The organism is Paracnuella aquatica, from assembly GCF_003332885.2.
Classification (GTDB): domain Bacteria; phylum Bacteroidota; class Bacteroidia; order Chitinophagales; family Chitinophagaceae; genus Flavisolibacter; species Flavisolibacter aquaticus.
Genome location: NZ_QOWJ01000005.1, coordinates 1 through 115,343 on the forward strand (window position 1 = coordinate 1; position 115,343 = coordinate 115,343).

Here is a 115,343-nt window from a genome sequence, read left to right on the forward strand (position 1 = left end):
TGTACAAAAAAACTAAACCAATAGCCAACCAAAGAAAGCAAACAGTATAGAAGTAAACCACAACAAAAAGAAAACCACCGCAATAATCAAAAATGCAAGTCTAAAGGACAGATCCTATTTAAGACGATTACTAATACAGTTTGGTGTAAACCAGTATAATATTCTCTGTACTGCTCCCTCACCGTCACATTGCATTTCCCACCTGTTTATGCTAATCATACAAATCCTTCAATAATCCTACAATTCACTGGTTCCGCTGGTTTAGCTTTGCCCTGTATGAACAATAAGCTTTCCGGATGGGATGATACCATTGTAGCCTTGGCAACGCCGCCTGGCGTGGGTGCTATTGGTGTGTTGCGGCTCAGCGGCTCAAAGGCAATTGATGTGGCCAATGCCATTTTCCCATCAAAAAACCTGCACCTGCAACCAAGTCACACCATTCATGTGGGCAGTATCAAATGGGAAGGCGAGGTATTGGATGAAGTAGTGGTTTCCCTGTTTAAAAATCCCCGTTCATATACCGGCGAAGATGTGGTTGAAATTTCCTGTCATGGCTCTCCGTTTGTGCAGCAGCGTGTGCTCGATGCATGCATGGCGGCAGGAGCCCGGCTGGCAAAGCCCGGCGAATTTACCCAACGGGCATTTTTAGCAGGCAAACTCGATCTTACCCAGGCCGAAGCAGTTGCCGACCTGATTGCAGCCCAAACCGGCGCTGCGCAAAAAACAGCATTGCACAATATTCGCGGGGGCTTTTCAACCGTATTGGCCGCGCTTCGCGAACAGCTGATCCGCTTCTCTGCACTGATCGAACTCGAGCTTGATTTTTCGCAGGAAGACGTAGAATTCGCCGACCGCACCGACTTAAAGAACCTGGTGCGCCAAATACTGGATCAAACAAACGAGTTGCTGCAATCGTTCCGGTTGGGCAACGTGATCCGTAACGGCGTAAGCGTAGCCATTATTGGCAAACCAAACGCCGGAAAATCGACCCTGCTCAATGCATTGCTCAATGAGGAGCGGGCCATTGTAAGCGATATACCGGGCACCACCCGCGATACAATTGAAGAAGTACTAAACATCGACGGCATTTTGTTCCGGTTAATCGACACCGCCGGTATCCGCAGCCACAGCGCCGATGCGATTGAAGCGGTGGGCATCAAACGCAGCCTGCAAAAGCGCCGCGAAGCCGACCTCGTACTGTATTTATTCGACGCAACCGATACCACTCCCGACAACTTGCTGGAAGCAACGCATGAATTGGAACGTGAAGGTATCCGCCATCTGTTGGTGGGCAATAAGGTCGACCAGGAAACGGGGGGCAATTTGAAGTTTGGTCAGAACACCTTGATGATCGCCGCCAAAACCGGCATGGGCATCGACACCCTCCGTCAACGCATGGTTGCTGCGGTACTGGAAAATGCTTCCTTGGGTGAAAATGTGGTGGTGACCAATGCACGCCATTTTCATGCGTTGCAACAGGTACAGCAGTCGCTGCAGGATGTACTATCAGGATTGGATGCAAACATTCCTGGCGACCTGCTGGCGCTGGATATTCGCCGCAGCTTACACTACCTGGGCGAGATCACCGGTGAAGTAACGAATGAAGACCAGTTGGACTTTATTTTTAGTAAGTTTTGTATCGGAAAGTAAAATCCAAAACCGCCACAACGCAAATAATTATATCAATCCTCCGACATAAAATTTTAAAAACAAACACGGCATGCAGTCTGCAAAGACCGCATGCCGTGGCGCCAGATTAGTAATGTTCAAAGCCTATCAATCCAAGCCAATCAATTTTACCCTGCTTATTTTTTGATCTTCTTATGCTGGAGCCAGCCGTTCGAACCGTTTGAACGCAAGATGATTTTTTTGGTGTCATCTTCCACGGTAACAAAGTAGCGGATGCTGTATTCGTCCGATGCTTCGATGGCTTCTACTACTTGCTTCGATGCATATTTTTCCTGGATTTTTGCCTGCAATACCAACGGCAGTTCGCTTACCTGGATGCTGCGGGTAATCACTACCAGCTCGCCGCCCTGGCTGAAGAATGCAGTAGCCTGCCGGCCGCTTACTTCAAAGTTTGCCTGGAACAAATCTTCTTTCACCGTCCAGGTAACCTTGCTGGTATTAGCAAAGGTGCGGTTGAACGCTTTGATCACTGCAGGATCAACTTCTGCAGGGGTGTTGGCTGCCTGTGCAAAATAAGATGACACGATGGTTAACAGGATGAAGAGGGGTTTCATGGTTGTTTGTTTTGGTGTTTTTTAATTGTGTTGTTTGCAAGTTGGACGGCACACCAGCACAAATGGTTACAACAAATGCCGGTTGATTGGTAAAGGGAAACATGTGCTGTTGAAAGGAGCTGATGGTGTATGAAAGGTGCGGCGCCGGTATTGATGAAATCCGATCAATTCAATCTTTTGGTTTGACCAATATGCATTGGAACACAGAAGTGATTTTATATTACAACGCCATCCCGTTGTGTAAATGCAAAACATTTACTTAACAAGTAACCAGTAGAAATGTCAGGTGGGTAAATAAGGAACATGCATTCCAATCCTCTTCAATCGCTACCAATTTTTCACATAGTTATTTACATTTGAAAACACATGCCCCTTGCCGCACCAACACATGTGGCACAGTGGAATAAAACAGCACTACTTATGGGAAAACCAGCCGAAATCAAAACCAAGCAGAACGAAGCCAGCGTGTCCGATTTTATCAATGCGCTTACCGATGAACAAAAGCGAAAGGACAGCGAGGCAATCATTAAAATGATGGAAGCTGCCACAGGCGAACAGCCAAAAATGTGGGGCGCTTCAATGATTGGCTTTGGCAATGTGCGCTACAAAAGCCCGGCTACGGGCCGGGAAGTGGATTGGTTTAAAATTGGATTTGCACCACGCAAAGCCAACCTGTCGCTGCACCTGCTGGACCTGCAGCGGCATGCCGATGCGCTGCCCAAACTGGGCAAACATAAAACCGGCGCCGGTTGCCTGTACATTAATAAACTAGATGATGTAAACCTGGAAGTATTGCAACGTATGATAGAGAAAGCAGCGAAGTAATCGCCACTTCCTGTGCAACATTTATTTGCTCAATACTGCCGGAAACTTTGCGATACAAAATGCAATACATCGGGTAGCGCTTCCCGCCAGTAGGTCCAGTTATGTGCACCATCGCGAACGCGAAATTCATGCGGGATCTCTTTTTTCTTCATCGCAATATGCACCAGCGAGTTGCCTTCGTATAAAAAGTCATCGTCGCCGCAATCGATATACCAGCGCACCGATTTTTTTACACTATCCGCCATGTTGTTGATCAGCGCCAATGCACTGTGCTGCTTGTATTAAGTTTCAATGGCAGCATCGGTTGCAGTGGCATTATTTCGCCTGATCGATGTTTTGGCATCTTCTAAGCTAATGGGCCCCGCAGCTGCACTCAATGGGCAGGCAGCAGCAAACAGGTCGGGGCGGTGCAGTGCATACATAAAAGTGCCGCCGCCACCCATCGATAGCCCGCTGATGGCGCGGTAACGTTTTTCCTTTTTGGTGCGGTATGTTTTTTCAATATGCGGCATCAGTTCCTGGAAAAAGAAATCCTCGTAGCGCCAGTCGCCTTTGATGTCGTTGAAGTAGCCCCTTCGGCCGGTGTTGGCATCGGGCATCACAATGATCATGGCCGTGGAGCGGCCTTCCCTGATGGCTTTGTCGGTAATGTTTTGCACTTCGCCAAACTGCACCCAGCCCGTCTGGTCGTCGCCACCACCATGCAGCAGGTACAACACCGGGTAGCTTCTTTGCGATGTTTCGTAATCGGGCGGCAGGTAAATGGCAAACTTCCGTTCTCCGTTCAGGATCTTGCTGTTCAGTGAAAGGGCATCCATTACTTTGCCGGTTTGGGCAAATACAAAAAGTGGCATTAATGCCAGGGCAAGGGCAAGCTGTTTCATGCCTATTAAGTTAACGGAAGTAGTTAAGAAAAAAGGCATCTGTCCAATCAATAAACAACGACATGCAAGCGTAGCGATATTTCTTTTGCAACCCATTCATTGCCGCCGGTTATTTTTACCGCATGAAGCAAGGCGGGCTTATTACATTGTTGCTATTGGTGCAAGGCATGCTGCTGGCGCAGGGCGGCTGGCAAAAACAAGACGAAGAACTGATTTTTACCAAACCACCTTTTACTGCGGCCCATGCGCCAACGATCGTTGAGCTGGCATCGGGCGGCATCATGGTTTCTTTTTTTGCAGGCACCCACGAGGGGCATAAAGACGTTTCTATTTGGCAAACACAAATGGGTGCCGGGCAATGGACCAAACCACAAATTGCAGCCACCGGCGTGGTGCACGATTCGTTACGCTATCCCTGCTGGAACCCGGTGCTGTTCCGCCCTGCAGGCGGGCCGCTGCAACTATTTTATAAAGTGGGCCCCAACCCAAGGGAGTGGTGGGGCATGGTGCAAACATCGGCCGATGATGGCAAAACCTGGAGCACCGCAAGCCGGCTTCCCGACGGTATTTTGGGGCCCATCAAAAACAAGCCGGTGCAGTTGAAAAACGGTACCATATTAAGCCCGTCCAGCACCGAAACCGAACAGGCATGGAAGGCGCACATCGAGCAATCGGCCGATGGCGGCAAAACATGGAAGCGCATTCCAATCGATAGCACCAGTTCATTTAAAGTCATTCAACCCGCCATTTTACAACACCCCAATGGCCGGCTGCAGGTGCTGTGCCGCAGCGACCAGGACCGCATCGTGCAGGCATGGTCGGATGATAGCGGCAATAGCTGGTCGCGTTTTTCAACCATTCATTTACCCAATCCCAATTCGGGCATCGATGCCGTTACCCTGAACGATGGCAGTCAACTGCTGGTATACAATCCAACCATCAGGGGCAAGGAGTGGTTCAACAACCGCGGCAAACTCAATGTAGCCCTTTCCACCAACGGCAAGGATTGGAAAGACATCATGGTTCTGGAAAATGGAACAAGTGAAGAATACAGCTACCCGGCCGTGATACAGGCAAAGGATGGAAAGGTGCACATAGTATATACCTACGACCGCAAGAACATCAAACATGTAGTGCTGGTTAAAAAGCCATAGCGGTGGTTCCATGCAAAGCATCGCCCCAATATTTTGCAGAAATTATCGGACAATTTTTAAAAACGTTTGGTGATGGCTTTGGGAAATTTGGCCAGCTCATTGTTCTGCACTTTTTGTGCAGCGTTGCTTGTTACTGATGCGTAAACCCTAAAACAAATTAGATCACTTGAATTTTTGTTGGTTATACATGCGAACAAAATTTCATGTGGAGGTTGCTGTTTTTTGAAACCCTTTTTTTAATTTTTGGGCCTGTAAATTGTACCCCACAAAAACTATATTTTTTTAAAGGCATCATGGCCATGCGCCCCAATTCCTTTAAACCATTGCTAAACAGGGTGCATGCAAATCATCAACATCGTCAACAAAGAAGTAGCTACCATTCCCAACTGTGCCAGCGAGCCTATTCATACTCCCGGTGCCATCCAGCCATTTGGCGTTCTACTGGCAGTAGATGCAAACGAAGTACTTACTTACTGCAGCAGTAACACCGAACTTTTATTTACACTTCCGCCGGCGCAGGTTTTGGGCAAAAGCCTTCTTGATATCTGGCCCGGTGCAGCCGAACAAATGGCGCTGTTAAAGCTGGCGCAAAATGGCGTGCAACACGCTGTGGTCAAGCCTTCCGGCCAGCAGTGCGATTTGTTTGTATACGAAAGTGGCCCCTACCGCATCCTTGAATTTGAGTTGCAACAGCCGGGTACCGAAACGGACATCGACCTGTTTGAGCAAACCCAGATATTCGTCAACAGCATCGACCGGGCCCGCAGCCTGCGCGACCTGTGCCAGCGCATTGCGGAGCAAACCCGCGCCATTACCGGCTACGACCGCGTGATGATTTACCGGTTCGATAATGAATACAACGGGCAGGTGTATGCCGAAAGCAAACGCAAAGATTTGGAGCCTTACCTCGACCTGCACTACCCCCACACCGATATTCCGCCACAGGCACGGGAGCTGTACCTGCGCAACCTGATGCGGATGATTGCCGATGTAAATTACGAGCCCGTTCCGTTGCTTACAGTGCAGGCTGCCGAAGTGCACCAGCCCGACCTGAGCGATAGCGTGCTGCGCAGCGTGTCGCCCATTCATATCCAGTACCTCAAAAACATGGAGGTGGGCGCCACACTTACTGTTTCGATTGTTTTGGAAGGAAAGCTTTGGGGAATGATTGCCTGCCACCACCAGCAGCCGCTGCACCTGTCGTATGCCCGCCGGAAAGCGGCACTGATGCAGGGGCATTTCTTATCGTCGCAAATAAGGGTGCGCCAACTGGCCGAGGAATATGAAGTAAGTACTGTGGTGGAAGCACACCTGCAACACCTGCTGAACCTGGTGCCACAGGAAGGCGACTTTGCGCTCAAGTTTAAAAACTTTACATCACTGATGCCCGCTGCCAACGCCACCGGTGTGGCGGTGTTGCATAAGGGTAAAATATACGAGCAGGGGCTGGTGCCGCCACACGACCGCCTCATGCAACTGTTTCAATGGCTGGCGGCACACAGTGCGGGCCTGCAGTTCAGTACATCGCACCTAATGGCCCATTATGCCGATGCAGAAAAGATCAGCCGGCAGGCCGCCGGTATTTTGTACAACAAACTGGGCGACCCGCTGCGCGATGCCATCATCTGGTTTCGGGAGGAAGTGGAACAAAGTATCAACTGGGCCGGCGACCCGTTTGATGCCATTCAAAAACATACGGTGCTCAACCAGCTCAACCCACGTTCTTCATTTGCCATTTACCGGCAGCAGGTGCGTTACACCAGCCGCGAGTGGCGGATATCGGAGCTGAATGCAGCGGCACGTTTTGCCGGTGCTTTGCAAAATCATTTTCACCTCGAGTACCTGCGGTTGGAAGAAGCAAGCCAGCGGCTGCTCAACGAACGCCTCCAAAAGGCCAATAAAGAACTGGCCAACATCAACTGGATCACTACGCATGACCTGAAAGAGCCGCTGCGCAAAATTCTCATTTTTGCGTCGCGGGTAATGGACGAAGAAAACCAAACGCTTTCAAAACTGGTGTTGGATTCCATTGAACGCATTCAAACTTCGGCCAAGCGCATGCAAAGCCTGGTGGAAGATATTACGGCGTACAACATTATTGAAGACCGCCAGGCCAACACGGATTATACCGACCTCAATACCATTGTGGCCGATGTGCTGCACGAATATGAAGAAGACCTGCGGCGGTTGCAGGCCACCTGGCAGGTAGATAACCTGCCGCAACTGCAAGTGGTGCCGTACCAGATCAGGCAGCTTTTTGTAAACCTAATTGGTAATGCCATCAAGTTTGCCCACCCCGACCGCCCTTTTAGTCTCAACATCCGTTGTACACGGTTGGCATCGCGTATGGCCAACCAGCCACTGTTGCGCAACGGCATTCCTTATTACCAGATCACCGTGGAGGACAACGGCATTGGCTTTTTGCCGGAGGAAGGCGAAAAGATCTTTGATATTTTTTACCGCTTGCACCACCGCCATACTTATGAAGGCAATGGCATAGGGCTGGCTATTTGCAAAAGAATTGTGGAGCAGCATGGCGGCACCATTATGGCCACCGGGCAGGCTGGGGCCGGTGCGGCTTTCCAAATTTTTTTACCGGCACCGCAATAACGCATGCACTATTTTATAACACAGTGTTGCTGGTTGTAGACAGTGTTTGATTTAAAATAAAAGGGAGTGGCAAATGAGTCATTCCCTTTTTTCATAATGATGTATTCATTTTTACATACATCAATGGTTGTAACAACAATGCGGTGCAAACGCGTTTGAAAGTCTATTATGCTGAAGTATTCAACACTTATGATATGCCCTTCTCATGCTATTGTGTAATTACATTTTTGTAGGCCGTAATGGTTGGCTATATTAGATTTCAAGCTATTTCCACTATGGATGTATTGTCGCAATTACTGCAGCATAAAATCATTGCCATTGTTCGGGGTGTGCACCCCGAGGCAGTACCCCATATTGCACAAGCGCTGTATCGGGGCGGTATCCGCGCCCTTGAAATTACTTTGAATTCCGAAGGCGCATTTGGTGCCATCAAACAGTTGTGCGCCGTTGTGGAAAATGACATGCTGGTAGGAGCCGGTACCGTGCTCGATGCTGCTGCTGCAACAGAGGCTATTCAGTGCGGTGCGCAATTCATTATTTCGCCATCGCTGGAGTTCGATGTAATCAGGCAGACAAAAGCGCTGGGTAGAGTGAGCATTCCCGGTGCATACACCGCCACCGAGGTGGTTGCGGCACACAGGGCGGGCGGCGATTTAATTAAAATTTTCCCGGCATCCAATCCGCAATACATCAAAGACTTGAAAGGCCCGCTGGATCATATTCCGATGATGCCAACCGGCGGCGTAAACCTGGATAATATTGCCCTATTTCAACGGGCCGGTGCTGTAGCATTTGGCATTGGCAGCAGCCTGGTTGATGGCAGGCAGCAAATTACTACCGCATACCTCGAAGCATTGGAACAAAAGGCTGCGCAATTTGTGCAGGCAATAAACAACAACTAAAAGCAACATGCGCATAACCAGTTTTAAATTGTACCAGGTGCCGCCCCGCTGGCTGTTTTTAAAAATTGAAACAGACGAAGGCATCAGTGGTTGGGGTGAGCCGGTGATTGAAGGAAAAGCTGCTACGGTAAAGACCGCGGTGGAAGAACTGATGGAGTACCTGGTGGGCAAAGACCCGCGCAATATTGAAGACCATTGGAACGTAATGTACCGCGGTGGTTTTTATCGCGGCGGCGCTATTTTAATGAGCGCTATGGCCGGCATCGACCAGGCGCTGTGGGATATTAAAGGCAAGTACCACAATGCACCGGTGCACCAGTTGCTGGGCGGCAAAGTGCGGGATAAAATCAAAGTGTACTCGTGGATTGGTGGCGACCGCCCAATGGAAGTGGGCATGGCTGCACGTGCCATGCAAACGCAGGGTTTTACTGCCGTAAAAATGAATGCCACCGAGGAGTTGCAATACGTAGATAATTACGATAAAATTGACCAGGCCGTGGCCCGCATTGCTGCCGTGCGGGAAGCGGTTGGCAGCGGCATGGGCGTGGGTATTGATTTTCATGGAAGGGTACATAAGCCAATGGCCAAAATATTGGCAAAAGAACTGGAGCCCTTTAAGCCGATGTTCATTGAAGAGCCGGTGCTGCCCGAAAACAACGAAGCGCTGCGCGAAATAAGACAACACACGGCCATACCCATTGCCACCGGCGAACGGATGTTTTCGCGGTGGGAATTCAAAAAGCTGCTGATAGATGGAAATGTCGATATCATCCAGCCCGATGTATCGCATGCAGGCGGCATTACAGAGTGTAAAAAAATCATCTCAATGGCCGAAGCATTTGATGTGGCCGCTGCGCCGCATTGCCCGCTGGGGCCTATTGCATTGGCTGCCTGTTTGCAGGTAGATGCAACCTGCCACAACGCATTTATACAGGAGCAAAGCCTCGGCATTCACTACAACCAGGGCAGCGATTTGCTCGATTATATTTTGGAGCGCAATGTATTTAAATACGAAGCGGGCTTTGTGAAAATTCCCGAAGGTCCGGGACTGGGTATTGACATCAACGAAGAACATGTACAAAAGATGGCGGAGGCCGGCCATAACTGGCGCAACCCGCTTTGGCGGCATGAAGATGGGAGTGTGGCGGAGTGGTGAGTGGTATGGGTTGTCGTATTTGTTGTCGATGTCTGTGATCTATTTACAGGGATCGAGTATTGAAATGAACGACTTGCCAAATCGGCCATTCAAATAAAACGCATGACTTTGTTTCTGTCATCCTGACGAAGGAAGGATCTGAACTATGCGTAAGAGAACTCATTGCGACACTCAGATGCTTCGCTGCGCTCAGCATGACAAAACAAAATTCGCTATAAATTGCAAAATACCCTCGCAGCATTGAGGCAATCATTGATACAGTATGCAGATGATTTTAGCAATAGCGCCATTGCTTTTACAAAGCAAATCCGACAACGCCATTCACCCATTTTGCACCCAAATAAAAAAGAACCATGCACCATATTTTCTTAAGCTGCGACTGGGGTACTACTAACTTTCGGCTACGCCTGGTTGATAGGCAAACGTTGGAGGTAAAAGCGGTTATACAATCAGAAGAAGGTGTTGCATCTGTATTTGCGCAGTGGCAACAAACAGCGGGTGCAACCGACCGGGTATTATTTTACCAACAGGTATTGCAACGCCACGTGGCCATGCTGGAGCAGCAAATCGGTAAGTCGTTGACAGGTATACCAATGATTATATCAGGCATGGCTTCGTCCAGCATCGGTATGATAGAACTACCCTACAAGCAACTGCCTTTGTCGATAATGGATATCGACCTGTTGTATAACCAAATTGCCGCAACAACTGCGTTTAGCCATTCCATTGTTTTAGTGTCCGGTGCCCGAACCGAAGGGGATGTAATGCGGGGTGAGGAAACTCAATTGACAGGATGCAATATTGATTCAGCGTTATATTCCCAGGTATTTATTTTTCCAGGCACGCATTCCAAACATGTTGCAGTAGCAAACGGTGTTGCTACCGATTTTGCCACTTATATAACCGGGGAGGTTTTTCAACTGCTGGCAAACAAAAGTATCTTAGCAAATAGTGTGGCTGCCAATGATGCATGGCACGAAACGGGCCACCGCGCAGCGTTTGAGCAGGGTGTGCTGGATGGGCAAGCGCACAATATTTTACACCAGGCATTTATGGTGCGGACCAACAGTTTGTTTGATCGCTTTAGTGCATCCGCAAATTACTGGTACCTCAGCGGGCTGTTAATAGGTCATGAATTGCAATCGCTGCAACAAACACACACGGGCCCCATCACTATTGTAGGCAACGGTGTTGTCGTTGACATATACCAAGCCGCATGTACAGTGCTGGGCCTGCAAAATGTTAAGTCGGAAGATGCAAATATTGCATTGGTCAGGGCACATGCAAAACTGTTCGACAAGCTCTTTGCCAACACCATTAAGTAACCAACCATCACCACCCGGCCATGACGTTTTTTTATCCCGCTTTAGATGAAATGATTCGGCAAAAAGCTGAGGCCCTCAACATGGATCCGCTTTTTTTGGCAGCATTTATACAAGTGTTGGCAGCCGGCCCTGACCTTGCGCCAACCGAGCCCGACCAGGATTTTGTGGAAGAAATTAAGCTGTTGTATTGCCGCTACTTAGTTGCGGCACGAAAAGAAGAATGGGCGCAGTATGATGTGGAACTTTCGGATGAAATGTTTGCATCGCTCAGCAGGGAGGAAGACATGGCCAATGACCTTTCTTTTTTTAGTTGGGATGGACCGGTGAAGATGGTGCACTTTAAAGCTTATATGGAAGGATCACTGTACACCCATCAGATCTATGGCCGCTATCCTGAACGCAGTTTTGTGGCATCGGTGACGGAAGAGGTGGAAACAGAGATTGCGCTGGGCCGCAAGTTTTTAGAAGTGCAAAAAAATGCCTGATGCACTTTATAAATTGGCTCCTTTCCCCTCCCTCACCGCGTCGGTAAGAAAATCAGCCAGGTTGGCCTCTGTAGGGATCTGCAGTTTTTTGCGCAGCCGGTAGCGGCTCACTTCCACACCCCGCACGGTTATGTTCATGAGCTGCGCCATTTCTTTGGTGGACAGGTTCATGCGCAGGTAAGCACACAGCTTTAATTCGCTGGCGGTTAGTTGCGGGTATTTTTCTTTGAGCAACATCAAAAAGTCGCCGTGTACCCGGTCGAAGTGAAAAGCAAAATGTTCCCAGTCCTGCTCAAACTTTTCGTCTTCGGTCATCATCCTGATGATCTTTTTAAAATCGCTGCTGGAGCCATCCTGCCCTATTCCTTTCAGCGACCGCAACAGCTCTTCGCGGATCTTGCCCATCAGCTCGCCTTTCTGCACCAGGTGCATGGTGGCTGCCGCCAGCTCTTTGTTTTTGTGGTTGATCTCCGACTCCAGCTTTTCGTTTTTCAATCGTACAATGGCCTGTTCGTTGCGTTCAATTTCCAACTGGTGCAGGTACTGCAACCGCTTCTGCTCTTCCTCGTATTTTATGCGCTGCCGCGCAAACTTTTGCTTTTGGCGTTTATACAAAAGATAACCGGCACCAATGGCCATAAGTACATATAAAAAATACGCAACCGGGCTGCGGTACCAGGGCGCTAAAATGGTAAAAGTGTATTGCGCCACCGGCGATTCGTTGCCCAGATTATTGCGGGCTTTTACCAAAAACGTGTACGTGCCATGCGGCAGGTTGGTATATTCTTTTTCTGTTTTCTTAGCCCACCCCGACCAAACTTTATCAAACCCTTCAAGGCGATAACTGTACTCAATGTTTGCCTGTTGTCCAAAGAACGGCGAGGAAAACTCAAAGCGCAACGAATTCCATTTATACGCCAGTTCGGGGATGGTGCTTTTGGTGTAGCCCTTTTGCGTACCGGCGCTGTAGTAGCCGCCGAAAATGGAGCTGTCGGCAGCAATGGGTGCCACCGCCCGGATCAGCACCGCCAGCTTATAATTGTTGTTGCGGTATTGCTCGTAATTGATGTTGTAAAATCCCTGCTCGCCGCCCACTAGCACATTGTTGCGGTTGATGGGGTAAATAAAATCAAACCCGCTCACCATTTGCCCGTTCAATTCCGGTATGTAAATGATCTGCGGCTTTGGCCCGCTGAAGTCGAGCACGCCGAGGCTTTTTTCGGAGGTAAACCAAATGTTGCCATCACCGTCTTCCTTCATGTAGTTGACGCGGATATTGCCGAACAGGTTTTGCAACAACACCGAAGGTGCAAACCGGTCGGCGGTGCTGTCGTATTCGTAAAAACCAGCCTCGGTGGGCACCACTATTTTGTGCCGGATTTTATATACATAATAATGGCTGCGCGATGTAATGCCCTTGCCGGCATAGGCGGTGTAGGTGGGCTGGCCACCTTTATATGCCACTTTAAAAATGCCTTTGTATGGATGCGCCACCCAAATATCGCCGTTGTTGATGGCCACTATCCGGGCCGACTCGAAATGTGCACCGGCACCGGCAGGGGTAAGGCGGTTGTTCTGCGCCTGGTAAAAGTTAACGCCGTGGTACGTGCCCGCCAACACCAGCGGCGCATCTTTTTGCGGCAGCGTAAAAAAGTTCCAAAACCCCGACGACTGGTCGAATGGCGTAGCTCCTTGCTCCCCAACGATAAAAGCGCCTTCGTGGTGGCCCATTAGCAGTTGGCCGCCCACTTCCGACAGGTTCCAAACCTGGCCCTGTGTGCCGGCAACCGGCTTTACCGGCCCGTTGAGCAGGCTGAGGTTAGCGGCATTTGCCAGCGGCGCAAAGTACAAGCCGTTGGAAGTGCCCAGGTATAATTTGTTGTTGTAAATGCGGGCCGCATAGCCGCCGCCTTCGTTGTTGCGATCGGTGTAAATATGTTTGATGGCATTATCGTAGGTCAAAAAATCAATGCCGTTATCGAGGCCGAGCCACAGGTTGCGGCTTTTATCCAAAAATGCATAGCGGATATTGTTGTTCTGCAGGCCTTCGGCCAGCGAAAAGCTTTGCACCAGCCCGCCTTTTTTATCAACGATAAAACAGCCGCCGAGGCTGGTGGCCAGCAACACCTGGTCGGCGCTAACAGCAATGGACCGGTAAATATTCTTCGCCGCGATCTGCTGCAGCACGGGCGATTGCATCGGCGTAAGCTTGTTGCCCGAAAGGAGAAAGAGGCCTTGTTTGAACGTGGTAAGCAACAGCGTGTCGCCGCTATGGGGTAAAATGCCGGTCACCAAAAAGTCTTTGTACGGTACTTGTTCCAGCGCGGGTTTCCATCCGTTGCCCCACCATTCCAGCAACTGGTGGCGGTTGTCCTGTGCAAACAGCCGGTTGCCGCCCTTGCCCAAAAACTTCCAGTCGTAGTTGGGAAAACAGGCCACCTGCTGCCCTTTGATGCGGATGATCTTATTGTTGGCCTGGAAAAAAATGGCGCCTTCATGCAGCGCTATATTCCAAACGTCGGAAAAAGCCCGTTCCCTTTCGGGCAGCAGCGGCAGCAACGAAGTGTATTCCAGTGCCCCTTTTTTATTAGGGCTGAAATAGCCGATCTCGTTTTGGGCACCTACATAAATGCGGTTGTCTTCAATTTGAATAGAGCGAACAACGGTTTTGTTGGGGGTTGGGTACAGGCGCCAATACGACCCGTCGAATGAAAGCAGCCCTTCGTTGTTGGCGAAATAAATAATGCCCTGTTCGTCCTGCTCAATGTCCCAGTTTTGGGTGCCGGCCAGGTAATCTTGTTTGCTGAAATTTTTGATCTCGGGCAGGCCCAGCGAGTTTTGGCCTGACAAATTTTCAGTAGCAAGCAGTAGTAATAAAATGATGGCAAAAAGAGGCTTCATACAGCAAGCAAAGTCGGCTGTAAGGTAGGATAATTTGGTTTGTAGTAGTAATGTAGTACCCCTATGATCACAATCAGGCCCATTTTTCCCGTTTGATGTAGTAGTGTTGTAGTTGAAAATAAAGCGGCTCCCGTTTTAAGCCCCAACTTTACTTTTTCTTCCCTTTCCATTAACTCCAGGAAGTCTAACTGTCAAATCTTCATTTTTAAAGTTGCTTGTGTATGATTATCAAAACTACAATCCTATGTATGGTGTTGTTTCTGTTTGCACCCCCAATATTGTGGGCACAGGGAATAGCGGTTACCGGGAAAATTACCACCCAGGCCGGTGAGCCCGCAGCCGGCGCTACAGTTACGGTAAAAGGAACTACTACTGCCACCAGCGCCGACGGCGATGGTGTGTATCGTATCACAGTGCCTTCGGCCAACTCGGTGTTGGTATTTACCCTGGTGGGCATGCAACCGGTAGAGCAGGTGGCCGGCGCATCGGGCACAGTAAACGTGGTGCTGCAGGGCTCCACTGCCGGCACCCTCAACGAAGTGGTGGTGGTAGGTTACGGCACACAAAAAATCACCAAGGTGTCGGGCTCCATTTCCACGGTGCGGTCGGCCGATATTGAGAAAATGGTTCCCGTACGTGCCGAAGAGGCACTACAGGGCCGCGCCGCCGGTGTCAACGTAATCCAAAGCGGTTCGCCGGGCTCCAAGCCCACGGTGCTCATCCGCGGCATTCCATCTTTCTCCGGCACCGACCCGGTGGTGATTGTTGACGGTGTGCCGCAGTCGCTTACCGATTTCAACTCCATCAACCCTTCCGACATTGAATCCATCAACGTGCTGAAGGACGCTGCCACCACCGCTATCTACGGTGTTAAAGGCGGCAACGGTGTTATTGTGGTTACTACAAAAGGTGGCCGCCGCAACCAAAAGACCGACATTTCCATCAACACCAATTTTGGCGTTCAGGAAGTGATCAACCATATTGGTGTGCTCAACGCCACCGAGTATGCCGCCATCATCAACGAAGGCAGCACGCTGGCCGGTGGCAACATTGTGTTTCCCAACCTGAGCGGCATTGGCGTGGGCACCGATTGGCAGAAAGAAGTGTTTAAAAATGCCACGTTCCAGTCGCACAATATTTCTGCGCGGGGCGGCAGCGATAAAGTGGGCTACTTTCTTTCGGCCGGTTACATCAACCAGGGCGGTGTAGTGGGTGGCAACGATAAATCGTTATTCAACCGCGGCAACTTTACCGCCAACATTGATTTTGCCATTGCACCCAAACTCAAATTTATCCTCAACACCACCGGTGTGCTCATCGAGTCGAAAGGTGTGCAGGAAAACTCGTTCAATAGCATCATTGGCAGTGCCCTCAATTTCGATCCAACAGTTGGTATTTATAATACCGATGCAAGCATGGTGGGCAAATACGGGTACAGCAATCTGCTGCTTTCCGAAATTTTTAACCCGCTCACCAAACTTGATAACACCTATAATAAAAACATTGGCAACAAGCTGTATGGCAAATTTGAGTTGCAGTACGATGTGCTCAAAAACCTGAAGCTTACTTCGCGTTTTGGTTACACCAAGTACGATGCTAATTCAAAATCGTTTACGCCGCTGGTGTTTTATGGCCCCAACAACGTAGAGAACACCATGGATGCAGCCGGCAACCAGATCACCGGTAAGTTCAACAGCGTATCGCATGAAAAAAGTAGCAACTTCAATTTTACCTGGGAAACATTTGGCAACTACAATGTAACCATCAACAGCGATCACAACATTGACGCGGTGCTGGGTATGTCGATGGCCAAAACATCGGGCAACGCTGCAGGTGCATCACGCCAGGATGTACCGTTCAACTCTTGGGAGTTTGCCGATTTTACGGCCGCTACCGGCACCAACACATCTACCAACAGCAATGCTCTGGCCGGTTATTATTATCAGTATTTCCGACGCAACCTTTCTTATTTTTCACGGATCAATTACGATTACCGGAACCGTTACCTGGCTTCGTTTACAGCCCGCCGCGACGGCTCGTATGCATTTGGTATTGAAAACAAATTCGCCAACTTCTTTTCCGGTTCATTGGGCTGGGTCATCAGCAGCGAGGAGTTTTTTAATTCCAATTTTATTGACCACTTAAAACTGCGCGGTTCTTACGGCTCTATCGGTAACGAAAATGTAAACCCGCAGTTTGTAGGCATTGAAACCGGCGGCCCCAGCTATGGCCCCACTGCCAACAGCAACGGCTATACATTCGACAATGTATTTTTTCCCGGCTCCACTGTAGGTTCGGCAGCCAACAACGCACTGCGTTGGGAAAAACAAGTGCAATCGAACATCGGTGTGGACCTTACTTTTTATAAAAGAAAATTCTCACTCACTGCCGACTATTTCCAGAAGTCGGTAGATGGTTTGTTGTTCACCCCATCGGCTTCTTTATACCTCGGTACAGTGCCCATTCCTACTGCAAACATTGGTTCCACCAAAAGCAGCGGTGTTGACCTGACATTGGGTTATAATGAAACCCTGGGTAAAGCAGTTAAGCTGAATACCAGCCTCACGTTTACTACTGCAAAAAATAAAGTAACCGCTACCAACAGCGATGGCACTGCCCGTATTTTGGGCGGCAGCTATTTCAACGGCCAATCGCAAACGGTAACTGTGTTTGAGAAAGGTTATGCACCCGGTTATTTTTATGGATACAAAACAGACGGCCTGTTTCAATCAACAGAAGATATTTCCAAAGCCGCAACCCAAACCGGCGCAGTGCCCGGCGACATCCGCTTTGTGGACCTCAATGGCGATGGCGTGATCAATGCGCAGGACCAAACAAATATCGGTAACCCATTTCCTGATTTTACTGCAGGTTGGAACCTGAACCTGTCGTATAAGAACTTTGATTTTACCGCCTTTACTTATGCATCTGTAGGCAATGATATTTACCGTGCTTACGAACGCAATGCCAACTACACCAACAAGCCCCGCACCGTGCTGGGCCGCTGGACCGGAGCAGGCACTACCAACGATGCACGCTTTCCGCGCTACTCGTTTACCGATGCCAACAACAACAGCCGCGTAAGCGACCGCTATGTAGAAGACGGTTCGTTTGTTAAGATCAAGAACCTGCAACTGGGCTACAACGTTCCAAAGTCTGTAACCGGCCGAATATTTAGTGGTGTGCGGGTGTATGTGCAGGTAAAGAATGCATTCACGTTTACCAAGTATACCGGTTACGATCCGGAGATTGCCGGTGGTATTTTGGATACCGGCATCGACCGTGGTGCATACCCACAGGCACGCACATACGCAGCAGGGTTAGATATCAAACTTTAATTTCTCAAAAACATTATAGCAATGAATTACCGAATCATAAAACTGTTTACCCTGCTGTTGGTGGTAACACTGTTTACAGCATGTAAAAAATGGGTGGACTACGATCCGCATGAAGACTTCCGGACCACGGAACTGGACTACCTGAAATCGGAAAGCGATTACCGCACCATGACCATCTCTGCGTACTCGCCGCTGCAGTGGCTGAACCAGGAAGTGCCGGTTGGCGATATTGCATCGGACAACGCCGTAACGGGCGGCGAAAGTGCATCGGATGTATTGTCGCTGCAGCAGATTGATGATTATACGCATACTGCAGTAAACTCAACGCTGACGGAGTTGTGGAAAGCGGCTTACGAAGGCATCAACCGTGCTAACTATTTGCACCAGTACAAAGGTGCAAACTCCGCAGGGCAAACAGTAAATTTTGCCGGGAAAGATGCGCTGTACGGCGAAGTATATTTTCTGCGGGCTTATTATTATTTCCACCTGGTGCGCATGTTTGGCGATGTGCCCCTGTTTACCGACAAGCGTTTAAGCCTGAGCGAATCGAAATCGTTGCAGCGTGCACCTAAAGCGGATGTATATGCGCAAATTGAAGCCGACCTGACTGCAGCCATAGAGGCATTACCGCCCATACAGGTGCAAAAAGGACGTGCTACCAAGTATGCTGCACAGGCCCTGTTGGGAAAAGTGTACCTGTATCAAAGCAAATTTGCACAGGCCGCTGCTATGCTCGAAAATGTGATCAACAGCAATGCATACTCGCTAGTGCAGGACTTTGGTTCTATCTTTTTAGCCAGCGGTGAAAACGGGCCTGAGTCTGTTTTTGAAATCCAATATTCCAATGCATCGCCTTATTACAACTGGGGTGGGTACAACCGTGGCCAGGGCAACTATGCCGTGCAGCAAACAGGCATCCGCGGATTGAATGGATCAGCCGCCATGCCGTATGCACCGGGCTGGAGTACTAATTTACCTACACAAAATTTAGCAGCAGCTTACACTGCCGGCGACCGGCGTAAAGCAGTGACCGTGCTGGATATTGAAGCCTATAAAGCGGCTAACCCTGCGTTCAATGTAACTTACCAGGTGGCACCTTATAAAAACACAGGGCTGTACAACCAAAAGTATATGCCGCGTAAAGGTGAGACTTCAGGACAACTGGAGTTGAACTACCTCAATAATTTCCGCACCATCCGTTTTGCCGACGTGTTGCTGATGGCTGCCGAAGCATACAACCGCTCCGCCACGCCTAATGATGCGAAAGCGCAGTCTTATCTCAACCGCGTAAGGGAACGTGCCTTTGGCGATGCAACGCACAACATTACTGCAACAGGTGCTGCATTGACACAGGCTATTTGGAATGAACGCAGGCTGGAGCTGGCCATGGAAGGCCACCGCTTTTTCGACCTGGTGCGTACCGGCCAGGCAGCCACTGTGCTTCCGGGTTTTGTCACCGGCAAACACGAAGTGTTTCCCATTCCGCAGGATGAAGTAAACGTATCTGGTTTAACACAGAACAACGGCTATTGATCTACACTCAAAATCAATTTATGCGCACAATAAAATATTGGCTCACAACAATCGTTCTTGCCGCATTCTTTGCAGGATGTGAAAAGGAAACGTACGATGATGTGGCTTTTGCACAAGCGGGCAACGGCCCCGAGCAGCTCTCGGCCATGTTCGAGATTACGCAGGACAATACAGGCTTGGTTACCATTACACCCAATGGTGCAGGTGCCATTGCCTATGATGTGTTTTTCGGTGACAATACTACCACGCCAGCCAAAGTAGCTGCTGGTAAAAACACCACGCACAAGTATGCAGAAGGTGTGTACCCTGTAAAGCTGGTGGGTTATGGCGTAAACGGTAAAGCAACCGAAGCAACGCAACAGCTCACCGTTTCGTTTCGTGCACCGGAAGCGCTTGATTTTACCGTAACGGTAGACCCCGCCAACAGCATGAAAGTAAGTGTCACTGCAAAGGCCACTTATGAAACAAACTTCAAAGTATATTTTGGTGATGTTGCCGATGAAATGCCGGTAACTTTTCTGGAAGGCGAAACGGTAACACATACCTATGCTGCCGTTGGCAACTACAATGTAAAAGTGGTGGCGCAAAGCGGCGGCGCAGCCACCACCGAACTGGTGAAAGCGGTGGCAATCGTTAACCCTGTTTTGCTGCCTGTTACGTTTGAGTCGGCCACGGTAAATTATGAGTGGATCAACTTTGACGGGGGGGGTGTTACCATCATCGACAACCCACAAAAAGGCGGCATCAATACCAGCAACAAAGTGGCCCGCATGATCAAATCAGGTGGGCAGCCCTGGGGCGGCAGTGTGCTTACGTTGGGTACTCCAATTGACTTTAGCGCCAACAAGATTTTCCGCATGAAAGTGTTCTCGCCACGGGTGGGTGCCAAGGTTTTATTTAAAGTGGAAAACATTTCTGATGGTGGCATCAACTATGAAAAAGAAGTAGCAACTACCAAGGCAAATGAATGGGAAGATTTGGTGTTTGATTACTCGGGCATCAATGCGGCTAACAGCTATCATAAGATCGTGTTGATCTTCGATAACGGTACCATGGGCAATGGCTCGGCTAATTTTACGTTTTTGTTTGATGATATAAGGTTGACGAATGTATTACCCTCCAGCCTGGTAACATTGCCAATTAGTTTTGAAAATCCCAACGCCAATTATTCCTTCACCGATTTTGGCGGCAACATTACCACCGACGATATTGATCCAACCAACGCATCGAACAAAGTAAAGAAAACAACCAAGCCCAATGGTGCGCAAACATGGGCCGGGGTAACGATGGGACAATTGGCAGCCGCCATTCCGTTTACCGCAACCAATACTAAAATGAGTGTGCGGGTGTACTCGCCAGCGGCTGGTTTGGCAGTATTGCTTAAAGCAGAAGAAAAGGGTAACAGTTCGAAGTCGGTGGAAACACAAACCGTTACAACTGTTGCCAACGGATGGGAAACATTGGAGTTCAATTTTGCTAACAACACATCAGGCACACCGGCACTCAACCTGGCCAATAACTACGACATGTTGTCGATCTTTTTCGACTTTGGCAATGGAGGCTCGGGTAAAGTCTTTTACTGGGATGATGTCAATTTTGTTACAGCTGCACCCGCTACATTAAGCCTGCCTTTAAACTTTGAATCAGCCACACTTGACTATGCATTTACCAACTTTGATGGTGGCAATGTAACAGTGGTGAACAATCCACAACAAGGCGGCATTAACACCAGTAGCAAAGTAGCGAAGATGGTAAAAGGCGCGGGCCAGACATGGGGCGGCAGCTACATTACGCTGGATGCGCCCATCAATTTTGCTACGCAAAAAATAGTGAAGATGAAATTGTACTCGCCGAGAGTGGGTGCTAAAGTGTTGCTGAAAGTAGAGAACCTTACAGATGGCGGTAAGAGCTTTGAAAAAGAAGTGACGACAACGGTAGCCAACGCTTGGGAAGACCTCACATTTGATTTCAGTGCCATCAACACAGCAAATACGTATCAAAAGGTAGTGCTCATTTTCGACAACGGCACTGCAGGTGATGGCACCGCCAACTACACATTCCTGTTCGACGATATCCGGCTTAATTGATTTTTTTAAAACCAGATGACTATGTTCAAAAATATAATTGCTGTATTGCTGATCGCTGCCACATCGGTAGCGGGATTCAGTGGTTGCAAAAAAGAAACCTACCAATTTGGCGAGCTAAAAGCGGCTGCCGACCTGGCTTTAACAACAACAGTAGTAGGCGCTAATACTGCCAACCCCAATGGTGATGGCAGCGGCAGCGTGGTGATTGCGGCCAGTTCGAAAAATGCGCTGGGCTACAGCATCGACTTTGGCGACGGCACCATCAGGATGGTACCCTCGGGCGCCACTACTTATAAGTTTTCATCGCCGGGCACTAAGACGTATACCGTTACGGTAAATGCCATTGGCACCGGCGGTTCTATGTCTACCATCAGCAAGCAAGTAACAGTGTTTGTTGCGTTTGAAATTCCGGCCGATATACTGGCTGCATTTACCGGTGGTTCTTCCAAAACATGGGTGACCGATAGGGAAGCAAATGGCCATTTTGGTGTAGGCCCCGCCGACCAGTTTGCCCCCATTTGGTATGAGGCCGGGCCCAACAGCCGCGAAGCCTGCGCCTACGATGACGAGATCACTTTTACACTGGGTGCCAACAATACCATCACCATGAGTATTGACAACAAAGGCACTTCGTTTTCAACCGGTGCAGCAACAGGTTTTTATGGCTTTAGCGGCGGCGATGGATGCTATGCCATCAGCACCACAGCTACGCAGCCCTTGTCTTTTGCCAACGCCACATCGGGTAGTACAACGGCAGTGTCAACCGGCATCCAGTTCAGTGTTCCCGGAAAAGGCATCATCAACTTTGGCACCGGCGGCACCGTGTACGAGATCATCCGCTACACTGCCAACACCATGTTTCTGCGCAGCATTGGCGCCGATGGGAATGCATGGTATCAAAAGCTGATTGCCAAGTAAGGCATGTATTCAGTACTAACGATAAACAACAGTATGAACACCTCTTTTAAAAACAACAGGATTATGGGGATCGCATTTTTTATAACGCTGTTGTCTTTGGTTGCATGCAACAAAGACAGCGGCTCAGACAACAGTAATGTTGTGCCGGCCAACTTAACGGTAACCGCACAGATCAGCGAAGACAATAGCGGCAATGTGGCCTTTGTGGCAACGGCCACCAATGCTGCTACTTATGAATATGATTTTGGCAACGGCGTGTATCAAACCGTGCCTACCGGCAAGGTTACGTACACCTACCCGGCATCGGGCAATTATACCGTGAACGTTACTGCAAAAAGTGCAACGGGCAGTACTATAAAAAAATCGGTGCCGGTTGCAGTAACGGTGGCACAAACACTGGTGTGGGCCGACGAGTTCAACACTCCCGGCGCACCTGACCCTGCCAAATGGGGATACGATATAGGCAATGGTGATAACGGCTGGGGCAACAACGAACTGCAGTATTATACCAACCGGTTGGAGAACGCACAGGTATCGAACGGTACTTTGAAAATCACTGCGAAGAAAGAGGCTTTCAGTGGCAGGGCCTATACATCGGCTCGGTTGCTGACCAAAGGAAAATTTGCTGCCAAGTATGGCAAAATTGAAGCCCGTGCAAAGTTGCCTGTTGGTGTAGGTACCTGGCCTGCCATCTGGATGCTCGGTGCAAACATCGACCAGGTGGGCTGGCCTGCCTGTGGTGAAATTGACATCATGGAGCACAAAGGCAGCGACCTCAACCGCATTTACGGTACGCTGCATTATCCTGGCCGCTCAGGAGGCAATGCACACGGCAATACAACGGTGATCAGTAATGCTACTACTGAGTTCAATATCTACACCGTAGAGTGGACGCCAACAGTGCTCAAGTTTGCAGTGAATGGAAAGGAATTCCATTCGGTGAATAATTCAAACAACATTCCATTCAACCACGATTTCTTTATCATCCTCAATTGTGCCATGGGCGGCGGTTTTGCCGGTCCTGTTGATCCTGCGTTTACTGCAGCAACAATGGAAGTTGATTATATTCGGGTGTATAAGTAATCGGTAAAAATTTAGGTCTAAAAAAAAGCGCCGGCAAATTATTGCCGGCGCTTTTTTTTATGATTAATGCGAATGTTTGTGAAGTTAATTTTTATATAAGTAAATGTGTTTTTGAAAAAAAAGCGGCCGCAGAATCACAGAATGCAATAAGCTATTATATCCATTCAGTAGATTAATTAAACTGCTTCATTTTGTCACGCTTTTACTCTTTTGTTTCAATCTCAATAATGGTCTTGCCATACTTGCCTAAATACTCCTGCACGAGTGGTTCGTACACTTTATTTCCAGCATCGGAATTGGTGAAAATAACCAGCCCCTGGCCTGTTTGCGGAATAATGAATGCAAGTGTCCGCACACCACGGTCTGCGCCGCCATGCGACAAGGCAAATACGCCATCATCAAAATCATATTTTTCAAAGCCCAGTCCAAAATGTTTGCCCCGGCTTGTGGCTACCTGGTTGGTGGTCATGGCTGCAAATACATCTTTCGATAACCCCCTTCCCTGCATCACTGCAATCAAAAACTTACTGTAATCGGCAATGGTGGTGAGCAGGTCGTCGGCGGCATTGGCAGCTGTGTTTTTGGGCCCCACTTCGTACGCTTTCCCGGTAGTGTCGTAGCCTACTGCAAATCTGTTTTCCGGCATGGTTGCATCCCAGTAAAAACGAGTGTCCTTCATGCCCATTGGTTGCAATATCAGCTCGCTTGCAAGCTTATCCAGCGTGGTGTTGAATTTATGTTCCAGTGCCCGCCGCAGGTATTCAAAGCCCTCGCCTGAGTACCGGTATTTTGTACCAGGTGTAGCTTCAAATGCAAGATTGCCGCCGGGTTGCTGGTACCGCCAGTTGGTAAAGCCGGATTGGTGTGTGAGCACATGCCGCGTGGTGAGTAACTGGTGGCGTGGGTCGGACGCTACGTCGGGGTCCGTCCAGTATTTATGGAGTGGTTCGTCGAGCTGCCATTTACCTGCACTAACCAGTTGCAGGGTTAAATAAGCAACAACAGGTTTGGTGAGTGATGCAACGTTGAAAATAGCATTGTCGGCAAAAGGGCCTTTGCCTGTAGCACTAAAAACCTGGGCGTGCTGCAACTTGCCATTGCTGATCACACCAACGCCCAGCGCAGGAATGTTGTTTTGCGCCAGCCATTGTTCTACCTGTTGTTTGTTGTTGAATATGTCTTTTGGAAAAGGGGCGTTGCTGTTTTGGGCCGGTGCTAAAAAGGGCAGTAACAGCATCAGCATTGCGGTGAATTTTTTCATGGTTGCGTTAGTTGTGAGTTTGATTGCTTGAGTAAAACACGATTGGATATTTAGGACGAGTGCTGCTGGATTGCGGTTACAAAGAGCAGTAAAAAATCTGATAGAAGAGGGTAGGGTAGTTACCTGTTGCATTCATTTCAAGGGCAGTAGCCACGGTTTCTTATTTGATTTTTTTATAAAAGAGAACGCAATAAACAACCAACCCCGTGCATCGCCGATAACATAGCATTGGGTAAAAGGGTTTGATTTAAATTTTCTTTTTTGATAATATACCTGTATTTTCCATAGTACGATGATCAGCTGCAATTCCAAGATCTCGTTTGCCTGCACCCACTGAAAGCGCTTACCCAACAATCTGTTGCTAGGAAAACTTTCGTTTCATCATTTTTTTTAAACAAAAATTTTGGCGCACATGAGAAAACTTGCAATTGCTGCAAGCGCAGCTTCTATTTTCCTGGTCAATTGTACCAAGTCCGATCTGCAAACCCAAACCGGCGTAGAAGAAACGGCCTCCTCAACGGCGGCTTCGGGTAAAATGCTAGCTGCTACAAAAGATTACATCGTCATCACCAAGCAGGCCAGCGTGCCCGATGCGTTGCTGGCAAAGATCGGGGCACACGGCACCGTAAAAAAGGCAATGGGCGAACTGGGCCTGGTGATGGTTTCGTCGTCCGATCTTGATTTTGAAGCAAAAGTGGAAAAGCTACCGGAGGTGCACAACGCCGTTCCGGATATCCGGCTCAACTGGCTCAATTCAACGGTGCAAATGGATAAAGTAATCGAAATGACGGAAGCTGATGCACCAACCGAAGCACTGGAAACCAGTGCCACATTGGGCTTATCGGGAACCAACCCATTTGTGCCCGCACAGTGGAGTTTATTGTCAGTAGATGCAAAAGGGGCATTTCAGGCGGGATACAAAGGTTCCGGTGCAGTGGTGGCCGTTCTTGATGGCGGATTTCACCTGCAGCACCTGGATATTAAAGACAACATTATTGAGGCCGTGTCATTTGTTCCGGGGCAGGCTGCGCAAATGGCAAACCCCAATGCGTTCAGTCATGGCACACACGTGGCCGGCATTATTGCTGCATCCGATAATAATATTGGTACCGTAGGTATTGCACCATCTGCCAAACTGCACCTGGTAAAAGTATTGGGCGACAACGGCAGTGGCGCATGGAGCTGGATCATCAATGGTGTTTATCACGCTGCTAATAAAGGAGTTGATATCATTAACATGAGCCTGGGCGGCGCCGTTCCGCGCAACGGTAAGTTTATCGACGACGGCGGCACTCCCAATGATCCTTCCGACGATGTGGTGATCAATGAAGCGCGGGAAGTTCAGGACCTGATCATTGCCATGAATAGGTCGTTCCAATATGCACGCAAAAAAGGTGCACTTACCATTGTAGCTGCAGGTAATGATGCCATGTACGTAACGGGCCAAGGGCAGGGCACATTTTATCCTGCCAACTGCACCGATGTAGTGACCATTTCATCAAACGCACCACAGGACTGGGTATTGAACCTGAATGCACCATTAACCATTCCATCAAGCTTCACCAACTTTGGCGCCAGCCTGATTGACCTGGCCGGACCTGGTGGTGATTTCGATGGCAGCCTCACGCCGGTTTCCTTTATTGGCACCCGTCCTTCATACGTTTACGACATGGTGCTGAGCCCGGCCGCTGGCACTACGAGCTATAGCTGGGCAGCCGGCACCAGTATGGCTTGCCCTGCAGCTTCGGGTGTGGCGGCACTTATTGTTGGTAAATATGGCGGCAATATTTCGCCGGCCGAGCTGGAAACCAAGTTAAAGAACGCTGCTGCTACTGTGTCGTACCCCAATGCCAATCAGTATTTTGGCCGCGGACATGTAAACGCAGCCAATGCGGTAAAACAATAAAATGTTTTGATCTTCATTTTGCAAAAGCCCTTCCTGCAGGAAGGGCTTTTTTGTTCATTCGCTCCTGATTTTACACTCACTATTTTCCCGCTAACCGCCACTGGCTGGGCTTTTCATTGCCCAAAGGCTAAATTCTTTACATTTTATAAACACCTGATCTCAATAAATAAGGCCAATTTTGCCGCATCCTACCCTTTGCGGAACAACCTCTTCCGGCAATACTCCTGAACTTTTATAAACGTGTTCGCCTTGAAAAACCAAGGTTATTCGGTACGTGTGGAAGCTGAAGTAGTGGAAAGCATAACCAAGGTTGACCACTATAATCCCCTTTGTAACAGAAGGGGATTTTTTGTTGCAAAATGAAATGCAGTTGACCTGCTTCGTTTTTCTTTCATGCCGCGTTAAGGGGAAACATGTAGAAAGTACACTTATCAATCGTAAACTTACTAAGTACTAATACTAAGTTGTTGGTTTTCAGTTTAAATATGCAAAATGCTAATCTATGTTTTCACCCATTTCAACCCCATTAATCCCCTTTTAACCGAAAGCAAAAGGCATAGCATAAAAAGTCGGTCTAAATTTGTGTTAACAAACAAGATAAAAAATCCTGGAAAAACATAAACAATCCAATCCTTTAAAAAACCAATACCAACTGTCCGTATCGTTAAGCCCGTTTTTGTTCGTGTATCCTAATGAAAACTAAAAGACGCCAATATCCTAAAACCAGTCCTAAACCGTCCACGCGTCTTACAAGATTATCCCCTCCAGCCAGAGGGGATTTTATTTGGCTAAATTTTTTCTAATGGATGAGCTTAGTTTGCCATTACTTAAATAATTTGCGAACAGTTTTCATAGGGTACGGATTAAAAACGGCCTAAGGTTTTTACCTGGGCCTCTTTTTTTACCGCTCATATTAAAAAACGGCAGGGCTTGGCCCATATCAAATTATTTACATAATTTACCTCCGGTTTTAAAGTTTTGGGATAGTACACAGGAGCCCGGATAACCCTCCGGCCCCTATCAACCCCCCAAAAGCAGGACGCCCTTAATCACCCATAGCATGCTATCGGTGCCGCACATACGCCACCCTTATTTTTGCGCCTGCTTTTTTGTGTACCGTTCCGGATTGTATCAATTGATTAGCACAAGGAAACTTCAAATAAATGCACACAGGTAAGAAAGTGATCTATTGGGCCGACGACGATTTTGAAGACCTCGACCTTTTCCAGGAAGTGCTGGCTGAGCTGGCTCCCGAACTGGAGTTGCGGCAATTTGCCAACGGCAAGCTGTTGCTCGACCAACTACATACCGAAGGGCCCGGTCACTACCCGGCCCTAATTGTGCTCGACATCAACATGCCAGTACTTGATGGCCGCGAAACGCTGGCGTTGCTGAAAAAAGAAGAGAAATTTGCCACCATTCCCATTGTTGTGTTCACCACATCCAACAGCGAGCTGGACAAACACTTTTTTGAATGGATGCACACCGAAATGCTGACGAAGCCATTTACCTACAATGCGCTAAAAAATACGCTGCAGAAAATATTGGGCTACGTGAAAAATGATTGAGTTCCGGGCTTTTTTTAGCCCAAGCGCAAAAATTTTTCATAGGATAATTTTTTACTATGAAAAACCGCCTATCTTTACCACGGTTTTTCATAGGATATTGGATTTTACACGGGGCGAGATTTCCATCTCTGCCCTTTTTTATTGCCCGTTATGTATGATACATCTGAAAAGTAGCGCCTTGCGTAGTTTTACAAATTTTTGCGGAATTACACGGCCACCAATAATGCGCATTACTGCGGCGCGGTGTGTTGGCCCGGCGGCTTACATTTGTTACAGAAGTTGATTGATCTAAACATCAATCTTTATCCATTATCCGGAAAAACTAATTGCTTATCCTACATATCCTGTTGTACAGGCGTTTTCAAAATCCAATATCAGTCAACTTCTTTCTTTTTCTTTTTATAGGCTTCGTTTTATCATCCAATCCATTGTTCCATTTGCCGGTTGCCGTTGCAACGCACATCCTGCCAAGCCGTTTATTCGCTGGTATTGATTTGCGCTTTTGGGGCAACCGGCACCATGGAAGGCTCGGCCGCCCCGGGAATTAGCCGCTGTGCCGGCGCATAATCAAAATGGCGCTTCAGTTTTAAAAATTTCAATTCAACAAGGTAATAAGAGGCGGTAGCCACCAACAGCAGCAGCACTGTATTTTCGGCAATGCTCAGCAGGCCCAGGTACTGGCCCGTAAGCCAATCGGGCAGCAGGGGATGCAGGTAAGGCTGCACCAGCTGCGGCTGCACTACCTGCGATACCAGCAGGTGGTATAGGTACAGGCCGTAGCTGATTTTGCCCAAATAGATAAGTGTTTTGTTGTTCCAAATAAATGCGGCCCAAACTTTTTCGCGGCGGGTAACAGCGTACGTAATGGGCCACAGCGCCATCAGCGAATGGGCGGTACGCAAGGGCAGCAGCGGCAGGGATAAATACAGGTTGCACAAGGCACCAACAATACCCGCTACGCCTGCCACCACCGTTGCCTTATAAAAAAGCTGCAGGTGTTGTGGCTTGTATTGCACTACCCAGGCCAGTAGTGCGCCCAGCCCAAAAGCATCAAATGCGGTAAAGGGTAAAATGGAATGCAGCGGCACATCCAGCAGCAGGTATTGGGTGCACATTCCAACGGCTATAAATGCAACGATGCAATGGAGCAGCCAGCGCTGCGGCGCCAGCAGCATTACCCAGGGCCACAGCAGGTAAAACTGCTCTTCCACCGCCAGGCTCCACAGGTGCGAAATAGCACCATCCCAGGTGCCCCGGTCGAAAAAATAAAAATTGGAAGTGTAGCTAACCAGGTAGGGAAATGCAGTTTTAAGGTCGCTGTTTACCTGTTGGTGAAAAATAGCAAGTAACAGGAGTGCGCCATAATAAATAGGAAAAATGCGCAGGGCACGGCGCCAGTAAAAGTTTATGGCAATGGTGCCTGTGTGTGCTTTGCTTTTTTGCCGCAACAAAATAGCCGTGATCAAAAAACCGCTCAGCACAAAGAATACATCCACCCCCAATGGCCCGGTGGGATAGATTTGAAACACGCTATCCTTGGGAAACCAATGGTGAATAATGACCAGTAAAACGGCGATGGCGCGGATGGTATCTAATTGCCTGATGTATTGCATGTGCCGGTACGTGGGCTTAAAAATAAGGGAATTGGCGCAGCAAGGATAATGGCTCTGCATTTGCGTTTTGGCGCAGCCCTCCGTGCCACTATTTCTTCATTCCGATCTTTGCTTATTTTGTTGTTCAAAACTGCTTATGAAACAATTCGTATCCCTACTTATTGCGCTTATCTGTTCGCTTACACTACTGGCACAGGATTATGCAAAAGGCGCTAAAGTTGAAATTCTTTGGAGCGGCTCCTGGTACAAAGGCTTTATTAAAGAAGTAAAAGGCGACAGTTACAAAATTTCCTACGATGGCTGGACTTCCAGTTGGGACGAGTGGGTAGGCAAAGACCGCCTGCGTTTCCCGGGAACAGCAGCTGCATCCAAACAGGCAAAACAAGCCGCGGCAGCGGCCATGTCTGTGGTGCAAAAAGAAAGTGTGCCCGGCGTTGCAGGTGCCAACCCTATGGCCGGCCGCTGGGAGGCAACCGTCACCAATGGCTACAAGGGCGATAAACTTTTTTTCACCGTGTCGGCCGATGGTAAACGCGTAACCAACGTGGTGTTTAAAGGCTATTGGAAAGATCCGACTTTAGGGCTGGCGTTGGTGGAACATTTAAATCCACCCAACCCGTTTCCGGTAACCAAAGGTGCATTTGGCGCAGTGCAGCAGGTGGAAACAGCCCGCATGTGGTGGGAGTTTACCGGTGTGTTTACCTCGCCAACTGCTGCCGAAGGATCGTACCGGGCAGCTTATGCAGGCGGCGTAAATGATACGTATAAATTGAAATGGACCGCCAAAAGGTTAGGGAAATAACAGCACTGGGTCCATTCATTTTACTGCAAAAAAATGCTTGTGTAATGGAGCAAAACCGGGTTGTACTAAATGGTGCAGCAAATAAACACGCTATGCCCTTATATTTACTACACAACTTTTTACCATGCGTATAATAGCCTTTGTTGTCCTGGCTTTTTGCCTTATTTCCTGCACTGCATCCAAAGGCCGCGATGGTGGCTGGGTGCGGCTTTTTGATGGCAGTTCGCTGGCCGGTTGGCGGGTCAACGAAAACCCGGCAACATTCAAAGTAGAGAACGGTGCCATAGTAGTGCACGGGCCGCGGGCACACCTGTTTTACGAAGGTGCCGTGATGGACCACAACTTTAAAAACTTTGAATTTAAAGCGCAGGTAATGACCACGCCGGGCTCCAACTCGGGCATCTTTTTTCATACCGCGTTCCAGCCCAGCGGTTGGCCCGACAAAGGCTACGAGGTGCAGGTAAATAATTCGCAGTCGGACTGGCGCCGCACCGGTAGCTTGTATGCCGTGCAAGATGTGCGTGAAGTGTATGTAAAAGACAACGAATGGTACACCGAGTACATTAAAGTGGAAGGCAAAAGAGTGACCATTAAGATCAACGACCGCACCGTGGTAGATTACACCGAGCCGGACGGCATTGAAAAAGAAGAGGGCAGGGCCCAAAAGCGCCTCAGCTCCGGCACTTTTGCGCTGCAGGGCCACGATCCGGATAGCAAAGTTTATTTTAAAGACATCATGGTGCGGCCGCTGCCTTAATGTTTGTTTGCATTGCTTGTTTCATTGCAAATTGATGGTAATGGACAAACGTAAATGGATGTTTTACTGCAATGATTTTTTCAATAGACTTTCATTCAATTTGTCAATAAATTTTTACAGCGCACCTCAATAAAAAAGCCGGGAAGCACATTGCTTACCGGCTTTTTTTATTGCTATTATTCGAGATGATTTAAGCTGGTTGTTGTCCAAACTTTTTCATCAGTGCCACATGCGATTTTACAGCCTGCGCTACCGATGGAAATGAATGATAAGGCAAGCCAAATTTTTGGCAATGCTCCTGCACAATAGCGCTCAACGCAGGGTAGTGGATGTGTGCAATGCGTGGAAAAAGATGGTGCTCGATCTGGTAATTGAGCCCGCCCACAAACCAGGAAAGTATCTTGTTGCGCGGCGAAAAATTAGCGGTGGTTTTGATCTGGTGCACCGCCCATTCCGTTTCAATTACTTTGTCTTCAACACCTACGGCTTCAAACTCCGGGCCTTCCACTGCATGTGCCAGTTGAAATACATACGACAGCATGATACCTGCAGTGAGGTACGCAATGGTAATGCCGAGCAGCCATGGCAGAAAGCCTACCATGTAAATAGGCAGCGCCACGTAAAACAAAACGTATAACAGTTTGCTGCCCCAAAAAATAAGGTGTTCGCGGCCGTTCATGGGCTGCAGCAGCGTGTTGTGTATGCGCCGGGTAAAATACTTTTTAAAATCGCGGAACCAAACCCACATAAACAGTGTAAGCGAATAAGCCGCAGTGAGGTAAATATGCTGGTAGCGATGAATGGGCATCCAGTCTTGCGTGGGGCTTTGGCGCAGCAGTTTGCTTTGTGCAATATCATCATCGGCACCTGCTATGTTAGTATAGGTGTGGTGCAGGATGTTGTGTTTTTGTTTCCAAAAAAATGCGGTGCCGCCCAATGCATTTAAGGTTAAGCCCAGTGTTTCGTTTACCCATTTTTTACTGGAAAAACTTCCGTGGCAGGCATCGTGCATTACGTTGAAACCAATGCTGGAAATGATCAAACCAAGCAACACACACAGCACAATGCTAACAGCTGCCGGCAGCAGGCCACTCAATAGCAGCACATAGATGGCCAGCGCTGCGGGGATCAGTACAATGGTTTTTAGATACAACCGGAAATTGCCTGTTTTGCGCAACCCTTGCGTTTTAAAATAATCATCAACCGCTTTCTTAAGCGATTGGAAAAACAGGTTGTTCGAATTGTTGAATTTTACTTTAGCCACGAAAAAATAGTTTGCAGTCCGGATACGGACGATTTAATCAAAGATACCCGTTATGTACCGGGCAGTGCTGTTAAAGTGTATGGCAGCAATGCATAAGCGCACTGTTGCATGGTGCTAATTTAATGATTCATTTATTGCCACGAGCTGCGTCCGGGTAGATAAGGAAGGCTGGCCACGCTGATGATTTTGCCGCTGAATAGGGAGCCATGCAGGCCTTCAATGGCTTTGAGTGCTTCTTTCTCGATGGGCATATCAATAACGGCCCGGCCCTTGGTGCGGTTGGTAAATTTGTCCCGCTCCATGGTGATGGTTTCTATTTCGCCAAAGGGCGTAAACAGCCGTTGCAGGTCAGCCTCAATCAGGTTGAGGTTCAGGTTGGAAATTTGAATATGCATAAAAGCGATTAAGAATTGTTACGGCAAAAGCATAGCGGGAATGTGTTGCAAGGTGGTGCCGCACCGTTCTGAAGTATGCTGTGAAATAGCACATTAAAGGTAGGCCTAATTAATCCAAACGGGTTTAAAACTTACCCCGCGGCCTATTTTAACCATTGTGCAGCTATAATTGCCGTACCTTCGCCCTTTATTTGAGTTCGCCGCATCCGAGTTGGAACGCTCTTCCCACCTTGTTTTCCTGTTCACTTGCACTCCCTCAAATCACCGGCCGTATAATTACACTATTATGAATATACATGTTTCAAACTTTGGTACGCAGCTTCAGGACGAGGATCTGAAAAACCTGTTTACGCCTTTTGGTGAAGTAACTTCTGCACAGGTGGCCATTGATGGTTTTACCGATCAATCGAGAGGCTTTGGTTATGTGGAAATGCCCGACGATGAGCAGGCACGTGCAGCCATTGCAGCACTGAATCAAACACAGGTTAATGGCGCTACCATTGCCCTGCGCGAAGTGGCCCCACGTGAAGTGCACAAGGGTTCTTACAAAGTAGGCACCGGCCCCGTAAATCCATTTATTTACCGCAAGCGGTAATTGGTGGTTTGATGGTTTGTTGATGCATTAATACACTGCATGGAACACGGAATGGTATATTTTCATGATCGGGCCAGGCAGGTATTTTTTGCCCTGTTTGAGCAGTATCAACATGCTGTTGCCAGCATTGACCGGCAGGGCGATGAAAATGTTTACCAGCAGGTGCTGGCCATGTATCTTGCACAGTTGCAACAAAACCTGCAGGGAGTGGCGCAGGAAATGATCAGCCAGTCAGGCAATAAAATGACGGGCACATCTGCAACCGAATTTCATCATGCTCTAGGCAATGCCATACGGGAATATGTAAACGAATTTGTGCAGAAGGCAAATGCCCGCTAACATAGCTAAAATAAAATAACGGAGTGGGATACAGCATCAACATTAATTGAACGTGCTGCATCTTGCTCCGTTATGTATTGCCCATGGGGCAAATAGGCTGCTAAGGCGCTTATGCGTTGGGTGGTGTGTCGCTGAGGTTGCCGTTCTCGTCCACATAAGCTAGCATTTCGGTCAGGGGCTTGCCCTTCTCTGCGTTTGCTTTACGCTGCTCCATTTTTTCACGCTTGTCTTCGCGCTGCTTTTGCCGTTTTTTTTCTTTTGCTCTTTTTTCGAATGTTTCTTTTGATTTTGCCATACTTATACTATTTGGTAAAAAATAAAAGTGCCCTGGAATACTGGTCCCAAAACACTTTTGCTTATTTGAACTGCCGCAGGCAGTTGTAAAAAATAATGGGACTACACGGTGCAGTTAGCCAGTTGCATTACCATTTGCTTTTGCTATATCCGCCGCCAAATACACCGTTGCCGGGTGCAGGTCTTTCTTCGCGGCGCCTGGCTTCCATCAACTTGATCGAGCGGCCATCAACCATTGAATTATCCAGTGCGGCAATTGCTTTTTTTGCCGCTTCATCTTCCATTTCAACAAAGCCAAATCCCCTCGATTTACCGGTAAATTTATCGCTAATTACCGTTGCAGCTGTAACTACGCCATAGGGTGCAAAAATACCCTTTAGATCCGCTGCCTGAACATTATAGCTCAGATTCGACACGTAAATGTTCATGTTGAATGGTTAGAGGTAAATAATTTGAGAAGGCAGTGCGTAAAGGACTAACTATTGTGCGTTGTCTGCAGGATAATTAACGGTTACCAGTGCAAGGCTCAAGATGACGGCGTAAAGGTATGCCTTATTTAAGGCATTATTGTAAACTTAATCTTAAAGGGCGCAATCGGTGGTGCGGCACCTATTGTAGGCTGTTGTGCCAGCTGCCGCTCCTCACATGCGCTGCTGGTGCATAGCAATAAAATGTTATTTTGTAAAAAGCTGCGGCTGATGCCCGCAAATGCTTACTGCTTATGTGTTCTACCCGAACGTTCCCGAAGATTGCTGCCTTTTTGATTGTGTTTGTGTTCTGTTTGCTGCAAGTTGTTCGGGCACAAACCGGCAACTGCCAGGCCACCATCAATATTGCGGTGCAACCGCAAACCCTATGCAGCCCCAATACGCCCACTATTGTTGCCACGGTTGCCAATGCCGGACGCAACCCCACTTACCGCTGGAGAAAGAACGGAACCCCAGTAGGTAATAGCAGTGCGACATTTACTGGTGCACTGGCCATCGGCGATGCCGTTGTTTGTGAGCTATTTCCCGATGGATGTTCTATAAATACGGTTGTGGTCAGCAATACGTTTCGCCTGGAGGCGGTCAACCTCATTGAACCCGAAGTAACCATTGAAGCCAACGCTACCAATATTTGTGCAGGCCAACGGGTAACGTTTACGGCCACCAACCGCAGTGGCAATACCAACGTGGTGTATTTGTGGATGCTCAATGGCAATCCCGTACCGGGCAGCAATGCACCTGAATTCAGCACCGATCCAGCTACCGAATCGTTTGAAGTGCAATGCCTGATGACGGTGCCGCAATGTACTTCGCCCAGCGGAGGCAGCACCAAAGATCTTTCCAATACCATTAGCATCAACGTGGGGCGGGTGCAGCAGCCAACGCTGACCATTACTACCAACGCGCAGCAAGTGTGCAAAGGCGCTGCCGTCGCATTTACCGCTAAGGCTACTGGTGCCGGCGCCGATCCTAAATACCTGTGGCAGGTAAACGGCGTGATCATGCAAACCGGCGGAGCCAGTTTTACCACCACCGCACTCAACGATGGCGATAAAGTACAATGCCAGTTGGAGGCTGGTGTACCGGGCAGTTGCGGGCAGGCTACGCCTGTTGTTTCCAACGAGTTGGCGATGCAGGTAACGGTTGCACAAACGCCAACTATTGCAATCACTGCCAGCCAAACAGACATTTGTTTTGGCACTGCTGTGCAAATGAATGCCATTACCACAAACGCCGGTAGCAACCCGCAATATCAATGGCTGGTAAATGGACAGCCCATAGCCGCCAGCGGGCCTCAGGTAAACACCACTGCTTTTAACGATGGCGATGTAGTGCAATGCATGCTTACTGCTGCAAACGGCTGCAGCAATACACCCGTTGCATCCAATTCGGTTGCCATGCAGGTGCGGTACCCGCCCACCATTACCGTACCGGACGATACCATCGTCATCAAAGCAGGTGAGCAGGCGCAACTAAAAGCGGCTATTACCGGTGTGCCGCATGTGTACCAATGGTCGCCACAAGCCAGTCTTATTTTCGATCAAACGCTGGAACCGCTTACACAACCGCTGGAAACTTCAGTTGCTTTTACGTTGCAGGCAACTGGCACCAACGGTTGTATAGCCAGCAGTAAAATATGGGTGTTGGTGCGGAGCAAACTCCTATTGCCCAATGCATTTACGCCCAACGGCGATGGCATCAACGATGTATTTCGCATTCCTTTAGGCGTGGAGTTGGACCTGGAAAGTTTGTCGGTTTTTGACCGGTGGGGCAATGCTGTTTTTTTTACAAAAAATGCAACTGAAGGCTGGGATGGCACTTTCCACAACAAAACGGTACCAACGGGCATGTATGTGTACTTGCTGCAGGGAAAAACTGAAGGAGCGCCGGTGCAGCTGAAAGGCACAGTGATGCTTACCCGGTGATTGCGCTTTTTTTTACGTTATGCCTGTTCACCGCTTTTGGGCCACTGAAAATACAGGTCGTAATGTTTGCTGCAACCGGGATTAAAAGGCGCTGCGCAATGAGGACAAGTATGGTTGCTGTGCATGTATTGGTTGATGGTTAGCTCGGTGCCGCACATGCCGCACAATATTGCTTTGGTGTCCCACTCTGGTTGCGGCCACACTTGTGCTTTGTGGTCCGCAGCCGCTTGGTGGCAGGAGTAACAGGGATAATAAGTGCCGCAGCATTTGAATTTAATGGCAATTATATCCAGCGCCGAGTGGTAATGCACACAACGGGTATGCGCATCCACTACTTCGCCCTTTACCTCGATCACTTCTTTTTGCTGCTGCATGACCCAAACATTTTGCACCTGCAAATAGCATAAATGTTTTTACAAAACCACTATTAACCGGTGATAAGTGCAACAAAAATCCGGAGCCATTATTGCAGGAACATAAATCAGGACAAATAAAAAACGTTATGAATCAGGAGCAACAAACAACAGGCGCCAACGGTAAAATACAGCCCGCCGAAACCGGCAATGCCAGCAATCCGTCGCCGCAGCACAATGAGCTGGAACCCGCCAACAACAACCAGTTGCTGGATGAGCGTGCCGAAAAATACCTGCGCGAAGTGGCCAGCCCCGAAGATTACCCCGATGCCGAAGACCAGCAGGAGGCAGATAAAATCATTGAAGAAAACAAACCGGGCGACAGCGGCAAGCCGCTTGATCAATAATTTGTTTTGCAGTTTGGTAAATGAGCAATGCAATTGAACAGCGGCTCTTTTTTTACAAGCATAAAAAATGCCCCGGATGTATCAGTGTCCGGGGCATTTTATTAAATCTTTCCGGGGCATTTTATTAAATCTTATTGAGCGATGCGGAGTTGATGCAGAAGCGTAATCCCGTGGGTGCCGGCCCGTCGGGGAACACGTGACCCAAATGTGCTTCGCAAACATTACAGAGCACCTCCACGCGGCGCATGCCATAGCTTGTATCCATTTTATAGCGGATCACGTCATCAGCCACCGGCTCGGTAAACGAAGGCCAGCCCGTGCCGGAATCAAACTTCAGCGAGGAGTCGAACAGCTCGGTGCCGCAGCACACACAGGCATAACGGCCAGGTGTATGCGCTTCGCAATATTCGCCGCTAAATGGCGCTTCTGTGCCGTGCTGGCGGGTAACGCGGTATTGCTCCGGCGTTAGCTGGGCCTTCCATTCCGCATCGGTTTTATGCACCTGTTTGCCGGGTGCTTTATTGCTTTTGGTATAGTCTAAAACGTCGTTCCAATTCATACACTAATTTTTAAAAAAAAATTTGTCAGGCAAATGGCAAAACACAAGGTGCAAAAATAGCAAAGCGTTGCGCTGCACATCCTGTTGGGCGCTTGTTAAAATATCCTGACCAGCAGCGAATACATGCCCCAGATAATAAGGCCGATAATGACGAACAGCAGGATGAGCACCGGCACGATCACTTTCCATGCACCGCCGCGGTGGCGGCCCTGCGCATAATATTGCTCCATCAGGCGCATGTTGCGCAAATTGGCTTTGAACACAAAATCAAACAGGTCGCCGATCAGCGGGATGGCTCCAATGAGGGCATCGACCAGCACGTTCAGCACCATCCGCGACAGCACATAGCCGCTGGCGCCGTTGTTGGCCATAATCCAGATCATATACCCCGACACGGCAAAAGTGGAGAGGTCGCCGGCGCCGGGTATCAATCCCAAAATGCCATCCAGCCCAAACCGGAAATTGGTTCCCGGAATCCTGAACTGTGCATCCATCAACTTGGCCAGCCGCTGCACATGTTGCAGCCCTTTGTTTTGGGGTAATGCAGGTGTCATGCCCATGTGTTTGCAAACATCGTGCAACGGGCGGAGACAGAGACAATAGACAATAGACATCAGACATCAGACTTCAGACATCGGCCATCAAACATCATTCTTCGGTCTTCCGTCATCCGACTTCCGACTTTCCTCCACCGGTAGTGTAACCGTAAACGTGGCGCCTTCGCCGGCCTTGCCGGCTGCGCGGATGCTGCCGCCGTGGCGTGCGGCAATTTTGCGGCAAAGCGCCAGGCCCAGGCCCGTGCCTTCAAACTTTTCGCGGGCATTGAGGCGGGTAAATGTTTTAAAGATTTTCTCGGCGTGCTCCTGGTTAAAACCAATACCGTTATCCGAAACCGAAATGGCCGCCATGCCTGCACCGGCATCTGAAGCATGAACGCGGATTTGCGGCTTTTGGCCTGGTTGTGCAAACTTCAGCGAGTTGTTGAGCAGGTTGTAAAAAAGCTGGTACAGCAAACTGGGCTGCCCTTTGATCACCGGCATCGGCTCCACATGTATCTGTGCTTCTTTTTCCTGGATGGTGAGTTCAAGATCGGCAATGATCTGGTCCAGCACCTGGGCTAGGGGCACCGGCGTGGGTTTTAGCTCGGCAGCGTCCAGTTGCGAGTATTCCAGCACGCCATCGATCATGCTGTAAATACGTTCGGTGGCTTCGTCTATTTTGGTTAAAAAATGCTGCGCCCTTGGCGGCATGTCTGTGCCCAGTTCATCCTGCAGGCGGCTGGCAAATGTCTTTATTTTCCGCACGGGTTCTTTTAAGTCGTGGCTGGCCACATGCGCAAACTGCTGCAGGTCTTCGTTGGATCGCTGCAGTTCGGAGGCTTGTTGCTGCAGCGTTTTGTTTACCCGGCGTAGCTCCTGTGTGCGGGCAGCTACCTGCTCTTCCAAGAGTGCCGAAACGTCTTTAAAATGCTGGATTTCGTTGGCAGCGCCAATCCATGAAATCACTTCGCCCTCCTGGTTCAGCAGCGGCTGCGTTTTGGAACCAAACCAGCGGTAGCTGCCATCGCTGGCCCGCAGGCGGTATTCAATTTCCAGCGGTTCTTTGTTGGCCTTGGATACGGCCCATTTATCCATCATCTCCTGCCGGTCGTCGGGGTGCACACAATGGATATATCCCTCGCGGGCATCTTCCTTTTGCTGCCCGGTATATTGGGTCCACTGGTCACTGATGTAATCGATCAGGCCATCGTTTCTTGATATCCAGGTAATCTGCGGAATGGTGTTGGTCAGAAGCCTGAACCGTTCTTCGCTCAGTTGCAGCCCCAGCGCCACTTTCTTTTCTTCGGTAATATCCCGCACCTCGATTACCGTGCCCATGGGCTTGCCGCCAACAATGATGGGGCTGGCTGTAAAAGCAACCGGGTAAAAATGCCCTGCCCTATGGCGGAACATTTCTTCGCCCCTGGTGCGGCGACCCTGCACTAAGGCCTGGTCTATCGGGCTTTCTTCAATGGGATAGGGGCGGCCATCGGCGTAGGTGGGGTTTACAACATTGTGCAGCGACCGGCCCTGCAGATCTTCCAGCCGGTAGCCCGTCATTTTTTCGGCCTGCTCGTTTATGTAAATACACTGGTGTTGTTCGTTCATCAGAAACAGGGCAAATGACGTGTTGCCGGTAACGGTTTCCAATAGCTGCTTTTGATACAACAGCGCCTGCTGGTTTTCCTTGAACGTGGTAATATCTTTTATGGTGCCGATGATGCGGGTAGGCCTGCCCGATCCGTTGTGTACTGCTTTGCCGGCCATGCGCACCCAGCGCAGCTGCCCCGATTTGACGCGGCGGTGCCTTGCCTCGTAAGTAAACGTGTCTTTTTGGCCTTCCAGCACCGGCCGCACCTGCGCCAGTGCCTGCTCCACATCGTCTTCGTGGGTGAGGCCCCGGGTTTTTTCAAAAAACCAGGGTTCATCCGGGTCCAGTTCCAGCAGGGCTCGGGTGCTGGCCGAAAGTTCCACCTCGTTGGTCAGTGTGTTCCACTCCCAGGTGCCCATATTGTTGGCTTCAATGGCAATACGCCAGCGCAATTCGGCTTCAGCCACCTGTTGCTGGTGGCTGCGTTGGCTGGTCACATCTACACTGATGCCAAAGATGGTTTCGGGGTTTCCGGCTGCATCACGGTAGCCCCTGATTTTTGAAAAGATCCACCTTATTTTACCAGACGGTTGCACGATGCGGTATTCCAACTCTACGTCATCGATCGATTGAAACAAGGGTGCCGCCTGTTCCGCCACAAATTCCCGGTCATCGGGATGTACCATAGCAGTCCACTCAGGAGTGGTGCCGCCAAAACTGCCTTCGGCAAGCCCGTGCATGGCTTCCAGTTCTTTCGACCAAACCAGTTGCCCTGTTTTTGCATTGCCCTGCCAGGTGCCAATTTGAGCGGCACTGAGGGCCATGCCCAGTTGCGTTTGCGACATCAACAACTGCAGGTCGCGTTCCCTGATTTCTTCAGCAGCTTTTTTCTGGTCGTCAATATCGGTAAGGGTGCCAAACCATTTCAACACGCGGCCATCAGCGCCGCGGTAGGGGAAAGCCCGGTTGAGGTGCCACCGGTATTGGCCGTCATTTTTTCGTGCCCGGTGCTCCGACTGAAACGCGTTGCCGTTGGCCATTGCTTCGGTCCATGCCTGCAGGGTGGCGGGCAGGTCTTCGGGGTGCACCATATTTACCCAAACCCAACTGCCATCGGCTTGTTGCTCCACGCCCATGTACTCGTCGATGCGGCGGTTAAAAAACACCACCGTTCCATCGGCTTCTGCCATCCAAACCAGTTGGGGCATGGCGTCGGTCATTTGCTCCATCTGGTGCGATTTTGCTTCGCAGCGTTGCTGCAGTTGCACCAGCCGGGTTACTTCGTGGGCAAAAATCACCAACCCCGGCAAGGGCGGCGAGGCTTCCTGCAAGAGGGAAATGGTCAGGTCAAAAAAACGTTCGGGTGTATCGGCCGTGCCCGGCATTGGCAGCGGTGTGGATTGATAGGAGAGTGGTGCGCCAGTTTGCTGTACCTGCTGAAAAGCATTGGGCAGCAGCGTATGCCGCCAATTGGGAAACAGCTCAAAAAGCGGCTGATCTTTTATTTCAACCCAATTTTTACCCAACAGGTTACTGCCTGCGCTGTTGATAAAATCGATGCGGTAATGAGCATCCCGCACCACCACAATGGCATACGGAAGTAACCCAAAGTAGGGGTACAGTAGTTGTTGCTCCGTGGATGCGTTACCGTTGTTTTCTGTTCCTGGATCTGTGTAGCTAGGCTCGTCCGGAAACTGCATAAAGATGGGTGACCAAGCAATTGCTTTGCCTTTTAAATGTAATCATTTACCGGGCAATTGCATAGCCCGGACGGCAGCTATATTGGTTTAATTTTCCGGTGTAGTGACGGAGGCAATTCATTTATTTATTCCCTTTCGGCGGCACTTGCACCGGGGGCTTTAATTTTACTGCATGAAGTATTTTGAAGAACAGTTGCGGCACCTGGTGGCGGCTGCGTTGCAGGAAGATGTGGGCAGCGGCGACCACTCGACGTTGTGCTGCATTCCGGCCGATAAAATGGGCAGGGCTGTATTGAAAATAAAACAAGATGGCGTGCTGGCAGGCATGGCTGTAGCGGAACAGATTTTCCGTTGGCAAACGCCTAAACTGCAGTTTACAGCGCACAAAGCGGATGGCGATGACATGCAGGCCGGCGAAACCGCTTTTGAACTGGAAGCGCCTATTCATACCATTCTGCAATGCGAACGGCTGGTGCTCAACATCATGCAGCGCATGAGCGGCATTGCAACCCTTACCCGCACTTATACCGACCGGCTGAAAGCGTACAAGACCGGGCTGTTGGATACCCGCAAAACAACTCCCAATTTCCGGCTGCTGGAAAAAGAAGCAGTGCGTATTGGCGGCGGCATCAACCACCGGTTTGGCCTGTACGATATGATCATGCTGAAGGACAACCATATTGATTATGCAGGCGGGCTGGAAGAGGCCATTGGCAGGGCATACGATTACGTGGTGCGGTATCATCCGCACCTAAAAATTGAAGTGGAAACCCGCTCGCTGCAGGATGTGCAAAAAGTACTGGAAATTGGCCAGGGCAAAGTGTTCCGGCTGATGCTGGACAACTTTGAACCGGCCCAGGTAGCCGAAGCGGTGCGCCTGATTGGCGATGCATTTGAAACCGAAGCCAGCGGCGGCATCAACCTCGATAACATTGAAGCATATGCGCAAACGGGTGTTACTTATGTATCGGTAGGCGGGTTGATTCACCAGGCCAAAAGCCTGGACCTGAGTTTGAAAGCAGTGATTGTGTAAAAGGATTGACGATTTTGGATTGACGATGTACGATTGAGGAAATGCCTTCGTATTTAAACATGCCCTTTGTGCATCAAATCGTCAATCCAAAATCGTCAATCGTAAATTAAAAAGGGTGAGTAAAAAAAACAAAAGCGATAAACACGGGTTTGTGTACAGCACCGATCCCAATTTTAAGTTTGAAGCGGAAGACAGCGGCGCACCGGCCCAAACAGCAGCACCGGCACAGCAAAAGCTGCGGGTGTGGCTCGAAACCAAACAGCGCGGCGGCAAGCCCGCCACAGTGATCACCGGTTTTTCGGGGCTTGATGAGGACCTGGAGGAGCTGGGTAAAAAACTAAAAACGCATTGCGGCACCGGCGGCTCGGTGAAAGATGGTGAGGTTATCATCCAGGGCGACCAGCGTGATAAAGTATTGGCCTGGCTGCTGAAGCAAGGTTATACCGGCACTAAAAAAGCAGGCGGATGATGCCGGTGCTGGTTGGCGCCGCAGCTACCTGCGGCCTGGTGGGCATTGTAAGCTATGCGCTTTTTGCACGTGCCCACACCAAGCACGATGAAGCGGCTGAAGCCTTTTACCTGCGGGTGCATTACATCTCGCTTTTTTTGCTGTTTGCTATTGGTGTGATCATTATGTTTTATCTGGGGGAGTATTCGGATTAGGAATATTGCATTGGTGTAAAATCTTCTGTCATCGACAGCAATTACAACCAGTATGGATAATCGCTTTTTTCTAAAAAACCACCAATGGAAAATTCCGAGCAAATGGCCAATCGTTTCAGGGAAGTGATCCTGAATGGAACATGGATTGCCAATACAAATTACAGGCAAGAATTAACTGGTTTGAATTGGGAAATTGCAACAAAGCCTGTTAGCTCTTTAAATACAATAGCTGTATTGGCACAGCATATACACTACTACATCAAAGGTGTACTACAAGTGCTTAAAGGCGGAAGCCTGGACATAAGGGATCAATTTAGTTTTGATTTTCCGCCCTTTCAATCGCAGCAGGATTGGGATAATTTCCTAACCACATTCTGGAACGACGCTGATGAATTTGCTGCGCTGGTTGAACAAATGCCGGATGAAAAATTAGCGCAGGTTTTTGCGGCTGAACGATACGGTACATATCGACGCAACATCGAAGCAATGATTGAACACAGCTATTATCATCTAGGTCAGATTGTGTTGATCAAAAAGCTTTTGCTCGCCAGCAAATAATTGCGGCCGCAATTGATTAATAAAGTAAAGAATAAAGACACTATCGATCATAACTAAATGCCTGCACAGCAGTGCTATGTAATAGCCGTGTAAGACCCAATAATTCTTTATAAAGATCTTACAGCCACTTAAAGAACTTTCCCACCAAACCGCTATCTAGGTAGTGCCCTTTCAAGCGGCGTATGTCATGCCGAACTTGTTTTGGCATCCCCTTTATATTATAAAAGCTCCCAAGGTTGCAGGAGATGCCGAAACAAGTTCGGCATGACAACCCTAAGGTTTGGAAACACATCTTGATGGCTCATTGCTACCATCTTCTACAAATAACAAAGGGAATGCACCACTGCATTCCCTTTGCCTATCATGATCAGTTGTTGACTCTGCTAACTACTAACTGTCAACTACCAACTATCAACTGTCATCTGTTATTGTCCCTGCGCCAAGCTATAAGCCCGCTTATCGCCCCACATGTTCAGCAGCTCCAGCGAGCATACTTTAAATTGTTCGGCCAGGCGGCGGTATAGTTCAATGATGTCGGTTTGCGAAACGGCAATATCACCGGTCGATTCAAAGCGGCAGTTAAACTGGTTCACCAGGTTGGTGTAAATAGAGCCCTTAGGCCACACCTGCGTGCCCCTGTTTGAAATGGTAACCAGCTTAAACAGGTCGCCGGTAACGGCAAGCGCTTTTTCCGCCACTTTATTGGGCTGTTCGGTGCTTTCAATAAAAAAGTCAACACCCACAATCTTTTCATCTTCGGCTTCTTTCGACACCAGCATCGGGTTTTTATCGAGGTGGCAAACGGCAGCCGTGGTAGGCGTGTTGTCGATGATGGGTTTGGCACCCACTTCCGGTGTTTTGCCAAAATTGCCAATGATGGCATCGGCAAATTCGGTGGTATTGAGGGCCGGTTTGGAGCGATCGCCAAAGTCGCCGGTGCGGATGCCCTGCTCCAAAGTATAGAGCAATGCGTTTTCGATGGTTGCAGCATTATGGGTAAAACCCAAGTGCCGCAGCATGGCCAGGCCACTGAGCAGCAGAGCCGTGGGGTTGGCGATGTTTTTACCCGCAATGTCCGGCGCTGTCCCGTGCACTGCTTCGAAAATGGAAATGTGGTCGCCAATATTTGCCGAAGGCGCAAAACCCAACCCGCCGACAAGGCCGGCGCAGAGGTCGGAAATAATATCGCCCTGCAGGTTGGTCATTACCACCACGTCAAACTGGTCGGGGCGGATAACCAGCTGCATGGCCAGGTCATCCACAATTTTATCGTCCGATTTCAGATCGGGGTATTCTTTGGCTATTTCGTAAAAAACTTCCAGGAATAGGCCGTCGGTCTGCTTCATGATGTTGGCCTTGTGGCCGCAGGTAATGCGGCGGGCGCCTTTTTGCCGGGCCATTTCAAAAGCATAGCGAATTACCTGCGCCGAACCGGGGCGGGTAATAAAGCGGCGGCTGAGGGCCACGTCGTGGGTAAGCATGTGCTCAATTCCGCCATAGGTATCCTCAATGTTTTCCCGTACAATAGTGAGGTCAATGTTAATTCCGCCCCGGCTGAAGACTGTTTCCACGCCGTGCAGGGTTTGAAACACCCGCTTGTTGGCGTAAGTGTTCCAGGTCTTGCGGGCCGTCACGTTTACGCTTTTCACGCCTTTGCCCTTGGGTGTTTCCATCGGGCCTTTAAACAAAATGCCTGTTTCCTCAATGGTGCGTTGTGCATCGGGTGTCATCCCGTTGGAGTATCCTTTATCGAAGACCCATTTCCCCATTTCTACAAACTGATACTGCAGACCTACCTCATTGGCATCGAAGATACGGAGCACAGCATCCATGATTTCCGGCCCTATTCCATCGCCTTTCGCTACGGCTATTTTCATAATTGGTATAGTTTTTTGCTTAACAAAAATAGGTTGGATGTGGATGTGACCATAAAATGAAAACCCTTTTCTACAAACAACCCCATTAATTTTACCCAAAAGCGTGTGCTATGATATCCAAGATTTCGGAAGGCGTTGAGGTAAGCGTGGAGACTTTTTACCAGCAGGATTATTCCAACCCGCTACTGTCGGAGTATATGTTTGCGTACCGCATCACCATTGAAAACCACAACCGTTTTCCGGTGAAGCTGCACAGCCGCCGCTGGCATATTTTCGACTCCAACGGCGAGTACCGCGAAGTGGAAGGCGAAGGCGTAGTAGGCGTGCAGCCCACCATCAGCAGCAACGAGCATTACCAGTATGTGAGCGGCTGCAACCTGAAATCGGAAATGGGCCGTATGCATGGCAGCTACGTAATGGAAAACCTGGAAACCAAAGAGGTGTTTGAAGTAAAGATTCCGCCTTTTGAAATGGTAACGCCGTTCAAGTATAACTAAAGTTCTGACCCTAAAGGGCTACTGTAGCCTGAATGGGGTTTGATTTATATAACGCTTTTCTGTGCTTTGGGCCACAAGGACCTGACGGTCTTTGTGGCTTTTTTGTGCTTTGCACTTTAGCAGCGTTTTCGATTTGTCATGCTGAGCACAGCGAAGCATCTGAGCATTAGAGCTTAAAGTATTGTTATAGAAAAGGTAGCCTCTTGTTAGTTCTATGGTCATACTGGTGCGGGCTCAGATCAACGCGCTGCGCTCAGGATGACAAGCAAAAAGCGTGATTGGTGGGCAAAGAGCGTTGCAAACAAAGAGTATAATTTCAAGTTTGGTGTAGGCCATTTATTAAAGTCAGGGTTTGTCATGCCGAACTCGTTTCGGCATCTCCTTTTATTAGTAGGGTCTCCTAAAGCTCAAGGAGATGCCGAAACGAGTTCGGCATGACAGCTAATAAGCTTAAACGACTTATTAAAGGTACATCGGTAAATGCCAATTAGTGATACAGAACGTACAAGTGTGCGACGCAACAGCAGCTCGATAGTATTACCGAAGCCGGCTACAAAAAAAGATTCCATCTCTTCAAGAGATGGAATCTTTAAATTATATACTGCGTTTTGCTTATTTCGGTTTGTACTTGGCGCCTTCAAAAATGGTCCTGGGTGCGGTTTCCAGCACTTGCTGCAGGGTAAGTTCGCTGTTTTTTTGTGCAAAAGCTTGCACAATCTGCCACCCAAACCATTGCCCGATATTGCCCGGCGAAACTTCGGGCATGCCGCGGGTGAAAGGCGATTCGCCAATATAGGCCTGCACTACCGGCGGTTCAATGGAATACAGGTTTTCATTTTTAACAATATAACCCCAGGCATTGCCTTCGTTTTGCTCCAGCCAATCCAGCTGTTTTTTGGTGTAACCGGTTTTGAGGGTGTCGTGGGTATCGGGTAAAAAATGATCGAGCAGGTACCACTGTTTTCCTTTTTCAATCATCTGCTCCACCAAGGGTTTGCCGGTGCTCTGATCGGGGTAGACATCATCAACCACGGCTTTCAGCGCATTGACCGGAATATACTCTTTATCGAAGCGGCGCGAAATATAAGTGGGGTACATCTGCTGCACTTCGGGGAGCTGGTAGCCGCCAAAGTTTTTACCGGCAAATTGCTGCAGGCCTACGGCCAGGTACTCGTTGGTAAGCACCATGCCCGGTGCATCCAGCGTGCCCACAAATGTGAGCAGTTTGGGCACCCGGTATTGCGGGTAATAATATTTTACAAAACGCATCCCGTCGGCAATGTCATCCCTGATGTTGTCGAAGTTTTTGTAGGTAGGCGCCAGCGAATCGGCCAGGCTGCTGTAGCTGCCCACAATTTGTTTGATGATGCCAACAGATGCAGGGTCCATGGGGTTGAGCTGTAAAATATCCTGCATGAACGTGGGGAAAAAATGCGGGTACGCATTGCGCAGGTGGGCCAGGCTGCCGGCCACATCGTTGGTGTCAATTTTAAAAAAATCCTGTTCAAACCGCTCCACGGGCATATTTACTTCGATGTTGGATACATCGGGCTTGTTGCTGCCGCCGGAACAGGCATATAAAAAAAGGAGCAAAAAGGGAATCAGATATTTCATGGTATTGCGCAAAACGAATGGGTGTGGTTTTTATTACGGAAATTAGCGGGGCAAACCTACGAAGTTTAACAAGTTGAAGGTTTAAAGTTTATGGTTGTAGATATGGGCACTATTGCTGCAACCTTGTTCAAAGCACTGTTTGACCAAACCTTCAACCTAAGACTTTAAACCTTAAACCTTATCGGAACAAATGAAGATCTTCATTGCGCAGCAGAACTACCACATTGGCAATTTTGAATACAATACCCAAAAGATCATTGCCGCCATCGGCCGTGCAAAAGCACAGGGCGCCGACCTGGTGCTCCTTTCGGAGTTGTGCATTTGCGGGTATCCGCCCCGCGATTTTTTGGAGTTCAATGATTTCATTCGCCAGAGTTATGAAAGCATTGATGCCATAAAAGCGCATACACAAGGTATTGGCGTGCTGGTAGGCGCCCCTGCACACAACCCGCGTAAAGAAGGCAAGGACCTGTTCAATGCAGCTTTTCTTTTATACAACGGCGAAGTGGTGGGCGAAGTGCATAAGACCCTATTGCCCACCTACGATGTGTTTGACGAGAACCGGTACTTTGAACCTGCCTTTAATTGGAACGTATTGGAGTTTAAGGGTAAAAAATTAGCCGTTACCATTTGCGAAGACATCTGGAACCTGGGTGACAACCCGCTGTACCGCCACTCACCGATGGAAGAACTAATTAAGCAGTCGCCGGATGTGATGCTCAACCTGTCCGCATCGCCATACAACTATGCGCAGGATGTGGTGCGCCGCAGCATTGTGGAGGCAACGGTGGCCCGTTACAATTTGCCCATGTTGTATTGCAATACGGTTGGCTCGCAAACCGAAATTGTATTCGATGGCGGCAGCTTGGTGTATGATGTGAATGGGCAACTGGTGCAGGAGCTGGCTTATTTTGCCGAAGATGAAACGATGGTAGACCTGGATGCACTGACAGTAAAAAAAGAAACGCCTGCAGTAGATCATAAATATTATTATGCAGCTGGTGAAGTTGGTAAAGAATTGCCTACACTGGAGTACCTCACCAACGAAAAAAATATTTCGGAAATATATGCTGCGTTGGTACTGGGCATCCGCGACTATTTTCAAAAGATGGGTTTCACCAAAGCTACGCTGGGTGCCAGTGGCGGTATTGACAGCGCGGTGGTGCAGGCATTGGCTGTAGAGGCATTGGGTAAAGAAGCGGTGCATGTGTTGCTGATGCCATCGGAGTTTTCTTCGGGGCACTCGGTATCGGATGCGGAGCGCCTGAGCCAAACGCTGGGCAACCGCTACGATATTGTACCCATCAGAGCGGTGTACGAACAGTTTATACAAACGTTGGAGCCGCTGTTTAAAGGCCTTCCCTTTAGCCTTGCCGAAGAAAACATACAGGCCCGCAGCCGCGGCAACCTGCTGATGGCGGTGGCCAATAAATTTGGATATATACTGCTCAACACTTCCAACAAAAGCGAACTGGCAGTAGGTTATGGCACGCTGTATGGCGATATGGCCGGCGGCCTTTCGGTGTTGGGCGACTTGTATAAAACGCAGGTGTATGCATTGGCCCGGTACATCAACCGCAACGAGGAAATTATTCCGGAACATATTTTAACAAAGGCTCCCTCTGCCGAACTGCGGCCGGGGCAAAAGGACAGCGACAGCCTGCCGGAGTATGATGTGTTGGATCAGATTTTATATCAATACATCGAGCTGCGCCAGGGGCCTAGAGAGATTATTGCACAAGGCTTTGATGAAGCCCTTGTGGCACGCACACTGCGCCTGGTAAATATGAATGAATACAAGCGTGCACAATTCTGTCCCATTATCCGCGTTAGCAGCAAGGCATTTGGTGTAGGCCGCAGGCTGCCGATTGTTGCGAAGTATTTAGGTTAAGGAATCAAGAACAGACGGACAGAGGAACAAGGAACAGAAGAAGTCTTTAAAGAATATCGAACAAGGAACAAGGAATGTAGAATGATTAAGGGAAACACAAATAATCAGTAATTATGAATTAATAATTATTGATTATTGAAGTGAAACTAAACCTCTGGAAAATCATTCATTCAAATCCTTTCCAATCATACAAATCACTGGTTCATTATTTGCTAAAACAAGATTCAATATATGCTTAGAACTGCCGACGATATTCGTCAGCTCAACGACCGCATCAGCTATGCAGCCCGCTTTTTGGATACACTTCGTGCCGAAGTGGGTAAGGTCATTGTGGGTCAGTCGTACATGCTCGATCGCCTGCTGATTGGTCTTTTATCGAACGGGCACGTGTTGTTGGAAGGGGTGCCGGGTTTGGCCAAAACACTCACCATCCGGTCGCTGTCCGAAGCGGTGCAGGCCAAGTTCAGCCGCATCCAGTTTACTCCCGACCTATTACCCGCCGATGTGATCGGTACCATGATTTATAACCAGCAGCGCCACGAGTTTGTAGTGCGCCGCGGGCCCATCTTTGCCAACTTTGTGCTGGCCGATGAAATCAACCGGGCGCCGGCGAAAGTGCAGAGCGCCCTGCTCGAAGCAATGCAGGAGCGGCAGGTAACGCTGGGCGATACCACGCACAAACTGGACGAACCTTTCCTGGTATTGGCTACGCAAAACCCGCTGGAACAGGAAGGCACCTATCCATTGCCCGAAGCACAGGTGGACCGCTTCATTATGAAAGTGGTGGTGGGCTATCCCACCAGAGCCGAAGAGCAACTCATCATCCGGCAAAATGTGCAGGGCTTGCGTCCGCCCACCATTAACCCGGTGGTGTCGATGCAGGAGTTGATAACTGCGCGTAACCTTACCCGTGAGATCTACATGGATGAAAAAGTGGAGCAGTACATTTTAGATATTGTATTTGCCACCCGCAACCCGGCCGAGTTCAAGTTGGATAAACTGAAAGGCGTGATCTCTTACGGCTCATCGCCGCGTGGCTCCATTAACCTGGCCATTGCTGCAAAAGCAGTTGCATTTATCAATCGCCGCGGCTATGTGATTCCCGAGGATGTACGTACCATTTGCGCCGATGTGTTGCGTCACCGCATTGGCCTTACCTACGAAGCCGAGGCGGAGAACATCAATGCCGAAAATGTGATCGAGCAGATTTTGGCGAAGGTAAATGTGCCGTAAGGAAGGAGTAGTTGATAGTGGATAGTTGGTAGTTGATAGTAGGAATAGCGCATGAAAAGAATTAGGTTAATGTAAAAAACAAATGCGCAGCTATCAAAACCTGGATGCATGGAAGGCTTCGATGTTATTGGTAAAAGAAGTTTATTATATAACTAAGGGTTTTCCTAAAGAAGAAACATATGGCCTTACATCTCAAGTGAAACGGGCATTAGTTTCAATACCTGCAAACATTGCAGAAGGGGTGGTCAGGCATCATAAGAAGGACACTATACAGTTTTTGCATATTGCACGTGGTTCTGTGTATGAATTAGAAACATTGCTGAAAATTGCTGTTATGGTAGGAATTATTGATGAAAGCGTGTTTGAAAAGTTACTCCCCAAGCTTGATGATGTTTTTCGTTTATTAAACGGACTGATCAACTACATGGAGCGAACGGCTACCATCTAAAACACCATCAACTACCAACTATCATCTATCAACTCCTCTCATGCTCACTACTTCTGAAATACTCCGCAAAGTCCGCGACCTGGAAATAAAAAGCAAGCACCTGGCTTCGGATCTTTTTTCCGGCGAGTACCACAGTGCGTTTAAGGGCAAGGGCATGTCGTTTCGCGAAGTGCGGGAGTATTATCCTGGCGATGACGTAAGGTTTATTGACTGGAACGTGTCAGCACGATTCAACCATCCGTATTCCAAAGTATTTGAAGAAGAGCGGGAGCTGACCGTGATGCTGCTGATCGACATCAGCGCATCGTCCTTGTTTGGAACGGTGGGTGCCACAAAGAAAAATTTAGCCACGGAAATTGCCGCGGTGCTTTCATTTGCTGCAGTCAACAACGGCGATAAAGTAGGTGCCATTTTATACAGCAACAAAATCGAAAAATACATTCCTGCAAAAAAAGGCAAGCAGCATGCGCTGTACATCATTCGCGAACTGCTGGGCACCGATGCGGCCGGCAAAGGCACCGAAATGAAAGCCGCCTTGCGCTATTTCAACAACACCAGCAGGCAAAAAAGCATTGCCTTTATCCTGAGTGATTTTTTGGATAGCGGTTACGAAGATGCGCTGCGCATTGCCGGCAGCCGCCACGACCTGATTGGGCTGAAAATTTACGACCGATTGGAGCAGCAACTGCCCGACCTGGGCCTAGTGCAGATTGAAGACCTGGAAACAGGTAAGCGCCATTGGATTGATACCGGCAACCGCAGGGTACGGCAGGCACAGGAAGGGGAATTTTTTCGCGTTACTGCAGCCGCTACCGCGGCATTCAAAAAAGCCGGGTCGGATTTATTACACCTGCGCACCGACGAAGATTATATCAAAGTCCTGCGTCATTTTTTCATGAGCCGTAACCGATGAAATATTTTCGTTTATACATACTCGTTGGATGGCTGGCCATTGCCGCAGCGGCGCAGGCGCAGGAAGTAAAACTGTCCGCCACCGCCAGCCAGCAACGCATCCTCATCGGCGAACAATTGCAGCTTACCCTGCAGGCAACGCTGCCGGCCAACCGCACCGTCGATTGGTTTCAGCTCGATACATTCCCGCATTTTGAAATACTCTACCGCTCCGCTATCGATACGCAACGAACGGCCAACAACATTACCCTGGTGCAAAACATCCGCATCACCAGTTGGGATTCGGGGCGCTGGAGCATCCCGGCGTTGTCTTTAAAAAGGTCCAATCGTACAAAGCCTATTATGATTGGTGTGGGCTATTCGCCCATGGCCCCCGACCAGAAATACAACGAGGTAAAAGATGTGCTGGATGTGCAGCAGGGCAGCCGCACCACCTGGTATTGGTACCTGATTGGCGCTGGTTTGCTGCTGTTGCTGGTGTTCCTGCTTTTTCCCGGAAGGAAGAAAAAGCAAGCCGATGGCAAGCCTGCCGGCGAAACAGCTTACCGCGATGCACTGAAAAACCTCGATGCATTAGAAAAGCGTGTATCATCGGCCGACAGCAAAATATTTTACACCGACCTCATCCAGGTGTTTCGCAGTTACCTGGCGCTCCGGAAAGGGTTTTATTCGCTGTCAAAAACAACGGCCGACATCAGCACACAGTTGCCCCATTGGGGCTTTGGCGGCGAACGTGCCGCACAAATTTCCGATACGCTGCAACTAAGCGATGGTGTGAAGTTTGCCCGCTTTGAAGCATCGGCCGACGACCGCAAGGCATCGTTGAAAGCAGTGCGGGAAAGCATTGTATTTATGGAAAAAAGCGCCGCTGCAGCAGGCGCAGCACGGACGGAGGCAACAAAGCCGGCCGGCCACACAACAACATCATGATTTACGAGTGGTTTCAAAAAATAGAATTTGCCAACATTTGGGTGTTGCCTTTTTTAGGCGCCCTGCCGGTTATTGCCTGGCTGCGCCACCGTATGCGGCGTGGGTTACAGGCCACCATGCCGGTAAGCGCTGCGCAAATGTTTACCGTTAAAGGCGGCAAAACTTCAATGGCCGGTTTGCCTTTTTGGCTGCTGCTCCTGTCGTTGGGTTTTGTGATACTTTCCATTGCCCGCCCGCAGGTACGCAACGTTACCAGCCGGGCCCGTGGCGAGGGCATCGACATTGTGCTGTGCATGGATGTGAGCGGCTCCATGCTCTCTGCCGACTTTTATCCCAACCGCCTCGAGGTGGCCAAGGAAATGGCCATTTCGTTTGTAGAAAACCGCCCGGTAGACCAGATCGGCCTGGTGATTTTTTCCGGTGAAAGTTTTACGCTGTATCCTGTCTCATCCGACCATACTTCGCTTATTGAACAGATCCGGGGCTTGCGCAGCGGCATGTTGCGTTATGGCACATTGATCGGCGAGGGGCTGGCCACGGCAGTGGACCGGTTATCGCAAAGCAAATCGAAAAGCCAGGTGGTGGTTTTGCTTACCGATGGTAAAGAACAGCCACCGGAGGACCGCATCATCGATCCGCTGACGGCACTCAACATTGCCCGGGCCGAAGGCGTGAAAGTGTATACCATCGGCATGATGGCCCGCGAAGGCGCCACCGTGGCCGAAAGGGGTGTGGGGAATGCCGCTGTTTCCACCGGCGGGCTTGACGAGGCTTTGCTGCGGCGTATTGCGGTGCAAACCGGCGGCGAATATTTCAGGGCAGTGGATAAAGAAAGCCTGCAAGAGGTTTATGCCCGCATCGACAAGCTCGAGAAATCAGAAGTAGAAGTGCGAACCCGCACCCGGTTCGAGGAGCAATTTCGCTGGCCCCTGGGCGCCGCCCTGCTGCTCTTGTTTTTAGCCATACTTTTGCGCTACACCTTTCTTAGAACATTTCCCTGATGGCAAAAGGCTTAGTGTATAAATCAACCGGTAGCTGGTATGTGCTCCAGGACGAAGCAGGCAGGTTTTGGAATGCCCGCATGAAAGGAGCCTTTAAGCTCGATGGCATTACCTCTACCAACCCGCTTGCCGTGGGCGACGAAGTGGATTTTGCACTGGAAAACGAAGGCGAAAGTTCGGTGATGATCACCCGCATCCACGACCGCCGCAATTACATCAACCGGCAGTCGCCGCGGCACAAACACCAGCACCATATTGTTGCGGCCAATGTCGACCAGTCGCTGCTGCTGGCTACCCTTCGCGATCCGCGAACGTCCACCGGTTTTATCGACCGCTTTCTGGTGGCCAGCGAAATGTATCATGTGCCGGCGCTGGTTGTTTTTAATAAAATTGACCTCTACCGCGAAAAAGACCTGGCTTACCTCGAAGTAGTGAAGGCCGTGTATGAAGATGTTGGTTACACAGTGGTGGCCATCAGCCTGAAAACCGGTGCCGGTGTAGAAGAAGTAAATGCTTTGCTGCAGGGAAAAACGACGCTTATTTCCGGGCACAGCGGCGTGGGCAAATCTTCTTTCATCAATGCAGTAGTGCCCAATAGCACCATCAAAACCCGCGATGTGAGCGGCTGGAGCGGCAAAGGCCAGCACACCACCACCTTTGCGGAGATGTACGACCTGCCCGGTGGCGGCCGCATCATCGATACGCCGGGCATGCGGGAGTTTGGATTGGTGGAGGTGACAAGGGAAGAACTTTCAGGCTATTTTCCGGAAATGCGCCAGCGTCTGAACGATTGCCAGTTCAACAACTGCCTGCACATCAACGAGCCGGGCTGCGCCATTAAGCAAGCCGTAATTGATGGTGAAATTGACGAAGACCGTTATGTGAGTTATTACAACATCCTGGAATCGTTGCCGGAGCAGAAGTGGAAAGGGTAGGGAATGTCGAACAGAGGAACAAGGAACAGATGAATTTCGAAGTCGAGGGAGAACATCGAACAATGAACAAGGAATGATGAACCGCAGATCGGAATGATGAATTAGAAATGATGAGTTATGAATTAGTGCAGTGGCTTGTGCAATGACGGATTCATTCATCCAAAAGACGGAAACTTTGGTAAAATAAAAATGTGGGCATAGCCCACACCTGTTGGTAGCAATAAATCAAATAATGAAATCATTTTGGGCGTAGCCCAAACCTATGCTTCAAATCATTTTGCAAATAAATATTTCCTGTTTACAGGGTTGATCTATGATCAACGGGAGCATTGGAAACGATGGTAATTGGATTGCTATCAACGGGTTTGGGCTACGCCCAAAAAGATCACGCTGAAATATTTCGCCGCACGGCAACCGAATAATTAATAATCCATAATCAATAATTCCTCATTCACCTTCTTCATTCGTCTGTTCCTTGTTCGTCTGTTCGACATTCACTTCCCTTTTCCTTCCAGGTCCAGGCCAATGAGCTTGCCTTCCAGCACCGATGCCAGTTCTTCCACTGCTTTATTTTCCTGGCGTTTGGCCTGCTGTTCGCGGGTGGGAAACAACATGATGCCATTGTAGATGCTGTACTGTAAAGTGAGCCGGTATTTACCCAAAGAAAAGTTCCAGTTGATGGCATCAAAATCATCTTCCTTATCGGTAAATGCTACCTGGAAAGAGTCGGTGAGGAGATCGGCAATCTGGTAAAAGCGGTGGAGCCCGCCCTGGGCGTCAATTACGGCTTCGGTGCGGCCCAAATCGGTTCTAAGGGTAAGGCTCATGGTGCAGGTGTTTAAATGTAAAGACAACGCAACAAGCGTTATAGTTGCACCATGCAATCGTTATGCCTTGAACTTTTTTACTTTTTTAGGCGGTTCGCTCAGCAGCTTTTCGGCGCCTACGTTGGTGCCGTTGGAGGGGCATCCGTATTTTGATTTAAATACGCTGCAGGATGACAGCACAAAGGCGGCAAAAGCGCCTAAAAGAAGATGCTTCAGTTTCATGAATGACGGAATTTGTTTAAAGAACGGAACTTTTTTCCGAAAAATTGCGCCGCAGCCCTGTTGGCTGGTCATTAGCATAAAATGAACGGCAGTGGGTGATCTATTTGCCCGCTTCATTGGCCTCCGAAAACCAGCCCGCATATTTAATGTAATTGTTGGCAATGCGGTTGATTTCGCCTTCCACTTTTTCGGGTTCGATGGTTTTTACTTTTTTGGCGGGCACGCCAGCATAGATCGAGCCGGCTTCGCAAACCGTGCCTTCCAGCACCACGGCGCCTGCTGCAATAATGGTGTTGGAATGCACCACCGCTCCATCCATCACAATGGCGCCCATGCCAATAAGCACATTGTCGTGCACGGTGCAGCCGTGCACAATGGCGTTGTGTCCAATGGAAACATTATTGCCCAGCACTGTTTGCGACCGGATATAGGTGCAATGGATCACTGCGCCGTCCTGCACATTTACCTTATTGCCCATCCGAATGCTGTTTACATCGCCCCGCACCACGGCGTTGAACCAGACGCTGCACTGATCGCCCATTACTACATCGCCTACAATGGTGGCGTTGGGTGCTACAAAACATGCCTCGCCCCACTGCGGGCTTTTTCCTTCAACGGGTAATATAAGTGCCATGGCGTAAAGGTAAGGAAGCGCACCGGCCACCATCAATCGCAAATTGCAAATCGTAATTCGTCAATTGTGAATCGTGTGCCGGCTTACGGCCAATGACCGACGGACCGCCAGCCCTCCCTACCTTCGCACCCATGAATTTGCGGCAATTGTTTTTGCAACACGTGGCACAAACGTCTACGGCGCCACTGGCTATTGAGGTGGTAAAAGCCGAAGGCAGCACTCTTTGGGATGCCTCCAGCAAAACGTATATCGACCTGATCGGCGGCATCTCGGTGGCCAATGTAGGGCACCGCCACCCAGCCGTGGTGGAAGCCATCCGCCGCCAAACCGATGCTTACCTGCACGTGATGGTATATGGCGAGTTTGTGCAAAGTCCGCAGGTGCAGTATGCGCATAAACTGACGAAGCACCTGCCCGCTTCGCTCAACTCGGTTTATTTTACCAACTCTGGTGCCGAGGCAGTAGAAGGCGCCATGAAGCTGGCCAAGCGGGCCACTGGCCGCGCCGAAATTGTTGCCTTCAATTATTCCTACCATGGCTCCACGCAAGGGGCGCTCAGCATTATTGGCGATGAATACTGGCGAAATGCCTACCGGCCCCTGCTGCCCGGTGTACACCATTGCCACTACAACGATTTTGAAATGCTGCAGCAAATCGGGCCGCAAACCGCCTGTGTTATTGCCGAAACCGTGCAGGCCGAAGCCGGTGTACAGGCACCGTCAAGGGAGTGGATGCAGGCCCTGCGCCAACGCTGCACCGAAACGGGAACGCTGCTGGTGCTCGATGAAATCCAGGCCGGCTTTGGCCGTACCGGCAAACTCTGGGGGTTTGAGCATTTTGGGATTATTCCCGATATTTTGTTGTTGGGAAAAGCCCTGGGTGGAGGCTTGCCGCTGGGCGCTTTTATTGCCGACCAAAGATTGATGAATCACCTGGCCAATAACCCGGTGCTGGGTCATATCACCACTTTTGGCGGCCACCCGCTGTGCTGCGCTGCGGGCCTGGCGGCATTTGAAGCCTTGCTTGCCGAAAATATTGTTGCCCCTGTTGCCGAAAAAGAAGCCCTGCTGCGCCGGAGACTGGTGCATCCGCAAATTAAGGCCCTGCACCTTTTTGGTTTGTGGGGCGCGGTGGAGTTCGAAGATTTTGCTACCTGTAAAAAAATCATTGATGCCGCCATTGAGCGGGGACTAATCACCGACTGGTTTCTTTTTGCATCCAATTGCCTGCGCATTTCGCCACCGCTCACAATTACGATAGCAGAACTGGAGCGGGCCTGCGCCATCATCCTGGAGTGCATCGACCTGTAGTTGACCCCTTGCATTTTTTGGGAAAGGCAAAAATAATTTCCATTTGCTTTGAAATACAAAGTACTTTTTACATAGATTTGCTCCATGAACGGATTCGCATTTTTTAGCGCCAGCTTAAGCGCTGTTTGTATCGCCCAGTATTTCGGGTAGTCACGACACTATTTTTTTTGCATCAACACTTTGAAATGCAAAGAACTTTTCAATTAAAAAAACAGGCTTTATGAAAAGGGCACACCACCATAACGAAGAACCGCTGACCCTGCTGCTGGAACGAAATGCCCGGATGGGCGCAGCCTTACTGGTGCTGCTAGTGATGCTTGTCCTGCTCAACCTCCGTCCGGATCATCGCCACCAGGGCAGGCCTGCTTTAGGGCAATGGCTGGTGCTACCCATCCTGCTGGATATAGAAGACACATCCATTCATTGGTCCGAATAAGTTATCGCAACATCTTTTCCCAAACTGCTTAATCAAACAAACAAATGAACCTCCCCACCACCACCGAAAGCATTCCGCAAGACAACAGGATTTTAGTAAAAGGCGTCATCATTGGCCTGCTGGTACTGCTGTTGCTCATTCCTACTTTTTTTGTTACCGGTGTTATTGAAGAACGGGAAGACCGCCAGCGGCAAGCCGTACAGGAAGTAAGTGCCAAATGGGCTGGCCGGCAAAACCTTACCGGGCCTATGCTGGTGCTGCCTTTTATGCAAACGGTATCCACTGATTCGTCGGGCCGCACCAAAAAAGTAAAACAGCTGGCGTATTTCCTGCCCAGCGATCTGGCTGTGGCTACCCGCATCCGGCCGCAGCAGCGGTCGCGGGGCATTTTTAAAGTAATGTTGTACGAATCGCAAAACGACCTTTCCGGCCGCTTCGATTCGCTGGATCTCGAACAGCTGAACATCAACCCCGCCGCTGTGCTGTGGCAGGAAGCTTTTGTGCAGTTTTCGCTGTCCGATCCCAAAGGACTGAACGAAGAACTGGCCATGCAATGGGGCGGCCGCTCCATCACGTTCAGCGCGGCAGGGCAGGATGCTACCGGCGGCAGCCGCATGGTGGCGCCGCTGAAGATTTCTGCTCTGTCCGATTTAAAGCAGGTCAGCTTTTCGGGCCGCATCCACCTCAACGGCTCCGAAAGCATGTACCTCACGCCGGTAGGGCGTTCCACCACTTTCACGGTGCAGTCAGCATGGCCGCACCCCAGTTTTACGGGCGCCATTTTGCCACAGCAAACTGCAGTCAGCGATAGTGGTTTTTCGGCTACCTGGAAAAGCATGGCGCACAAACGTTCTTTCCCGCAGCAATGGGTGGGCAATGGTTTTAGCACCGAGGTGCCCATGTCCAACCCGCAGTTGGAAGCGGTAATAGAAACCGCCGCCGGCGGCGATAGCTACAACCTGGGCCGCGATGCATTTGGCGTGGACCTGTTTATACCGGTAAACGATTACCAGAAAACCATGCGGTCGATCAAGTACGCAGTGTTGTTTATTGTGCTTACGTTCACTGCTTTCTTTTTGGTGGAAACGGCGCACAAGCGGTCGGTGCACCCATTTCAATATGCGCTGATCGGTATCGCGCTGGTGTTGTTTTTCCTGCTGCTGTTATCGTTCTCCGAATACATTGGGTTCAACTGGGCTTATGCCATTGCGGCCTTGGCCACGGTTTCGTTGATTGCCTGGTTTATGCGCGGCTTGCTGGGCTCAGGAAAATTGTCAACGCTGCTCACCGTTGTTTTGGTGCTCCTGTACAGTTATGTATTCACCATTTTGCAATTGCAGGATTATTCGCTCATCCTGGGCAGCATCGGTTTGTTCCTGTCACTGGCCGTTGTAATGCGGTATTCCAGGAAGTTTCAGTGGTAAAGCTGCTTAATATTTACGATTGACGATTTTTGATTGACGATTGAATACAGGAACAAGTGCACTATTTTTCGGTGCATGATTTTAACGGAAGCAACCCAATTGTACATCCAAAATCGTCAATCGTAAATCTCATGTCCCAACCATTTTCCACACGGCAGCGACTGCGCAGTTTTGTATATGCTTTTGCCGGGCTGCGGGCCGTGTTGCGCACCGAGCACAACACCTGGATACACCTGGCTTTTACCATCATTGTGGCGGTACTGGCGGCGTTGTTGCGCATCAGCAGCGTTGAGTGGATGGTGTTGCTCATCGTGTTTGCACAGGTATGGATAGCCGAAATTTTCAACACTGTTTTTGAAAAGCTGGCCGACCTCTACACCAGGGATCAGCATCCGCAGATAAAGATCATCAAGGACATGGCTGCCGGCGCCGTGTTGTTATCCGCCATCGCTGCCTTCCTGGTGGGTTGCGTTATTTTTTTACCTAAAATATTTGCACTGCTGTAACCCAAATTTAGATCGGTGCTACGCAAAAAAAAGAGACGCAACCAGTGCGTCTCTTTTTTATATAATAAAACAAGGGCTGTTTAAAAATCAAGTCCCAATGCCAGGTAAGTTTGCGGCCTGCCTCTGAAGAAGCCATCCATTTGCCAGGCTGCATCAAAGCGGAGGAAATAACCCAGCAGCGTGCTGCGTACACCAAAGCCATAACCGCCTGCCAGTGGCCCGATGCCGCCGGCTTTCAGCCGCACCACAACGGTTGGGTTGTTGGGGTCGGAGAAGTTTTGGGTGGGGCGCTCAATGCCGTTGTAGCGGCCGTTCCATGCCGAGCCCAGGTCAACAAACTGCACCACCTGGAAGTTGCGCAAAAACGCATTGTTGATGGGGCGGTTGAAGAACGATGAAAACACGGGCACCCTGATTTCACTGTTGATCGTCACGGCGTTGTTACCGTTCGAAACGTTTTGCTTAAAGCCGCGCAGGTTGAGTGCCAGTGCCTGGTAAGCATAGTTGCCCTGCGGGCGGTTGTTCGGGTCAAAATAGCGGTAGCCGGTAACATCGTTGTCGCTGTTGCGTTTTTCGTTGTTGCCAAACTTCAGCCATCCGTCCACGCCACCGAGGTAATACACCACTTTCTGGTTGCCCCAAGAGATGTCGGCTGCACCACGCACCGCCCAGATGATGTTGCGGTAAATGGGCAGGTAATGGCGCACATCCACACCAAAGTTGAACATCAGCCGGTCGCCCGATTGTTTGGCGGTGCCGGTTTGCGTAAAGGCGTCCATGTAGGCCTTCCAGCGCAGCCCGTGCCAGATGTTCATGGTGGGGTTCAGCGTATTATCGTGCACATACTCCAGCGAGGTTTGTACAAACGTGGTTGTTGAATCCTGCACCGGCAGTGTTTCGGGGCTCACCGCACTCAGCACAAACCTGTCGAAACGCGGCCCTACGGTTGCCCGGAAGGAGCGTACCCGGTCCAGTGCATAGCGGAAGCGGCCGAGGTAATAATTCGAGATTTGCTTACCGGGGTAAGTGGCCGAAGTGCCCGCCAGGTTGTACCCTATTTCGGAATTGCTGCGGTAGTAGGTAAAACCCCAGTCCCAACGGCGGCGCTGGTTCATGAATTCAAACAGCACGTCGTTGTCGCGCAGGTTGGTAGCCAGGCGGAAGCCACCCGATATTTTAAAGTCTTCAAAAAGATCGAGTGTGCCCATGCGCACTAGGCCGTTCAGGTCGTTGCCGTTGGCCGGGTTGATGGGGCCGGAGCCGCCCATATAAGGCTGGTATTTGTTGAACACAAATACCGTGTTGTTGAGGCTGGCCACTACGTAATCGTTGAAGAACTTGGGTGGACGGTATTCAAAGAGTTTTGCTTTTTTCAACAATGGTTCCTCGGCGGGTATTTCCGTGGCAGGAAACACCTGGCCGGTGGCGCTGGTGTCGGCATTGTCAAACTCTGTTTGAAACACGTTGTCGTTGCCTGCACTATCGGGGCGGGTAGGCTGCGGTTGGGCCGCTGCCTGCCGGTTTTGTGCAATGCGTTGCTGCTCGGCCACTTTTTTCATAAACTCCGTAGGGCGGGCTGTTACATTGCGGCGGCGCAGCGTGGCTTCGTCTACACGCAACCGGTAGAGGAATTTAAAGTCGCCCTGGCGGGTTACTTCGCTGATCTGCTGATTGTCGCCGGCAGTGCGGGTTTCCAGCAAACTGCTTTGGTAGTTAGTGAGCGGAAATACATAGCTCGAGTCGTTGGTTACCGATACATAGCCCACCGAGTCAATGTCGTCTTTGTTCCATTCTTTTATCAGGCTGTCCACTTCGTTGATGGGTGGGTTGCGGAGCACTTCATCGCCAATAAATACCAGCGTATCCAAGCCGGCACGTTCGGTGCTGAAGAAACCTGCATAGCGGTTGGCGATTCCGTTTTCATCGCTTACAAACGTAAAGTGGTACGAGTTGTACTGCGATGGATAACGGGCATTGCCCAGCCGCACATTGGTGAGCTGCGAAATCTGTTTGAAGTCGGACTGGTTCCAGTTGTCGACCAGGAAAATATTGTAGCGGCCAATAGGCAGGGCCGTATCACTATCCCGGGCGGTAGGGCTTGGCCGGTTCGATGCAAACATGATCCCCGTTTTGTTGGGGAACGTCACAAACGAAGGATCGAGATCATCGTACACATCGTTGGTGATCTGCTCGGTGGTCATCTTTTCGATGTTGTACGTAAAGATGTCGGTTTGCCCAGCCTTCACTGCCGAAAATAACAGCGTGTTGGAGTTGAGCATGTACTTCATGTCCTGAATCTGGTCAAACTGGTCCAGCGTCTGCTTGTTGATCTTTACGCGGTTTACCGCATCGTACACAAAAAAGTTGATCTTGCCTTTATCGGGGTAAACCACTGCCAGGCGGGTGCCTTTGGGGTCCCAGGCCAGTATGGGGTAGTTGGGGTTTACTTCATCCTGGCGGCTGCGTACGCCGGTATGCACCAGCACTTTGCGGCTGGTAAAATTTTCCATCAGCACCACGCTGTATTTGCCTTGGCGAAACTCCGTAACCGCATAAGTAAAGGAGCGGGGCACCGGGTTGGCGTTGAACCGGAAGAAATCTTTTTTACCTACTTCCTCGCTTACCGAAAGCTGGCCCTTGGGCACCACGCGGCGGCCGCGGATGTCTTTGAAATATTGCGCAGGCACCTCGGTCATAAAGTTGCGCAGCACTTCCTTGAATTTCATTTTGGCAATGCGCTGCGAAGCCGAGTTGAGGTTGCGGTAAATGCGGCTCAGGTACAGCAGGTAAGTGGTTTTGCTTTCGCCGTATTTGTTGCCGAAATAATACCAGAATGCATGACCGGCAAGCTGTGGCTTTTGGTAGGCAAAATGGTAAAAGTTTTTGTAGTTGCCACTCAGCATGGCGCTTTTCAGCTGGTCGTCGAGGTCGGTGTTCCAGCGTTCGCCGGCGTAGGCAATATAGCCATCGGTAAGCCACTGCGGCAGGTCGAGCAGGGTTTGGTTGGCAGCCATTTCACCCAGGTCATCGCCAAAAAGCACATTGCGCACCAGCACCTGGGCAATGCCCTGGCGGATCTGGCGGCGCAGGTTAGCGTGGTTGGCATCGAAGTACACCACCATTTTGTTGTTTACCAGCTTGGTTACGCCGCCGGCGTTTTGCCAGTCGATGCCCATACCGATGTTCGACTGTTGCATCTCGTCGAAATTATTATACACCACAATGTTGGCGCGGCGCTGCAAGCCATACTCCACGAACTCCTCCACTGCGGGCAATTCTTTTTCGGCAATCTGCGCTACAAATTTGCCCAACTCCAGCCCGTCCTGGCTGAAGTACGTATTAAAGTTGTCGGTTTGATAATATTTCCATTCGAACTTCTGGTACTGCACCCGGTTTTTCCCAAACTCCACAGCATTAACCTGCGCCTGTGCTGTAAAGGATAAAATAAAAAGGGCCACACCGCCTGCCACGATCCGTCCTAAAAAATTATTCATACAAGTTTTGAAACGTTACTAAGTAAGAAAAGCTGGGTTTGTAAATTGCACCTAAAGTACAAAAAAGCCCAATGTTACAGGTTCACTCATTCACCTTCAGCCCGGTTCAGGAGAACACTTACGTAGTATATAACGAAGGTGGTCTCTGTTGTATTATCGACCCCGGCTGTTATTTTGCCTCCGAGGAAATGGCGCTAAAAGAATTCATCGAAACGAATGGACTGAAACCCGTTTTGCTGCTCAATACCCACTGTCACCTCGATCATATTTTTGGCAACCGTTATGTGCACCGTACCTGGGGCCTCCAACTGCACCTGCATGCAGCAGAAAAAATCGTGCTCGACCGCGGCCCGCAAAGCGGCCAGGCATGGGGCCTTCCGTTTGATAACTACGATGGCGAACTGATATACGTATCGGAGGGCGAAAAGGTTGTGCTGGGCGATGACGAGTTCGATGTGTTGCTCACACCGGGCCACTCGCCGGGATCGATTTGTTTTTACAATAAAAAGCAACAATTTGTTATTGGCGGCGATGTGCTGTTTAAAGGTTCTATTGGCCGCACCGACTTGCCCGGCGGCGACTTTGCCACGTTGGAGCGCAGCATCAAAACGCAATTGTACCCGCTGCCCGATGAAGTGGTGGTGTACCCCGGCCATGGCGAACCCACAACCATTGGCGAGGAGAAGCGAAGCAATCCTTTTGTAAGGGGATAGGTTTGGGAAGTACAAGAATTTGAACCACAAAGGCACGAAGGGAGTGAAGGAACACGAAGGGGTTAATCAGATTTGTTTCTGGCCTGGCGGGCAACCACTGTTTTGTCATCCTGAGCGCAGCGAAGGATCTGAGTTGTATAATGATGAAAGTGATGTGAAAGTGATCGCGTCTTGATTTTAAATTACTCTATTAAGTGGGCTCAGATCCTTCGCTGCGCTCAGGATGACAAAAACACTAAGGTTCACCAAGAAAGCCCTTTGTGTTTCTTTATTACCTTCGTGTCTTCGTGGTTCAACTATTTTTTATGCGCTAATAAACCTTCCCACCACCGGCAAGCGTGCAAATTCTTTCCGCTCTACATTTACAATAAACAGCGTATAAAGCCCCAGCAGCAGCAGCCCAAATGCGTGGTTGATCCACACATTGAGCTCCAGCAGTTGAAACGCTGCATGGATGCCGTACAACGCCAGCGCAATCACCATAAACGCGACGAGTTTTTTAGTGGCATAAGGCACCGGGTAAGCCCGCTGCCCCCAGATGTATGAAACCACCATCATGCTGCCATAGCAAAAAAACGTAGCCCATGCGCAGGCCACATAGCTATACGTAGGAATAAACAGGAAGTTGATGAGCAACGTAATGCCTGCGCCAATAAACGTAATGCGGGCACCGGCGCTGGTTTTATTGGTCACTTTGTACCAAATGGACAAGTTGTAATAGATGCCCAGGAACATATTGGCCAGCAGCAAAATGGGCACTACCCGCAAGCCTTCCCACTGCTCCGGGTTTTGAATAAAATATTTCCAGACGTCGAGGAAAAGCGCTACCACCAAAAACATAAGGGAAATGGTAATGACAAAAAACTTCATCACCCGTGCATAAACTTTTTGCGGCGCCTGACCCTGTGCCTGCTTGAAAAAAAACGGCTCGGCGCCCATGCGAAAGGCTTGGATGAACAGCGTGATGAGGATGGATAATTTGTAACAGGCACTGTACACACCAACTTCAAACTTGGCGGCTTCTTCGGTAGCTGCCGGCGACCACCAGCGCAGCATCATGCGGTCAAAGGTTTCGTTGATCATGCCCGCAAAGCCTGCCAGGATTAGTGGCGCGGAATAAATAATGATCTCTTTCCAAAGTGTTGCGTTGAACCGCAAGCGAAATGAAAAAAACTCTTTTGCAAGGAGCAAAAACGTAAGCACCGCCTGGATCAGGTTGGCCAGGATCACATAGCCTACACCAATATTGGGATCATAAAAAGTACCGATAAAACCTTCAGGATCTTTTTCCGCGATCTTAGGGCAAACGGACAAGAAAAAAACGACAGCCCCGATATTGACCAGTATGCCCACAATGCGCACCATGGCAAACTTTATCGGCCGCCCATCGAAGCGGAGCTTGGCAAAAGCCAGCGACGACAAGGCATCAAATGCAATGATGAATGCCGCCCAGGTAAAATATTCAGGATGCTCCTGCAGCCCGATCAGGCCCGCAAAAAAATCATTGAACAACACCAGCAGCGTGGTGAGTACGGCCGTACTTACGATGAGCGAAATAGTGGCCGTATCATAAACCGAACTGCCCCTTTCCTTGTCCGATGCAAAGCGGAAAAAAGCGGTTTCCAGGCCGTATGTAAAAATGATGTTCAGGAACGGGATGAGTGCATACACCAGGCTCATTTCGCCATAGGCCACACCCGACAGCGTAGCCGTGAGGTAAGGTGTCAATAAATAGTTTAGAAAACGGGCCGCAATGGAACTGCCTCCATACCACAATGTTTGTCCCGCCAGTTGTTTTATGCCACTCAATCCGGTTCGTATTTAGGTGCCAAAAGTAGGTAGGTAAGTCCGAAGACAGAAGTCCGCAGTCCGAAGAAGACAACTATAACTTAGAATTGTCTTCCGTCTTCGGACATCCGACTTCGGACTTTGCTGACTTCCCTACGGCGCAAAACGTTTATCGTTAATGAAACTCGAATCGGTCAGTGTTTTTAAAAATGCCGTCAGGTTTACAATGTCCGAGTTGGTCAAAGCGATGCCCAGTTGCAGTGAAGGATCGAGGTTGGGTGTTTGCTTGATGCCGCTGCGGTAATGTTCAATGCTTTGTTGCAGCGAGGTAAAACGGCCATCGTGCATGTATGGAAAGGTAAGCGCCACATTGCGCAACGAGGGCACCAGAAACTTCATCGAATCGGCTGCATTGCCCGTGATGCGGATGCGGCCGCCATCTTTTAAAAACGGATTTAATCCAATGCCGTTGTTGCGGAACGAACCATCGGTAAAAAAAGGCTCCTGGTGGCAGGTGGCGCATTTGCTTTGAAATACGGTGTAACCCGCCTGCTCAAACTGCGTGAACGAAGCTGCTCCGCGTTTTACTTTATCGTATTTACTGTTGGCCGAAACCATCGTTACCACAAATTGCGCCAGTGCCTTCAGCATGCGCTGGCTGTTGATCTCGGCATCGCCAAATGCGGCGGCAAACAGAGGTGGGTATGTGGTACTGGCCCGCAGTTTGCGCACCACGTTATCTACCGTTTCGGCCATTTCGTTTTTCGCTGTAATCGGCGCCAGTGGCTGCGTTTCAAGGTTGAGTATGCCGCCATCGTGGTGAAATTCCTTGCGCCACGCCAGGTTGAACATGCCCGGCGCATTGCGGGTGGTAAAGGCATCATTAAAGCCGTGGCTCAGGTCGTGGTCGAAGGTGGCAAAAGCGGCAAACTGCTGGTGGCAGGAGGCGCAGGGAAAATTGCCATCGGCCGAAAGGATGCCGTCGTAAAATAATTTTTTACCCAACTCAATACCTTCTTTGGTGAGCGGGTTTCCGGCAAAATCATACTCCGGTTTTGGAAAACCTTGCGGAATATCAAAGGAAACCGGAGTGGGGCCTTTGGGTACTTCCATTTCTTTTTTGCGGCAGGCCTGCACACCAATTGTAGAAATGAGCACCAGCACCATCAGGGATAATATCGTGAGGCGCAGCTTCATGGAATCAGCACCGAATTGAGGCGAAACATTTTGCTGTAATTATCGGCATACTGCGCTGCCAGCGGCCCGGGCGTCATGCTGACGGCGGTTTGCGCAATGGGCAATGGATGTACCGCATCAAACCAGCGCATTATTTCGGCAATAAGAGACACCTGCATGGTGCGTTCTACCTGCACTGGTGCAGGAAAGTTTATCGTCACTGTTCTCAAGGAAGAATTTGTGCCGGCAAACCCGCCAATATGGTATTGAATGCGGTTGTTGGGTGCGCTGCTCAGCGGCGAGCTGCCTTCGAGCTTGGCCATAATGTAGCCGGTGTTCCAGGTCCAGAACATATCCTGCACGGGGTCCAGCGCACCGGTTTGGGCGCCGCTTACATTGCGGGTGCTGTCCACGCCCAGCAACATGCGCAGCCCGGTGTAGGTTCCTGCCGGCACTTGCACTTTTATCGTTTTAGTGCTATCCGTTTCGTCGTCCACCAAAAAATAAGTGTCCGGGATTGTTACCACATTATTGCCATTGACCAGGGCCAGGTTGGAGAGGTAGTATTTAAAAGTATTTATGGTAAACGTTTCACCGAGGCCGTTGGTGTAAGGGGTGCCCAGTTGCAGCGGGGCGCCGCCCGACTGGTGTGTAATGGTCAGTTCCAGTTGGGCATTGGATAGTTCCTCATCCACCTCCCGCTGGCAGCCCGATAGCATTACGGCTATCAACAGGAGCACAGAAAAGGGGGAGGGGAAACGCATGGCGCTAAGTTATTCAATACGCTGCAAGGTGTTGTTAATTTATAGATCAGTGGGGCGGATGCGGCGGCGGTCCTGCTTGATGGAGCCTGCCCGTTTTTTCCCTTCAATGCGTCGTTCTTTAGCAGCCTTACTGGGCTTGGTGGCAATGCGCATCCTTTTCTTTTTCAGGGCTTCGGCAACCAGCTCGTTTATTTTGGCAATGGCCGCTTCCTTGTTTTCGATCTGGGTGCGGTGCATTTGTGCTTTCACCATTAGTTGGCCTTCGGAATTGATGCGGTTGTGCAGTTTGTGGAGCACCAAAGCTTTTTGTTCGTCCGACAAAAGCGCTGAGGCCTGCACGTTGAAATAAGCCTGCACGGCGGTTTCCACCTTGTTTACATTTTGCCCGCCGGCACCACCGCTGCGGGTAGTGTGCAGTTTTATTTCGGGAGATAAATCGATCATATTTTTGCGCGGGTCTCTCTATTTATATAAAAAACGGCGCAACGCAAAGGTGCACAAAGTTTTCGTCGTGATTTCGTTGCGGCGCCGCGTTTCGTTTTTCAAAAAAAATATCCAGGCGATTATGCGTGCAGTGATTCAACGGGTTTCTTCAGCTTCGGTCACCATTGACGGTGTTGTTGCAGGTGCTATTGACGGCGGACTGCTGGTGCTATTGGGCATTGAAGACAGGGATGGCGACGCCGATATAAAATGGCTGAGTGGCAAAATTGTCAACCTCCGCATATTCGCCGACGATGCCGGCGTAATGAACCGCTCCGTGCTGGAAGCGGGCGGCGGCATTTTGCTGGTGAGCCAGTTTACGCTGCAGGCCAGCACCAAAAAAGGGGCCCGGCCATCTTACATCCGCGCCTCCAAACCCGGCGTGGCCATCCCACTGTACGAGCAAATGATTGCACAACTCACCGCCGACCTTGGCAAACCCATTGCCACGGGCCGTTTTGGCGCCGATATGCAGGTGGCGCTGGTCAACGACGGGCCCGTTACCATCTGGATCGATACGCACAACCGTGAGTAACCGCAGTTTTTATTTTGGTAAAAATAGGAGGGCTCAAAAACAGCATGCTTGTGCTGCCGGCTTGCACAAAGTTTTGCCAGTCATTGCATTAGCTTAACGTTGGCGGCTAAGGGTAATAACTGAATGGGCCCTAGTTGCATCTGCTCATAAAAGTTTTTCCGTAGGTATAAATACGATGCTGCCCCGGAAATCTCCGTTATTTTTACCGCAGCTTAAGCGTACCAATCCAACCCGATGAAGAAAACAACCATTCAACTGCTTTTGTGCGGGCTGCTATTTTTGCCCGCCAGCCTGCTGGCGCAGGACACGGCCACGTTCTGCAATTATACACCCATCGACATTCCTTTTGGCGATGATGCCCCGGTTTTGGGCAACCCGTATCCTTCCAAGATCGTTGTGACCGGGATGGCCGGCACCATTTCCAAAATTACCGTGCGGCTTTTTGGACTCGACCACAACAGCCCAGATGCTGTCGACATCATGCTGGTGCCGCCCGATGGCGCCAATACCGGCATCATCCTGCTGTCGGATGTGGGCGGTGCTTACGATTTGCCCAACCCCGGCACCGGCGTGAACATTGTGCTGGACGACGATGCTACCGAGTACATCCCGGACAACAGCCCTTACCCTTCGGGCACCTATAAAATCACCAACCGCGGTGGCACCGACTCCTGGCCGGGCCAGCCCAAAGCATCGCCTTTTACCACGCTGGCCGGCTTTAACGGCTATGGCGCCAACGGCGAATGGCGGCTGTACGTGGTTAACGATATTGACGGCTGCGAAGGCTATATCCATGGCGGATGGGACATGATCATTTACACCGAACCTTCGGTGCTGCCGGTAAAATACAGTGCGTTCAGCGCTGCTTACCAGGCTATGCAGCAGGCGGTACAACTGAAATGGACCACTGAAAATGAGACGCACAGCAAAGCCTTTCTGGTGGAGCGTTCGGCTGATGGTTTCCGTTGGACAACGGTAGGCTCGATCAATGCAGCCGGCAACAGCAGCAGGCGCAGAAAATACCAGTACGATGATGTGCGGCCAGCGGGCGGCGTCCATTTTTACCGCGTTAAAATGCTGGATAAAAACGGCCGCTTTGAATACACCAAAGTAATATCGCTGCAGGTGCCCCAAACGGTAGCTGCCGCGGCAAAGGCATATTTCAACAGCAGCAACGCATCGATGGTACTGAGCCCCGGTGGCATGATGGGAAAAAAAGCCCTGGTGCAACTAATTGATCTTGGTGGAAGGGTAGTGGCGAGCCGCAGCCAAAGCCTATTGCAGCCTGTGCAAACGGTGCTGGAACTGCCCCATCTGAAAGACGGTTTGTATGTGCTGGAGGTAGTTTGCGGCAGCGAAAAGTTTGTACAAAAAGTAATGATCCGGAGGTAATGCTTTGGTTGGTGGCTAGCCCACGGTGTTTGAAAGATTTGTAAGAGAAAGGTGCAATGGGGCACAATTCCATTCAACAATAAAACAGCCTTTTTTACCTCAGAATTTTATACAAAAAAAGCGGAACTGCGGACTGCCTGCGGCTCCGCTTTTTGATGCATGGGCCTGACGAAGCTTAGGCCGTTGGTGGCGCCAGCCCTTTAATTTTGCCCCATGAAAAATGATGTAACCGACCGTGCGGGACTGGAAACGATGCTGGCGCATTTTTACGAAAAAGCGCTGGCGGATGAAGTGATCGGTTTTTTCTTTACACAGGTGGTGCCGCTGAACATGGAAACGCACCTGCCCCTGATCACCGATTTTTGGGAATCGGTAGTGCTGGGTACCCGCGGGTATGGCAAAAACGTAATGCAGGTGCACCAGCATATACATGATTTGTCAGTAATTAAGAAAGAGCACCTCGACCGCTGGGTGCAACTGTTTACCCAAACCATCGACGAACATTTTGAAGGCCCCAACGCCATACTGATGGCACAGCGGGCCCGCTCCATCGCCACCATGATGAACCTCAAACTCAACCACGGCGGCGTTGGTGTGATGTGACGGGGCAATGAGTTCAATCGGTTCAAGGTTTAAAGTTTAAGGTTTAATGTTGCTGCTAGCACCAACCCATTGAACCCCTTGAACAACCTTAAACCTTAAACTTTAAACCTCAAACTTTAAACCTCAAACCTTAAACTCTAAACTCCCAATGACCATAGCCCAGGCCCAGCAACAGATCGACCAGTGGATACAGACAACCGGTGTCCGGTATTTTAGCGAACTCACCAACATGGCCATTCTTACTGAAGAAGTGGGAGAGGTTGCCCGCCTGATGAGCCGGCTCTACGGAGATCAATCATTTAAGAAAAGTGATGAGGGAAAAGAATTGAGCGATGAACTTGCCGATGTACTGTGGGTGGTGATGTGCATTGCCAACCAAACCGGCATCAACCTGACCGAGGCACTGGAAAAGAATTTTGATAAAAAAGCCATCCGCGACAGCGACCGCCACCGGGAGAACGAAAAACTCCAGTGATTTCGGATTTTATGCCAGTGCATGTTCCATACAATAATTTAAGGGTGCCGAAATCCGAAATCCACAATCCGAAACCCGAGTGGCCGCTTTTTTGCTTTTATATGCCTAAAGGCAAAACCTATGGCCCAGCCAACAAAAAAGAAAAAGTTTACCCCTGCCGCCCTGTGGCGTATTTTAAAAAAATCCTTCACCGGTTTTAACGACGATAAAGTACCCAAGCTCAGTGCATCGCTGGCTTATTATACCATCTTTTCCTTAGGGCCGCTGATCCTGCTGCTCATTTACACCGCCGGCTTTTTTTATGGCCGCGAGGCTATTGAAGGGTCTATTTACCACCAGCTCAATTCGTTTGTGGGCAACCAGGCCGCGTTGCAAATACAGGAGATTGTAAAAAACGCAACGCTGAGCGATAAAAGCACGTCGGCAGCCATTATCGGCGTCATCACGCTGCTCATTGGTGCCACCACGGTGTTTGCTGAAATTCAGGATTCCATCAACAGCATCTGGGGCCTGAAGGCAAAACCCACCAAGCAAGGCTGGTGGCTGCTGGTAAAAAGCCGGCTGCTTTCGTTTGGCGTCATTGGCGCATTGGGCTTTTTGCTGCTGGTATCGCTGGCTGTTACCGCCATCATCGAAGGACTGAATGCACAGCTGCAGCGCATGTTCCCCGACGTTAGTGTGATCATTATGTACGTGGTGAATTTGCTGGTGACGCTGGGTACCATCACGTTATTGTTTGCTGTAATTTTTAAAGTACTGCCCGATGCAAAGATCAAATGGCGCGACGTGTGGGCCGGCTCCATTGCCACCGCTGTTCTGTTCATGATCGGCAAGTTTGCCATCGGCCTTTATATCGGTAAAAGCGACGTAGGCGGCACTTATGGCACTGCCGGTTCGCTGGTGATTTTGATTGTGTGGGTGTATTACTCCGCCATCATCCTGTATTTCGGTGCCGAGTTTACCCGTGCTTATGCGCTGGAATTCGGGTCTACCATCCGCCCCAACGACTATGCCGTGGTGGTGCAAAATGTGGAAGTGGAAGGCGGCCAGCAATCGCTGCAGCAAAATGAACGCAACCTCAATGCCGCCAAAGAATACGGCACCGTGCGGGTAAAGAAACCCGAGGCCAAGCCGCAACGCGTTGGCGAACCGGAAAGCATCGGCTCACCTGAAGTGCTGAAATCGCTGGCCATTCTGGCGGTTGATAAGCTGGTGGGCTGGACGAAGAGGGATGGTAGATGATGGATGGTGGATGGTGGTTGGTAGTTGATAGTTGATAGTTGATAGTTGATAGTTGGTAGTTCAATAAAAATGCGGTGAAGGTAATCCGTCATTGCGAGGCGCCGCGGCGACTATACTTTAGCGAAAGCTCTTGCGCCGAAGCAATCTCCCGGTTTTATATAACAACTTTTTGGTGTGGCTTTAAAGAAAATATCAGCATATAAAAAGTTGTATTTAGGAAACACATTTTAGATGGAGATTGCTTCGGCGCCATGATGTGCAGCATTTACAATGCCACTCCTGCGCCTCGCAATGACGAACGGCGCCGCCCAACGTATATGCAAAATCATTTGACCCACAACCAATCACTTCCAAAACTCTAAACCCGCAAACCCCAGACTCCTAACTCCTAACTACCAACTGCCAACTACTCTCCATCATCTCCTATCTTTGCCCGCACTATGGCAACAGATAACAACCGTTTCCAGGCAATTATATCGCACTGCAAAGAGTACGGCTTTATTTTCCCCTCCTCCGAAATCTACGACGGGCTGGGCGCCGTGTACGACTACGGCCAGTGGGGCTCCGAACTGAAAAAGAACATCAAGGACTATTGGTGGAAAAGCATGACCCAGATGTACGAAAACATTGTGGGCATCGATGCGGCCATTTTTATGCACCCCACCACCTGGAAGGCCAGCGGCCACGTGGATAATTTCTCCGACCCGATGATCGACAACAAGGACAGCCAAAAGCGCTACCGTGTAGATCACCTGATCGAAGCAAAGATCGACGAGCTGGAAAAGGCCGGCCAGCAAGACCAAGCTGACCTGTTGCAACAGCAAATGGACCAGTTGCTGGCTGCCAGCGATTTCGACGGACTGAAAACCCTGATCGAGAATAATAAAATTGTATGTAGCATCAGCGGCACCGCCAACTGGACGGATGTGCGCCAGTTTAACCTGATGTTTTCTACCGAATACGGCGCTATCTCCGACGATAGCGAGGATAACAAAATTTACCTGCGCCCCGAAACGGCCCAGGGCATTTTTGTAAACTTCCTCAACGTACAGAAAACCGGCCGGATGAAAATTCCGTTTGGTATAGCGCAAATTGGCAAGGCTTTCCGCAACGAAATTGTTGCCCGCCAGTTCATTTTCCGGATGCGTGAATTTGAGCAAATGGAAATGCAGTTCTTTATCCGTCCCGGCTCGCAAAAAGAGTGGTACGAGTACTGGAAAGAAGAACGCATGAAATGGCACCTGAGCCTGGGCATTCCTGCCGAAAACTACCGCTTTCACGACCATATAAAACTGGCACACTACGCCGATGCGGCCTGCGATATCGAGTTCAATTTTCCCATTGGTTTTAAAGAAGTGGAAGGCATCCACAGCCGCACCGACTTTGACCTGCGCAACCACCAGGAGTACAGCAAAAAGAAAATGCAGTATTTCGATGCGGAAGTGAACCCCGAAACCGGCAAGCCTTACGGCAATTACATCCCGTACGTGATTGAAACTTCCATTGGTGTGGACCGAACAGTGATGATGGTGCTGAGCCAGGCTTTTGAAGACCAAGACCTGAGCACACCGGAAAAGCAAGACAGCCGCGTGGTGCTCCACTTGCCGGCCAAGTTGGCGCCCATCAAACTGGCGGTGTTGCCGCTGGTAAAAAAGGATGGCCTGCCCGAGCTTGCCCGCCAACTGATGGACGACTGCAAGGCTTCGTTCCGTTGTTTTTACGAAGAAAAAGATACCATTGGCAAACGCTACCGCCGCATGGATGCATTGGGCACGCCGTTCTGCGTTACCATCGACCACCAGACCAAGGAAGACGGCACCGTTACCGTTCGCCACCGCGATACCATGCAACAGGAGCGGGTGCACATGAACGAGGTAAAAGCCATGGTGCTGGGTGCTATTGGTTAAACCCTTTTGTTTTAAAAATATAGCCGGCGGACGCCGGGCTACAATCCGCAGCAATTTTGCTCCTGTTTATAGCCTGTCGTCCGCCGTCATTTTGTGCAGAGGAATAGTGTACGGCCTAAAGCTGTTTACCCGCAGCAGGTAGCCAATGGTACCGGCAATTTGTGCGCTGTACAATTGTTCGTCGTGCCCGCTTTCGCCACCCGGCCTGATGCCGGTTCCCAACATTGCCATCCAGGTTTCCGACGAGCCCGGCACAAAAAATCCGTGTTTGAACCAGGTGCTGCGGCTTCGGCCCCGCCCGTGGTCGGTGGTAATGATCAGCGAGGTATTGTTGCGGTATTCGGGCAGGCCCTGCAGCAGTTGCCACAGTTTGCCAATCAGGCCATCGGCCAGGTGCGCCTGTTGTAAATACCCCGCATAATCTTTTTGGTGGCCGGCTTCATCGGTGCCGCCGAGGCCAATATGCAACACCCGCGGCCGGTTTTGCACCAGGTATTTTACCGCTGCCGCAAATGTGGCGGTATCGGGGCACACGTCGCCGGTCCAGTCCAGCGCTTTGTTGATGGCCACTTTTATTTTGCTGCGCGTTTGGGCCAAAATAAAAGGAAACGCATCCCAGGAAGCCACTGATGCTACTTTTCCCCGGAAATCCTGGAGCTTGTTGAGGTGCTCGAAAATGGTGCGGTTGACATTTTGCTTTTTTTCATTGCTCCAGATGCGCAGGTCGGTGCGGCCGGTAAACAGCTCGTTGTAGCCTGCGTATGAAAGTGCATAGGGGTTGGCTACATTCATTTTACTGTGGCGGCTGCGGTTGCCCACCAATTGTCCATTTTGCGCCACTTCGCTCCACAAAAATGGCATCAGGCGTTGCCGCCGTTCTGCAGCGGTGCTGCCTGCAAAATCCTGCAGGTCAACTTTTTTATCCTGCATTGCCTGGTGCAGCAGCACCGGGTCGGCGCCGGCAAACACTTCCTGCCAGCGCATGCCGTCCAGCGTTACCACCACTACCCGCGCCTCATTGGGCCGGTCTTCTTTATAGCTGGCCTCGGCATGGCCGGTGGCTTTTGCATACAATAAAAAAAACAGGAGTACATATCCCAGCTTCATAGAGAACATTTTGAGGTACAGCGATCAGCCTCTGGAGTGGGAAGTGATGGGTGATGGGCTTGGATCGATCAATGCAGCTTTGCTTTTCGGCAAAAATACCGGGTGATTCAGCTTAATAGGCCGGTTCGGTACTCTCCTCCGCTTCGTCGGTGGAAGAAGTGGGCAACTTTTCATCGTTGCGGCCCATGGCGCCTACCCCCGCTGCATGTGCATTGGGTATATGGGTGTGATGGGCCTCATTGTGCTCTTGTTCCTTCATGTGGTGGCCTTTAGCCCTTTCCTCTGCCGACTGGTCTTTTTCCGGTAACATTTTCCGCATTTACTTTTTTACCAAAAAATCCCATGCCAAATGGGCCGGGCGGCGTTTTGCCGTTCGCAGGCCACAATGGGGCGTTTATATGGTTTTGGCCGCCTTTTTGCCTGAATAGATTAGTTTTAAACTTCACTAACCATAAAATTGATTCATATGGCAGACGTTAAGCTCACCGCCTACAATGTAAAAACCAAAGAAAAAGGGGTGCCCATTCAGGATGCGGTGGTAACCAAAACCGCCAAAGGCGCCTACATGGTGCAGGGCCACGACGGTAAAGGCAACAAACTGACAACCCTGTGCAACGAGGAAAAGGCCCTGGCTGCCATCAAGGCCGGCGTTGCAAAACAAGGCTGGTAAACTAAAGCAAGCTGGCGCACCGCAAACCGGCACAGTTGATTAGTTGTGCTGTTTTGTAAACCGCCCGTTTTTTGTAAAAAAACCAGTTACTGGTTGCATCCGCCTATTCAGGCGCATTGGTTGTACCAAAATATTAAAGCCCGCAACAGCTTGCTGTTGCGGGCTTTTTATTGCTGCAAAGATTGGTTTTAATAACCCCGCTTCAGCAGGCGGAACACTTTGTCGTTTTTATCGCACTGCAGCAGGTACACTCCCGGCGGAAATTGCCCACCAGAAAGATCTACCCGCATCAGTGTGCCCTGGCCCGTGCCACGCACCGGCATTGTTTTCAACACGCGGCCAACGGCATCGGTGAGGCGAAGCGTGGCTGTTTCGCCGGCCGGCAGTTCAAACATCAGGTAAAATTCGCCCACCGATGGGTTGGGGAAAACCTGCCATCCGGCATTGATATCAAAGCGCACCGACACCTGCGGCGAGTACTGTTCGCCGCCGTCCTGGTCAATAACCCGCAGCCGGTAGTGGCGCATACCCATTTTGGGCAACTCGGTATCGGTAAACTGGTATTGGAACCGTTCCGTGCTGCCTTGTGCGGCTACCTCGCCCAGCTTCTGAAACTGGTGGCTGGCAGGAGCATCCACACCCCGCGCCACTTCCACTTCGTAGCGCACTACACCATCTTCGCCGGCTACATCCCATTGCAGCAACACATCTTTTGCAACGCCGGTTTTGCTGGCTTTCAATTGTACAAATTTTACCGGCAGCGAAGCTTCCCGGCTCAGCCCGCCGCTGTTTAGCCACATTTCAGTACCCCGGATGGCATTAAACTCGAGGTAGTAACCGGCATCGTAAGGCACCAGTGCTGTTTTTGCCACCGGCACATAATGCCAGAAGCCAACTTTATCATCGTCTAACGTTCCGTTTAAATGCTGTGCATCAACCGGTTTGAACAAGGTTACGCCCAGGTCCAGCACGGATTCGGGCGGAGCACAGGAAGCGCAGTTGTTGGCCGCCAACAGCAGCTTTGTTTCAGCTTCGGTAAAATAAAAACGAACCCGGACAGAATCGGAGGTGGCCCCGTCCACCACCAGGTTGCGGTTGTGGTAATATTGGTCTTTTGAAAAACGTGCCTCGCCGGGATGGATATAAGTACGAACACCGGTACTTGCCATTGGTGCGCCTTTAGGTTGCAGCGAAGCCAGCAGTCGGCCATTTTGGGTAAAATGCGTCCACTCGTTTTGTGCAGCGACATTTTGCAACACTTGCTGGCCCACCGACGGGCCGGTGTAAATGCCCATCGTGTTGTCGTACACATGAATATCGTCCAGTGCAATGCCTTCGTTGTTCACGCCGGGATCGCTGGAGAAAACAAAACGCAGTTTTAATTGGGGCATACCAGCCGGCAGGGCCACCGTGGCCACATGCCATTTAATGTCGTTACCAACATGCCACGAATCGCCTTGCGGGTACCAATTGGTACCATCGCCGTCGAGTTTCTGCCACGTCTCGCCATCGGCGCTGTATTCTACCCAGGCATTGTCGCAGGCAGGCACACATTCCTCCAGGTCCATCACCACATGGAAGCTCAGCGTGGGCTGTTGCAGGTTGCCCGTTTGCAGGCAGGGCGTGTACAGGTACGACAGTTCATTGTTGTTGTGGTTGCCGGTGAGGTTGGTTTTCCAAACATTGCTGCCCGATGCCGCCCGGGTAATTTTAAAAGAAGCGGGCTGCCCCAATTCCCAGGAATTGTTGCGGCCTTCGGAATACCAGCCGTCGTTCTCGCCTTCAAATCTTTGGAGGTAAGGAAACTGGCTGATCACCGCCTGGCTGCGCACCAGCAGATGAAGCGAATCGTTTTGCCGCACCTCGTCGAACGGGGCGCCCAGGGCCACCCTGATCCCATAATCGCCGGGTTTGGAAAGATTCAGTTTTTGGTTAAAACTATACCGGATGGTATCATTGGCTTTGATCAGCGGAATGTTTTCGGTAGCCCAGCCGCCGCCATTGATTGAGTAACGCACCGGAACGGTGGTTATGTCCTGGCCGGTTCCGTTTACAATCGTTAGGGTCAGCTGCTCGGCTGAGCTGCGGCCACAGCCGATGGAGTCGATGCCATCAACCGAAACCAATTGCACATCGCTGCGAACTCGGTATAGCCGCAGGTCGTCGATGGTATATCCGCCGGCGTAGTTGGCCTGCACCGCCGACTTTGTACCGGTCTGCTCCCAACGTATTTGCGTAGCGGTGGAAAAACGCTGTCCTGCCTGCGTCAGCAGGTGTGAAATGCGCAAACTGGGCGATTGTTTAAACGTGCCGGCAACCGTTCCTTTCAGCGGAAAAGTATAAGCCAAAATCCACTCGTCGGCCTCGCTGCCCCGAACCCAAACGCGGTTGGCAGTGTCCATGCCATGTGCCGCCCAGGCAAAATCAAGGCGCACTTCATTGGCGGCGGCATCATATGCCGACAGGTTGAATGTAGCCACCAGGAAATTGCGGTTGATGGCGCTCCTTTCCCGGTCGGAGTCCAGTGTTATTGCCCGATTGCCGCTTTTGGCCATACCCGAACCGGCATAACTGCGTAACCGGCCATTAGCGGTGCCGGGGAAAAAATCAAAGCGCTCCAGCCCGGCCAATCCCACCGTAGATTGCTGTAAAGCAAATTCAGACAGGTCGTCAAAGTTTTCAAAATAAGGTGTGGTCAAATCAATGGGGTCGTTTTTCAGGTGACGCACCACGGTACGCAGCGTGTCGTTGTAAGGGTTTACATCCCCTTTGATGTTTTTTACAACGACAACAAATTCGTAAGCGCCGGTATTACCCAGGTTGGCATACGGCTGAAAATGATAGGTGTACAATCCCTGCGCTGGTATCGTTGTCTGCACCGTTTCGGAGATCCAGGTTTGGCCGCCGTTGCTGGAGTAGTAAGCCTGGAACCCGGTTACTGGTGCATTGTCGAGGTTTTTGATGCGGATGGAAACCTGGGTGCGGGGTGTGGGGGCGGTGGGGGTAAACTGCCTTGCCGTCACCGGCGCTATCAGGGCGTCCAGTTTCAAATCACCATCCGAAATATTGCCAGCGCAATTGCCACCCGATGGTGTACGCACCAGCGTGGGGCAGCGTTGCCCGGCGATGCCGTTGTACATGGCCCGCACCGCCACCGGGTAGGCGCTGTCTTTTGCCAGGCCGGCAAGGGTAAATGCAGTGTCCGTTGTAGTGGCCACCGTTTGCCAGTTCTTACCCGCAAAACGCAGCACCTCGTAGCCGGTGGCTTCAGCGGCTTTACGCCACCGCGCCACCAAGTAACCTTCGCAGGAGTTGGTGAGGGAAAAACTTTTGGGTGCAATGCCCAGCACAAAAGCCTTGCTGGCTGCAATGGCGCCGCCGGCCGTTACCAGCCTGATGCGGGCCTGAGGTGCCGGTATGTTGGGTAATTTGTACCGGTAAAACTGGCTTCCTGCCGCGATGCCGGTTGCTGCGGTTTGCCAGGTGGCGCCTCCATCGGCCGAAAACTCCAGCGAAAGAGTCTGATCTTCCAGGCCGGCCGCTTCCCATTGTACCCGCATCACTTCGCTGGTATCAAAACGTTCGCCGCCGGCAGGGGCTGTTAACCACAGCTCGTTGGGTACCAAATCGTACACCACCACGTATTGTTGCTTCGCAATTCCGGCCACTGAAAAACCCTTGATCTCAACGGTAAATTCGGTGGCGCCAGGACTTTTTACCACCACTTGTTCAATGTTGTTGCGGTGGTCGGCACCGGTGGTGGCAGGCGTATTTAAAGCGGCTGCAGCTGTATCCAAAATAAAAGGTAAATACTGGGTGCCACCGGCGGTTACCGCCAGGTCGAGGTCGTGTACCAGGCTGCGGCGGCTCAGGTGCGACGCCGCCGGATCGTTCCAGTACAGCATTACTTTCACTTGTGCAGTACCGGCCGGCACCGAAATGCGGTGCGTGTTTTTCTGGCCGTTGGCAATGCTGTCCTGGATGATGTGGTTTTTTTCCAAAATGTCCAGGCTCCGGTTCAGGTTCATATAACCAAAGCCGTAGCGGAAGTCGGGGCCGGGATTGCCACGGTCGGAAGCGCCGTTACACAAAATGGCTTTTAAAAGCGCATTGCCCGGGTTTTTGCCGCCGTGTAATTGCCGGTAACGTTCTACCAAAAGTGCTGCGCCGCCTGCAACTGCAGGTGCTGCCATGCTGGTGCCGGAGTTGTTGCCATAGCCATTGGTGGGCCAAGAGGCCGCCACGTTAGTGCCAATGGCTACAATCTCGGGTTTGATGCGGCCGTCCTTCACCGGTCCACGGCTGGAACCGCCATTGATCAAACCCAGGTCATCCACATTGCCCACCGACAACACATTTTTTGCCGACTGGTAACTGCCCAATACGGTACCAAAACCTATTTCATAAGGCTGGCAGGTGTTGCCACCGCTATTGCCCGCAGCAAATACATGCAGCAGCGAAGGGTATAAAAACGCCTGCCCATCGAGGTAGGAGGAATAAAAGTCGTATACGCCATTGTAGGTGCAATTGAGCACGTTGCCATACGAGTTGTTGGTGATAACCATGCCGTGGTCGGCTACGTACTGACCGGCCTGTGTAAAAATGCCTTCAAACACCTGGCTCACCACGGTGGCACGGGGCGCAAAACCTAGGTAGCGTTCGTCCATAACGGCGGCACCAGCGGTAATGCCGGTTACATGCGTAGCATGCCCCTGCACACTGCCCGCAACGCGGTTAATGAGGCGGCCCGAAAAATCGAGGTGGGTTTGCACATCGCCATTGTCGCCGATGCCCACTACCACGCCCTGCCCGCTCAGGCCGCGGCCGCCATTGGCTGCACTGGCCTGCAACAAGGCCGCCCCGCTTGACGTGCGGCTGTCTTGCAGCAAGGGCTGCGCCGGCGGAGGCTGCGGCTGCACATAGGCTACGCGGCTATGCGCGGCCAAAACAGCAATTTGCGTTTCGGAGACCTGCAGGGCATACACCGGTTCTTCGTTGAATACCCGTTTGGCTATGCCAAACGGTCGCAGTGCAACCATAGCCTGGGCCTCGGTAGTGCCCGGGTGCAGGCGTACCCAAACGTTTACCAGTGTTGATTTTACTGAAATGCCGAAAGCCTGCGGCCAAAGATGCGGATCCGTTTTTTGGCGGGCAGTAACGGGGGTAATGCCCTGCGCCCCACTGCTGTAAGTAAGCTGCTGCCAGGTTATTGGCTTATGGATCAGGGCGGTAAAAGCGTTGCCGGGCAGGCCCTGCAATAATTCTACGCCCTGTGCGGCCAGTTGTTGCCGTGTGGCGGCATTGGGCAGCGCGGCAAATTGCAACAACACTAATTCGGGCCGCCCACTTTGCGCTAGCCTTTTATTGAGGCTGTTGGCTGTGGCTGTCTCATCTGCAGCGGTGATCTGCAGCGTGCCCGTTTTGAGCATGATGGGATTGCCGGTTTTTTGCGCGGCAGAAAATAAAAAGCAGCAGCAGGCAATGGTAAATAAATAAGCAGTTTTCAGGCTCATGTAGGGCGGCTTGTATATTCAAAAGTAAATTAATGTGGATTGCTGGATCTGTAGTTTTGGTTGGAAGCAGTGTTTAAAGCGGTGCCAGGCAGTTGTTTTGATCAATGGCGCAAAATTAAAGCATGCAGGGCAATTATTTTTCAACTCGTTACGCCCCGCTTTTGTACCGATGGCAACTGGCGGCAAACAGCAGCCGGAAAACTTTTACCTTGATGTTTTAAAGTCAACAGATGAATCCCCATTTTCCCGAACTGCTTGCCGGCGGCGACCTGCGCACTATTGGCGCCAGTAACAGTGTTGTACGGCAGGTAAGCACGCAGAAAGTATTCGATGAATTGTTTGCCTGCACCCGGCACCCAAACCGAAAGGTGGTGATGCGCAGCCTCGATGCCGTTGAAAAAATAACGGCGGAACAGCCGCAGTTTTTGGCCGGGCACAAAAAGGAATTGCTCTCATTATTGGAAACAGCGGAACACAAGGAAGCCAAATGGCACCTGGCGCAATTGGTGCCGCGATTGCCATTAACTGCTAAGGAAACGGGCCGCGTTTGGCACCAGTTGACGCAGTGGGCATTGGATAAACGGGAAAGCCGGATTGTGCGGGCCCTTTCGGTGCAGGCGCTGCATGACCTGCTGTCACGGGTGCCCCAGTTGCAGGAAGATCTGGTTTATACCGCTACGCGGATGCATGCGGAGCAAATTCCTTCAATAAATGCACGGATCAGGAAGTTGAAACTCTTACCAAAAAAATGATGTTTGTTTTTCAAAAATTGGCAGCTGCATTGTCGATAATCTTCCTACTGATGCATTTACTTTTTACTCCTTAAAAAATGAAAGGAAAACAGGGACATCATCAACTACAGCCTGATTGAGTGCGGATTGCTTCGATGTAGCTTTTATGTAATTGTGGTGAACTACTTTTAACGCTTGATGAGAAACGGTTGATGGATTATAAACGCTACTCGTAAGTAAAACAAATGCTCAAAGACTTGTGGCTGCATCAAATTATATCCAGCCGCAACCACAAATCCGAAATCCAAAATCGTAAATCCGAAATCCCCTGCCTTCTCTACGCTTGCACCGCTTCGCCAATTACTGCTGTATGCATGCGTTGTAAAAACACATGCAATTCATTCATCGAGTTGATCGGTTCGGCTACCAGCAAAAAGTTTTTGCCCGATTGTTTGAGGCGGGCCTTGTTGGTGCCGGTTTGCACATAATCCAGAATTGATTTAAATACCGGCGCTTCGAAATAAGGCGAGTCGGGGCGGTTGATGAAAAAGCAACGCAGCACATCATCTTTCAAACTCATTTTTTCAAAGCCCAGGTCCACGGCTAGTTTGCGGCACCTAACGGTTACGAACAAGTCTGCCACTTGCGGCGGCACATCACCAAAACGGTCATGCAGTTCAGCCTGCATCGCTTGTAGTTCTTCTTCGGTTTCGCAGTTATCCAACCGCGAATACAGCGACAGCCTTTCAGTGATGTTTTCTACATAACTATCAGGGATCAAAATTTCCAGGTCAGTGTCAATCGTGCAGTCCTGCACAAAATCATCCTGCTTTGAAATTTCATCTTTAAACAGCTCTTTGAAGTCAGTGCGTTTGAGTTCGCGGATGGCTTCGTTCAATACTTTTTGGTACATCTCAAAACCAATTTCGGCCATAAAGCCGCTTTGCTCGCCACCAAGCAAATTACCCGCACCACGTATGTCCAGGTCGCGCATTGCAATCTGGAAACCAGACCCCAACTCGCTGTGTTGCTCCAGTGTTTGCAGGCGTTTGCGGCTGTCGGTAGGCAGCGTGCTCATGGGCGGCGCCAGCAGGTAGCAAAATGCCTTGCGGTTGCTGCGGCCAACGCGGCCACGCAATTGGTGCAAATCGCTCAGGCCAAACTGGTGCGCATTGTTGATGATGATGGTGTTCACGTTCGGTATGTCCACGCCGCTTTCCACGATGTTGGTACACACCAGCACGTCGTATTTTTTATCAATAAAATCAAGGATGCGTTCTTCCAGTTCGTGGCCTTCCATCTGGCCATGTGCAAACCCGATGCTCAGGTCGGGGCAAAGCCCTTGAATGATGGCGGTCATTTCCGCCAAACCGTTGACGCGGTTATGGATAAAAAATACCTGCCCGCCGCGTTCCGTTTCAAAGTAAATGGCTTCGCGGATAAAGTCTTCCTGAAACACTTTTACCTCGGTTTGAATGGGCTGCCGGTTGGGTGGCGGCGTGTTCATAATACTGAGGTCACGGGCACCCATCAACGAAAATTGCAACGTTCTTGGAATAGGCGTTGCCGTTAGCGTCAGCGAGTCTACATTGGTGCGGAATGTTTTGATCTTTTCCTTGTGCGCCACACCAAACTTTTGTTCTTCATCCACTACCAGCAAACCAAGGTCTTTGAACTTTACATCTTTTCCCAAAATGGCATGCGTGCCCACGAGGATATCGATCTTGCCTTCTTCTAATCGCTTGAGCGTTTCTTTTTTCTCTTTCGAAGTCTTAAAACGGTTGATGAAATCCACCGTCACCGGGAAGTCTTTCAGGCGGTCTTTAAATGTTTTATAATGCTGAAATGCAAGAATGGTGGTAGGCACCAACACGGCCGCCTGTTTGCCATCCACAACGGCTTTAAATGCAGCCCGCACCGCAATTTCTGTTTTACCAAAACCAACATCACCGCACACCAGCCGGTCCATCGGGTGGGGCGATTCCATGTCTTTTTTTACATCGGCAGTAGCCTTGCTTTGGTCGGGTGTGTCTTCGTAAATAAATGAAGCTTCGAGCTCGGTGGTGAGGTAAGTGTCTTTGCTGAATTGGAAGCCTTCCTGTGCCTTGCGGGCTGCGTATAATTTAATGAGGTCAAACGCAATTTCCTTGACCTTTGATTTTGTTTTTTCCTTCAGTTTTACCCATGCGTCCGAACCCAGTTTGTTTACCTTGGGCACGGTGCCTTCCTTGCCGGTGTACTTGGCAATTTTGTGCAGCGAGTTGATGTTTACATACAGGATGTCGCTGTCTTTATAAATAATGCGCACCGCCTCCTGTAGCTTGCCGCCCACTTCCAACTTTTGCAAACCACTGTACACACCCACACCATGGTCGATGTGTGTTACATAGTCGCCGGGCTGCAGTTCGCGCAGTGCACGCAGCGTAAGTGCCTTTGCTTTGTTGTACGCTTGCTTAACCTTGTATTTATGATACCGCTGAAAGATCTGGTGGTCGGTGTAGCACACCAGTTTCAGATCTTCTTCAATAAAGCCTTCATGAATGGCGGTGGCAATAGGCTGAAAATTGATCTCCGCTTTCAGGTCGGTAAAAATGCTGTACAACCGTTCGAGTTGCCGCGCATTTTCTGCAAAAATGGCCAATTGAAAACCTTTTGCTTCCCAGCTTTTCAGGTCTTTGATCAACAGATCGAACTGGCGGTTGAAAGCAGGTTGCTGTTTGGTGTGGAATTCAATTTCGGAGTAGGTGCCAGCAGCCGGCCTGCGGCCAAAATGCACTTGATGAAGCTGCGCTAATTCAGCTAAAAACAAATCGGCTGTTGTAAAATCTTGTGTGCTGATTTCTTTTTTTACCAGCGAAGCATCTTCTTCTTCCACCGCCGGTTTGTTGCGGGCACCTTTGCCGGTCATGGGCACAGCCGGTTGCTGTTGCGCCGCCAGCAGGTCCATAAACAATTGCAGGTTTTCCTCTTCAATCATCAGGCGCTCCTGCACCAGTTCCACGTCCTGCATCCAAATCACCGTGTTCTCGGGCAAAAACTGCAGCAAGGACACTTTTTCCTCATGTACAAACTGCGTATCCACGTTGGGAATGATGCTAACCTGCAGCAGCCGCCGTTCGGACAATTGCGTTTCGGGGTCAATGATGCGGATGGAGTCCACATCGTTGCCAAACAGCTCAATGCGGTAAGGCTTTTCGTTGCCAAACGAATAAATATCTAGGATGCCACCCCGCACGGCAAACTGGCCGGGCTCGTACACAAAATCGGTGCGTTCGAAACCAAAATTCACCAACCGCTCAAACAATTCGTCGGTATTGAGCACATCGTTGGTGCGGATGTGGATGATGTTTTCAGCAATGATTTTCGGCACCACCACTTTTTCAAAAAGTGCTTCGGGATAAGTAACCAATGCACCTACGCGGTTGCCGGTTCCATCCGAAAAACGCGTTAACGCTTCGGTGCGCAGCATTACATGCGAGGGGTTGAGCAGCCGGTAGTTTTTTCGGTTTTTAAACGAAGAAGGAAAATAGTGCAGGTTTAGTGCACTGGTCAGGTTTTCCAGCGTGTTGTGGAAATAAGCCGCATCCTCGGCATCGTTGCACACAAACACGTGATTGAGCCCGCCCAGCGACGGGTGCAGAAATGCGGCGGCAGCTACAAACTGCGATGCGCTGCCCTGCAGGTGGCTCAGGTAAATGTTTTGCGGTGCGGACATGGTGAGACCGCCCACCAGCGAAAAAATGCGGGGGTTATCTTTCCAGGGCTTCAGTAAATCCTCCATCATCATTAGGGATGCAAAGATAAAGCCGCCGGAAACGGATTTCGGATTTACGATTTCAGATTTCGGATTTGGCTAACAATCCGCCTGTCAGCTTAAATCGTACATCCAAAATCGACAATCGTAAATCATCTAACCGGGCCAACCTTTTAGTGGTTTTAATCGTAATTTACTCCGCAAACAATCAAATAGTTTTACATGCACCTGAAGCTGGTTGCCGGAAGAATCGTTGCCGCGGCATTTATAGCAATGCCTTTTACTTTTTTAAAAACCACAACCAGCTTTGGGCCGGAGCGCATTGGCGGATGGAAAGAAATTGAAGCGCTGGGCGGCGAAGAGGAAGGTGAGGAGGAAGAGGAAGGCAAAAAAGCCGAATTCAACCGGCGGCGCCTGGAGCACGAAATAAAAATGCTGCGCAACCCCATTACCGGCCGCATTCCAAAAGACTTTCACCAGAAGGAACTGGCTGCGGTACGGCAAATAAAAATGCGCAAAGGCGCGGCACCGTTTCTCAACGGCATCAGCGGACTGGAGGGTACCCAAACCAACAACAGCTACGTAAGCCTGGGCCCCAACAATGTGGCCGGCCGCAGCCGCACCCTGGCCGCCGACCGCCGCAACGCCAATATTTTACTGACCGGTGGCGTAACGGGTGGCATTTTCCGCAGCGCCGATGGCGGTGCCAACTGGACTTTTGTATCGCCGGAAAACGAGATCCGCAGCGTTACCTCCATCGTCCAGGATCCTACCAGCCCCGATATCTGGTATTGTGGTACCGGCGAAATTTATTACCCTGCTTCGCAATCGGCCACGGCTACCACATTTGGCTATGGCATTTTTAAAAGCACCAACAACGGCGTAAGCTGGACCAAACTCAACGTCACCGCAGCAGGCTCGGAGCATATTTTCGACAACCGGTTCGACCTGGTGCACCGCCTGGCCGTACACCCCACCACCGGCCATGTGTATGCGGCCATTCATGAGCGCATTGTTCGCTCTACCGATAAAGGCGCCACCTGGGCCACGGTGTTAACCGGCAGTGTTTCCAACAACATTTTTGGCGGCCTTACCGAGATTCATATTCCTACCAACGGATCGGCTATTTATGCTGCTTTTTCCGGCGGCGGCCCCGATCCGCAATTGGTGAACCGCGACCGCGCCATTGCCGGCGTGTGGCAAAGCACAACCGGTGGCTCCGGCGAATGGACGCGTATTGCCGGGGGCCAAAGAGGCCAGGCCGATTCGGTAGCTGGCTGGCGGCCTTTTGGCCGCTGGGGGCGTGTTGTGTTGCAAACAAATGGCGCCGGCAACCAGCTTTTTGTTCTGTATAAAAATGGCGAAAGCGCCGAAGACGGCGACCCCGAGGCCGACCTGTTCCGGGCAAATATTGCGGGCACGCTGCCCAACAACGCGGCATGGACCAACCTGAGCGCATGGGTACCCGACGAACCCAATTTCGACGAGCCGGGCATTGACCCATACACCACGCAGTTTGAAGGCTACAACATGAGCATTGGGGTAAAACCTGATAACAACAACATTATCTTTATTGGTGGCACCAACCTGCACCGCGTAAACCTGTCCGAAACCGACCCGGCCCGGAAGTTCCGGCGCATTGGCGGCTACGGCGGCGGATTTTTCCCCAATGCCCAACTGGCATCGCCATACGACAGCGACCAAAGCAACCCCAACAGCGGCGACCCGCACCACCCCGATATTCATTACATAACATACCTGCCCAACAGCAACAGCACTTTGTACACGGCATCGGACGGCGGCATCCACAAAACCCGCACTACTGACCTGGCCGATACGGTGCGCTGGACCTCGCTGAACAGCAACCTGCAAACCATGCAGTACCAGTTTGTCAGCATTATTCCCGATACGGAGGCCGACTGGATCATTGGCGGTGCGCAGGACAACGGCACTTATGTAAACCTGGATGTGCCCGCCAGCCGGGAGCATATCCGCATTGGCTCGGGCGATGGCGCTGCAGCAGCGATTTCGGATTTTACCAAAACCGGCAACAACTGGAAGCAATACTGGTATTTCAGCAGCTCGGGCGGCAATATCTTCCGCTCCAATTTCGATTGGCGCCTCACCAACGGTACGCTTGATTTTGTAAGCAACAGCACCAACGATATTACCCCCAACGGCCGAAAAGAGGAAGGGCAGTGGCTAACGCTGTTCATCATGGACCCCGATTCGACAAAACACCTGTACTACACCAGCGATAACCGCCTGTACCGAACGCTGAATGCGCCATCGGTGAACGAAAATAACTGGACGGAAATTTCGGGTGTGCGGGCCGTGGTGCCTTCGGGTAGCTCTTTTTCGGCTATTGCTTTGAGTAAGATTGCCGGCCGCAGTACCGTGCCAAATAAGCGCTTGTTTTTAGGCACCGACGATGGCCAGGTGTACCGCATGGATAGTGCGGATTTAAAAGGGCCTGCCACCAGGCCGGTGAATATTACGCCTGCCACTATGGTCAATGGCAGTTATGTATCGGGCATTGCGGTAAACCCGCGCAACCCCGATACGGTGCTGGTTACGGTTTCCAACTACGACGACGGAGGCGATATTGTACACAACATTTTCTGGTCGGGTAATGCCACCAGCGCCACACCTACCTGGCAAACCATTGACGGTGAACTGGAGCCGGTATCGGCACAGAGCTGCGCCATAGTGGTAACCCGAGCCGGCGTGGAATATTATGTGGGCACATCGGTGGGGCTGTACAGCACGGCCAACATTACCGGTGAAAGCACGACCTGGTTCAACGAAGGTGGAGGCATGCTCAAACGGGCCATCATCCGGTCGATGATGGTGCGGCCCGAAGACAATGCACTGGTGCTGGGCACGCATGGCAACGGTGCGTTTTACTCCGTTATTGGCAATGCCATTAGTTATGATGGCAGCCCAACGCCGGAGCCGCAACCGGGCAGCGGCAATTTTATTACCGCCATTGCGCCAACACTTACAACAGGTGCCGTGCCGGTCAATTATTTTGTGGGCACCGCCAATGTTACACGGATTTCGGTGCAGGTGTTCAACAGCATTGGGCAATTGCTCTACCGCGAGGAGCGGGCTTACTCCAACAGCGGCAACTCGGTTGATTTCAGCCGCTACCCGCCCGGCGTTTATTTCCTCCGCATCATGAGTGTGGATGGCAAGGAAAAGCGGGTGCAGAAGATTATGAAACAGTAACCAGTGATTTGTGGGATTGGAAAGGATTGAAATGACTGGTTTATTATAGTACAAAAATGCCCTGCGAATTGCAGGGCATTTTTGTTGGGGAATATGATGTTACTCGATTGGGCTTATTGGGCTCAATACAAATAATAAAGCGTGATGAACTTGTTTGTTCTTATGAATTTGCTGCTTCAAGGATTGCAGATAGTTGGTAAAAAATTATCTGCTAAAGCTCAATCGTTTTGATAAAAAAAGAAAACCTCAAAGCGCCGATTGCAACGATAAAAGTCGAAAGACAATTTACCCCGCCGATCACCAAATCGTTTCAATCCTTTCCAATCATACAAATCACTGGTTCCAAATTACTGGTTAAAAGAAGGGCCGGCAAGAATGCCAGCCCTATAGCCTAAACCGTCCGACAAAAAATATCTTGAAACTTGTTGAAGTTTAATTTCGAATTCGTCCAATTTGTTTCAACTACTATGCCATGTTTGCCCGTATCGGACTATTACGACTAAAATCGGGTATTATCCCTTTTTTGTAATTTGGCCCAAACTCCACCCATGGCCCTACAACCCTGGCGCACCGGCATCATTACCCGCATAGAACAGGAAACGCCCAACACACGCCGCTTTTGGATCCAGATACCCGAGTTGGACCGGTTCGATTTTTTGCCGGGGCAGTTTATTTCGCTGGACTTGCCCATACACGAAAAGCCGCACAAAAGGGTACGCAGTTACTCCATTGCATCGGCGCCGGATGGGACCAATACAGTAGAGCTGGTGATTGTAAAACTGGACGGAGGCGCCGGGAGCACTTATCTTTTTGAAGCAGGTAAAATAGGCTTGGAGATGCCGGTGCGTGGTCCGCTGGGCGTGTTTACGCTGCCGCAAAATATGGAGCAGGACCTGTACTTTATCTGCACCGGCACCGGCATTGCGCCGTTTCGCAGCATGCTGCATTATATCAATGAGCACAATGTGCCGCATCGAAATATCAACCTCATTTTCGGCACCCGCACGAAAGAGGATCTTCTCTATTTTGAGGAAATGCAGAGCTTAGCGCAAAAAATTCCACAATTTCAATATTTCCCCACCTTGTCCCGCGAACAGTGGGACGGATGCTGCGGCTATGTGCACACCATTTACGAACGCCTGGTGCTGGAGCAAAAAGAAGCCACCGGCGAACTGCCACCGGCATCGTTCTTTTTATGCGGCTGGAAAAATATGGTGGACGAAGCCAAGCAAAAAATACTGGCGCTGGGCTATGATAAGAAGAGTGTGCACCTTGAGCTGTATGGATAATTAAGTCAAAAGGCAAAATTCAAAAGTCAAAAGGGGGGTCGTTATTTAACGGCTTCTTTTTGCCTTTTTACTTTTGAATTTTGACTTTCCCATTGCCGCTTACTTTTGCCGAAACATAACAGCCATCGCCACTTCTCCCGCCATATTATCGCACCCCATTGAGTACCTGAAAGGCGTGGGCCCGGCCCGTGCCGACATGCTGAAAAAAGAGCTGGGCCTGTTTACCTTCAACGACCTGCTGCATTTTTTCCCGTACCGCCACCTCGACCGCACCAAGCTGCACAAGATCATCGACCTCACGCCAGCCATTGAGTTTGCACAGGTACGGGGCCGCATCCAAACCATTGAAATTGTGGGCGAAAAAAGTGCACGCCGTCTAACTGCATTATTGCGTGATGAAACCGGCGCCATGGAGCTTACCTGGTTCCAAGGCATTAACTGGGTGCAAAAAACGCTCAAGGAAGGCATGGCCTATGTGGCCTTTGGCAAGTTGGGTTTTTTTATGGGCAAGCCCCAAATGGTGCACCCCGAACTGGAAGTACTGAATGGCGAAATGGCTGCAGTAAAATCGCACCTGGATCCAATTTATTCCACCACTGAAAAATTAAAATCGCGGGGACTGGGCGGCCGCCAAATGGCCAATTTTACCGCTGCGCTGTTTACCCTCATCAGCGACCGCGACCTGCCCGAAAACCTGCCCACCCAACTGGTGGCGCATTACGGTTTTGTAAACCGGTTTGAGGCATATCGGCAGGTGCATTTCCCGGCATCGGCGCAGCAGTACGACGAAGCAGTGCGCCGCCTGAAGTTTGAAGAATTGTTCATAGCGCAGGTGCGGCTGGCACTGGTGCGGTTGCAGCGGCATACCTCATCGCGGGGTGTGGTGTTCGATAAAGTAGGCACCTATTTCCTGGATTTTTACAATAAATACCTGCCGTTTCAACTAACCGGCGCACAAAAGCGGGTATTGAAAGAAATTAGGCAGGACACCGCTACCGGTCACCAGATGAACCGCTTGTTGCAGGGCGATGTAGGTTCGGGTAAAACCATTGTGGCCTTGCTGTCGATGCTGCTGGCGGTGGACAACGGCTTTCAGGCCTGTATGATGGCGCCCACCGAAATTTTAGCGCAGCAACATTTTACCGCCATCAAAGAATTGCTCAAAGACATGCCCATTGGCGTGGAGTTGCTAACCGGCTCCACTAAAACCGCGGAGCGCAAACGCCTGTTGCCGCAGCTGGCCGATGGCTCGCTGAGCCTGCTTATTGGCACACATGCACTCATTGAAGAAGTGGTGCAGTTTAAAAGCCTGGGGCTGGTGGTGATTGACGAGCAGCACCGATTTGGCGTGGCGCAACGGGCACAGCTTTGGAAAAAAGCAGCCATTCCGCCGCATGTGCTGGTAATGACGGCAACGCCCATTCCGCGAACGCTGGCCATGACGGCCTACGGCGACCTAGACTACAGCGTGATGGACGAATTGCCGCCGGGTAGGCAACCCATTACCACCGTTCATCGTTTTGATGGATACCGGGTAAGCGTACTCGATTTTGTGCGTACCGAAATAGACAAGGGCCGGCAGGCATACATCATTTTCCCGCTCATTGAAGAAAGTGCCAAACTCGATTATGAGGACCTGATGCAGGGTTACGAACATGTGAAGTCGCTGTTCCCCGAACCCCGTTATTGGATCAGCATGGTGCATGGTCGCCAGCCCGCCGACCAAAAAGACTGGAACATGCAACGCTTTGTGCGTGGCGAAACTCAGATCATGGTATCGACCACGGTGATTGAAGTGGGCGTAAATGTGCCCAATGCCTCGGTGATGGTGATTGAAAATGCGGAGAAATTTGGTCTATCGCAGCTGCACCAATTGCGGGGCCGCGTAGGCCGCGGTGCCGAAAAAAGCTATTGCATCCTCATTACATCGCCCAAATTGAGCAACGATGCCCGGGAACGCATCAAAACCATGGTATCGACCAACAATGGTTTTGAAATTGCAGAAAAGGATTTAGAACTGCGCGGTCCGGGCGATATTGAAGGCACCCGGCAAAGCGGTGCAATGAACCTTCGGCTGGCCGACTTGTTGAAAGATAAAGCCATACTGGAAGCCGCAAAGGAAAGTGCCGAAAGCCTGGTTACATCCGACCCTGAGCTGAACAAGCCCGAAAACAGCAACCTCCGGAATTACCTGCAATCGATCAAAGGAAAAACGCCGTGGAGTAAAATCTCGTAAGTTGTAAGTACCCCGATTGTTGGAGTGCGGTTATGAGGTTTGGTAAATGTGCCAAAAGGCATCGCCTTTTATTTGGTTGTACGAGGTTTATATATCTAATCGTTTCTATTGTATAGGGATTTCATACCCGGTTTTAAGAGCCTGATTTAATAAAGCAGCGGGGGTAGGATATTGCAGTGCTAAGATTTGCAAAACTTAAACATTTGGCTTTTTGCTGAGGTACAATAAAATGCAGTTTAAAAATGTTAACTTCAAAAGTACCTTGAGATACAAGCTTTACATACTCTTCATCCTTGCCTGCCTGCCCACCTTATTTGCCTTTGGCCAGTATTACGAGGCCGTGCAGTTTATCGAAAACAAAGGCCAGTGGGATAGCCGCGTCCGGTTTATGGCCGAAGTGCCTGCCGGCGAAATTTATATCCACCAAAACGGGTTTACCATTGTACAGCACAGCCCCGACGACTGGGAGGGCCTGGCCGAACTGCGCCACGGGCATGCCGGCCATTTGGAAGCCGTAAAAAAAGAACCCACATCTACCCGGCCGGTAGCCATGCGGTCGCATGCATACCGGGTTGATTTTGTGGGCGCCAATACCGCTGCTGCCCTGGAGCCCGATAAGCCGCTGGCCAACTGGAACAATTATATTTTGGGCAACGATCCCAAGAAGTGGGCCTTTGAATGTAAAATTTACCAGGGCATCACCATCCGCAATCTTTATCCCAATATCGACATCCGGTATTACTCCGAAAACGGCCGGCTTAAATACGACCTGATTGTGCAGCCTGGTGGCAACCCGGCCCTCATCAAAATGCAGTATCATGGCGTAGAGGGGCTATCGGTAAAAAATAAACAACTGCACATTCCTACCTCGGTAGGCACACTGAAAGAATTGCCGCCCTACAGCTATCAATATGTGGCAAAAGGCAAAACAGAAGTGGCCAACCGCTACCTGCTGAAAGGTAACACCGTAAGCTTTGATGTGAAAGCCTACGACCGCAACGTGCCGCTGGTAATTGACCCCACCCTCATCTTTTGCACCTTTAGCGGCAGCACCCGCGACAACTGGGGCTTTACGGCCACCTATGGTCCCGATGGGTCGATGTACGGAGGCGGCATTGCACTGGAAGGCGGTTTCCCCGTTTCGCCCGGTGCTTTCCAACTCAATTTTGGCGGCGGCACCAACCCTGTTCCGGAAGATATTGTCATCATCAAACTCAGCCCCGACGGCAGCCAGCGTATTTATGCCACTTATATTGGCGGCTCCACCAACGAGCAGCCCCACAGTTTGATTGTAGATGCGCAAGGCAACCTGGTGATTGCGGGCCGTACCAATTCGCCCAACTATCCCACTACCGGCGACAATTTTGGTACAAACGGCGGCTATGATATTATCGTAACCAAACTCAACGCAACCGGCACGGCACTCATTGGTTCGCGGCGCATTGGTGGCACGGGCAATGATGGTGTAAACATCAACGATACCCGCAATGGTGTAAACTCGTTGCAGCGCAACTACGGCGACGACGGCCGCAGCGAAGTGATCATTGATGGCGCCAACAATATTTACGTGGCATCCAACACCCGGTCGCAAGACTTTTTTACCAGAAACGCAGTGCAAACCAGGCTTGGTGGCGACCAGGATGCGGTGGTGATTAAAATGACACCCGATGTTTCCGACGTTATTTTCAGCACTTACCTGGGCGGCACGAAAGACGATGCTGGCTATGTGCTGGCCATCAATCCCGTAACCGGCAACTTGTACGTAGCCGGCGGCACTGCCAGCAGGGATTTTCCGGGCAACAAACAAGGCAGCATTTACCCGGCAAACCAGGGCGCATCCGACGGCAACATCGACGGATACATTGCCATTTTTACACCCAACGGCGCTTTGGAAAAAGCAACATATATGGGCACGGCCGGCATCGACCAAGTGTACGGTATCCAGTTCGACCAGCGTGGTTTTCCATACATCACCGGGCAAACTTCCGGCTCATGGCCCGTTGAGAATGCGGCTTACTCCAACCCCGGCGCCAAGCAGTTTATTTCCAAACTGCAACCCGATCTTTCGGCTTTTGTTTATTCCACTGTTTTTGGCAAACCTGCAAACGAACCCAGCATTTCGCCCACTGCGTTTCTTGTAGACCGTTGCGAGAACGTGTATGTTTCGGGCTGGGGCGGCGGCGTGTCGGACCGGAGCAACCCGTATAATTCTTCGGGCACCATCGGGCTGCCGGTAACACCGGATGCTATTAAGCCCACCACCGATGGCCGCGATTTTTACTTTTTTGTATTGCAGAAAAATGCCACTGCCCAGTTGTTCGGGTCGTTCTTTGGGCAGGATGGCGCAGCATCGGACCACGTGGATGGCGGCACCAGCCGGTTTGACCGGAATGGTGTGGTGTACCAGGCCATTTGCGCCAACTGTAAACAATTTGGCAATGCGCCGTTCCCCACCACGCCGGGTGTTTGGTCTGAAAACAACCCTTCGCCGGGCTGCAACCTGGCACTGGTGAAATTTGAAATGAACTTTTCGGGTGTGCGTTCCGGTTTGCGTTCGGCCATCAACGGCGTGCCCCGCGATACCGCCGGTTGCGTGCCGCTGACCGTTGTGTTCAGCGATACCGTACGCAACGCCGTAAGCTACGAATGGATGTTTGGCGACGGCAGCGCACAGGTAACCACCACCGAGCCTACCGCAACACATACTTATGAGCGGGTGGGTTCGTTCCGCGTGATGTTGGTGGCTATTGATTCAAGCACCTGCAATGTGCGGGACACTTCTTACATCAACATCAGGGTAGGCGATATTGAAGCCAAAATTGATTTTAACCCGGTAAAACTGGAGCCCTGCGATTCGTTTAGTTATCGCTTCGATAACCTATCGGTGGCACCGGGCAGCCAGCCGTTTACCGGCCAGTCGTTTGTGTGGGATTTTGGCGATGGTACGCCAAGGCTACGGGCAGGCAGTGCACCGGTGTTTCACAAGTTTACCACGCCGGGCACTTATAATGTCAAACTTATCCTCGTCGATTCGGCGTATTGCAATCTTGGCGACTCGGTGGTAAAAACACTTCGGGTAGCCGCCACCGTTACTGCCAGCTTTGATATTCCGGGAACCGGTTGTGCACCGTTCACCGCCGTATTCAACAATACATCACTGGGCGGGCAAACCTTCCTGTGGTCGTTTGGCGATGGCAACACTTCTACCGAAAGCAGCCCGCAGCACATTTACACACAACCCGGCACTTACACCGTAAAACTGGTGGTAACCGATCCGAATACTTGTAATGTAACCGACTCGGCTTCAGTAACGCTCAATGTTGCAGGCAAACCTACCGCCAGCTTTGTAGCATCGCCGCAACCACCAACCGAAAATACGCCCATCACGTTCACGCCAACCGTTTCGCCGGATGTGGTGGAATGGCGCTGGTATTTTGGTGATGGCGACAGCCTGGTTACCCGTGTGGGCGGCCCCGTGCAGCATGAGTACAATAGCACCGGCAACTTCAACGCCTGCCTGGTGGTGGCCAATGCCGCCGGCTGTACCGACACGGTTTGTGCGCCGGTTGAAACCCTGGTACGCATTGCCGTGGATGTGCCCACTGCATTTACCCCCAACAGCAATGATGTGAACAGCGTGGTATTTGTGCGGGGCTACGGCATTGCCAAAATGAAGTTTACTGTATGGTCGAGGTGGGGTGTGAAAGTATTTGAAACTGCCGACCGGAAAATAGGTTGGGATGGCCGCTACAAAGGCACCCTGCTGCCGATGGATGCCTACGCCTACACACTGGACGTGGAATTTTTTGATGGAACCAAGGTGACGAAAAAAGGAGATATAACCTTAATCAGATAAAGAGGGAGGAGGATTTATGAGACCAATGTTCAAGCAACTTGCCATAGCGTGGGCCTTGCTGGTGTCGGTGGCGGCACAGGGGCAGGACCTGCATTTTTCGCAATTTTTCAATTCGCCGCTGACCACCAACCCTGCCAACACCGGTTTTATCCCCGATGGCGACTACCGGCTGGGGGCCAATTTTCGCAACCAGTGGTCGTCGGTAATGACCTTGCCCTATAAAACCATGAGCGCTTTTGGCGATATGCAGGTAGCCAAAGACCGCTTTGAAAACGGCTGGGTAGGTGTGGGTGCCGTGGTGCTGCGCGATGTGGCGGGCAGCGGCAACCTTACTTCCAACAAAGTGTACGGCTCGGTAGCTTACCACCAGATGCTGGGTTTTGCCAGTTTGTTGAGTTTGGGTTTTAATATCGGCTACGCCAATAAAACCATCAACTCGTCGAACCTGAAATTTCCCGACCAGTTCGATGGCCGTTTCTTCGACAATAAACTGCCGACATCTGCAGTACTGGCCAAAAACAATGTTGGCTACCTCGACCTGCAGGCGGGTTTAAATTATGCGCTGTTCCCAACCGATAAGATTTATGTAAACACCGGCTTTTCGGTGCACCACATCAACCAGCCCACCGAATCGTTTTTTGAAAACGACGGTGTGCCCACCGATAACCGCATACCGCGCCGCTACATTGGTTTTTTAAACGGCAGCTTTATGCTGAATGACCAATGGATACTGAACCCCAATGCGTATTATACCACGCAGGCCGGCGTATCGCAACTGGTGGTGGGCGCCAATGCGCATTACAACCTGTCGGGTGATGGTGAGAACATCCTGATTGGCGGCATGTACTACCGGCACAACGAAGCGGTAATCCCGATGATTGGCCTGGGTTATAAAGACTACATGTTTACATTCAGCTACGATGCTACGGTTTCAACGTTGAAAAATTATAACAATACCCGCGGTGCGTTTGAGTTTTCGCTGGTAAAGCAGGGCGTGTTCAACCAGTTCCGCGGCGACCGCAGGGCAACAATTTGTCCTTCGTTCAAAAACCTGTAACCGGTGATTTGTGGGATTTGAAATGATTTTAAGGAGGGTGCCCACAAGGACACCTTTTCTTTTTTTAATTAACTAAGCACGCATTAAAGATGCAGTCCTTATCGAAATGACGAATTCACGATTCCCCATTCACGATTGACGTTTCACGTTTCACGATCCCCTCACCCTTCCTTCCGCTGCAATTTTCTCAAACATCTTCCCTGTTTCGTTAAACAAATTTCAAGAAATCCATCTCTTCAATCCTTTTTCATCATAATAACCACTGGTTTTCCGAACTTAGCAACCCTAACAAACCGCATTTTATTTTCAATATGACAACCGCCATCCAAACGCTTCCGGTGCTGGAACAGCTCGATAACTTCCGCAGCATTGTGGGCGAACAATATGTTTTTGTGGACGAAGAATCGTTGAACAACTATGGCCACGACGAAACAGAGCACCTGCTTTTTTTGCCTGATGTGGTGATCAAACCCCGCACCGCGGAAGAGATCAGCGCCATCATGAAAATATGCAACCAGCACGGCATCCCGGTTACGCCCCGCGGCGGCGGCACCGGTCTCAGCGGCGGCGCATTGCCCCATTTGGGCGGCGTTTTGTTGTCGATGGAGCGCCTCAATACCATTTTGCATATCGACGAACGCAACCTGCAGGTAACCACCGAGCCCGGCGTGATCACCGAAGTGCTGCAGGATGCCGTTAAAGAAAAAGGCTTGTTTTACCCGCCCGATCCATCATCGAAAGGCTCCTGCTTTATTGGCGGCAATATTGCCGAAAACAGCGGCGGCCCCAAAGCCGTGAAATACGGCGTGGTGCGTGATTATGTGCTGAATCTGGAACTGGTGTTGCCCACCGGCGAAATCATTTGGACTGGCGCCAACGTGCTGAAAAACAGCACCGGCTACAACCTTACCCAACTGGTAGTGGGTTCGGAAGGAACGCTGGGCATTGTTACCAAAATTGTATTGAAACTGCTGCCCTTACCTAAATACGACCTGCTGATGCTGGTGCCCTTTCAAAATTTGGAAAAGGCAGGCGAGGCAGTGAGTGCCATTTTTCGGGCGGGCTTTACACCCAGTGCGCTGGAACTGGTAGAAATTGATGCGCTGAAAATTACTGCGGCCATGGTGGGTGCTTCCGTGGTTGCCGTAACCGACGATACCGCGGCGCACCTGATTATTGAAGTGGATGGCAATAACATGGATGTGATGATGCAGGACATGGAAGCCATCGCCAACCTGATGGTGGAGTTTGAGGGCGGCGAAGTATATTTTGCCGACGATGCCCAGCAAAAAGCGGAGCTGTGGAAACTGCGCCGCCGTGCTGCCGAAGCGGTAAAGCTGGATGGCTACACCGTAGAAGAAGACACCGTGGTACCCCGCGCCGAACTGCCCGCACTGATCCATGGCGTGAAGGAACTGGGCAAGCAATACCATTTTCAATCGGTGTGCTACGGCCATGCCGGCGATGGCAACCTGCACATCCGCATCAAAAAGCCCGGTACGCAAAACAGCCAGGAAGATGCCGAACTGCAGGAAAGCCTGCGGGCACTCTTTAAGCTGGTAAAAGGTCTGGGTGGCACCATCAGCGGTGAACACGGCATTGGGCTGGTGCAAAAGGGCTTTATGGACATTATGTTTGAAGAAAGCCATATCCGGCTGATGCGCCAGATCAAGAAAGCATTTGACCCGAATAATATCCTCAACGCCGGAAAGATTTTCTAGCCGGAAGTTGAGAATTTGAACCACGAAGGCACGAAGAAACTAATAAGCACGAAGTAGGCTTTTGGTTGTTGCGCCTGGCGCTGTTGGTAAAAAAGGCCATTCAAAAGCTATGGTTTTCGTTGTTTTTAACATGTAAAAACAACCGTCATTCCTGTCTTTGTGTTCCTTTGTTCCTTCGAGTCTTTGTGGTTCAATAAAGAAACTGGTACTATGAAAAAGCACCTGCAATTAATCATGCTGCTGTTGTGCAGCAGTGCCGTTTTTGCACAGCAAGAGGAAGGCAAGGAAAACCGCTGGTTTGGCGGCGGCAACTTCGGGCTTTCGTTTGGCAACTACACCTTCATCAATATTTCGCCACAGGTGGGCTACCGCTTTACCGAGCGGGTGGCTGCAGGTGGTGGGGTTAATTTCCAGTATGTAAGCAATCGTACCCGTCGCGGCGATGAAACCATTTCCAAGTTTAACCGCGGGGTGGGTGGTCTCAATGTATTTGGCCGCGTGTATCCCATCCAGCAGTTTATGCTGCAGGTGCAGCCCGAGGCCAACTATGTGTGGGGTAAAGACATTTACTACAACCCCCGAACCGAGTATAAAGTAGGCTCGCAACTGGTGCCCAGCCTGCTCCTTGGCGGTGGTGCCGTTTTCCCAACGGGGCGCAGTGCACTGATCATTTCGATGTTTTACGATGTGCTGCAAAACGACCGCAGCCCTTACGGCCGGCGGGCCATTGTAAACTTTGGATACAATGTTGGGTTTTAAAAAAACCTCTGGATAAAAAAAGGCCGGTAGCATTTGCTACCGGCCTTTTTATTAGCCACCTGTTTTATTGGGCAACTAAAAGCGCAGTTACTTGTAATGGCCATCAAACTATTTCTGCCTGAACCCATCGCCAATAAACGCCAGCGCATCAATCAGTCCGGTGCGCCAATAGGTCCAGGTGTGGGCACCGTCCCTGATCCGGAATTCATGCGGCACGCCTTTCTCGGTCAGTGCAATTTTCAGCAGGCAGTTGCCTTTGATCAAAAAATCATCATCGCCGCAATCAATCCAGTACCGCACTTTCTTCAGGCTGTCGGCCGGCGTGGTGGCCACAATATTCAGGATTGAGTTCTTTTTCCATGCATCGTTCATGCGGCTGTCGCCCTTGAGGCCGCGGCCATACAGCTGCGCAAATGTCCGTTCCCAGGTCGCTTCGGGCATGCCTTTCATTGCGGCATCATCAAACACAGCTGCGCTGAGCGGGGCTGCTGCGGTAAATAGGTGCGGATATTTTAATGAATAAATCAGTGTTCCATAGCCTCCCATCGACAGCCCGGCAATGCCGCGGTAACGCTTTTCGGCCTTGATGCGGTAGCTTTTTTCAATGGTGGGAATAAATTCCTGCACAAAGAAATCTTCGTAAGATTCTTTGCCGTCGTATGCATTGATGTACCAACTGCTGTCGGCGTCGGGCATTATTATCACCATGGGCGGAATGGTGCCGTCGGCAATGGCTTTATCGGCCAGCCGGCCCACTTCGCCAAACTGCACCCAAGCGTTATGATCGTCGGTGTAGCCGTGCAGCAGGTACACCACGGGGTAGGAGCGCTGCGCCGTTTCGTAGCCAGGCGGCAGGTACACGGCATAGTTCACAGGGCGTTTCATCAGTTTGCTGGCTACCGTGTTTTGATCCACTATTTTACCCATTGGCTGGCCGGAAGCCAGTAGCGTCAGCAACGTGAAAACGGCGGAAAGAAAAAAGTAATGTTTGCGCATATGGAAAGCTGTTTTTTAGAATAGGACTTAAATGTAAGATGCTTTCCGGAGTGGTTGCTATTAATTGTAGGGCTTCTAATTAGGTACGCTTTTGCTAATTGAAAAATGGGAAATCGAAAAAATCCGATGGTCTGGTAAGTAGATTTACTATGCGGTTAATAAGGTTGTTCAGTAGTGGTTGAATAAAAACCTTTTGGGTAAACTATTTTGGCTATAAACTGACTTTTTTAGCGGTCTAATTTATCCGATATCCTAAAAGGCCAACGGCCGCCACTACCTATGAACTGCATTTCTACTTTGTTGGGCAACAACAATACTGCCTGCCCAAATCCGGATTTTTTTACAACAAACAATCAGACTTTCTCAAGCTCCAAAATCACTAACAAATCACGGCGTATAGCAGCGTTTTTGCTCACAGCGTTGTTGCTTTGTTTTGGCATGCCGCAGTTTGCTGCTGCGCAGGTAAAAATTGGCGACAACCCGGAAACAATCAATCCCAATTCATTGCTGGAACTAGAGGGCTCCAACAAAGGCTTGTTGGCTCCGCGTGTGGCATTAACCGATGCCAGTTTGCCTGCGCCGCTTACCGCGCCTGTTCCATCTGGCATGATTGTATACAACAGTGGCTCTGCGCTACCTGCCGGCTTTTATTTTTGGAACGGCACCAAGTGGCTGGCTGTGCAAACCACTGAGTCGGGCCGCGCCAACTATGTATTGGTTAAATCAGCCGCTGATTTACCAGCGCCAGTAAGTGGCGTTATTACCCTCAAGGCCGGCACTACTTATGAAGTGAATGGAACCATTGCGTTGAGCAATAAGATCAACCTCAATGGTTGCTACCTTGTTGGCCGTGATGCCAACAACGACCGGATCATTTATAGCGGCGCAGGTGAGCTGTTTACTGGTAATAAAGGCGGCACTTTGCGCCTGCTTACACTGAGCTCGGGCAGCAATGCCAAGCTGTTCGAACTTGCACTGCCGGCTACTGAAAATCTACTGATGCGCGATGTAATTGTAGCCGGTTGCAAGGAAGTGGGACAGATCAGTGGCGGCTACATCGTGTTTTTTAGCGTGATTCAATACAAGGCTAACACGAACGGCATCACTTATCAAAACGTCAACACCCTGCTATTGGACAACACCGCTTGGTTTGATGACAATAAAGGCACCTTTGAAAAGTTGTCCGGTTCATTTACCCATGTAAATAAACTTGGCGGCTTTAGCATGCCCATGAGTGCAAATGGCGCCACTGCTTTTGATATTTCGGCCATACCTACCATTAATGAGGCGGGCAACTTGAAGAACACCGCATTTTTGGGCACTGGTGTAAAAGTGAATGGCTCCTTTACTAAAAAATGGGAGGTGGAAGCTGCAGGTATTGCTACCGAAAAAGATGCAACTGCAACAGCCAGCTGTTACATTACTACATCGGGTGCAACCGGTATTACTAAAGCAAACACGCCAGTAAAAATCATAGGTGCCACTACTACTTCCGAACTTGTTCGTTTTACAGCGCCACAAAGCAACCGCCTGCAGTACGATGGTACCAAAAGCCGCACTTTTATAGTGAACGCTGTATTGTCGCTTACCGGTACATCCAGCACTGCTTACACCTATTCATTTTACATTTATAAAAATGGCGTTCAAGTGCCCGGATCCCGCCAGCGCACCAAAGTATATTCTGGTTCGGGCGATATACAAACAGTAGCCATTGTATGCACCGTTTCGCTGGCTCCAGGCGATTATGTGGAAGTATGGGCTGAGAACAACAACTCCACCGATGACCTCACCGCCCAGAACATGACCCTCATTATCAAATAATGCACTAAAACACGGCACATCCGAAAGCCTTGGCCTTTGGGTGTGCTGCCTTCGCTTATGAAAAAGCTTATCTACCTGTTGTGCCTTTTGGCTGCAGGTTCACATATTTATGCGCAGCAGGGGCTTACCAATGCTGGCCGAATGCAGGTGCATGGCGGCAACTTTTCTGTTGCCGGTACTTTTACCAATACATCAACGGCAAGCTTCACCAACAACGGAGCTCTTACCATCAGGGGTAATCTGCACAATGCCCAAACGGGCATGACAACCGGCACCGGCACACTGCGGATGAACGGTGCTAGTGCGCAACAAATTACCGGCACACAACCCTGGCGTACGCATCATTTAATCACACAAAACAATGCGGGTGTTTCGCTGGTTAACAAGTTGGAGGTGAAGGGCCAGCACCAATTTCTAGCCGGCATTATACAAACAAGCGGCACTGGATACTTGCAGTATGGCAATGACGCTACCTATACAGGTGCTGCCGACAACCGACATGTTGCCGGAACCGTTAGGAAATCTGGTACTATTGCTTTTGCTTTTCCGGTGGGTAATGGCACCGTATACCGGCCCGTAGAATTGTCGTCTATTCAGCAGCAAAGCACTTACGAGGTGCGGTATGGCCAGGCTGCGCCGTATACAAATCAAATCCACAACGGCCTGGTGGCTGTTTTTCCATCTGAATATTGGGAGCTGCAAACCATTTCCGGCGGTGCAGCAGTACCTACCCTCGCTTGGGATCATGCTAAAGAGGCCATGCCCGCATGGGCGCTTTCAGAGGTAAGAGTGGCCCAACTGGCTGGCACCGTATGGAGCGATGCCGGTGGTAGCGCGGTGGGCAACATCGCGGGGCAGGGCTCCATTACTGCACCATCCATGCTGTTATCCGGCCTGTATACATTTGGCCAAAAATCGGCGCCCTTGCCTTTAACGCTTGTTTCATTTACGGCTAAGCGTTCGGGTGATGCTACAATGCTGGCCTGGCAAACGGTTGCCGAGCAGGGCGTTGAGCGCTTTGCGGTGGAGCGCAGCAACGATGGTCTTCATTTCACCGAAATAGCTTCGTTGACGGCACGCAACCGCAGCAGTGAACAGCGCTACCAGTGGGCGGATGCCACCGCGATCAACCGCGTGGCTTATTATCGCCTTCGGTGTATCGATTTGGATGGAAAAGTAAAAATGTCGCAGGTGGTGGCCGTTACCGATGCGGTGAGCAACAGCCTTGCCTTGGTAACCAACCCGGTGCGGCATGCGGCACAAATCCGTGTGCCCGTAGAGATGAGCGGAAAGTATAACTACACCATTACCAATGCCGCGGGCCAGGTGGTGCAGCAGGGGAGTGTGGTGCTTGCAGGCGGTGGCATTGCTACATTGGCACTGGGGCAGCAGGTGCTGCCGGGAGTGTATTTCCTAAAACTAACCAATGGCACACAGGGGCAAATGTTGAGATTTGTGCGGGATTAAAGTGTTGAAGTTGAAACATGCTTATTTTTATACGGTTTACAAGCTACAGCTTAAATGCTCACTCAAGAAACCAACAGAACAATGAAAAAGATCAGCGCATTTTTCGCAGCAGTACTCCTGCTTTCCGCCTTTGCAATGGCCGATGTATGGAAATCGGACAAGGCCCACTCGCAGCTTGGCTTTACCATTACCCACCTGGGTATTGCCGATATTTCGGGGCATTTTAAAAATTTTGAAGTAACGGTAAACGCCTCGAAGCCCGATTTCAGCGATGCGGTGTTCGAGCTTTCTGCCGATGCGGCATCGATTGATACCGACATTGAAATGCGCGACAACCACCTGCGTTCCGCCGATTTTTTTGAAGTGGAGAAATTTCCAAAGATCACGTTTAAAAGCACGGGTTTGAAGCCTGCCGGGAAAGATCGCTACAAACTGAGCGGCGACCTTACCCTGCATGGTGTAACCAAGCCGGTAACGATGGACCTGTGGTATCGCGGCACCATCGAAAACCAATCGAATAAAAAACCCACCAGCGGTTTCCAACTTACCGGCACCATCAAGCGTTCCGATTTTGCTTTGGGCAACAAGTTTGCGCCGCCCATGCTCAGCGATGAGGTGCGCATCAACGCCAACGGGGAATTTACCAAATAAGCCCGTTTGCATCACCCCGTTTTCAGCCAAAAAAGCCGGTATTTTTTACCGGCTTTTTTGCGCCATAAATTTGCGGCAGAGTTTCGGTTTTAACGGTGCAAATCACTTACTTTAGTCACTGTTATGAGCCACGACAAAAAACGAGATGCAATCATAGATGCGGCACTCAGGCGCTTTGCACATTTTGGCGTTGCCAAAACCACCATGGCCGAAATCGGGGCCGATCTGGCCATTTCCAAAGCATCGCTTTATTATTATTTCCCCGACAAAATAAACCTGTACGCAGCGGTGCTCAAAAGCATTGTTGATAAAAGTGAGCGGGAAGATGGCCCCGCCGTGGATGCCGAGCCCGACCCGGCAAAGGCTATGGAGCTTTTTTTGGAACGGCGCACCGAGTTTATCATCAAATACTACAACATCCTTGAATTTTTAAGACACAAAACCGGCGCTCCGGAAGAGCTGGTGCCTGTGTTTGAAGACGTAAAAGAAAGAGAGCTGCGGCGGATCAATGCTATTGTAGAAAGGGGCGCCGCCCAAGGTATTTTTGCCATCAATAACCCCGAGGATAAAGCACGGCTGCTGTTCGAGTGCCTTGAAGGGCTGCGCCATATTCACCTGGAGCGGCAATCTTCTTTTTTCCCGGATAAATCAAAGTTTCAGGCGATCCTCCACCGCGAAAAAGAGTTTTCACAGATTTTTTTAAATGGTTTGGCTGTAAGGAGCTCGGCGTAATTTTTTTTGTCTTACTTTTGACTTTTAATTTAAAAAAGTCAATAATTCAGTAGGTAAAAAAGTAAAATGGAGCAAACGGAAAAAACTGAACATATTATAGAAGCAGCCATCAAGCGCTTTGCGCATTTTGGCGTACACAAAACAACACTCACCGAAATAGCCGACGACCTGGGCATAACCAAGCAGGCGCTGGCTTATTATTTTCCCGATAAACAAGCCCTGCTGGAAGCAGTAGAGCAAAAGATCATTACCGAATTTTTTCAGTTGGTAAACGAGCATGCAACTGCGGCGCCCAACGCCGAGCTTTCGCTGTTGAGCCTGCTGGAAGTAAAAAAATCATTTTTCGATAAATACGCCATGCTGATGCAGCAGGTGGGCCCCGAAATGCTGGCCAATTTCAGCCGCGTGGCCGAGTCGCGCAAAAAAGTGCAGGCCGCCGTGGCTGTGCACATTGCGCAGGTTTTGGAGCAGGGCATTGCAAAAGGCGAACTCAAGCCAATGGATACCACCGAGGTAAGCATGGTGCTGTACGAAACCATGTCGGCATACGAGCATTGTTTTGTTGGCCGCCAGGCAGTGCCCGATCCGCACACTTTTTCCGAAATGTGCATCCGGCAAAAAGCAGTAATGCAATTGATCATCAATGGCTTAAAAGCAAATTAATGGAAGCCCAGATCTTAAATAAGGCCCGCGACCTGTTTTTCAACTATGGGTTGAAAAGCGTGTCGATGGATGATGTGGCGAAAGAAGCGGGGGTTTCGAAAAAAACCATTTACCAGCTGGTGACCGACAAGGCCGAGCTGGTAACCAAAGTAGCCTGCCACCTGATGCAGCACCACACCGAAGAAATGGAGCGCTGCAACAAGGAAGCCCAAAACGCGGTGGAAGAAGTGGCGCTGCAAACCAATATTTCGTTTGCGCCGCTGGCCGCCATCCGCTACTCGTTTTTTTACGATATGGAAAAATTCTTTCCGCAGGCCTGGCAGCTACTGGTGCGAAACCGCCGGGAGCACTTTCTGCCCAACATCATACGCAACCTGAAAAGGGGCATGCAGGAAGGTGTTTACCGTCCCGATCTGGACCTGGAAATGATTCCGCAGATCAGGCTGCAACAGTTGCAGTCGGCGCTGCAGCCCGGTGCTTTTCCCGACCTGCACAACAACCAGCAACTGCTGCTACAACGGCTCACCAGATTTTACCTGCACGGCATTACCAGCCCCAAAGGCAGCGAGCTGATCACGAAATATTTAACCGAAAACAAATTATAAACCCGAACGATGAGCAATAAAGAAGGATCAAGACAACCCAAATGGGGCAAGCGGTGGGGACTGCTTACTGCCCTGGTGCTGATGCTGGGTGCCGCACAGGCACAGGAGCCGGTGCAACTGACCCTGAAAGATGCATTGAAATATGCGCTGGAAGCCAATCAGGATGCACGTAAGGCCAACCTGGATGTGGAAAATGCCCAGTACCAGATCGACGAGGTGCGTTCCCGCGCCCTGCCCCAGATCAATGGCTCGGCTGCCATGACGTACAACGCCCTGCTGCAGCAAAGTGCCCTGCCCAACATTTTTGGGCCCAACCCTAATCCCAACGAAACCATCCTGATTGCATTTGGCCAGAAGTGGAATGCCAACGCCGGCGTTGCTTTTTCGCAGGCGCTGTTCGATAAGTCGGTATTTACCGGCCTGAAGGCAGCACGTAGCACGCAGGAGTTTTACCGCGTAAATGCGCAGCTTACCGAGGAGCAGATCATTGAGCAGGTGGCTACCAACTATTACCAGTTGCTGGTACAGCGCCAGCAGGTAGGCGTGCTTGATACCACCATCCGCAACACCCGCCGGGTGCAGGATGTACTGCAAGGCCTGTTGGAAAATGGTTTGGCTAAAAAAATTGACGTGGACCGGGTACGGGTAAACCTGTCGAACCTGACCAGCCAGCGGCAGCAACTGCTCAATGGCGTAACGCTGCTCGAAAACCAGTTGAAGTTTTTGATTGGCATGCCCATTCAAACACCAATTGTGGTGCCCGATGTGTCTCGTGGCGATATACAGCCCCGCGCTGTTCCTTCAAACGAAGCCGCCAACATCGACAACCGCCTGGAGCTGCAAATACTGAAGCGCCAGGAAGAATTGCTCACCTACCAGAAAGAAGCGTACAAATCGGAATACTATCCCAGCCTGTCGCTTTCGGGCAACTACTCCTACCAGGGCATTGGCAACAAAGTGCCTGTGTTCAAAGGACCTTCGAAAGGTGTCAACTGGTTTGATGTGGCTGCTGTAAGCCTCAACCTGCGCATTCCCATCTTCAATGGTTTTGCCACCAAAGCAAGGGTAAGGCAGGCCGATGTAAGCCTGAGGAAAGTGAATGAAGACATCAGCAAAACCTCGCTGGCGCTGAACCTGGCTTTTGAAAATGCCAAAACCCAGATCAACAACAGCATCATTACCCTCAATACCCAAAAGGAAAACGTGGAGCTGGCCGAAGAGGTTTATTTCAATACCCAGAACAACTACAACAACGGGCTGGCATCGCTTACCGACCTGTTGAATGCCGAAACATCACTGACCGAAGCCAACAATAATTATTCGGCTGCGCTGCTCAACTACCGCGTTGCGGAAATACAGTTGATCAAGAGCCAGGGCGGCCTTAAATCACTTTTAAATTAAAAGCAATACATAGGAGCAATGAGAAAGAATAACATCATGAGAACCATCCTGACTGTGGCCATCCTGGCCGGCACCCTGGTGTTGATTGGTTGGGTACTCACCAACAATAAAAAGAAAAACGCAGAAAAAACAGCCATCGTTGCCGAGTCGGGCACTACCGATGTAGCCGTACGGGTAAGCCCGGTGCAAAAAGAAGCGGTAACCACCGACTTTAGCGCCAACGGCAATTTTGTGCCGGGGCAGCAACTGAATTTTGCCGCCGAAAACTCGGGCCGTGTTACCCGTGTGTTGGTGGATGAAGGCAGCCGGGTACGCAAAGGCCAAACCTTGGCCATCATCAAAGCCGATGTGCTGAACATTGACCTCGAAAGCGCACAGGCAGCTTACCAAACTGCAGCCCGCGACCTGCAGCGTTATGAGAACGCTTTTAAAACGGGCGGCGTTACCCAGCAGCAACTGGACCAGGCACGCCTGCAGGTGCAAACGGCCCAATCCCGTGTAGCTGCTGCGCAGGTACGTGTTGGCGATGCCAACATCCGCTCTTCGATCAACGGCATTGTAAACAAACGCATGATCGAGCCCGGTGCGGTAGTAGCCCCCGGTACGCAACTGTTTGAACTGGTAGACGTGTCGAAACTGAAACTGAGCGTAACGGTCAACGAATCGCAAGTGGCCAACCTGAAAGTAGGCGACAAAGTGGATGTAAAAGCATCTGTTTTCCCCGACCTCAACTTTGGTGGCACCGTAACCTTTATTGCCCCCAAGGCCGATGCTTCGCTGAACTTCCCTATTGAAATAGAGATCGCATCCAACCCCGGTGGCAAACTGCGGGCCGGTATGTATGGCACTGCGCTGTTTGATATGGCCAATGCAGCACCAGTGGTTACCATTCCCCGTTCGGCATTTATTGGTAGCGTAAGCTCTAACCAGGTGTTTGTTGCTGAAGGCAAAGTAGCCAAGATCCGCAACGTGGTAGCCGGCCGTGTGCTGGGGGAAAAAGTAGAAATACTGCAAGGCCTGAACGAAGGCGAGCAGGTAATTACCAGCGGACAGATCAACCTGGCCGATGGCAGCAAGATCGCGGTGATTAAATAAGCGTTGACAGATGATAGTTGACAGTTGGTAGTTGATGGTTTTTTACTGTCAACCGTCAACTGCCATCCCCCAACTAAAAAAGAACTTATAAATGAAACTAGCAGAAGTATCCATAAAACGCCCCACGCTGGTCATTGTACTGTTCACGGTACTGATCCTGGGTGGGTTGTTAAGCTATTCTTCGCTGAACTACGAGCTGCTGCCCAAGTTCAGCCCCGCGGTGGTATCGGTTACCACCATTTACCCCGGTGCTTCGCCTTCGGAGGTGGAGAACACGGTTTCCAAAAAAATTGAGGATGCCGTATCCTCGATGGAAAACATCAAAAAGCTCGACACCCGGTCGTTCGAAAGCCTGTCGTCGGTGATCATTACCCTCAACAGCGGCTCCGATGTGGACTATGCGCTGAACGATGCGCAGCGCCGCATCAACGCCATCCTCAAAGACCTGCCCGAAGACGTAGACCCGCCTTCGCTCAACAAGTTTTCGCTGGATGACCTGCCCATTATGACCTTATCGGCTACCGGCAAACTGGATGAGGCCGCGTTTTACGACCTGATGGACAAACGCATTGCACCGGTACTTTCCCGCGTGGAAGGTGTGGCCCAGGTAAACCTGATTGGTGGCCAGGAGCGTGAAATACAGGTAAGCATCGATGCACAAAAGCTGGAAGGCTATGGCCTGTCTTTGCTGGCGGTGCAAAATGCCATCCTGCAGTCGAACCTCGACTTTCCTACCGGTAGCGTGCAAACCCGCGACCAGGACGTGCTGATCCGCCTGTCGGGTAAATACAAGAACGTAGAAGAGCTGCGCAACCTGGTGATTGCCACCCCTAACGGTGCACAAATCCGCCTGGCCGAAGTAGCCGATGTACAGGATACGCAGAAAGACGTTGAAAAAATTGCGCGGGTAAATGGACAAAGCTCTATTGCTGTGCAGGTGATCAAGCAGTCGGATGCCAACGCCGTAGGTGTAAGTGAGCAGATCCGTGCCTCCATCGAAAAACTGCATGTAGACTATGCCGCACAGGGCCTCAACATTGCGGTAGCCAACGACTCCTCGGTGTACACGCTGGCCTCCGCCGATGCGGTGGTATTTGACCTGATTCTGGCTATTGTGCTGGTAGCGGTGGTGATGTTGTTCTTTTTGCACAGCATCCGCAACGCCCTTATTGTAATGGTGGCCATCCCGGCTTCGCTGATCGCCACTTTTATTGGTATGGCGCTGCTGGGCTACACCCTCAACCTGATGTCCTTGCTGGCCCTTTCGCTGGTGGTTGGTATCCTGGTGGATGATGCCATCGTAGTATTGGAAAACATTTACCGCCACATGGAAATGGGTAAAAACCGGGTTCGTGCAGCGTACGATGCCACCAAAGAGATTGGTTTTACCGTTACCTCCATTACGCTGGTAATTGTGGTGGTGTTTGTGCCTATTGCCCTGAGCACCGGCCTGGCAGCTGATATCATCAAGCAGTTTGCGGTTACGGTTTCTATTGCCACTTTGTTGTCGCTGCTTTCATCGTTTACCATCGTGCCCTGGTTGTCATCGCGTTTTGGTAAACTGGAGCGTGTTTCCAATAAAAACATTTTTGGCCGCATCATCATTGGTTTTGAAAACGGATTGAATCGTTTTACCAACTGGGTAAGCAATATCCTGAAATGGTCGCTGGCACATAAAAAAACAACGCTGGCCCTGGTGTTCGGATTGCTGTTTGCTTCCTTCTACCTCTTGGGTGCCGGCTTTATCGGTGCGGAGTTTTTTGCAAAAAGCGACCGTGGCGAATTCCTGGTACAAATAGAAATGCCGAAGGATGCATCGATTGAGCAAACCAATGCCATGACGCAGCGCGCAGAGGCCTATTTGCGCAATAAAAAAGAGGTCACCAAGATCATTTCCACGGTTGGTCAGTCCAGCGATGGTGGTTTTGGTGCTGCACAAGCCACCGCATACAAATCGGAGATCAACGTGCAGATGGTAGATAAAAAGGACCGCGAAGACCCATCGAACATCTACGCGGCCAAGATCAAAAAAGAACTGGAGCCGCTGCTGGTTGGCGCCAAGGTAAAAACCGTTCCGGTGAGCATTTTGGGCTCGGCCGAACAAGCACCGCTGGCTCTGGTGGTAACCGGTCCGGAGCTGGATAGCGTACTGGTATTTGCCAACGCTGCACTGGCCGAACTCCGCAAAGTGCAGGGCGCTACCGAAATGAAGTTATCGGTAGAAGCCGGTAACCCCGAGATCAATGTGCAGGTAGACCGTGATAAAATGGCTGCACTTGGCCTTTCGCTGAGCACGGTGGGTGCTACCATGCAAACCGCATTCAGCGGCAACACCAATGGTAAGTTCCGCCAGGGGGAGTACGAGTACGACATCAACATCCGCTACGGCTCGTTCAACCGCCAAAGCATTCAGGATGTTAGCAACCTGCTGTTTGTAAACAATACAGGCCAGCAAATTCGCCTGTCGCAGTTTGCAACCGTTAAGGAAAGCTCGGGCCCCAGCCAGCTGGAGCGCCGCGATAAAAGCACCTCGGTAACCGTGCAGGCCCAAACCGTAGGCCGCCCCACGGGTACTGTTGCCGCCGAATGGCAGGCCGCATTTGATAACCTCCGCAAGCCCACTGGCGTAAGCTATGTGTGGAGCGGCGATATGGAAAACCAGAGCGAAGGTTTTGGCTCGCTGGGTATTGCCCTGCTGGCGGCCATTGTGCTGGTGTACCTCATCATGGTAGCGCTGTACAACTCGTTTGTATACCCGTTCGTGGTACTGTTCTCGATTCCGTTGTCCATCATCGGTGCCTTGCTGGCACTGGCGCTGACCAATAACTCCTTGAATCTGTTTACGATCCTTGGTTTGATCATGTTGATTGGTCTGGTGGCCAAAAACGCCATCATGCTGGTTGACTTTACCAACCAGCGGAAAGCCGAAGGTGCCAGCACTTACCAGGCGCTGCTCGATGCCAACCATGCCCGTCTGCGTCCCATCCTGATGACCACGATTGCGATGGTGATCGGTATGCTGCCCATTGCCATTGCATCGGGTGCCGGTGCGGAGTGGAAAAACGGCCTGGCCTGGGTAATCATCGGTGGTTTGATTTCGTCACTGTTCCTGACCCTGGTGGTGGTGCCGGTGATGTACTCCATCTTCGATAAGATCATCAACAAAGTACGCCGCGGCAAGGCCGACCTGCCTGTGGAAGAACTGATGGTGGAAGACTACGAAGAGCAGGAAGTGCACGAAGGACATCTTAAACCTGCACATGCATAGCATGGTGTTATATCGTTTCATTGTTTGGTTTTAGTTTGGTAAAATGCAGGGGCCTTGTGCCCCTGTTTTTTTACAAACACAAAACCTGCACTGGTTGGCAAAAGGGCTGCCGCCGGCCGCTGTTGTCGCTGATGAAATATCGCTTTTGCAACGGCTGAGTGTAGTGAGTTGAACTAAAGATTTTGTGCGGTAAACCAAATGCCTTTTTACAAGTAAGTGCAGCGTTGATGCAGCAAAAATGGGTTTCAGCTCGTCTATTCAAACGAACTGCAATGCCGCTCGTCTAAGCTGTTCAGAACCCCGGTGAGGCGGTACTAAACCCCGGTAATCCCGCCGTGGTGCCGCAGGCCCTGTTAACATTTTTTTACGCCTTTGCAGCAGCGTAGCTTCAGGAAAATTGTGGGTTTGGTTGTATTTTGTTACGCTGCCTTTGAAATAACTCTGTGATGAAAATTGGAGGTGATATGAGCAAATTGCGTTGGTTGCTGTTGGTGCTTTTTGCCGCATGGAACATGCAGGGCAAGGCGCAGAATCTTGCCTTTCAGTCGGGGGAAAAAATATCCTACGTTGTTTTTTACAATGTAATGGGCATTTATGTAAATGCAGGCAATGCCACTTTTTCCGCATCGCGCCGCTCCTATGAGAACAACGATGTTTTTCATCTGGTGGGAGAGGGCGTTACCAATACCCGCTACGACTGGATATTTAAGGTGCGTGACCGCTACGAAAGCTATTTCGATACACAGCGCATGCAGCCGCTGAAGTTTGTACGCAATGTGCATGAAGGCGATTATAAAAAATACGAGGAAGTAACTTTTGACCACCACAACCGCGTGGCCACTACCACCAAGGGTGTAGTAAAAGTGCCGCACGCCGTACAGGATGTCATTTCGTCGCTCTATTTTGCCCGCAACCTCGATTTTAGCAAGCTGCGCCCCGGCGACAAAGTGCCGTTTAGCATGTACCTCGATAACGAAGTGCACAACATGCATATCCGCTATATGGGCAAAGAGCGGATCAAAACCCGTTACGGCACCTTCCGCGCCATCAAGCTCAAGCCCCTGCTGTTGAAAGGCGAAACCTTTAATGGCGGCGAGGACATGACCATTTGGGTAACCGACGATGCCAACCACATCCCGGTGCGCATTGAAAGCCCGCTAACCGTGGGCAGCGTAAAAGTAGACCTGATGGGGTATCAAAACCTGAAGCATCCGTTTACTGCGCTGGAATCGAAGCGATAGGTAATTAAGTAAAAATTCAAAAGGCAAAATTCAAAAGAGGTTTCCAATAAAGCGGGATTCCCTTTTTGACTTTTGCCTTTTGAATTTTGAGTTATTACAGGTGTTGCAACAAATCTTCCGGTTCGTTCAGCACTGTTAGCGCTTCTTCTATTTTCC

At 50.4% G+C, this 115,343-nt stretch carries 92 protein-coding genes and 1 pseudogene (1 of these 93 running past the window's edge); 63 read left to right on the forward strand and 30 right to left on the reverse strand.

The window, feature by feature from the left end; genetic code table 11:
* Window positions 1–276: 276 nt before the first annotated feature.
* Window positions 277–1,650, forward strand: a complete 1,374-nt coding sequence (mnmE, locus tag DRJ53_RS09015) for a tRNA uridine-5-carboxymethylaminomethyl(34) synthesis GTPase MnmE (protein WP_114235302.1) — start codon at window positions 277–279, stop codon at window positions 1,648–1,650.
* Between the two features lie 155 nt (window positions 1,651–1,805).
* Here mnmE and DRJ53_RS09020 read toward each other — a convergent pair whose 3' ends face one another.
* Window positions 1,806–2,243 carry a hypothetical protein gene (locus DRJ53_RS09020; RefSeq protein ID WP_114235303.1) on the reverse strand — a complete coding sequence of 146 codons (438 nt, stop codon included), beginning with the start codon at window positions 2,241–2,243 and terminating at the stop codon, window positions 1,806–1,808.
* 420 nt (window positions 2,244–2,663) lie between these two features.
* Between DRJ53_RS09020 and DRJ53_RS09025 the strand changes: the two genes are divergently transcribed.
* Window positions 2,664–3,068, forward strand: a complete 405-nt coding sequence (locus DRJ53_RS09025) for a DUF1801 domain-containing protein (protein WP_114235515.1) — start codon at window positions 2,664–2,666, stop codon at window positions 3,066–3,068.
* A 29-nt stretch (window positions 3,069–3,097) separates the two neighbouring features.
* On the opposite strand, the gene DRJ53_RS21540 is transcribed toward DRJ53_RS09025, so the two are convergent.
* A complete protein-coding gene (locus DRJ53_RS21540) occupies window positions 3,098–3,331 on the reverse strand; it encodes an alpha/beta hydrolase (protein ID WP_206609748.1) in 234 nt (77 codons plus the stop codon).
* Between the two features lie 18 nt (window positions 3,332–3,349).
* Entirely contained in the window at window positions 3,350–3,952 is a 603-nt protein-coding gene (locus DRJ53_RS09030) for an alpha/beta hydrolase (protein WP_206609749.1), read from the reverse strand.
* Window positions 3,953–4,074: 122 nt separating this feature from the next.
* On the opposite strand from DRJ53_RS09030, the gene DRJ53_RS09035 reads away from it, so the two are divergent.
* The 6 genes from DRJ53_RS09035 (at window position 4,075) to DRJ53_RS09060 (ending at window position 11,584) form a co-directional block, all read left to right on the forward strand.
* Window positions 4,075–5,106 (forward strand): sialidase family protein, encoded by a 1,032-nt coding sequence (locus tag DRJ53_RS09035; RefSeq protein ID WP_114235304.1) that lies wholly within the window; start codon window positions 4,075–4,077, stop codon window positions 5,104–5,106.
* A 339-nt stretch (window positions 5,107–5,445) separates the two neighbouring features.
* Window positions 5,446–7,716, forward strand: a complete 2,271-nt coding sequence (locus DRJ53_RS09040) for an ATP-binding protein (RefSeq protein ID WP_114235305.1) — start codon at window positions 5,446–5,448, stop codon at window positions 7,714–7,716.
* Between the two features lie 275 nt (window positions 7,717–7,991).
* Complete coding sequence (locus tag DRJ53_RS09045; RefSeq protein WP_114235306.1) at window positions 7,992–8,618, forward strand: bifunctional 4-hydroxy-2-oxoglutarate aldolase/2-dehydro-3-deoxy-phosphogluconate aldolase; 627 nt, start codon at window positions 7,992–7,994, stop codon at window positions 8,616–8,618.
* 7 nt (window positions 8,619–8,625) lie between these two features.
* Window positions 8,626–9,774, forward strand: a complete 1,149-nt coding sequence (dgoD, locus tag DRJ53_RS09050) for a galactonate dehydratase (protein WP_114235307.1) — start codon at window positions 8,626–8,628, stop codon at window positions 9,772–9,774.
* Between the two features lie 353 nt (window positions 9,775–10,127).
* Window positions 10,128–11,099 carry a 2-dehydro-3-deoxygalactonokinase gene (locus tag DRJ53_RS09055; RefSeq protein WP_114235308.1) on the forward strand — a complete coding sequence of 324 codons (972 nt, stop codon included), beginning with the start codon at window positions 10,128–10,130 and terminating at the stop codon, window positions 11,097–11,099.
* Window positions 11,100–11,119: 20 nt separating this feature from the next.
* Window positions 11,120–11,584, forward strand: a complete 465-nt coding sequence (locus DRJ53_RS09060; protein ID WP_123893462.1) for a hypothetical protein — start codon at window positions 11,120–11,122, stop codon at window positions 11,582–11,584.
* A gap of 6 nt (window positions 11,585–11,590) precedes the next feature.
* Here the strand turns inward: DRJ53_RS09060 and DRJ53_RS09065 are convergent, their stop codons facing one another.
* Window positions 11,591–14,485, reverse strand: a complete 2,895-nt coding sequence (locus DRJ53_RS09065) for a triple tyrosine motif-containing protein (protein ID WP_114235310.1) — start codon at window positions 14,483–14,485, stop codon at window positions 11,591–11,593.
* Window positions 14,486–14,733: 248 nt separating this feature from the next.
* Between DRJ53_RS09065 and DRJ53_RS09070 the strand changes: the two genes are divergently transcribed.
* The 5 genes from DRJ53_RS09070 to DRJ53_RS09090 all read left to right on the forward strand — a co-directional run bounded on the left by DRJ53_RS09070 (window position 14,734) and on the right by DRJ53_RS09090 (window position 23,444).
* Window positions 14,734–17,823: a SusC/RagA family TonB-linked outer membrane protein gene (locus DRJ53_RS09070; protein WP_206609750.1), complete on the forward strand. Its 3,090-nt coding sequence runs from the start codon at window positions 14,734–14,736 to the stop codon at window positions 17,821–17,823.
* 21 nt (window positions 17,824–17,844) lie between these two features.
* A complete protein-coding gene (locus tag DRJ53_RS09075) occupies window positions 17,845–19,356 on the forward strand; it encodes a RagB/SusD family nutrient uptake outer membrane protein (RefSeq protein ID WP_114235312.1) in 1,512 nt (503 codons plus the stop codon).
* A gap of 20 nt (window positions 19,357–19,376) precedes the next feature.
* A complete protein-coding gene (locus DRJ53_RS09080) occupies window positions 19,377–21,443 on the forward strand; it encodes a PKD domain-containing protein (protein ID WP_114235313.1) in 2,067 nt (688 codons plus the stop codon).
* Between the two features lie 21 nt (window positions 21,444–21,464).
* The gene (locus DRJ53_RS09085; protein ID WP_114235314.1) at window positions 21,465–22,361 is read left to right on the forward strand and encodes a PKD domain-containing protein; all 897 of its coding nucleotides are present in this window, start codon (window positions 21,465–21,467) and stop codon (window positions 22,359–22,361) included.
* Window positions 22,362–22,424: 63 nt separating this feature from the next.
* Window positions 22,425–23,444: a family 16 glycosylhydrolase gene (locus DRJ53_RS09090; protein ID WP_206609751.1), complete on the forward strand. Its 1,020-nt coding sequence runs from the start codon at window positions 22,425–22,427 to the stop codon at window positions 23,442–23,444.
* Between the two features lie 202 nt (window positions 23,445–23,646).
* On the opposite strand, the gene DRJ53_RS09095 is transcribed toward DRJ53_RS09090, so the two are convergent.
* Window positions 23,647–24,705 carry a serine hydrolase domain-containing protein gene (locus DRJ53_RS09095; RefSeq protein ID WP_162303841.1) on the reverse strand — a complete coding sequence of 353 codons (1,059 nt, stop codon included), beginning with the start codon at window positions 24,703–24,705 and terminating at the stop codon, window positions 23,647–23,649.
* Window positions 24,706–25,117: 412 nt separating this feature from the next.
* Between DRJ53_RS09095 and DRJ53_RS09105 the strand changes: the two genes are divergently transcribed.
* Window positions 25,118–26,611, forward strand: a complete 1,494-nt coding sequence (locus DRJ53_RS09105; protein ID WP_114235318.1) for a S8 family peptidase — start codon at window positions 25,118–25,120, stop codon at window positions 26,609–26,611.
* 1,163 nt (window positions 26,612–27,774) lie between these two features.
* The gene (locus tag DRJ53_RS09110) at window positions 27,775–28,179 is read left to right on the forward strand and encodes a response regulator (protein WP_114235319.1); all 405 of its coding nucleotides are present in this window, start codon (window positions 27,775–27,777) and stop codon (window positions 28,177–28,179) included.
* Window positions 28,180–28,655: 476 nt separating this feature from the next.
* Here DRJ53_RS09110 and DRJ53_RS09115 read toward each other — a convergent pair whose 3' ends face one another.
* Window positions 28,656–29,792, reverse strand: coding sequence for an acyltransferase family protein (locus tag DRJ53_RS09115; RefSeq protein ID WP_162303842.1), 1,137 nt, complete (start codon window positions 29,790–29,792; stop codon window positions 28,656–28,658).
* 136 nt (window positions 29,793–29,928) lie between these two features.
* On the opposite strand from DRJ53_RS09115, the gene DRJ53_RS21460 reads away from it, so the two are divergent.
* The gene (locus DRJ53_RS21460; RefSeq protein WP_114235321.1) at window positions 29,929–30,594 is read left to right on the forward strand and encodes an agenet domain-containing protein; all 666 of its coding nucleotides are present in this window, start codon (window positions 29,929–29,931) and stop codon (window positions 30,592–30,594) included.
* Window positions 30,595–30,718: 124 nt separating this feature from the next.
* Window positions 30,719–31,351 carry a 3-keto-disaccharide hydrolase gene (locus DRJ53_RS09125; RefSeq protein ID WP_114235322.1) on the forward strand — a complete coding sequence of 211 codons (633 nt, stop codon included), beginning with the start codon at window positions 30,719–30,721 and terminating at the stop codon, window positions 31,349–31,351.
* Between the two features lie 190 nt (window positions 31,352–31,541).
* Here the strand turns inward: DRJ53_RS09125 and DRJ53_RS09130 are convergent, their stop codons facing one another.
* Both DRJ53_RS09130 and DRJ53_RS09135 read right to left on the reverse strand, forming a co-directional pair.
* Window positions 31,542–32,615: a fatty acid desaturase family protein gene (locus tag DRJ53_RS09130; protein ID WP_114235323.1), complete on the reverse strand. Its 1,074-nt coding sequence runs from the start codon at window positions 32,613–32,615 to the stop codon at window positions 31,542–31,544.
* 131 nt (window positions 32,616–32,746) lie between these two features.
* Window positions 32,747–33,010 (reverse strand): RNA recognition motif domain-containing protein, encoded by a 264-nt coding sequence (locus DRJ53_RS09135; RefSeq protein ID WP_114235324.1) that lies wholly within the window; start codon window positions 33,008–33,010, stop codon window positions 32,747–32,749.
* A gap of 286 nt (window positions 33,011–33,296) precedes the next feature.
* Here DRJ53_RS09135 and DRJ53_RS09140 point away from each other — a divergent pair, with 286 nt between their 5' ends.
* Window positions 33,297–33,605, forward strand: a complete 309-nt coding sequence (locus DRJ53_RS09140; RefSeq protein ID WP_114235325.1) for an RNA recognition motif domain-containing protein — start codon at window positions 33,297–33,299, stop codon at window positions 33,603–33,605.
* Window positions 33,606–33,644: 39 nt separating this feature from the next.
* On the forward strand, window positions 33,645–33,944 hold the full coding sequence (locus DRJ53_RS09145) for a hypothetical protein (RefSeq protein WP_114235326.1): 300 nt from the start codon (window positions 33,645–33,647) through the stop codon (window positions 33,942–33,944).
* A gap of 109 nt (window positions 33,945–34,053) precedes the next feature.
* On the opposite strand, the gene DRJ53_RS09150 is transcribed toward DRJ53_RS09145, so the two are convergent.
* Entirely contained in the window at window positions 34,054–34,239 is a 186-nt protein-coding gene (locus DRJ53_RS09150) for a hypothetical protein (protein WP_114235327.1), read from the reverse strand.
* Window positions 34,240–34,366: 127 nt separating this feature from the next.
* Window positions 34,367–34,666, reverse strand: a complete 300-nt coding sequence (locus tag DRJ53_RS09155; RefSeq protein ID WP_114235328.1) for an RNA recognition motif domain-containing protein — start codon at window positions 34,664–34,666, stop codon at window positions 34,367–34,369.
* A 293-nt stretch (window positions 34,667–34,959) separates the two neighbouring features.
* Here DRJ53_RS09155 and DRJ53_RS09160 point away from each other — a divergent pair, with 293 nt between their 5' ends.
* On the forward strand, window positions 34,960–36,651 hold the full coding sequence (locus tag DRJ53_RS09160; RefSeq protein WP_114235329.1) for a T9SS type B sorting domain-containing protein: 1,692 nt from the start codon (window positions 34,960–34,962) through the stop codon (window positions 36,649–36,651).
* A gap of 17 nt (window positions 36,652–36,668) precedes the next feature.
* On the opposite strand, the gene DRJ53_RS09165 is transcribed toward DRJ53_RS09160, so the two are convergent.
* The gene (locus DRJ53_RS09165) at window positions 36,669–37,025 is read right to left on the reverse strand and encodes a CHY zinc finger protein (protein ID WP_114235330.1); all 357 of its coding nucleotides are present in this window, start codon (window positions 37,023–37,025) and stop codon (window positions 36,669–36,671) included.
* Window positions 37,026–37,153: 128 nt separating this feature from the next.
* On the opposite strand from DRJ53_RS09165, the gene DRJ53_RS09170 reads away from it, so the two are divergent.
* The gene (locus tag DRJ53_RS09170) at window positions 37,154–37,411 is read left to right on the forward strand and encodes a hypothetical protein (RefSeq protein WP_114235331.1); all 258 of its coding nucleotides are present in this window, start codon (window positions 37,154–37,156) and stop codon (window positions 37,409–37,411) included.
* 124 nt (window positions 37,412–37,535) lie between these two features.
* Here the strand turns inward: DRJ53_RS09170 and msrB are convergent, their stop codons facing one another.
* From msrB to DRJ53_RS09185, 3 genes are all read right to left on the reverse strand, one after another.
* Complete coding sequence (gene msrB / locus DRJ53_RS09175) at window positions 37,536–37,970, reverse strand: peptide-methionine (R)-S-oxide reductase MsrB (RefSeq protein WP_114235332.1); 435 nt, start codon at window positions 37,968–37,970, stop codon at window positions 37,536–37,538.
* Window positions 37,971–38,065: 95 nt separating this feature from the next.
* Entirely contained in the window at window positions 38,066–38,524 is a 459-nt protein-coding gene (locus tag DRJ53_RS09180) for a DUF4112 domain-containing protein (protein ID WP_206609752.1), read from the reverse strand.
* An 87-nt stretch (window positions 38,525–38,611) separates the two neighbouring features.
* Window positions 38,612–41,800 carry a PAS domain-containing protein gene (locus DRJ53_RS09185; protein WP_114235334.1) on the reverse strand — a complete coding sequence of 1,063 codons (3,189 nt, stop codon included), beginning with the start codon at window positions 41,798–41,800 and terminating at the stop codon, window positions 38,612–38,614.
* 172 nt (window positions 41,801–41,972) lie between these two features.
* On the opposite strand from DRJ53_RS09185, the gene nadC reads away from it, so the two are divergent.
* The 4 genes from nadC (at window position 41,973) to DRJ53_RS09205 (ending at window position 44,054) form a co-directional block, all read left to right on the forward strand.
* Entirely contained in the window at window positions 41,973–42,833 is an 861-nt protein-coding gene (gene nadC, locus DRJ53_RS09190; protein WP_114235335.1) for a carboxylating nicotinate-nucleotide diphosphorylase, read from the forward strand.
* 115 nt (window positions 42,834–42,948) lie between these two features.
* Entirely contained in the window at window positions 42,949–43,302 is a 354-nt protein-coding gene (locus DRJ53_RS09195) for a translation initiation factor (RefSeq protein WP_114235336.1), read from the forward strand.
* A complete protein-coding gene (locus tag DRJ53_RS09200; protein ID WP_114235337.1) occupies window positions 43,299–43,496 on the forward strand; it encodes a hypothetical protein in 198 nt (65 codons plus the stop codon). Before DRJ53_RS09195 ends, DRJ53_RS09200 begins: the two co-directional genes overlap by 4 nt.
* An 84-nt stretch (window positions 43,497–43,580) precedes the next feature.
* On the forward strand, window positions 43,581–44,054 hold the full coding sequence (locus DRJ53_RS09205) for a helix-turn-helix domain-containing protein (RefSeq protein WP_114235338.1): 474 nt from the start codon (window positions 43,581–43,583) through the stop codon (window positions 44,052–44,054).
* Between the two features lie 425 nt (window positions 44,055–44,479).
* On the opposite strand, the gene DRJ53_RS09210 is transcribed toward DRJ53_RS09205, so the two are convergent.
* The gene (locus tag DRJ53_RS09210) at window positions 44,480–45,931 is read right to left on the reverse strand and encodes an NADP-dependent isocitrate dehydrogenase (RefSeq protein ID WP_114235339.1); all 1,452 of its coding nucleotides are present in this window, start codon (window positions 45,929–45,931) and stop codon (window positions 44,480–44,482) included.
* Window positions 45,932–46,041: 110 nt separating this feature from the next.
* Between DRJ53_RS09210 and apaG the strand changes: the two genes are divergently transcribed.
* Window positions 46,042–46,428, forward strand: coding sequence for a Co2+/Mg2+ efflux protein ApaG (apaG, locus tag DRJ53_RS09215; protein ID WP_114235340.1), 387 nt, complete (start codon window positions 46,042–46,044; stop codon window positions 46,426–46,428).
* A gap of 612 nt (window positions 46,429–47,040) precedes the next feature.
* On the opposite strand, the gene gldB is transcribed toward apaG, so the two are convergent.
* Window positions 47,041–48,042 (reverse strand): gliding motility lipoprotein GldB, encoded by a 1,002-nt coding sequence (gldB, locus tag DRJ53_RS09220; RefSeq protein WP_114235341.1) that lies wholly within the window; start codon window positions 48,040–48,042, stop codon window positions 47,041–47,043.
* Window positions 48,043–48,232: 190 nt separating this feature from the next.
* Between gldB and DRJ53_RS09225 the strand changes: the two genes are divergently transcribed.
* The 7 genes from DRJ53_RS09225 to rsgA all read left to right on the forward strand — a co-directional run bounded on the left by DRJ53_RS09225 (window position 48,233) and on the right by rsgA (window position 55,392).
* A complete protein-coding gene (locus DRJ53_RS09225; RefSeq protein ID WP_114235342.1) occupies window positions 48,233–49,933 on the forward strand; it encodes an NAD+ synthase in 1,701 nt (566 codons plus the stop codon).
* 231 nt (window positions 49,934–50,164) lie between these two features.
* Window positions 50,165–51,166 carry an AAA family ATPase gene (locus DRJ53_RS09230; RefSeq protein WP_114235343.1) on the forward strand — a complete coding sequence of 334 codons (1,002 nt, stop codon included), beginning with the start codon at window positions 50,165–50,167 and terminating at the stop codon, window positions 51,164–51,166.
* A gap of 82 nt (window positions 51,167–51,248) precedes the next feature.
* Entirely contained in the window at window positions 51,249–51,614 is a 366-nt protein-coding gene (locus DRJ53_RS09235; RefSeq protein ID WP_114235344.1) for a four helix bundle protein, read from the forward strand.
* 40 nt (window positions 51,615–51,654) lie between these two features.
* Window positions 51,655–52,527, forward strand: a complete 873-nt coding sequence (locus DRJ53_RS09240) for a DUF58 domain-containing protein (protein WP_114235345.1) — start codon at window positions 51,655–51,657, stop codon at window positions 52,525–52,527.
* Window positions 52,524–53,456, forward strand: coding sequence for a BatD family protein (locus tag DRJ53_RS09245; protein ID WP_114235346.1), 933 nt, complete (start codon window positions 52,524–52,526; stop codon window positions 53,454–53,456). The genes DRJ53_RS09240 and DRJ53_RS09245 overlap by 4 nt, the downstream gene beginning before the upstream one ends.
* Window positions 53,453–54,457, forward strand: coding sequence for a VWA domain-containing protein (locus tag DRJ53_RS09250; RefSeq protein WP_114235347.1), 1,005 nt, complete (start codon window positions 53,453–53,455; stop codon window positions 54,455–54,457). Before DRJ53_RS09245 ends, DRJ53_RS09250 begins: the two co-directional genes overlap by 4 nt.
* Window positions 54,457–55,392 (forward strand): ribosome small subunit-dependent GTPase A, encoded by a 936-nt coding sequence (rsgA, locus tag DRJ53_RS09255; RefSeq protein ID WP_114235348.1) that lies wholly within the window; start codon window positions 54,457–54,459, stop codon window positions 55,390–55,392. The genes DRJ53_RS09250 and rsgA overlap by 1 nt, the downstream gene beginning before the upstream one ends.
* A gap of 494 nt (window positions 55,393–55,886) precedes the next feature.
* Here rsgA and DRJ53_RS09260 read toward each other — a convergent pair whose 3' ends face one another.
* From DRJ53_RS09260 to DRJ53_RS09270, 3 genes are all read right to left on the reverse strand, one after another.
* On the reverse strand, window positions 55,887–56,219 hold the full coding sequence (locus DRJ53_RS09260) for a hypothetical protein (RefSeq protein WP_114235349.1): 333 nt from the start codon (window positions 56,217–56,219) through the stop codon (window positions 55,887–55,889).
* 60 nt (window positions 56,220–56,279) lie between these two features.
* The gene (locus tag DRJ53_RS21290) at window positions 56,280–56,441 is read right to left on the reverse strand and encodes a hypothetical protein (RefSeq protein ID WP_155523206.1); all 162 of its coding nucleotides are present in this window, start codon (window positions 56,439–56,441) and stop codon (window positions 56,280–56,282) included.
* Between the two features lie 100 nt (window positions 56,442–56,541).
* On the reverse strand, window positions 56,542–57,075 hold the full coding sequence (locus DRJ53_RS09270) for a gamma carbonic anhydrase family protein (protein WP_114235516.1): 534 nt from the start codon (window positions 57,073–57,075) through the stop codon (window positions 56,542–56,544).
* A gap of 131 nt (window positions 57,076–57,206) precedes the next feature.
* Here DRJ53_RS09270 and DRJ53_RS09275 point away from each other — a divergent pair, with 131 nt between their 5' ends.
* The 4 genes from DRJ53_RS09275 to DRJ53_RS09290 all read left to right on the forward strand — a co-directional run bounded on the left by DRJ53_RS09275 (window position 57,207) and on the right by DRJ53_RS09290 (window position 60,751).
* Complete coding sequence (locus DRJ53_RS09275) at window positions 57,207–58,385, forward strand: aspartate aminotransferase family protein (protein WP_114235517.1); 1,179 nt, start codon at window positions 57,207–57,209, stop codon at window positions 58,383–58,385.
* Between the two features lie 220 nt (window positions 58,386–58,605).
* Entirely contained in the window at window positions 58,606–58,821 is a 216-nt protein-coding gene (locus DRJ53_RS09280; protein WP_114235351.1) for a hypothetical protein, read from the forward strand.
* Between the two features lie 44 nt (window positions 58,822–58,865).
* Window positions 58,866–60,245 (forward strand): cell envelope integrity protein CreD, encoded by a 1,380-nt coding sequence (creD, locus tag DRJ53_RS09285; RefSeq protein WP_114235352.1) that lies wholly within the window; start codon window positions 58,866–58,868, stop codon window positions 60,243–60,245.
* A gap of 131 nt (window positions 60,246–60,376) precedes the next feature.
* Window positions 60,377–60,751 carry a diacylglycerol kinase family protein gene (locus tag DRJ53_RS09290; protein WP_114235353.1) on the forward strand — a complete coding sequence of 125 codons (375 nt, stop codon included), beginning with the start codon at window positions 60,377–60,379 and terminating at the stop codon, window positions 60,749–60,751.
* Window positions 60,752–60,831: 80 nt separating this feature from the next.
* Here the strand turns inward: DRJ53_RS09290 and DRJ53_RS09295 are convergent, their stop codons facing one another.
* Window positions 60,832–64,245 (reverse strand): TolB-like translocation protein, encoded by a 3,414-nt coding sequence (locus DRJ53_RS09295; protein ID WP_114235354.1) that lies wholly within the window; start codon window positions 64,243–64,245, stop codon window positions 60,832–60,834.
* Window positions 64,246–64,316: 71 nt separating this feature from the next.
* Between DRJ53_RS09295 and DRJ53_RS09300 the strand changes: the two genes are divergently transcribed.
* Window positions 64,317–64,958 carry an MBL fold metallo-hydrolase gene (locus DRJ53_RS09300; protein WP_114235355.1) on the forward strand — a complete coding sequence of 214 codons (642 nt, stop codon included), beginning with the start codon at window positions 64,317–64,319 and terminating at the stop codon, window positions 64,956–64,958.
* Window positions 64,959–65,261: 303 nt separating this feature from the next.
* Here DRJ53_RS09300 and DRJ53_RS09305 read toward each other — a convergent pair whose 3' ends face one another.
* The 4 genes and pseudogenes from DRJ53_RS09305 to arfB all read right to left on the reverse strand — a co-directional run.
* The gene (locus DRJ53_RS09305; protein ID WP_114235356.1) at window positions 65,262–66,767 is read right to left on the reverse strand and encodes a lipopolysaccharide biosynthesis protein; all 1,506 of its coding nucleotides are present in this window, start codon (window positions 66,765–66,767) and stop codon (window positions 65,262–65,264) included.
* A gap of 132 nt (window positions 66,768–66,899) precedes the next feature.
* On the reverse strand, window positions 66,900–67,943 hold the full coding sequence (locus tag DRJ53_RS09310; RefSeq protein WP_114235357.1) for a cytochrome-c peroxidase: 1,044 nt from the start codon (window positions 67,941–67,943) through the stop codon (window positions 66,900–66,902).
* Window positions 67,940–68,686, reverse strand: a complete 747-nt coding sequence (locus DRJ53_RS09315) for an MbnP family protein (RefSeq protein ID WP_123893464.1) — start codon at window positions 68,684–68,686, stop codon at window positions 67,940–67,942. Before DRJ53_RS09315 ends, DRJ53_RS09310 begins: the two co-directional genes overlap by 4 nt.
* Window positions 68,687–68,725: 39 nt before the next feature.
* Window positions 68,726–69,112, reverse strand: a pseudogene (gene arfB, locus DRJ53_RS09320) (alternative ribosome rescue aminoacyl-tRNA hydrolase ArfB); the annotation flags it as partial.
* Window positions 69,113–69,251: 139 nt separating this feature from the next.
* Here arfB and dtd point away from each other — a divergent pair.
* The 6 genes from dtd to DRJ53_RS09350 all read left to right on the forward strand — a co-directional run bounded on the left by dtd (window position 69,252) and on the right by DRJ53_RS09350 (window position 75,323).
* Window positions 69,252–69,704 carry a D-aminoacyl-tRNA deacylase gene (gene dtd, locus DRJ53_RS09325; RefSeq protein WP_114235518.1) on the forward strand — a complete coding sequence of 151 codons (453 nt, stop codon included), beginning with the start codon at window positions 69,252–69,254 and terminating at the stop codon, window positions 69,702–69,704.
* A gap of 234 nt (window positions 69,705–69,938) precedes the next feature.
* Window positions 69,939–71,096: a T9SS type A sorting domain-containing protein gene (locus tag DRJ53_RS09330; RefSeq protein WP_114235360.1), complete on the forward strand. Its 1,158-nt coding sequence runs from the start codon at window positions 69,939–69,941 to the stop codon at window positions 71,094–71,096.
* Window positions 71,097–71,309: 213 nt separating this feature from the next.
* The gene (locus DRJ53_RS09335) at window positions 71,310–71,699 is read left to right on the forward strand and encodes a group III truncated hemoglobin (protein WP_114235361.1); all 390 of its coding nucleotides are present in this window, start codon (window positions 71,310–71,312) and stop codon (window positions 71,697–71,699) included.
* Window positions 71,700–71,847: 148 nt separating this feature from the next.
* The gene (locus DRJ53_RS09340) at window positions 71,848–72,174 is read left to right on the forward strand and encodes a nucleotide pyrophosphohydrolase (RefSeq protein ID WP_114235362.1); all 327 of its coding nucleotides are present in this window, start codon (window positions 71,848–71,850) and stop codon (window positions 72,172–72,174) included.
* Window positions 72,175–72,294: 120 nt separating this feature from the next.
* The gene (locus tag DRJ53_RS09345) at window positions 72,295–73,416 is read left to right on the forward strand and encodes a YihY/virulence factor BrkB family protein (RefSeq protein WP_114235363.1); all 1,122 of its coding nucleotides are present in this window, start codon (window positions 72,295–72,297) and stop codon (window positions 73,414–73,416) included.
* A gap of 440 nt (window positions 73,417–73,856) precedes the next feature.
* The gene (locus DRJ53_RS09350; RefSeq protein ID WP_114235364.1) at window positions 73,857–75,323 is read left to right on the forward strand and encodes a glycine--tRNA ligase; all 1,467 of its coding nucleotides are present in this window, start codon (window positions 73,857–73,859) and stop codon (window positions 75,321–75,323) included.
* 66 nt (window positions 75,324–75,389) lie between these two features.
* Here the strand turns inward: DRJ53_RS09350 and DRJ53_RS09355 are convergent, their stop codons facing one another.
* Both DRJ53_RS09355 and DRJ53_RS09360 read right to left on the reverse strand, forming a co-directional pair.
* On the reverse strand, window positions 75,390–76,430 hold the full coding sequence (locus DRJ53_RS09355) for an alkaline phosphatase family protein (protein WP_162303843.1): 1,041 nt from the start codon (window positions 76,428–76,430) through the stop codon (window positions 75,390–75,392).
* A gap of 112 nt (window positions 76,431–76,542) precedes the next feature.
* The gene (locus DRJ53_RS09360) at window positions 76,543–76,749 is read right to left on the reverse strand and encodes a hypothetical protein (RefSeq protein ID WP_114235366.1); all 207 of its coding nucleotides are present in this window, start codon (window positions 76,747–76,749) and stop codon (window positions 76,543–76,545) included.
* 147 nt (window positions 76,750–76,896) lie between these two features.
* On the opposite strand from DRJ53_RS09360, the gene DRJ53_RS09365 reads away from it, so the two are divergent.
* Window positions 76,897–77,100, forward strand: a complete 204-nt coding sequence (locus tag DRJ53_RS09365) for a hypothetical protein (protein WP_114235367.1) — start codon at window positions 76,897–76,899, stop codon at window positions 77,098–77,100.
* 188 nt (window positions 77,101–77,288) lie between these two features.
* On the opposite strand, the gene DRJ53_RS09370 is transcribed toward DRJ53_RS09365, so the two are convergent.
* Window positions 77,289–82,613 carry a S8 family peptidase gene (locus DRJ53_RS09370; protein ID WP_114235368.1) on the reverse strand — a complete coding sequence of 1,775 codons (5,325 nt, stop codon included), beginning with the start codon at window positions 82,611–82,613 and terminating at the stop codon, window positions 77,289–77,291.
* A 230-nt stretch (window positions 82,614–82,843) separates the two neighbouring features.
* Here DRJ53_RS09370 and DRJ53_RS09375 point away from each other — a divergent pair, with 230 nt between their 5' ends.
* The gene (locus DRJ53_RS09375; RefSeq protein ID WP_114235369.1) at window positions 82,844–83,365 is read left to right on the forward strand and encodes a hypothetical protein; all 522 of its coding nucleotides are present in this window, start codon (window positions 82,844–82,846) and stop codon (window positions 83,363–83,365) included.
* Window positions 83,366–83,681: 316 nt separating this feature from the next.
* Here the strand turns inward: DRJ53_RS09375 and mfd are convergent, their stop codons facing one another.
* On the reverse strand, window positions 83,682–87,125 hold the full coding sequence (gene mfd / locus DRJ53_RS09380) for a transcription-repair coupling factor (RefSeq protein WP_241558502.1): 3,444 nt from the start codon (window positions 87,123–87,125) through the stop codon (window positions 83,682–83,684).
* 195 nt (window positions 87,126–87,320) lie between these two features.
* On the opposite strand from mfd, the gene DRJ53_RS09385 reads away from it, so the two are divergent.
* The 7 genes from DRJ53_RS09385 to DRJ53_RS09415 all read left to right on the forward strand — a co-directional run bounded on the left by DRJ53_RS09385 (window position 87,321) and on the right by DRJ53_RS09415 (window position 101,247).
* Window positions 87,321–90,329, forward strand: coding sequence for a T9SS type A sorting domain-containing protein (locus DRJ53_RS09385; RefSeq protein WP_114235371.1), 3,009 nt, complete (start codon window positions 87,321–87,323; stop codon window positions 90,327–90,329).
* 548 nt (window positions 90,330–90,877) lie between these two features.
* Window positions 90,878–91,618: a ferredoxin--NADP reductase gene (locus tag DRJ53_RS09390; protein ID WP_114235372.1), complete on the forward strand. Its 741-nt coding sequence runs from the start codon at window positions 90,878–90,880 to the stop codon at window positions 91,616–91,618.
* Window positions 91,619–91,691: 73 nt separating this feature from the next.
* Entirely contained in the window at window positions 91,692–93,854 is a 2,163-nt protein-coding gene (gene recG, locus DRJ53_RS09395) for an ATP-dependent DNA helicase RecG (protein ID WP_241558503.1), read from the forward strand.
* A 262-nt stretch (window positions 93,855–94,116) separates the two neighbouring features.
* Complete coding sequence (locus tag DRJ53_RS09400) at window positions 94,117–97,710, forward strand: DUF7948 domain-containing protein (protein ID WP_162303844.1); 3,594 nt, start codon at window positions 94,117–94,119, stop codon at window positions 97,708–97,710.
* A gap of 16 nt (window positions 97,711–97,726) precedes the next feature.
* On the forward strand, window positions 97,727–98,767 hold the full coding sequence (locus DRJ53_RS09405; RefSeq protein WP_241558504.1) for a PorP/SprF family type IX secretion system membrane protein: 1,041 nt from the start codon (window positions 97,727–97,729) through the stop codon (window positions 98,765–98,767).
* Window positions 98,768–99,078: 311 nt separating this feature from the next.
* A complete protein-coding gene (locus DRJ53_RS09410) occupies window positions 99,079–100,488 on the forward strand; it encodes an FAD-binding oxidoreductase (protein ID WP_114235375.1) in 1,410 nt (469 codons plus the stop codon).
* 210 nt (window positions 100,489–100,698) lie between these two features.
* Window positions 100,699–101,247, forward strand: a complete 549-nt coding sequence (locus DRJ53_RS09415; RefSeq protein ID WP_114235376.1) for a hypothetical protein — start codon at window positions 100,699–100,701, stop codon at window positions 101,245–101,247.
* A gap of 108 nt (window positions 101,248–101,355) precedes the next feature.
* On the opposite strand, the gene DRJ53_RS09420 is transcribed toward DRJ53_RS09415, so the two are convergent.
* Window positions 101,356–102,243 (reverse strand): alpha/beta hydrolase, encoded by an 888-nt coding sequence (locus tag DRJ53_RS09420; protein ID WP_114235377.1) that lies wholly within the window; start codon window positions 102,241–102,243, stop codon window positions 101,356–101,358.
* 438 nt (window positions 102,244–102,681) lie between these two features.
* Between DRJ53_RS09420 and DRJ53_RS09425 the strand changes: the two genes are divergently transcribed.
* The 10 genes from DRJ53_RS09425 to DRJ53_RS09470 all read left to right on the forward strand — a co-directional run bounded on the left by DRJ53_RS09425 (window position 102,682) and on the right by DRJ53_RS09470 (window position 115,187).
* On the forward strand, window positions 102,682–104,064 hold the full coding sequence (locus DRJ53_RS09425; RefSeq protein ID WP_114235378.1) for a hypothetical protein: 1,383 nt from the start codon (window positions 102,682–102,684) through the stop codon (window positions 104,062–104,064).
* 57 nt (window positions 104,065–104,121) lie between these two features.
* Window positions 104,122–105,531 carry a T9SS type A sorting domain-containing protein gene (locus DRJ53_RS09430; RefSeq protein ID WP_114235379.1) on the forward strand — a complete coding sequence of 470 codons (1,410 nt, stop codon included), beginning with the start codon at window positions 104,122–104,124 and terminating at the stop codon, window positions 105,529–105,531.
* Window positions 105,532–105,612: 81 nt separating this feature from the next.
* Entirely contained in the window at window positions 105,613–106,182 is a 570-nt protein-coding gene (locus tag DRJ53_RS09435) for a YceI family protein (RefSeq protein ID WP_114235520.1), read from the forward strand.
* 123 nt (window positions 106,183–106,305) lie between these two features.
* The gene (locus DRJ53_RS09440) at window positions 106,306–106,914 is read left to right on the forward strand and encodes a TetR/AcrR family transcriptional regulator (RefSeq protein WP_114235380.1); all 609 of its coding nucleotides are present in this window, start codon (window positions 106,306–106,308) and stop codon (window positions 106,912–106,914) included.
* 66 nt (window positions 106,915–106,980) lie between these two features.
* Entirely contained in the window at window positions 106,981–107,577 is a 597-nt protein-coding gene (locus tag DRJ53_RS09445; RefSeq protein WP_114235381.1) for a TetR/AcrR family transcriptional regulator, read from the forward strand.
* A complete protein-coding gene (locus DRJ53_RS09450; protein WP_114235382.1) occupies window positions 107,577–108,182 on the forward strand; it encodes a TetR/AcrR family transcriptional regulator in 606 nt (201 codons plus the stop codon). Before DRJ53_RS09445 ends, DRJ53_RS09450 begins: the two co-directional genes overlap by 1 nt.
* A gap of 9 nt (window positions 108,183–108,191) precedes the next feature.
* On the forward strand, window positions 108,192–109,583 hold the full coding sequence (locus DRJ53_RS09455; protein WP_175580744.1) for a TolC family protein: 1,392 nt from the start codon (window positions 108,192–108,194) through the stop codon (window positions 109,581–109,583).
* A 36-nt stretch (window positions 109,584–109,619) separates the two neighbouring features.
* Window positions 109,620–110,678 carry an efflux RND transporter periplasmic adaptor subunit gene (locus DRJ53_RS09460; protein WP_206609753.1) on the forward strand — a complete coding sequence of 353 codons (1,059 nt, stop codon included), beginning with the start codon at window positions 109,620–109,622 and terminating at the stop codon, window positions 110,676–110,678.
* A gap of 91 nt (window positions 110,679–110,769) precedes the next feature.
* Window positions 110,770–113,946, forward strand: a complete 3,177-nt coding sequence (locus DRJ53_RS09465) for an efflux RND transporter permease subunit (protein ID WP_114235384.1) — start codon at window positions 110,770–110,772, stop codon at window positions 113,944–113,946.
* Window positions 113,947–114,410: 464 nt separating this feature from the next.
* A complete protein-coding gene (locus DRJ53_RS09470; protein WP_162303845.1) occupies window positions 114,411–115,187 on the forward strand; it encodes a DUF3108 domain-containing protein in 777 nt (258 codons plus the stop codon).
* A gap of 94 nt (window positions 115,188–115,281) precedes the next feature.
* Here DRJ53_RS09470 and DRJ53_RS09475 read toward each other — a convergent pair whose 3' ends face one another.
* On the reverse strand, window positions 115,282–115,343 hold the 3' portion of the coding sequence (locus DRJ53_RS09475) for an LOG family protein (RefSeq protein WP_114235386.1). Its footprint extends 475 nt past the window's final position; only the last 62 of its 537 coding nucleotides appear in the window; its start codon lies off the right edge, out of view; the stop codon is at window positions 115,282–115,284.

Coding starts and splice junctions, on each gene's coding strand:
- DRJ53_RS09385 (WP_114235371.1), top strand. CDS start 87,321: ATGCACCTGAAGCTGGTTGCCGGAAGAATCGTTGCCGCGGCATTTATA.
- dtd (WP_114235518.1), top strand. CDS start 69,252: ATGCGTGCAGTGATTCAACGGGTTTCTTCAGCTTCGGTCACCATTGAC.
- DRJ53_RS09035 (WP_114235304.1), top strand. CDS start 4,075: ATGAAGCAAGGCGGGCTTATTACATTGTTGCTATTGGTGCAAGGCATG.
- DRJ53_RS09080 (WP_114235313.1), top strand. CDS start 19,377: ATGCGCACAATAAAATATTGGCTCACAACAATCGTTCTTGCCGCATTC.
- DRJ53_RS09140 (WP_114235325.1), top strand. CDS start 33,297: ATGAATATACATGTTTCAAACTTTGGTACGCAGCTTCAGGACGAGGAT.
- DRJ53_RS09095 (WP_162303841.1), bottom strand. CDS start 24,705: ATGAAAAAATTCACCGCAATGCTGATGCTGTTACTGCCCTTTTTAGCA.
- DRJ53_RS09350 (WP_114235364.1), top strand. CDS start 73,857: ATGGCAACAGATAACAACCGTTTCCAGGCAATTATATCGCACTGCAAA.
- DRJ53_RS09245 (WP_114235346.1), top strand. CDS start 52,524: ATGAAATATTTTCGTTTATACATACTCGTTGGATGGCTGGCCATTGCC.
- DRJ53_RS09425 (WP_114235378.1), top strand. CDS start 102,682: ATGCCGCAGTTTGCTGCTGCGCAGGTAAAAATTGGCGACAACCCGGAA.
- DRJ53_RS09420 (WP_114235377.1), bottom strand. CDS start 102,243: ATGCGCAAACATTACTTTTTTCTTTCCGCCGTTTTCACGTTGCTGACG.
- DRJ53_RS09290 (WP_114235353.1), top strand. CDS start 60,377: ATGTCCCAACCATTTTCCACACGGCAGCGACTGCGCAGTTTTGTATAT.
- DRJ53_RS09275 (WP_114235517.1), top strand. CDS start 57,207: ATGAATTTGCGGCAATTGTTTTTGCAACACGTGGCACAAACGTCTACG.
- DRJ53_RS09370 (WP_114235368.1), bottom strand. CDS start 82,613: ATGAGCCTGAAAACTGCTTATTTATTTACCATTGCCTGCTGCTGCTTT.
- DRJ53_RS09280 (WP_114235351.1), top strand. CDS start 58,606: ATGAAAAGGGCACACCACCATAACGAAGAACCGCTGACCCTGCTGCTG.
- DRJ53_RS09435 (WP_114235520.1), top strand. CDS start 105,613: ATGAAAAAGATCAGCGCATTTTTCGCAGCAGTACTCCTGCTTTCCGCC.
- DRJ53_RS09260 (WP_114235349.1), bottom strand. CDS start 56,219: ATGAGCCTTACCCTTAGAACCGATTTGGGCCGCACCGAAGCCGTAATT.
- DRJ53_RS09090 (WP_206609751.1), top strand. CDS start 22,425: ATGGGGATCGCATTTTTTATAACGCTGTTGTCTTTGGTTGCATGCAAC.
- DRJ53_RS09470 (WP_162303845.1), top strand. CDS start 114,411: ATGAGCAAATTGCGTTGGTTGCTGTTGGTGCTTTTTGCCGCATGGAAC.
- DRJ53_RS09125 (WP_114235322.1), top strand. CDS start 30,719: ATGCGTATAATAGCCTTTGTTGTCCTGGCTTTTTGCCTTATTTCCTGC.
- DRJ53_RS09160 (WP_114235329.1), top strand. CDS start 34,960: ATGTGTTCTACCCGAACGTTCCCGAAGATTGCTGCCTTTTTGATTGTG.
- DRJ53_RS09390 (WP_114235372.1), top strand. CDS start 90,878: ATGGCCCTACAACCCTGGCGCACCGGCATCATTACCCGCATAGAACAG.
- DRJ53_RS09210 (WP_114235339.1), bottom strand. CDS start 45,931: ATGAAAATAGCCGTAGCGAAAGGCGATGGAATAGGGCCGGAAATCATG.
- gldB (WP_114235341.1), bottom strand. CDS start 48,042: ATGAAATATCTGATTCCCTTTTTGCTCCTTTTTTTATATGCCTGTTCC.
- DRJ53_RS09045 (WP_114235306.1), top strand. CDS start 7,992: ATGGATGTATTGTCGCAATTACTGCAGCATAAAATCATTGCCATTGTT.
- DRJ53_RS09450 (WP_114235382.1), top strand. CDS start 107,577: ATGGAAGCCCAGATCTTAAATAAGGCCCGCGACCTGTTTTTCAACTAT.
- DRJ53_RS09025 (WP_114235515.1), top strand. CDS start 2,664: ATGGGAAAACCAGCCGAAATCAAAACCAAGCAGAACGAAGCCAGCGTG.
- DRJ53_RS09165 (WP_114235330.1), bottom strand. CDS start 37,025: ATGCAGCAGCAAAAAGAAGTGATCGAGGTAAAGGGCGAAGTAGTGGAT.
- DRJ53_RS09040 (WP_114235305.1), top strand. CDS start 5,446: ATGCAAATCATCAACATCGTCAACAAAGAAGTAGCTACCATTCCCAAC.
- nadC (WP_114235335.1), top strand. CDS start 41,973: ATGAAGTATTTTGAAGAACAGTTGCGGCACCTGGTGGCGGCTGCGTTG.
- DRJ53_RS09075 (WP_114235312.1), top strand. CDS start 17,845: ATGAATTACCGAATCATAAAACTGTTTACCCTGCTGTTGGTGGTAACA.
- DRJ53_RS09105 (WP_114235318.1), top strand. CDS start 25,118: ATGAGAAAACTTGCAATTGCTGCAAGCGCAGCTTCTATTTTCCTGGTC.
- DRJ53_RS09070 (WP_206609750.1), top strand. CDS start 14,734: ATGGTGTTGTTTCTGTTTGCACCCCCAATATTGTGGGCACAGGGAATA.
- DRJ53_RS09155 (WP_114235328.1), bottom strand. CDS start 34,666: ATGAACATTTACGTGTCGAATCTGAGCTATAATGTTCAGGCAGCGGAT.
- DRJ53_RS09020 (WP_114235303.1), bottom strand. CDS start 2,243: ATGAAACCCCTCTTCATCCTGTTAACCATCGTGTCATCTTATTTTGCA.
- DRJ53_RS09110 (WP_114235319.1), top strand. CDS start 27,775: ATGCACACAGGTAAGAAAGTGATCTATTGGGCCGACGACGATTTTGAA.
- DRJ53_RS09135 (WP_114235324.1), bottom strand. CDS start 33,010: ATGCATATTCAAATTTCCAACCTGAACCTCAACCTGATTGAGGCTGAC.
- DRJ53_RS09375 (WP_114235369.1), top strand. CDS start 82,844: ATGAATCCCCATTTTCCCGAACTGCTTGCCGGCGGCGACCTGCGCACT.
- DRJ53_RS09240 (WP_114235345.1), top strand. CDS start 51,655: ATGCTCACTACTTCTGAAATACTCCGCAAAGTCCGCGACCTGGAAATA.
- DRJ53_RS21290 (WP_155523206.1), bottom strand. CDS start 56,441: ATGAAACTGAAGCATCTTCTTTTAGGCGCTTTTGCCGCCTTTGTGCTG.
- DRJ53_RS09330 (WP_114235360.1), top strand. CDS start 69,939: ATGAAGAAAACAACCATTCAACTGCTTTTGTGCGGGCTGCTATTTTTG.
- DRJ53_RS09405 (WP_241558504.1), top strand. CDS start 97,727: ATGAGACCAATGTTCAAGCAACTTGCCATAGCGTGGGCCTTGCTGGTG.
- DRJ53_RS09345 (WP_114235363.1), top strand. CDS start 72,295: ATGGCCCAGCCAACAAAAAAGAAAAAGTTTACCCCTGCCGCCCTGTGG.
- DRJ53_RS09460 (WP_206609753.1), top strand. CDS start 109,620: ATGAGAACCATCCTGACTGTGGCCATCCTGGCCGGCACCCTGGTGTTG.
- DRJ53_RS09230 (WP_114235343.1), top strand. CDS start 50,165: ATGCTTAGAACTGCCGACGATATTCGTCAGCTCAACGACCGCATCAGC.
- DRJ53_RS21460 (WP_114235321.1), top strand. CDS start 29,929: ATGAAACAATTCGTATCCCTACTTATTGCGCTTATCTGTTCGCTTACA.
- DRJ53_RS09465 (WP_114235384.1), top strand. CDS start 110,770: ATGAAACTAGCAGAAGTATCCATAAAACGCCCCACGCTGGTCATTGTA.
- DRJ53_RS09415 (WP_114235376.1), top strand. CDS start 100,699: ATGAAAAAGCACCTGCAATTAATCATGCTGCTGTTGTGCAGCAGTGCC.
- DRJ53_RS09300 (WP_114235355.1), top strand. CDS start 64,317: ATGTTACAGGTTCACTCATTCACCTTCAGCCCGGTTCAGGAGAACACT.
- DRJ53_RS09180 (WP_206609752.1), bottom strand. CDS start 38,524: ATGACACCTGCATTACCCCAAAACAAAGGGCTGCAACATGTGCAGCGG.
- DRJ53_RS09060 (WP_123893462.1), top strand. CDS start 11,120: ATGACGTTTTTTTATCCCGCTTTAGATGAAATGATTCGGCAAAAAGCT.
- DRJ53_RS09170 (WP_114235331.1), top strand. CDS start 37,154: ATGAATCAGGAGCAACAAACAACAGGCGCCAACGGTAAAATACAGCCC.
- apaG (WP_114235340.1), top strand. CDS start 46,042: ATGATATCCAAGATTTCGGAAGGCGTTGAGGTAAGCGTGGAGACTTTT.
- dgoD (WP_114235307.1), top strand. CDS start 8,626: ATGCGCATAACCAGTTTTAAATTGTACCAGGTGCCGCCCCGCTGGCTG.
- creD (WP_114235352.1), top strand. CDS start 58,866: ATGAACCTCCCCACCACCACCGAAAGCATTCCGCAAGACAACAGGATT.
- DRJ53_RS09335 (WP_114235361.1), top strand. CDS start 71,310: ATGAAAAATGATGTAACCGACCGTGCGGGACTGGAAACGATGCTGGCG.
- DRJ53_RS09410 (WP_114235375.1), top strand. CDS start 99,079: ATGACAACCGCCATCCAAACGCTTCCGGTGCTGGAACAGCTCGATAAC.
- DRJ53_RS09355 (WP_162303843.1), bottom strand. CDS start 76,430: ATGAAGCTGGGATATGTACTCCTGTTTTTTTTATTGTATGCAAAAGCC.
- DRJ53_RS09115 (WP_162303842.1), bottom strand. CDS start 29,792: ATGCAATACATCAGGCAATTAGATACCATCCGCGCCATCGCCGTTTTA.
- DRJ53_RS09445 (WP_114235381.1), top strand. CDS start 106,981: ATGGAGCAAACGGAAAAAACTGAACATATTATAGAAGCAGCCATCAAG.
- msrB (WP_114235332.1), bottom strand. CDS start 37,970: ATGAATTGGAACGACGTTTTAGACTATACCAAAAGCAATAAAGCACCC.
- DRJ53_RS09310 (WP_114235357.1), bottom strand. CDS start 67,943: ATGAAGCTGCGCCTCACGATATTATCCCTGATGGTGCTGGTGCTCATT.
- rsgA (WP_114235348.1), top strand. CDS start 54,457: ATGGCAAAAGGCTTAGTGTATAAATCAACCGGTAGCTGGTATGTGCTC.
- DRJ53_RS09315 (WP_123893464.1), bottom strand. CDS start 68,686: ATGCGTTTCCCCTCCCCCTTTTCTGTGCTCCTGTTGATAGCCGTAATG.
- DRJ53_RS09430 (WP_114235379.1), top strand. CDS start 104,122: ATGAAAAAGCTTATCTACCTGTTGTGCCTTTTGGCTGCAGGTTCACAT.
- DRJ53_RS09340 (WP_114235362.1), top strand. CDS start 71,848: ATGACCATAGCCCAGGCCCAGCAACAGATCGACCAGTGGATACAGACA.
- DRJ53_RS09185 (WP_114235334.1), bottom strand. CDS start 41,800: ATGCAGTTTCCGGACGAGCCTAGCTACACAGATCCAGGAACAGAAAAC.
- DRJ53_RS09225 (WP_114235342.1), top strand. CDS start 48,233: ATGAAGATCTTCATTGCGCAGCAGAACTACCACATTGGCAATTTTGAA.
- mnmE (WP_114235302.1), top strand. CDS start 277: ATGAACAATAAGCTTTCCGGATGGGATGATACCATTGTAGCCTTGGCA.
- DRJ53_RS09030 (WP_206609749.1), bottom strand. CDS start 3,952: ATGAAACAGCTTGCCCTTGCCCTGGCATTAATGCCACTTTTTGTATTT.
- mfd (WP_241558502.1), bottom strand. CDS start 87,125: ATGGAGGATTTACTGAAGCCCTGGAAAGATAACCCCCGCATTTTTTCG.
- DRJ53_RS09235 (WP_114235344.1), top strand. CDS start 51,249: ATGCGCAGCTATCAAAACCTGGATGCATGGAAGGCTTCGATGTTATTG.
- DRJ53_RS09055 (WP_114235308.1), top strand. CDS start 10,128: ATGCACCATATTTTCTTAAGCTGCGACTGGGGTACTACTAACTTTCGG.
- DRJ53_RS09200 (WP_114235337.1), top strand. CDS start 43,299: ATGATGCCGGTGCTGGTTGGCGCCGCAGCTACCTGCGGCCTGGTGGGC.
- DRJ53_RS09295 (WP_114235354.1), bottom strand. CDS start 64,245: ATGAATAATTTTTTAGGACGGATCGTGGCAGGCGGTGTGGCCCTTTTT.
- DRJ53_RS09085 (WP_114235314.1), top strand. CDS start 21,465: ATGTTCAAAAATATAATTGCTGTATTGCTGATCGCTGCCACATCGGTA.
- DRJ53_RS09145 (WP_114235326.1), top strand. CDS start 33,645: ATGGAACACGGAATGGTATATTTTCATGATCGGGCCAGGCAGGTATTT.
- DRJ53_RS09250 (WP_114235347.1), top strand. CDS start 53,453: ATGATTTACGAGTGGTTTCAAAAAATAGAATTTGCCAACATTTGGGTG.
- DRJ53_RS09440 (WP_114235380.1), top strand. CDS start 106,306: ATGAGCCACGACAAAAAACGAGATGCAATCATAGATGCGGCACTCAGG.
- DRJ53_RS09270 (WP_114235516.1), bottom strand. CDS start 57,075: ATGGCACTTATATTACCCGTTGAAGGAAAAAGCCCGCAGTGGGGCGAG.
- DRJ53_RS09365 (WP_114235367.1), top strand. CDS start 76,897: ATGGCAGACGTTAAGCTCACCGCCTACAATGTAAAAACCAAAGAAAAA.
- DRJ53_RS09065 (WP_114235310.1), bottom strand. CDS start 14,485: ATGAAGCCTCTTTTTGCCATCATTTTATTACTACTGCTTGCTACTGAA.
- DRJ53_RS09360 (WP_114235366.1), bottom strand. CDS start 76,749: ATGCGGAAAATGTTACCGGAAAAAGACCAGTCGGCAGAGGAAAGGGCT.
- DRJ53_RS09455 (WP_175580744.1), top strand. CDS start 108,192: ATGAGCAATAAAGAAGGATCAAGACAACCCAAATGGGGCAAGCGGTGG.
- DRJ53_RS09150 (WP_114235327.1), bottom strand. CDS start 34,239: ATGGCAAAATCAAAAGAAACATTCGAAAAAAGAGCAAAAGAAAAAAAA.
- DRJ53_RS09205 (WP_114235338.1), top strand. CDS start 43,581: ATGGAAAATTCCGAGCAAATGGCCAATCGTTTCAGGGAAGTGATCCTG.